This is a genomic window from Novosphingobium sp. 63-713 (assembly GCF_001898925.1).
Lineage (GTDB): Bacteria > Pseudomonadota > Alphaproteobacteria > Sphingomonadales > Sphingomonadaceae > Novosphingobium.
This window is the reverse complement of sequence record NZ_MKVS01000019.1, coordinates 171,237-285,370: the sequence shown is the minus strand read 5'-3', so window position 1 is coordinate 285,370 and position 114,134 is coordinate 171,237. Positions and strand designations below refer to the sequence as shown.

107 protein-coding genes and 3 riboswitches (2 of these 110 cut by a window edge) are annotated in these 114,134 nt (G+C 64.5%); of the genes, 62 read left to right on the top strand and 45 right to left on the bottom strand.

The window, feature by feature from the left end:
• Positions 1-378 carry the 5' end (the start) of a 1-phosphofructokinase gene (gene pfkB, locus BGP00_RS09535; RefSeq protein WP_292690658.1) on the bottom strand. The gene continues 564 nt to the left of window position 1, outside the view, so only the first 378 of its 942 coding nucleotides appear in the window; the start codon lies at positions 376-378; its stop codon lies beyond the left edge, outside the window.
• Entirely contained in the window at positions 378-2,888 is a 2,511-nt protein-coding gene (gene ptsP, locus BGP00_RS09530) for a phosphoenolpyruvate--protein phosphotransferase (protein WP_292690813.1), read from the bottom strand. Before ptsP ends, pfkB begins: the two co-directional genes overlap by 1 nt.
• A gap of 170 nt (positions 2,889-3,058) precedes the next feature.
• Here ptsP and BGP00_RS09525 point away from each other — a divergent pair, with 170 nt between their 5' ends.
• Genes BGP00_RS09525 through BGP00_RS09515 form a run of 3 tightly spaced genes read left to right on the top strand, consistent with a single transcriptional unit; the run spans position 3,059 to position 5,968 of the window.
• A complete protein-coding gene (locus tag BGP00_RS09525; RefSeq protein ID WP_292690656.1) occupies positions 3,059-4,072 on the top strand; it encodes a LacI family DNA-binding transcriptional regulator in 1,014 nt (337 codons plus the stop codon).
• A gap of 1 nt (position 4,073) precedes the next feature.
• A complete protein-coding gene (locus BGP00_RS09520; protein ID WP_292690654.1) occupies positions 4,074-4,958 on the top strand; it encodes a shikimate 5-dehydrogenase in 885 nt (294 codons plus the stop codon).
• The gene (locus tag BGP00_RS09515; RefSeq protein ID WP_292690652.1) at positions 4,958-5,968 is read left to right on the top strand and encodes a class 1 fructose-bisphosphatase; all 1,011 of its coding nucleotides are present in this window, start codon (positions 4,958-4,960) and stop codon (positions 5,966-5,968) included. The genes BGP00_RS09520 and BGP00_RS09515 overlap by 1 nt, the downstream gene beginning before the upstream one ends.
• Before the next feature lie 3 nt (positions 5,969-5,971).
• Here BGP00_RS09515 and BGP00_RS09510 read toward each other — a convergent pair whose 3' ends face one another.
• A complete protein-coding gene (locus tag BGP00_RS09510; protein WP_292690650.1) occupies positions 5,972-7,024 on the bottom strand; it encodes an aromatic ring-hydroxylating dioxygenase subunit alpha in 1,053 nt (350 codons plus the stop codon).
• A 69-nt stretch (positions 7,025-7,093) separates the two neighbouring features.
• On the opposite strand from BGP00_RS09510, the gene BGP00_RS09505 reads away from it, so the two are divergent.
• Positions 7,094-7,648, top strand: a complete 555-nt coding sequence (locus BGP00_RS09505; protein WP_292690648.1) for a TetR family transcriptional regulator — start codon at positions 7,094-7,096, stop codon at positions 7,646-7,648.
• Here BGP00_RS09505 and BGP00_RS09500 read toward each other — a convergent pair.
• Positions 7,645-8,676 (bottom strand): nucleoside hydrolase, encoded by a 1,032-nt coding sequence (locus tag BGP00_RS09500; protein ID WP_292690646.1) that lies wholly within the window; start codon positions 8,674-8,676, stop codon positions 7,645-7,647. The two genes, BGP00_RS09505 and BGP00_RS09500, sit on opposite strands and share 4 nt — an antisense overlap.
• A 242-nt stretch (positions 8,677-8,918) precedes the next feature.
• Between BGP00_RS09500 and BGP00_RS09495 the strand changes: the two genes are divergently transcribed.
• The 5 genes from BGP00_RS09495 to BGP00_RS09475 are packed head-to-tail and all read left to right on the top strand — an operon-like array spanning position 8,919 to position 14,776.
• Positions 8,919-9,932: an arginine N-succinyltransferase gene (locus BGP00_RS09495; RefSeq protein WP_292690644.1), complete on the top strand. Its 1,014-nt coding sequence runs from the start codon at positions 8,919-8,921 to the stop codon at positions 9,930-9,932.
• A gap of 18 nt (positions 9,933-9,950) precedes the next feature.
• Entirely contained in the window at positions 9,951-11,243 is a 1,293-nt protein-coding gene (locus BGP00_RS09490) for an N-succinylarginine dihydrolase (protein WP_292690642.1), read from the top strand.
• Positions 11,240-12,175 (top strand): arginine N-succinyltransferase, encoded by a 936-nt coding sequence (locus BGP00_RS09485; RefSeq protein ID WP_292690640.1) that lies wholly within the window; start codon positions 11,240-11,242, stop codon positions 12,173-12,175. Before BGP00_RS09490 ends, BGP00_RS09485 begins: the two co-directional genes overlap by 4 nt.
• Before the next feature lies 1 nt (position 12,176).
• Entirely contained in the window at positions 12,177-13,580 is a 1,404-nt protein-coding gene (gene astD / locus BGP00_RS09480; RefSeq protein WP_292690638.1) for a succinylglutamate-semialdehyde dehydrogenase, read from the top strand.
• Complete coding sequence (locus BGP00_RS09475; RefSeq protein WP_292690636.1) at positions 13,577-14,776, top strand: hydrolase; 1,200 nt, start codon at positions 13,577-13,579, stop codon at positions 14,774-14,776. Before astD ends, BGP00_RS09475 begins: the two co-directional genes overlap by 4 nt.
• Here the strand turns inward: BGP00_RS09475 and BGP00_RS09470 are convergent.
• Complete coding sequence (locus BGP00_RS09470) at positions 14,773-16,008, bottom strand: VOC family protein (RefSeq protein WP_292690634.1); 1,236 nt, start codon at positions 16,006-16,008, stop codon at positions 14,773-14,775. The two genes, BGP00_RS09475 and BGP00_RS09470, sit on opposite strands and share 4 nt — an antisense overlap.
• A gap of 32 nt (positions 16,009-16,040) precedes the next feature.
• Positions 16,041-16,943: a LysR substrate-binding domain-containing protein gene (locus tag BGP00_RS09465; RefSeq protein WP_292690632.1), complete on the bottom strand. Its 903-nt coding sequence runs from the start codon at positions 16,941-16,943 to the stop codon at positions 16,041-16,043.
• A 103-nt stretch (positions 16,944-17,046) separates the two neighbouring features.
• On the opposite strand from BGP00_RS09465, the gene BGP00_RS09460 reads away from it, so the two are divergent.
• Positions 17,047-17,193 carry a hypothetical protein gene (locus BGP00_RS09460; protein ID WP_168601839.1) on the top strand — a complete coding sequence of 49 codons (147 nt, stop codon included), beginning with the start codon at positions 17,047-17,049 and terminating at the stop codon, positions 17,191-17,193.
• Between the two features lie 7 nt (positions 17,194-17,200).
• On the opposite strand, the gene BGP00_RS09455 is transcribed toward BGP00_RS09460, so the two are convergent.
• Together BGP00_RS09455 and BGP00_RS09450 are read right to left on the bottom strand one after the other, a co-directional pair.
• The gene (locus BGP00_RS09455; RefSeq protein ID WP_292690630.1) at positions 17,201-18,526 is read right to left on the bottom strand and encodes an MATE family efflux transporter; all 1,326 of its coding nucleotides are present in this window, start codon (positions 18,524-18,526) and stop codon (positions 17,201-17,203) included.
• The gene (locus BGP00_RS09450; RefSeq protein ID WP_292690628.1) at positions 18,519-19,007 is read right to left on the bottom strand and encodes an Lrp/AsnC family transcriptional regulator; all 489 of its coding nucleotides are present in this window, start codon (positions 19,005-19,007) and stop codon (positions 18,519-18,521) included. The genes BGP00_RS09455 and BGP00_RS09450 overlap by 8 nt, the downstream gene beginning before the upstream one ends.
• Positions 19,008-19,086: 79 nt before the next feature.
• Here BGP00_RS09450 and phhA point away from each other — a divergent pair, with 79 nt between their 5' ends.
• A complete protein-coding gene (gene phhA / locus BGP00_RS09445) occupies positions 19,087-19,968 on the top strand; it encodes a phenylalanine 4-monooxygenase (protein ID WP_292690625.1) in 882 nt (293 codons plus the stop codon).
• Complete coding sequence (locus BGP00_RS09440) at positions 19,965-20,249, top strand: 4a-hydroxytetrahydrobiopterin dehydratase (protein WP_292690623.1); 285 nt, start codon at positions 19,965-19,967, stop codon at positions 20,247-20,249. The genes phhA and BGP00_RS09440 overlap by 4 nt, the downstream gene beginning before the upstream one ends.
• Before the next feature lie 54 nt (positions 20,250-20,303).
• On the opposite strand, the gene BGP00_RS09435 is transcribed toward BGP00_RS09440, so the two are convergent.
• From BGP00_RS09435 to BGP00_RS09390, 10 genes are all read right to left on the bottom strand, one after another.
• Positions 20,304-20,903 (bottom strand): hypothetical protein, encoded by a 600-nt coding sequence (locus tag BGP00_RS09435; RefSeq protein WP_292690622.1) that lies wholly within the window; start codon positions 20,901-20,903, stop codon positions 20,304-20,306.
• Positions 20,903-21,619: a HupE/UreJ family protein gene (locus BGP00_RS09430; protein WP_292690620.1), complete on the bottom strand. Its 717-nt coding sequence runs from the start codon at positions 21,617-21,619 to the stop codon at positions 20,903-20,905. The genes BGP00_RS09435 and BGP00_RS09430 overlap by 1 nt, the downstream gene beginning before the upstream one ends.
• Before the next feature lie 12 nt (positions 21,620-21,631).
• Positions 21,632-22,018: a hypothetical protein gene (locus BGP00_RS09425; RefSeq protein WP_292690618.1), complete on the bottom strand. Its 387-nt coding sequence runs from the start codon at positions 22,016-22,018 to the stop codon at positions 21,632-21,634.
• A gap of 25 nt (positions 22,019-22,043) precedes the next feature.
• Positions 22,044-22,805: a DUF4198 domain-containing protein gene (locus tag BGP00_RS09420; protein WP_292690617.1), complete on the bottom strand. Its 762-nt coding sequence runs from the start codon at positions 22,803-22,805 to the stop codon at positions 22,044-22,046.
• A gap of 227 nt (positions 22,806-23,032) precedes the next feature.
• The gene (locus BGP00_RS09415) at positions 23,033-26,233 is read right to left on the bottom strand and encodes a CusA/CzcA family heavy metal efflux RND transporter (protein ID WP_292690615.1); all 3,201 of its coding nucleotides are present in this window, start codon (positions 26,231-26,233) and stop codon (positions 23,033-23,035) included.
• Entirely contained in the window at positions 26,230-27,387 is a 1,158-nt protein-coding gene (locus tag BGP00_RS09410) for an efflux RND transporter periplasmic adaptor subunit (protein ID WP_292690614.1), read from the bottom strand. The genes BGP00_RS09415 and BGP00_RS09410 overlap by 4 nt, the downstream gene beginning before the upstream one ends.
• Positions 27,387-28,562, bottom strand: coding sequence for a TolC family protein (locus tag BGP00_RS09405; RefSeq protein WP_292690613.1), 1,176 nt, complete (start codon positions 28,560-28,562; stop codon positions 27,387-27,389). Before BGP00_RS09405 ends, BGP00_RS09410 begins: the two co-directional genes overlap by 1 nt.
• Positions 28,563-28,663: 101 nt before the next feature.
• A complete protein-coding gene (locus tag BGP00_RS09400; RefSeq protein WP_292690611.1) occupies positions 28,664-29,260 on the bottom strand; it encodes an RNA polymerase sigma factor in 597 nt (198 codons plus the stop codon).
• Positions 29,257-29,700, bottom strand: a complete 444-nt coding sequence (locus tag BGP00_RS09395; RefSeq protein ID WP_168601849.1) for a periplasmic heavy metal sensor — start codon at positions 29,698-29,700, stop codon at positions 29,257-29,259. Before BGP00_RS09395 ends, BGP00_RS09400 begins: the two co-directional genes overlap by 4 nt.
• Before the next feature lies 1 nt (position 29,701).
• Positions 29,702-29,989, bottom strand: a complete 288-nt coding sequence (locus tag BGP00_RS09390; RefSeq protein WP_168601850.1) for a CnrY/NccY family anti-sigma factor — start codon at positions 29,987-29,989, stop codon at positions 29,702-29,704.
• Between the two features lie 204 nt (positions 29,990-30,193).
• Between BGP00_RS09390 and BGP00_RS09385 the strand changes: the two genes are divergently transcribed.
• From BGP00_RS09385 to BGP00_RS09360, 6 genes are all read left to right on the top strand, one after another.
• Complete coding sequence (locus tag BGP00_RS09385) at positions 30,194-30,775, top strand: DJ-1/PfpI family protein (protein ID WP_292690608.1); 582 nt, start codon at positions 30,194-30,196, stop codon at positions 30,773-30,775.
• 16 nt (positions 30,776-30,791) lie between these two features.
• Positions 30,792-31,094: a ribbon-helix-helix domain-containing protein gene (locus tag BGP00_RS09380; protein WP_292690606.1), complete on the top strand. Its 303-nt coding sequence runs from the start codon at positions 30,792-30,794 to the stop codon at positions 31,092-31,094.
• A gap of 92 nt (positions 31,095-31,186) precedes the next feature.
• Positions 31,187-31,579 (top strand): hypothetical protein, encoded by a 393-nt coding sequence (locus BGP00_RS09375; protein WP_292690604.1) that lies wholly within the window; start codon positions 31,187-31,189, stop codon positions 31,577-31,579.
• Positions 31,580-31,683: 104 nt separating this feature from the next.
• The gene (locus tag BGP00_RS09370) at positions 31,684-33,822 is read left to right on the top strand and encodes a TonB-dependent receptor (protein WP_292690602.1); all 2,139 of its coding nucleotides are present in this window, start codon (positions 31,684-31,686) and stop codon (positions 33,820-33,822) included.
• Complete coding sequence (locus BGP00_RS09365; RefSeq protein WP_292690600.1) at positions 33,797-34,507, top strand: energy transducer TonB; 711 nt, start codon at positions 33,797-33,799, stop codon at positions 34,505-34,507. Before BGP00_RS09370 ends, BGP00_RS09365 begins: the two co-directional genes overlap by 26 nt.
• Before the next feature lie 57 nt (positions 34,508-34,564).
• A complete protein-coding gene (locus BGP00_RS09360; protein WP_292690598.1) occupies positions 34,565-36,340 on the top strand; it encodes a chloride channel protein in 1,776 nt (591 codons plus the stop codon).
• 9 nt (positions 36,341-36,349) lie between these two features.
• On the opposite strand, the gene pip is transcribed toward BGP00_RS09360, so the two are convergent.
• Together pip and BGP00_RS09350 are read right to left on the bottom strand one after the other, a co-directional pair.
• Positions 36,350-37,300, bottom strand: coding sequence for a prolyl aminopeptidase (pip, locus tag BGP00_RS09355; RefSeq protein WP_292690596.1), 951 nt, complete (start codon positions 37,298-37,300; stop codon positions 36,350-36,352).
• An 81-nt stretch (positions 37,301-37,381) separates the two neighbouring features.
• Positions 37,382-37,960, bottom strand: coding sequence for a DUF2239 family protein (locus BGP00_RS09350; RefSeq protein ID WP_292690594.1), 579 nt, complete (start codon positions 37,958-37,960; stop codon positions 37,382-37,384).
• Between the two features lie 81 nt (positions 37,961-38,041).
• Here BGP00_RS09350 and BGP00_RS09345 point away from each other — a divergent pair, with 81 nt between their 5' ends.
• Positions 38,042-38,377, top strand: coding sequence for a GIY-YIG nuclease family protein (locus tag BGP00_RS09345; RefSeq protein WP_168601858.1), 336 nt, complete (start codon positions 38,042-38,044; stop codon positions 38,375-38,377).
• 10 nt (positions 38,378-38,387) lie between these two features.
• On the opposite strand, the gene BGP00_RS09340 is transcribed toward BGP00_RS09345, so the two are convergent.
• From BGP00_RS09340 to BGP00_RS09320, 5 genes are all read right to left on the bottom strand, one after another.
• A complete protein-coding gene (locus BGP00_RS09340) occupies positions 38,388-39,065 on the bottom strand; it encodes a GntR family transcriptional regulator (protein ID WP_292921315.1) in 678 nt (225 codons plus the stop codon).
• 97 nt (positions 39,066-39,162) lie between these two features.
• The gene (locus BGP00_RS09335) at positions 39,163-39,498 is read right to left on the bottom strand and encodes a zinc ribbon domain-containing protein (RefSeq protein WP_292690588.1); all 336 of its coding nucleotides are present in this window, start codon (positions 39,496-39,498) and stop codon (positions 39,163-39,165) included.
• A complete protein-coding gene (locus tag BGP00_RS09330) occupies positions 39,495-40,664 on the bottom strand; it encodes a thiolase family protein (protein ID WP_292690586.1) in 1,170 nt (389 codons plus the stop codon). Before BGP00_RS09330 ends, BGP00_RS09335 begins: the two co-directional genes overlap by 4 nt.
• Positions 40,664-42,316 (bottom strand): ATP-dependent acyl-CoA ligase, encoded by a 1,653-nt coding sequence (locus BGP00_RS09325; protein WP_292690811.1) that lies wholly within the window; start codon positions 42,314-42,316, stop codon positions 40,664-40,666. The genes BGP00_RS09330 and BGP00_RS09325 overlap by 1 nt, the downstream gene beginning before the upstream one ends.
• A gap of 54 nt (positions 42,317-42,370) precedes the next feature.
• The gene (locus tag BGP00_RS09320; protein ID WP_292925743.1) at positions 42,371-42,526 is read right to left on the bottom strand and encodes a hypothetical protein; all 156 of its coding nucleotides are present in this window, start codon (positions 42,524-42,526) and stop codon (positions 42,371-42,373) included.
• A gap of 567 nt (positions 42,527-43,093) precedes the next feature.
• On the opposite strand from BGP00_RS09320, the gene BGP00_RS09315 reads away from it, so the two are divergent.
• Positions 43,094-44,416, top strand: a complete 1,323-nt coding sequence (locus tag BGP00_RS09315; protein WP_292690809.1) for an MFS transporter — start codon at positions 43,094-43,096, stop codon at positions 44,414-44,416.
• A gap of 57 nt (positions 44,417-44,473) precedes the next feature.
• On the opposite strand, the gene BGP00_RS09310 is transcribed toward BGP00_RS09315, so the two are convergent.
• Entirely contained in the window at positions 44,474-45,442 is a 969-nt protein-coding gene (locus BGP00_RS09310) for a TIM barrel protein (RefSeq protein WP_292690584.1), read from the bottom strand.
• A 366-nt stretch (positions 45,443-45,808) separates the two neighbouring features.
• Here BGP00_RS09310 and BGP00_RS09305 point away from each other — a divergent pair, with 366 nt between their 5' ends.
• The 8 genes from BGP00_RS09305 to cobJ all read left to right on the top strand — a co-directional run bounded on the left by BGP00_RS09305 (position 45,809) and on the right by cobJ (position 57,644).
• On the top strand, positions 45,809-48,103 hold the full coding sequence (locus BGP00_RS09305; protein WP_292690582.1) for a TonB-dependent receptor: 2,295 nt from the start codon (positions 45,809-45,811) through the stop codon (positions 48,101-48,103).
• 142 nt (positions 48,104-48,245) lie between these two features.
• Positions 48,246-48,482: riboswitch (cobalamin riboswitch) on the top strand.
• Between the two features lie 221 nt (positions 48,483-48,703).
• On the top strand, positions 48,704-49,687 hold the full coding sequence (locus BGP00_RS09300) for a HoxN/HupN/NixA family nickel/cobalt transporter (protein ID WP_292690807.1): 984 nt from the start codon (positions 48,704-48,706) through the stop codon (positions 49,685-49,687).
• A 63-nt stretch (positions 49,688-49,750) separates the two neighbouring features.
• Positions 49,751-49,973: riboswitch (cobalamin riboswitch) on the top strand.
• 182 nt (positions 49,974-50,155) lie between these two features.
• Positions 50,156-51,187, top strand: a complete 1,032-nt coding sequence (cobW, locus tag BGP00_RS09295) for a cobalamin biosynthesis protein CobW (RefSeq protein WP_292690580.1) — start codon at positions 50,156-50,158, stop codon at positions 51,185-51,187.
• Positions 51,188-51,192: 5 nt separating this feature from the next.
• Positions 51,193-54,450, top strand: coding sequence for a cobaltochelatase subunit CobN (cobN, locus tag BGP00_RS09290; protein WP_292690578.1), 3,258 nt, complete (start codon positions 51,193-51,195; stop codon positions 54,448-54,450).
• Entirely contained in the window at positions 54,447-55,544 is a 1,098-nt protein-coding gene (locus BGP00_RS09285; protein WP_292690576.1) for a cobalamin biosynthesis protein CobG, read from the top strand. The genes cobN and BGP00_RS09285 overlap by 4 nt, the downstream gene beginning before the upstream one ends.
• A complete protein-coding gene (locus BGP00_RS09280; protein WP_292690574.1) occupies positions 55,544-56,173 on the top strand; it encodes a precorrin-8X methylmutase in 630 nt (209 codons plus the stop codon). The genes BGP00_RS09285 and BGP00_RS09280 overlap by 1 nt, the downstream gene beginning before the upstream one ends.
• A complete protein-coding gene (gene cobI / locus BGP00_RS09275) occupies positions 56,170-56,892 on the top strand; it encodes a precorrin-2 C(20)-methyltransferase (RefSeq protein ID WP_292690572.1) in 723 nt (240 codons plus the stop codon). Before BGP00_RS09280 ends, cobI begins: the two co-directional genes overlap by 4 nt.
• On the top strand, positions 56,889-57,644 hold the full coding sequence (gene cobJ, locus BGP00_RS09270; protein WP_292690571.1) for a precorrin-3B C(17)-methyltransferase: 756 nt from the start codon (positions 56,889-56,891) through the stop codon (positions 57,642-57,644). The genes cobI and cobJ overlap by 4 nt, the downstream gene beginning before the upstream one ends.
• Here cobJ and BGP00_RS09265 read toward each other — a convergent pair.
• Complete coding sequence (locus tag BGP00_RS09265) at positions 57,614-58,369, bottom strand: cobalt-precorrin-6A reductase (RefSeq protein ID WP_292690570.1); 756 nt, start codon at positions 58,367-58,369, stop codon at positions 57,614-57,616. The genes cobJ and BGP00_RS09265 overlap by 31 nt on opposite strands.
• Here BGP00_RS09265 and cbiE point away from each other — a divergent pair.
• From cbiE to BGP00_RS09220, 9 genes are all read left to right on the top strand, one after another.
• Positions 58,368-59,561 carry a precorrin-6y C5,15-methyltransferase (decarboxylating) subunit CbiE gene (gene cbiE / locus BGP00_RS09260; protein WP_292690568.1) on the top strand — a complete coding sequence of 398 codons (1,194 nt, stop codon included), beginning with the start codon at positions 58,368-58,370 and terminating at the stop codon, positions 59,559-59,561. The two genes, BGP00_RS09265 and cbiE, sit on opposite strands and share 2 nt — an antisense overlap.
• The gene (locus tag BGP00_RS09255; RefSeq protein WP_292690567.1) at positions 59,558-59,923 is read left to right on the top strand and encodes a cobalamin biosynthesis protein; all 366 of its coding nucleotides are present in this window, start codon (positions 59,558-59,560) and stop codon (positions 59,921-59,923) included. The genes cbiE and BGP00_RS09255 overlap by 4 nt, the downstream gene beginning before the upstream one ends.
• Positions 59,920-60,705: a precorrin-4 C(11)-methyltransferase gene (gene cobM / locus BGP00_RS09250; protein ID WP_292690565.1), complete on the top strand. Its 786-nt coding sequence runs from the start codon at positions 59,920-59,922 to the stop codon at positions 60,703-60,705. Before BGP00_RS09255 ends, cobM begins: the two co-directional genes overlap by 4 nt.
• Complete coding sequence (locus BGP00_RS09245; RefSeq protein WP_292690563.1) at positions 60,702-62,006, top strand: cobyrinate a,c-diamide synthase; 1,305 nt, start codon at positions 60,702-60,704, stop codon at positions 62,004-62,006. The genes cobM and BGP00_RS09245 overlap by 4 nt, the downstream gene beginning before the upstream one ends.
• Positions 62,003-62,746 carry a precorrin-6A synthase (deacetylating) gene (gene cobF / locus BGP00_RS09240; RefSeq protein ID WP_292690561.1) on the top strand — a complete coding sequence of 248 codons (744 nt, stop codon included), beginning with the start codon at positions 62,003-62,005 and terminating at the stop codon, positions 62,744-62,746. The genes BGP00_RS09245 and cobF overlap by 4 nt, the downstream gene beginning before the upstream one ends.
• Positions 62,746-63,351, top strand: coding sequence for a cob(I)yrinic acid a,c-diamide adenosyltransferase (gene cobO / locus BGP00_RS09235; RefSeq protein WP_292690559.1), 606 nt, complete (start codon positions 62,746-62,748; stop codon positions 63,349-63,351). Before cobF ends, cobO begins: the two co-directional genes overlap by 1 nt.
• A gap of 190 nt (positions 63,352-63,541) precedes the next feature.
• The gene (locus BGP00_RS09230; protein WP_292690557.1) at positions 63,542-66,727 is read left to right on the top strand and encodes an efflux RND transporter permease subunit; all 3,186 of its coding nucleotides are present in this window, start codon (positions 63,542-63,544) and stop codon (positions 66,725-66,727) included.
• Positions 66,720-67,883: an efflux RND transporter periplasmic adaptor subunit gene (locus BGP00_RS09225; RefSeq protein ID WP_292690556.1), complete on the top strand. Its 1,164-nt coding sequence runs from the start codon at positions 66,720-66,722 to the stop codon at positions 67,881-67,883. Before BGP00_RS09230 ends, BGP00_RS09225 begins: the two co-directional genes overlap by 8 nt.
• The gene (locus tag BGP00_RS09220; protein WP_292690554.1) at positions 67,876-69,279 is read left to right on the top strand and encodes an efflux transporter outer membrane subunit; all 1,404 of its coding nucleotides are present in this window, start codon (positions 67,876-67,878) and stop codon (positions 69,277-69,279) included. The genes BGP00_RS09225 and BGP00_RS09220 overlap by 8 nt, the downstream gene beginning before the upstream one ends.
• Positions 69,280-69,470: 191 nt before the next feature.
• Here BGP00_RS09220 and BGP00_RS09215 read toward each other — a convergent pair whose 3' ends face one another.
• Positions 69,471-70,298 carry an MBL fold metallo-hydrolase gene (locus tag BGP00_RS09215; RefSeq protein WP_292690552.1) on the bottom strand — a complete coding sequence of 276 codons (828 nt, stop codon included), beginning with the start codon at positions 70,296-70,298 and terminating at the stop codon, positions 69,471-69,473.
• A 37-nt stretch (positions 70,299-70,335) separates the two neighbouring features.
• Positions 70,336-70,968, bottom strand: a complete 633-nt coding sequence (locus BGP00_RS09210; protein WP_292690550.1) for a DsbA family protein — start codon at positions 70,966-70,968, stop codon at positions 70,336-70,338.
• A 111-nt stretch (positions 70,969-71,079) separates the two neighbouring features.
• Here BGP00_RS09210 and BGP00_RS09205 point away from each other — a divergent pair, with 111 nt between their 5' ends.
• The gene (locus BGP00_RS09205; RefSeq protein ID WP_292690548.1) at positions 71,080-72,027 is read left to right on the top strand and encodes a LysR family transcriptional regulator; all 948 of its coding nucleotides are present in this window, start codon (positions 71,080-71,082) and stop codon (positions 72,025-72,027) included.
• Here BGP00_RS09205 and BGP00_RS09200 read toward each other — a convergent pair.
• The 4 genes from BGP00_RS09200 to BGP00_RS09185 are packed head-to-tail and all read right to left on the bottom strand — an operon-like array spanning position 71,967 to position 75,087.
• On the bottom strand, positions 71,967-73,061 hold the full coding sequence (locus BGP00_RS09200; protein ID WP_292690546.1) for a hypothetical protein: 1,095 nt from the start codon (positions 73,059-73,061) through the stop codon (positions 71,967-71,969). The two genes, BGP00_RS09205 and BGP00_RS09200, sit on opposite strands and share 61 nt — an antisense overlap.
• Positions 73,058-73,531 carry a DUF2269 domain-containing protein gene (locus BGP00_RS09195; RefSeq protein WP_292690544.1) on the bottom strand — a complete coding sequence of 158 codons (474 nt, stop codon included), beginning with the start codon at positions 73,529-73,531 and terminating at the stop codon, positions 73,058-73,060. The genes BGP00_RS09200 and BGP00_RS09195 overlap by 4 nt, the downstream gene beginning before the upstream one ends.
• Positions 73,524-74,744, bottom strand: coding sequence for an SDR family oxidoreductase (locus tag BGP00_RS09190; protein ID WP_292690542.1), 1,221 nt, complete (start codon positions 74,742-74,744; stop codon positions 73,524-73,526). Before BGP00_RS09190 ends, BGP00_RS09195 begins: the two co-directional genes overlap by 8 nt.
• A gap of 10 nt (positions 74,745-74,754) precedes the next feature.
• Complete coding sequence (locus BGP00_RS09185) at positions 74,755-75,087, bottom strand: hypothetical protein (protein WP_292690540.1); 333 nt, start codon at positions 75,085-75,087, stop codon at positions 74,755-74,757.
• 151 nt (positions 75,088-75,238) lie between these two features.
• Here BGP00_RS09185 and BGP00_RS09180 point away from each other — a divergent pair, with 151 nt between their 5' ends.
• The gene (locus tag BGP00_RS09180; RefSeq protein WP_292690539.1) at positions 75,239-76,975 is read left to right on the top strand and encodes a sensor histidine kinase; all 1,737 of its coding nucleotides are present in this window, start codon (positions 75,239-75,241) and stop codon (positions 76,973-76,975) included.
• Complete coding sequence (locus BGP00_RS09175) at positions 76,972-78,297, top strand: sigma-54 dependent transcriptional regulator (RefSeq protein ID WP_292690538.1); 1,326 nt, start codon at positions 76,972-76,974, stop codon at positions 78,295-78,297. Before BGP00_RS09180 ends, BGP00_RS09175 begins: the two co-directional genes overlap by 4 nt.
• A gap of 65 nt (positions 78,298-78,362) precedes the next feature.
• Here the strand turns inward: BGP00_RS09175 and BGP00_RS09170 are convergent, their stop codons facing one another.
• On the bottom strand, positions 78,363-78,692 hold the full coding sequence (locus BGP00_RS09170; RefSeq protein ID WP_292690537.1) for a low molecular weight protein tyrosine phosphatase family protein: 330 nt from the start codon (positions 78,690-78,692) through the stop codon (positions 78,363-78,365).
• 300 nt (positions 78,693-78,992) lie between these two features.
• Here BGP00_RS09170 and BGP00_RS09165 point away from each other — a divergent pair, with 300 nt between their 5' ends.
• From BGP00_RS09165 to BGP00_RS09145, 5 genes are all read left to right on the top strand, one after another.
• The gene (locus BGP00_RS09165) at positions 78,993-79,133 is read left to right on the top strand and encodes a hypothetical protein (RefSeq protein WP_292690536.1); all 141 of its coding nucleotides are present in this window, start codon (positions 78,993-78,995) and stop codon (positions 79,131-79,133) included.
• A 369-nt stretch (positions 79,134-79,502) separates the two neighbouring features.
• On the top strand, positions 79,503-79,934 hold the full coding sequence (locus BGP00_RS09160; RefSeq protein ID WP_292690535.1) for a hypothetical protein: 432 nt from the start codon (positions 79,503-79,505) through the stop codon (positions 79,932-79,934).
• A 4-nt stretch (positions 79,935-79,938) separates the two neighbouring features.
• Positions 79,939-81,117, top strand: coding sequence for a sodium:proton antiporter (locus tag BGP00_RS09155; protein WP_292690534.1), 1,179 nt, complete (start codon positions 79,939-79,941; stop codon positions 81,115-81,117).
• Positions 81,118-81,364: 247 nt separating this feature from the next.
• Positions 81,365-81,982: an OB-fold-containig protein gene (locus BGP00_RS09150; RefSeq protein WP_292690533.1), complete on the top strand. Its 618-nt coding sequence runs from the start codon at positions 81,365-81,367 to the stop codon at positions 81,980-81,982.
• 36 nt (positions 81,983-82,018) lie between these two features.
• Entirely contained in the window at positions 82,019-83,719 is a 1,701-nt protein-coding gene (locus BGP00_RS09145; protein WP_168601892.1) for a flotillin domain-containing protein, read from the top strand.
• Positions 83,720-84,119: 400 nt separating this feature from the next.
• Here the strand turns inward: BGP00_RS09145 and BGP00_RS09140 are convergent, their stop codons facing one another.
• A complete protein-coding gene (locus BGP00_RS09140) occupies positions 84,120-84,758 on the bottom strand; it encodes a DsbA family oxidoreductase (RefSeq protein ID WP_292925742.1) in 639 nt (212 codons plus the stop codon).
• A 46-nt stretch (positions 84,759-84,804) separates the two neighbouring features.
• Positions 84,805-85,425 carry an NAD(P)H-dependent oxidoreductase gene (locus BGP00_RS09135; RefSeq protein WP_292690531.1) on the bottom strand — a complete coding sequence of 207 codons (621 nt, stop codon included), beginning with the start codon at positions 85,423-85,425 and terminating at the stop codon, positions 84,805-84,807.
• 84 nt (positions 85,426-85,509) lie between these two features.
• Here BGP00_RS09135 and BGP00_RS09130 point away from each other — a divergent pair, with 84 nt between their 5' ends.
• Entirely contained in the window at positions 85,510-85,911 is a 402-nt protein-coding gene (locus tag BGP00_RS09130; protein ID WP_292690530.1) for a helix-turn-helix domain-containing protein, read from the top strand.
• Between the two features lie 90 nt (positions 85,912-86,001).
• Here the strand turns inward: BGP00_RS09130 and BGP00_RS09125 are convergent, their stop codons facing one another.
• Both BGP00_RS09125 and dld read right to left on the bottom strand, forming a co-directional pair.
• On the bottom strand, positions 86,002-86,847 hold the full coding sequence (locus BGP00_RS09125; protein WP_292690529.1) for a fumarylacetoacetate hydrolase family protein: 846 nt from the start codon (positions 86,845-86,847) through the stop codon (positions 86,002-86,004).
• A gap of 28 nt (positions 86,848-86,875) precedes the next feature.
• Positions 86,876-88,612, bottom strand: coding sequence for a D-lactate dehydrogenase (dld, locus tag BGP00_RS09120; RefSeq protein WP_292690528.1), 1,737 nt, complete (start codon positions 88,610-88,612; stop codon positions 86,876-86,878).
• Positions 88,613-88,645: 33 nt separating this feature from the next.
• Here dld and BGP00_RS09115 point away from each other — a divergent pair, with 33 nt between their 5' ends.
• Positions 88,646-88,774: a hypothetical protein gene (locus tag BGP00_RS09115; protein WP_292690527.1), complete on the top strand. Its 129-nt coding sequence runs from the start codon at positions 88,646-88,648 to the stop codon at positions 88,772-88,774.
• 336 nt (positions 88,775-89,110) lie between these two features.
• Here BGP00_RS09115 and BGP00_RS09110 read toward each other — a convergent pair whose 3' ends face one another.
• Positions 89,111-89,959, bottom strand: coding sequence for a LysR family transcriptional regulator (locus BGP00_RS09110; protein ID WP_292690526.1), 849 nt, complete (start codon positions 89,957-89,959; stop codon positions 89,111-89,113).
• 281 nt (positions 89,960-90,240) lie between these two features.
• Here BGP00_RS09110 and BGP00_RS09105 point away from each other — a divergent pair, with 281 nt between their 5' ends.
• The 9 genes from BGP00_RS09105 (at position 90,241) to BGP00_RS09065 (ending at position 100,658) form a co-directional block, all read left to right on the top strand.
• Positions 90,241-90,393: a hypothetical protein gene (locus tag BGP00_RS09105; protein ID WP_292690525.1), complete on the top strand. Its 153-nt coding sequence runs from the start codon at positions 90,241-90,243 to the stop codon at positions 90,391-90,393.
• A gap of 202 nt (positions 90,394-90,595) precedes the next feature.
• Positions 90,596-92,683 carry an FUSC family protein gene (locus BGP00_RS09100; RefSeq protein WP_292690524.1) on the top strand — a complete coding sequence of 696 codons (2,088 nt, stop codon included), beginning with the start codon at positions 90,596-90,598 and terminating at the stop codon, positions 92,681-92,683.
• Positions 92,680-92,910 (top strand): DUF1656 domain-containing protein, encoded by a 231-nt coding sequence (locus BGP00_RS09095; protein WP_168601901.1) that lies wholly within the window; start codon positions 92,680-92,682, stop codon positions 92,908-92,910. Before BGP00_RS09100 ends, BGP00_RS09095 begins: the two co-directional genes overlap by 4 nt.
• Complete coding sequence (locus BGP00_RS09090) at positions 92,907-93,806, top strand: efflux RND transporter periplasmic adaptor subunit (RefSeq protein ID WP_292690523.1); 900 nt, start codon at positions 92,907-92,909, stop codon at positions 93,804-93,806. Before BGP00_RS09095 ends, BGP00_RS09090 begins: the two co-directional genes overlap by 4 nt.
• Positions 93,803-95,218, top strand: a complete 1,416-nt coding sequence (locus tag BGP00_RS09085; protein ID WP_310013921.1) for an efflux transporter outer membrane subunit — start codon at positions 93,803-93,805, stop codon at positions 95,216-95,218. Before BGP00_RS09090 ends, BGP00_RS09085 begins: the two co-directional genes overlap by 4 nt.
• Positions 95,219-95,284: 66 nt before the next feature.
• Complete coding sequence (locus tag BGP00_RS09080; protein WP_292925741.1) at positions 95,285-95,860, top strand: RNA polymerase sigma factor; 576 nt, start codon at positions 95,285-95,287, stop codon at positions 95,858-95,860.
• 85 nt (positions 95,861-95,945) lie between these two features.
• Complete coding sequence (locus BGP00_RS09075; protein WP_292690520.1) at positions 95,946-96,821, top strand: FecR domain-containing protein; 876 nt, start codon at positions 95,946-95,948, stop codon at positions 96,819-96,821.
• 91 nt (positions 96,822-96,912) lie between these two features.
• On the top strand, positions 96,913-99,549 hold the full coding sequence (locus tag BGP00_RS09070) for a TonB-dependent receptor (RefSeq protein WP_292690519.1): 2,637 nt from the start codon (positions 96,913-96,915) through the stop codon (positions 99,547-99,549).
• Positions 99,549-100,658 (top strand): histidinol-phosphate transaminase, encoded by a 1,110-nt coding sequence (locus BGP00_RS09065; protein WP_292690518.1) that lies wholly within the window; start codon positions 99,549-99,551, stop codon positions 100,656-100,658. Before BGP00_RS09070 ends, BGP00_RS09065 begins: the two co-directional genes overlap by 1 nt.
• 16 nt (positions 100,659-100,674) lie before the next feature.
• On the opposite strand, the gene BGP00_RS09060 is transcribed toward BGP00_RS09065, so the two are convergent.
• Complete coding sequence (locus BGP00_RS09060) at positions 100,675-101,730, bottom strand: aromatic ring-hydroxylating dioxygenase subunit alpha (RefSeq protein ID WP_292690517.1); 1,056 nt, start codon at positions 101,728-101,730, stop codon at positions 100,675-100,677.
• Positions 101,731-101,811: 81 nt separating this feature from the next.
• Between BGP00_RS09060 and BGP00_RS09055 the strand changes: the two genes are divergently transcribed.
• Both BGP00_RS09055 and BGP00_RS09050 read left to right on the top strand, forming a co-directional pair.
• A complete protein-coding gene (locus BGP00_RS09055; RefSeq protein ID WP_292690516.1) occupies positions 101,812-102,747 on the top strand; it encodes a LysR family transcriptional regulator in 936 nt (311 codons plus the stop codon).
• A gap of 112 nt (positions 102,748-102,859) precedes the next feature.
• Positions 102,860-105,163, top strand: a complete 2,304-nt coding sequence (locus BGP00_RS09050; protein WP_292690515.1) for a TonB-dependent receptor — start codon at positions 102,860-102,862, stop codon at positions 105,161-105,163.
• Positions 105,164-105,224: 61 nt separating this feature from the next.
• On the opposite strand, the gene BGP00_RS09045 is transcribed toward BGP00_RS09050, so the two are convergent.
• Complete coding sequence (locus BGP00_RS09045) at positions 105,225-106,400, bottom strand: MFS transporter (protein WP_292690514.1); 1,176 nt, start codon at positions 106,398-106,400, stop codon at positions 105,225-105,227.
• 95 nt (positions 106,401-106,495) lie between these two features.
• Between BGP00_RS09045 and BGP00_RS09040 the strand changes: the two genes are divergently transcribed.
• Entirely contained in the window at positions 106,496-106,984 is a 489-nt protein-coding gene (locus BGP00_RS09040; protein WP_292690513.1) for a MarR family transcriptional regulator, read from the top strand.
• 34 nt (positions 106,985-107,018) lie between these two features.
• Here the strand turns inward: BGP00_RS09040 and pnuC are convergent, their stop codons facing one another.
• Genes pnuC through BGP00_RS09025 form a run of 3 tightly spaced genes read right to left on the bottom strand, consistent with a single transcriptional unit; the run spans position 107,019 to position 111,017 of the window.
• Positions 107,019-107,570: a nicotinamide riboside transporter PnuC gene (gene pnuC, locus BGP00_RS09035; RefSeq protein WP_292690512.1), complete on the bottom strand. Its 552-nt coding sequence runs from the start codon at positions 107,568-107,570 to the stop codon at positions 107,019-107,021.
• Positions 107,570-108,706: a phosphotransferase gene (locus BGP00_RS09030; protein ID WP_292690511.1), complete on the bottom strand. Its 1,137-nt coding sequence runs from the start codon at positions 108,704-108,706 to the stop codon at positions 107,570-107,572. The genes pnuC and BGP00_RS09030 overlap by 1 nt, the downstream gene beginning before the upstream one ends.
• A 4-nt stretch (positions 108,707-108,710) precedes the next feature.
• On the bottom strand, positions 108,711-111,017 hold the full coding sequence (locus BGP00_RS09025; RefSeq protein ID WP_292690510.1) for a TonB-dependent receptor: 2,307 nt from the start codon (positions 111,015-111,017) through the stop codon (positions 108,711-108,713).
• Between the two features lie 33 nt (positions 111,018-111,050).
• Positions 111,051-111,160: riboswitch (TPP riboswitch) on the bottom strand.
• 90 nt (positions 111,161-111,250) lie between these two features.
• Here BGP00_RS09025 and BGP00_RS09020 point away from each other — a divergent pair.
• Positions 111,251-112,123 (top strand): DUF2520 domain-containing protein, encoded by an 873-nt coding sequence (locus BGP00_RS09020; protein WP_292690509.1) that lies wholly within the window; start codon positions 111,251-111,253, stop codon positions 112,121-112,123.
• Between the two features lie 162 nt (positions 112,124-112,285).
• Positions 112,286-112,918, top strand: coding sequence for a hypothetical protein (locus BGP00_RS09015; protein WP_168601915.1), 633 nt, complete (start codon positions 112,286-112,288; stop codon positions 112,916-112,918).
• A 22-nt stretch (positions 112,919-112,940) separates the two neighbouring features.
• On the opposite strand, the gene BGP00_RS09010 is transcribed toward BGP00_RS09015, so the two are convergent.
• Positions 112,941-113,996 carry an aromatic ring-hydroxylating dioxygenase subunit alpha gene (locus tag BGP00_RS09010; RefSeq protein WP_292690508.1) on the bottom strand — a complete coding sequence of 352 codons (1,056 nt, stop codon included), beginning with the start codon at positions 113,994-113,996 and terminating at the stop codon, positions 112,941-112,943.
• Positions 113,997-114,118: 122 nt separating this feature from the next.
• On the opposite strand from BGP00_RS09010, the gene BGP00_RS09005 reads away from it, so the two are divergent.
• Positions 114,119-114,134, top strand: the start of a protein-coding gene (locus tag BGP00_RS09005) for a TetR family transcriptional regulator (RefSeq protein ID WP_292690507.1). The gene runs 629 nt beyond the window's last position; only the first 16 of its 645 coding nucleotides appear in the window; it begins with the start codon at positions 114,119-114,121; the stop codon falls past the right edge of the window.

The window sequence follows — 114,134 nt, the reverse complement described above, 5'->3', positions numbered from 1 at the left end:
CACCGCCACGTTCAATTGGCTCACCACCTTGGCGACCAGCGCCTCGTCCACCGCCATGCCGTCGAGGTTGATGTCCGTGGTCCCCGCGTCATCGACCAGCTTGAGATTGACGCGGGTGGAACCGGCCACGCGGATGAAGCGATCCTCGATCCCCTTTTCTGCGAACAGCGCTTCAAAGGGGGCGGCATTGTCGCTGCCCAACAGCCCGTGAACCACCACATCGGCGCCCCAGTCGGCCAGGCAACTGGCGACATTGACGCCCTTGCCCCCGGCATTCCGGCGGACGGCGCGGGCGCGGTGGACCTCGCCGGGGATCAGCCGATCGAGCGTGATCGTATGGTCGATGGCCGGGTTAAAGGTGACGGTATGGATACGCATCACGCGGCCTCCCCATCGAGCGCGCGCACTTGGGCGGCGCCTTCCATCTCCAGCGCGCGGCGGGCAAGAGCCTCCAAAGCGGGTTTGTTGCTGGCGCGGATGCGGGCCTTGACGGCGGGAATATCGCGCGGGGTCATCGAGAGTTCGGACACACCCAACCCCACCAAAAGCGCCGCGCCGAACGGATCGCCCGCAATGCCTCCGCATACGCCCACCCAGCGGCCATGCGCCTTGGCCCCTTCCACCGTCATCGCAATCAGGCGCAGAACGGCGGGATGCAGACTGTCGGCCTCGCTGGCCAGATCGGGGTTCTGCCGGTCGATGGCCAGCGCATATTGGGTCAAGTCATTGGTGCCGATGGAAAAGAAATCGGCATGGGCGGCCAGAGCCTTGGCCTGAACGGCGGCGGCGGGCACCTCGATCATGATGCCGATGGGGACGACTGGCGCGTCCAGTTCGATGCGGATCGCTTCGCATGCCTCGCGCAGGCGGATCAGTTCCCATGCCGAGGTGATCATCGGGAACATGATCGAAAGATCGCCCCCCGCCCGCGCCGCGCGATACAGCGCGCGCAATTGCGGTTCGAGCAGATCGGGCCGCCGCAGCAACAGCCGCGCCCCGCGTACGCCAAGGAAGGGGTTTTCTTCTTTGGGCAGATCGAGATGCGGCACCTGCTTGTCACCGCCAATGTCGAGCGCCCGCACGATCAGCGGGCGCGGCCCAAGAGCCTCGATCATCGCGCGATAGATCGCCTCCTGCTCATCCTCGCTGGGGCTTTCGCCGCGTTCGAGAAAAAGGAATTCGGTGCGCATCAGGCCCACGCCCTCGCCGCCCTGCACCAGCGCGAATTCAACCTGATCGGGCCGGTTCACATTGGCCGCAACCGCGATCTCATGGCCATCGGTGGTAATGGCGGGGCGGCTGCGCTCGGCGGCCTCGGCGGCGCGCTTTTGGGCGATTTCCGCGATCCACTGGCGGGCTGATGCCAGATCCTGCGGCGTGGGGTCGAGCCAGACCCGCCCGCTGTCGCCATCGACGATCACGCAGGCCCCCGGCTCCAGCCCAAGCAGCTGCGCCCCGCCCGCCACAATCGAGGGCAGGCCCAGCGTGCGCGCCAGAATGGCGCTGTGCGAGGTCGGCCCGCCAAGGGCGGTGGCAACGCCCGCCACGCGGGAGGTGTCGAGTGTGGCGGTATCGGAGGGCGAGAGGTCCGAAGCGATCAGCACGCAAGGCTCGTCGGGCAGATCGGAGAGCGATCCGGCCGCCAGCGAAGGGTCCATCGCGGCCAAAACGCGGCGCCCCACATCATGCAGATCCGCCGCCCGCGCCGCCAGCACCGGATTTCCCAGCGCCGACAATTGCCCCGCAATGCGCCCCACGGCCTGATCCCACGACCATGCCACGCCGTGCCCTTCGACCATCAATTGACATGTCAGCGTGATAAGGTCGGTATCGTCGAGCAGATCGGCCTGCGCCTTGAAAATCGCCGCCTCGCCCGCGCCAAGGCGGCGCGTGGTATCGTCGATCAGCACTTTCATCTGCGCCCGCGTCCGGGTCAGCGCGTCCTCAAGCGCAGCTCCACCAGCCACCAGATCGACCGGTTCATCGGGCACGACCAGTTCGGCGGGGGCAAGGATATGCACCCGGCCGATGGCAAGGCCGGGGCTGGCCGCGACGCCCGCAATGGCCTTGGCCTCGCCCGAGGGTTTCCAGCCGCGCACCGGAGCGCTGGCCTTGGCGGCGGCGCGGACGGCGTCTTCCTTTTCGCGCGCGGTCAGGCGGCGGATGGCCTTGACGAATGTGTCCAGCGCCTCGGCGTGATCGGCAGAAATGGCGATCGTATCGCCTGCCTTAAGCCCAAGTTGGAGCAGGGAGACGAGGCTGCGCGGATCGGCGGTTTCAGCGCCATGGCGAACCCGCAGACGCGCAGAAAGGCCGCGCGCCGCTTCCACCCATGCCGAGGCAGGGCGGGCGTGCAGGCCCGAGGGGTAATCGACAGTCCAGCGCTCAACCTCGGCATAATCCTCGGCGGGGACGGTTTCGGCGGCGGGTGCGCCATCCTCATGCAGGGCGCGGGCGATGGCCTCGGCGTCATCCGTGGCGATCAGATGGGCAATGCGCGCCTCATCCTGAATAAGACGGGTCAGGCGGCGCAGGATGGCGATATGGCTGTCCGAATTGGCGGCGATGCCCACGACCAGATGGGCGATCTGGCCCGGATTCCACTCGACGCCCTGGCGCAGTTGCAGGATGGCGATGCCGTCGTGCCGAACCAGCCCCTTGTCCTCGCCGAGGCCGTGGGGGATGGCGACGCCCGCGCCAAGGAAAGTGTTGGCCACCGCTTCGCGGCGCACCATGCTTTCCTCATAACCGGGCGCAACGCAGCCTGCGGCCACCAGCAACTGGCCCACCTGACGAATCGCGTCCTCCTTGTCGGCGGCCTTTGCGGCGATACGCACGAGTTCGAACGAACCAGACACTGCTGAGCCGGAAAGGGCGGCACGGGGCATGGTGGCGGAAGGAGCGGGCATGTTCAGAATCTCTCCATGTTCTGTCATTAACGCTAGAAAACGTTTTCTCACCGCTTTTGTCAAGAGCCCTTGCATTTTGTGCGTGATTGCATGCATGGTGCAATGCAGGAGAGGCCATCAGGCCGTTTGATAAGTGAGAACGTTTTCTGATGTCCGTTGAGATCAAACCCGTCGGAATTAAGGATGTCGCCAAAGTCGCCAATGTCTCGCCCGCCACCGTCTCGCGGGTGCTCAGCGGGCGACCGGTCGATCCGGCGATGCAGGAGCGAGTCCAGGCCGCCGTCATCTCGACCGGCTATCGCCCCAATCTGGCCGCGCGGCGCTTGCGCTCGCAGCACACCAACACCATCGGCCTTATCCTTGCCGACATCCGCAACCCCTTCTTCACCGCCGTTTCGCGCACCATCGAAAGCCTCGCGGCGGCGCGAGGCCTGCGCGTCATCCTGTGCAACACCGACGAGGATCCGGCCAAGGAGGCGATGTATCTCGAACTGATGCAGCAGGAGCGCGTGACCGGCATCATCCTTGCCCCATCGCGCCAGAGGGTGACGCGCGCGGGAGAACTGGCGATGGATTGCCCGGTGGTGCTGATCGACCGCGCTATCCCCGGCGCGCGCGAGGATTGCGTGCTGCTCGACAATGAGGCGATGGCTGGCCTGCTGCTCGAACATCTCCACGATCAGGGCCACCGCCGCATCGCGGGCCTGTTCGGCGCCAGCAGCAGCACCGGGATTGAGCGCCGCAACGGTTTTGAACGGGCCGCCGCGCGCCTTGGCATCACGGTCGATACGTTGGCCATTCCCCATGCCCCGGGCGAGGCAGAAAAGGCGGCCATCGCACTGCTTTCCCGGCCCGACCGCCCCGATGCGCTGATGGCCAGCAATGGCGTCATGCTGATCTCGGTGCTGCGCGCGCTGCGCTCGCTCTCGCTGGAGGTGCCGCGCGACATTGCGCTGGCCGGCTTCGACAACAGCGACTGGATGGAACTGATCGGCAATGGTTTAACCGTGATCGAACAGCCGGTGGAGGAAATCGGGCGGACGGCCATGACCATGCTGCTCGACCGACTGGAGCATCCCGATGCCGCGATGCGCAAAACCGTTCTTTCCGGCAAACTGATCGCGCGCGGGTCCAGCGCGCTCAACCAAGCAACAGGAAGCTGACATGCCCACCAAGCCCCCCATCGCCAAGCCCCCTATCGGACGCGACACACAGCTTTGCATGTCGCTCTCGGGCCGCCCCGGCAATGCCGGATCGCGGCTGCATAACCGGCTCTATGAGTTGCTGGGTCTGGATTATGTCTATAAATCCTTTTCCACCCGCGATCTGCCTGCGGCCATCGGCGGCATTCGCGCGCTGAACATTCGCGGCTGCGCGATCTCTATGCCGTTCAAGGAGGATGTCATTCCCCTGCTCGACACGATCGAGGCGTCTGCAGCGGCCATCGACAGCGTCAACACGATCGTTAATGACGATGGCGTTCTGAGCGGGCATAACACCGATTACACCGCCGTGCGCGATCTGGTGGCGGCGCGAGGCCTCGACCGGGCGATGCCCTTCCTGCTGCGCGGCAGTGGGGGCATGGCCAAGGCGGTGGTCGCCGCGCTGCGTGACAGCGGTTTTGCCCATGGCACGATCATCGCCCGCAATGCGCAGGCGGGGCAGGCTCTGGCCGCGCAATATGGCTATGAATGGCGAGCCGATTTGCCCGAGGTAGGCGCGGCGATGCTGGTCAATGTCACGCCGCTGGGCATGGAGGGCGCGGATGCTGAAGCACTCGCCTATCCGCTGGACTTTATCGCGGATTGCCAGGTCGCCTTTGACGTTGTGGCCCAGCCCGCCCGCACACCCTTTATCCGCGCCGCCGAGGCCGCAGGCAAAACAGTCATTTCCGGAGCGGAGGTAATCGTGCTTCAGGCGGTCGAGCAATTCGTGCTCTATACCGGCATCCGGCCCGATGCGGCGGCCATCGCCGATGCCGCCAGTTTTGCCCATGGGCCGCAGGTGGGCGCATTGATGAGCGCGATGGCGCAAGGAAAGGCACAATAATGGCAGGCGATCATGTTCAACCCATCACGCTTTCACGCTTTCTGATCGAGCAGCAGCGCCTGCCCGAACACCCCTGCCCTGCCGAATTGCGCCTGTTGATCGAAACGGTGGCGCGGGCCTGCAAGGCGGTGGGCCACGCCATTTCCCGAGGCGCGCTGGGCGATGTGCTGGGCGCGCTGGGCAGCGAGAATGTGCAGGGCGAGGTGCAGAAGAAGTTGGACGTGATCGCCAATGACCTGCTGCTCGATGCCAATGAATGGGGTGGGCATCTGGCCGCGATGGCGTCGGAGGAGATGGAGACGATCCACCGCATCCCCAACCGCTATCCCAAGGGCGAATATCTGCTGCTGTTCGATCCGATTGACGGGTCGAGCAATATTGATGTCGATCTTTCGGTGGGCACAATCTTTTCCGTCCTGCGCGCGCCCGAAGGCTGCGCCGGGCGCGATGTGACCGAGGAGGATTTCCTGCAGCCGGGCCGCGATCAGGTGGCCGCGGGCTATGCGCTTTATGGCCCGCAAACGCTGCTGGTGCTGACCATCGGCACGGGGGTCTATGAATTCATGCTCGACCGCGAGGTGGGTTCATGGCGGATGACCGACGGGCCGATGCGGATCCCGGCGGGCAACAGGGAATTTGCCATCAATATGGCCCGCCGCCGCCAATGGTCGCCCGCCGTCGCCCAGTATGTCGAAGAACGCATCCTTGGCGCCGAAGGGCCGTGCGGAGTGGATTACAACATGCGCTGGACCGCTTCGATGGTGGCCGATGTGCATCGCATATTGAAGCGCGGCGGGGTGTTCCTCTATCCGTCCGACCACCGCGCCACCGGTAAGGCCCGCCTGCGCCTGCTTTATGAAGCCAATCCGATGAGCTTCCTGATCGAGCAGGCCGGGGGCAGCGCCAGCGATGGCGCGGGGCGGATCATGGATGTGGCCCCCACCGGCCTGCATCAACGCATCGGCGTGATGCTGGGCGATCCGGATGAGGTGAAGGCCATCACGGGCTGAGCTTCAGCCCACCGCCTCCCGGAGCTCTATGGTCGCGGCATCGGCCAGCTTTTCCACCAGCCGGTTGAACAGCGTCACGCCGCGATCATGGGCGGTGGGCATCACATCCTGCGCCGGGGTGGTGTCGATCACTTTTTGCTGGGCTTCGATCATCGCCTTGTCCTCGGCAAAGGCCATGCCTGCGATGCCCATCATGTGATCGCGCATCGCCTCGTCGCCGAATTTGCGATGCGGGCCCCATGAGAAGAAATAGCGCGAGGTCTTGTCGGTCAGCGGGGTCACCGCCTGACTGGTGAAATTGAGGCCCGCAATGGCCTCCACCATCGGCGGCGGGGCATAGTTCAAACGCTTTGCCGTACCCGCCGGATAATTTGCGCTCCACATCAGCAGCACGCCGGGCAGCAGGAAATCATAGCTGGACCAGCCGTCGATCAATTGCTCGGACTTGCGATTGCCGCTGCCATGGGTGTTTTCCAGCCAGCGTTCGACCCGCACGCCGCGCTCCAACGGGGTGACTTTGGGCTGCGAAGCGGCAAACTCCGGGCCTGCGCCAAAGCTGGCGGCGTGAACATAGGTCAAATGGCTGAAATCAAGCAGGTTGTCGTTGATGAGCCGCGCCTCGGCCTGATAATCGAGGAAACCGCATCCCAGAATATAGTCGGGATCGTCAAAGCCCACCGCAGGCGGGATCAGCGCCGGGTCCGCTGCTTCCACATCGCCCATCCATACCCAGATCCAGCTATGGCGCACCACCACCGGGTAGGCGCGCACACGGGCGCGGGCCGGGACCAGATCCTGGCCGGGAATTTGCGCCACCTTGCCCCCGGCATCGAACAGCAGGCCGTGATACATGCAGCGCAGATGCTCGCCCTCGCACCGGCCCAGCGAGAGCGGGGCAAAGCGATGGACGCATTTGTCCTCCAGCGCATGGACCGCGCCCGAGGCTGAGCGCCAGATAACGAGGCGATCCCCAAGGATGGTCAGGGCAAAGGGCTTTTCAGGGGCAAGATCCTGCTCCCATCCGGCGACATACCAGGCATTGCGAACATAGGTCATGGCGGCCTCTTGGCTATTCTCTCCGAGCGGCAACTTGACTTAACACTGTTAAGTGGTCAACAAAAACCTATGGCACGCCCCGCTCCCGCCCTTCTCGACCGCGACCGATTGATCGCTGCCGCCTTTGCGCAGCTTGAAGAGGACGGGCTTGAGGGCCTGAGCATGCGCCGCCTTGCCACGCGGGTGGGGGTGCAGGCCCCGGCGCTCTACTGGCATTTCAGTGACAAGGCCGAACTGCTGGGCCTGATGGCGCGCGAGATTTACGCCGCCGCCTATGCCTCCGTACCGCAGGCCGACGACTGGCAGTCATGGCTGGGCCAGTTCGGCCGCGCCCTGCGGCGCAGTTTCGCCGCTCATCGCGATGGCGCGCGGCTCTGCGCGGCGGCCAGCCCGGCGCTGTCCGGCGAACCCGCCAGCCATGCCGAGGGCATTGCCGCGCCCCTTGTCGCGCTGGGTCTGGACCAAAGGCGCGCCCTTACCTGTCAGGCCGTGGTGATTTCCTTCACGCTGGGTTGGGAATCCTTTGAAGCCAACGGCCCGATGCGAGAATTCCTGCGCCAGATGATGGATTTCGACGCCACCTTTGAAACCGGTCTCGATGCTCTGGTGCGCGGTCTGGCCTAGCCCGCCTTGCGCGCCGCGATCCGAAAGCGGGCCAGCATGTCGCGAAAGGTCAACCCGGCGTCGATCTGGGTATAGACACGCATCGGCCTTGCCCCTGCCCTTTCGGCATAGGCGCCATTGTCCAGCAGGCGCGGCGTGGGCATCATGACATAGCGGCAGGAGGTCGTATCCGGCTGCATCGGCGGAACCAGCGCGGTCAGTGTGACCAGCGGACTGTCGCCCAGAACATAGGCATCCGAGGCGGGGACCGGAGGCACGCCGGGAATTTTCGCAAACATTTCCGGGATGGCGTCCACTCTGGCCTTCAAATAGGCACCCAGCCGCCCGCTCGCGCCCAGTTCTTCCAGTTCGGCATTGGAAAACAGCATCTGGCTATAGGCATCGGAGGGCACCTGCCAGATCTCGATGTCGGATTCGTTGAAGATGATTTGCGCGGCCACGGGATCGATCGAGAAATTGAACTCCGGCTCGTCGGGTTTAGCGCCGGGATTGCCAAAGCCCTTGTGCATGTTGCCGCCGATCCAGATCAGCCTGATCCGCCGCCCGATCCTCGGCTCGCTCAGCCACGCCAGCGCCAGTTCAGTCAGCCCGGCCCCGGCGGCATAGAGCAGCGGCTCCTTGGCATCCTCGCGCATGGCCTCGCGCACGATGGCCTCGCTGGCCTTGCTCGGCTTCCATGAGGCGCGCGATGCAATGGGCATTTCGGACCCGGCGATGGGAGAATGCACCTTGTCCAGCCCCATGATCGCCAGCACCTCGCGCGCACGATCCGCAGCATCGCGCGCATCATGGCCGTTGGAAAAATGCCCGGGCAAATGCGATCCGATGATGAGCGGGATGGAGACTGCGCGACACAGCACATGATGCGCCAGTTGAAACAGCCCGTCGGGATCGCCGGCAAAATCATTGTCCAGAATTACCCGCGCCAGCATCGGCTGCCCGGCCTGCAACGCGCGCGCACCCGCCAGACCTGCCAGCCCGGCGATGGCCGATGCGGCAAACAATCTGCGATCCATGGCCAAAGACACGATCCCTTCTCCCTGTTTTCTGTCTCGCCCATCCCTGTGGGTACAAGTCGTTTTCGCCAAACGGTGCATCATGTAAAATAGGGATTTTTGAAGTATCCATAGGTCAGGCCTATGACTTGCGGCAGCCTTGGGCAAAGCTCCCTATCTTTGGCTTTGTGTCTTGAGGATTTCGCTTTTATTCTGGTCTTTCGCATCGCCCATGCGGCCGCCAGGCGCGCCGCAACAACCGGGAGAGCCTGAGGATGACCCATGTTCTGAGAGCCGCCAGCGAGAGCGATCTGTCGGCGATCTATGAAATGGCCAAAAGCACGGGCGGCGGCTTTACCAACCTGCCCGCCGACCGGCCCAAATTACAGAACAAGCTGGAAATTGCTGCGGCCTCCTTTGCCCGCATGTCCGACGCTCTGGCCGATGACCGCTATATGTTCGTGCTGGAAAACACGCAAACCGGCAAGGTGCGCGGCACATGCCAGATCTTCTCCTGCATCGGCGCGGACCGGCCCCATTACAGCTATCGCATCGACGCCTTTACCCATTACAGCAGCGAATTCGGCCGCGCCATGCGCTGCGAAATGCTGACTATGGTGACCGATCACAATGGCAGCAGCGAGGTCGGCGGCCTTTTCCTGCATCCCACCGAAAGGTCGGCCGGGGCCGGATCGCTGCTAGCGCGCAGCCGCTATCTGTTCATGGCGCTGCACCGCGCGCGCTTTGCCGACCGCACTCTGGCCGAATTGCGCGGGGTAATCGACGATTTCGGCATATCGCCGTTCTGGGATGGGGTTACGGGCCGCTTCTTCGGCATGTCCTTCCGCGAGGCCGATGAGTTCAAGGCCCTGCACGGCGCACAATTCATTGCCGATCTGATGCCCAAACATCCGATCTATACCGCGATGATGCCCGAAAGCGCGATTGCCGTGATGGGCGTGGCGCATCCTTCGGGCCGCGCGGCGCAGCGGATGCTGGAAAAGGAAGGCTTTGCCTATCGCAACTATATCGACGTGTTCGACGGCGGCCCCACGATGATCTGCGCCACTGATGATATCGCCACGATCCGCTATGCAAGGCAGGACACATTGGTCGCGATTGCGCAGAATGATGGCGTGCAAAGTCTGGTCGCGCGCGGCAGGCTGGGCGGTTTCCGCGCCGCCTTTGGCCGGGTGGCGATGACCGAGGGCGGCATCATCCTCGATCCTGCGGCAGCCGAGGCCATTCGGGCCACGCCGGGCGAAAGGCTCACCCACATTCCCCATTGATGAGGCAGGAGGCAAGCGATGCTGGAGGTGAATTTCGACGGGCTGGTCGGCCCCAGCCACAATTACGCGGGGCTGTCGCTGGGCAATATCGCCTCGGCCACCCATGCGGGCGCCACCTCCAGCCCGCGCGAGGCTGCGCTTCAGGGCCTTGCCAAGATGCGGCGGATGATGGCGCTGGGCTTTGCGCAAGGGCTGCTGCTGCCCCATGACCGCCCCGATGCGAACTGGCTGCGGCAACTGGGCTTTGCGGGCGATGACATGGCGGTCTGCCGCGCCGCGTGGGAGGCCCAGCCTGCTCTCTTGCGCAATGCCTTTTCCGCCTCGGCCATGTGGACGGCCAATGCCGCCACCGTCTCACCCCGGCCCGATACCGCCGATGGGCGCACCCATATTTCGATCGCCAATCTCTCCTCCATGCCCCATCGCAGCATCGAGGCGGAGCAGACTGGCCGCCAGTTGCGCCTGCTTTTCGCAGGCCTGCCCGAGGTTGTTTTGCATGATCCCCTGCCCGCCTGTTTCGGCGACGAGGGCGCGGCCAATCACATGCGCCTGTGCCCCCGCCATGGTCAGGCGGGGCTGGAAATCTTCGTCCATGGCGCCGGGCCGGTCAACGGCTTTCCCGCGCGCCAGCATCGCATGGCATCGCAGGCTCTGGTCCGGCGGCATGCTCTTGCGCCCGGCCGCGCTATCCTCGCTCGGCAAAGCGATGCGGCCATCGCGGCGGGGGCGTTTCACAATGATGTGGTCGCCGTGGCCAATGAAACTGTCCTGCTGACCCACGAACATGCCTTTGCCGAGCGGGAAAGCCTTTATGCCCAGATCCGCAAAGCTCTCCCCGAGGCGGAGATCGTCGAGGTGCCCGCCGATCTGGTGTCGCTGGACGATGCGATCCGCTCTTATCTCTTCAACTCGCAACTGGTGACGCTGCATGGCGGCGGCATGATGCTGCTCCTGCCCGAGGAAGCGCGTGACGTACCGCCTGTGGCGCGCTGGCTGGAGCATCTCATGGAAGCGAATGGGCCGATTGGCCAGGTGGAATTCATGCCTCTGCGTGAATCCATGCGCAATGGCGGCGGCCCGGCTTGCCTGCGGCTGCGCATCGTGTTGACGCAGGAGGAACTGGCCGCGCTCGATCAACGCTTCCTGCTCGATCCGGCCAAGTGCGACGCGCTGGCCGCGCTGATCGCCCGCCATTGGCCCGAACGCATCGCGCCCGAGGATATCGGCAGCCCCGATCTCTGGCGGCAATGCCAAACCGCCCGCGCGGCGCTGCTCGACCTGCTCGGCTTTGCCCCGGAGGAGCTGCGATGATCGCGCCCCGCCCCGATCAGCCCTTTGTCCGCATGGCGCGGATGGAGGATCTGGACGCCCTGTTCGCGCTGGCGGGCCTGTCCGGCGGGGGCATGACCAATCTGCCGCAGGACCGTGAAGCGTTACAGGGGCGCCTGGAATGGAGCGAACGCTCCATCGCGGCCGACATCACCGCGCCGCAGGATGAATTCTACATGCTGGTGCTGGAGGATGGCGCCGGGGCCGTGATCGGCACGGCCAGCATCTTTTCCCGCGTCGGCGCGCAATGGCCGTTCTACAGCTACAAGGTCGCCCGCGTCACCCATGTCTCGCGCGGGCTGGACCGGATGTTTTCCACCCATGTGCTCCATCTCGTGAATGATTTTGACGGGGCGAGCGAGGTGGCGGGCCTGCTGCTGCATCCCGACGCCCGCGCGCATGGGCTGGGCGCGATGCTGGCGCGCAGCCGCTTCCTCTTCATCGCCCAGCACCGCGAGCGTTTCGGCGATCAGGTGGTGGCCGAATTGCGCGGCTGGATGGAGGGGCGCACCAGCCCGTTCTGGGATGCGGTGGCTGGGCCTTTCTTCGGCGGCGACATGCTGGAGGCGGATCTGTTTAACGCCATGCATGGCAATCAGTTCATCGCCGATCTGATGCCGCGCTATCCGATCTACACCTCGATGCTGCCCGCCGAGGCGCGCGCGGTGATCGGCCGCCCGCATGAAGGTTCCGCGCCCGCCTATCGCCTGCTGCTAGCCGAGGATTTCCTCGACGACGGCTATTGCGATATTTTCGATGCCGGCCCCACCGTTCATGCCCGCACCGACCATATACGCACCATCTGCGAATGCGAACTGATCGACCCGGACGTGCCGATACGCGCCACGAAAGACACCCACCGCCTGATCGCGGCGGGCCGGTTGCGCGATTTCCGCGTGTGGAAGGAGGACTGAGATGACCCTGCAATCCCGCGATCCGGCCAGCGGCGAAATCGTCTGGCAAGGCCCGGTGGATGGCCCCGCGCAATGCCGCGCCGCGCTGGAGCGCGCCCGCGCCGCCGCGCCGCGCTGGGCGCGCGTCCCGCTGGAGGAGCGTCTGGCCATTGCCCGCCGCTTTGCCGCCCTGCTCAAGGAAGGGCTGGAACCTTTCGCCCGCCTGATCTCGCGCGAGACGGGCAAGCAATTGTGGGAGAGCCGGGGCGAGGTCAACGCGATGATCGGCAAGGTCGAAATCTCCATCGCCGCGCAGGCGGAAAGGGCTGGCACGCGCGAACAGGCGATGCCCTTTGGCCGGTCCGTCCTGCGCCACAGGCCTCATGGGGTGATGGCGGTGCTGGGGCCGTATAATTTCCCCGGCCATTTGCCCAACGGCCATATCGTGCCCGCGCTGATCGCGGGCAATGCGGTGGTGTTCAAGCCATCGGAGGAAACCCCGGCGGTGGGCGCGCATATGGCCGCGCTCTGGGCGGAGGCGGGCCTGCCCGATGGCGTGTTCCAGATCGTGCAGGGCAGGCGCGAGACAGGCGCGGCACTGATCGCAGGCGACATTGACGGCCTGCTCTTCACCGGTTCAGCGCAGGCGGGACGCGCCTTCCGCCATGCCTTTGCCGACCGGCCGCATGTCATTCTGGCGCTGGAACTGGGCGGCAACAATCCGCTGGTGGCATGGGACGGTGATCCCGAGGCGGTCGCCTCGCTGGTCAGCCATTCCGCCTTTATCACCACGGGCCAGCGCTGTTCGTGCGCGCGCCGCCTGATCCTGCCGATCGGGGCCGAGGGGGACCGGATGCTCGACGCCGTGCTGGCACAGGCGGCGAGGCTGCCCGTGGGCGCGTGGGACGAGGGCGAGGGTTTTATGGGTCCCCTGATTTCGGCTCAGGCGGCGGAGCGGGCGCGGGGGGCGGTGGAGGCTCTGAGCGCAGCAGGCGCGCGCATATTGCTGCCCCCGGCCTTGCCGCGCGGGGATAATGGGGCCTTCATGGGCGCCGCCGTACTGGACGTGACCGGCATCGCCGCCCCGGATGAGGAGATATTTGCGCCCGTTTTGCAGGTCATCCGGGTGGAGGATTTCGACGCAGCCATGGCCGCGGCCAATAACACCGCCTTTGGCCTGTCGGCCGGGCTGATCGCGCAGGACCCGGCGCTATGGGACCGGTTCAGCGCCGAAATCCGCGCAGGCGTGGTCAATTGGAACCGCCCGACCACCGGGGCGGCCTCGGCCACGCCCTTTGGCGGATTGGGGGAATCGGGCAATCATCGCCCCAGCGCCGCCTATGCCGCCGACTATTGCGCCTTTCCCGCCGCCAGTTTCGAGGCGCCGCGCATCGAGGGCCTGCCCATTCCGGGCATGACGCCATGACGCCGACCGAACGGGCCGTTGTTGAACAGGCCATGGCTGCCCCCATGCTCGATCAGGTCCTGCGCTGGGCGGCGATCAACAGCGGCAGCGGCAATCTGGCGGGCCTTGCCGCGATGGCGGGCGAGTTGGCCGATGCCTGCGCACCTTTGCCCGGACAGATCGCCTTGCTCGACCCCGCGCCCGTCACAAGGATCGACGCGCATGGGCATGAACGCGAGGTGGCGCATGGCCGCAACCTGCTGCTGACCGTGCGTCCGCAGGCCCCGGTCCAGATCCTGCTGACCGGCCATATGGACACGGTGTTCGATGCGGATCATCCGTTTCAGACCTGCCGGTGGCTCTCGCCTGACGTGCTCAACGGGCCTGGCGTGGCGGATATGAAGGGGGGGCTGGCCGTAATGATCGCCGCCTTACATGCCTTTGAAACCTCGCCCGAACGCGACAGGCTGGGCTATCAGGTCGTGTTCAACAGCGATGAGGAGGTCGGCTCACCCGGATCGGCACCGCTGCTGACGCGGGCGGCGGTGGGCAAGCTGGCGGCCTTGACCTACGAGCCCTCCGCCCTGCCCGATGGCACTTTGGCCGGTGCGCGGCCGGGCAGCGGGAATTTTTCGATCATCGTAGCCGGACGCAGCGCCCATGCCGGACGCAATCCGCAGGATGGGCGCAATGCCGTGGTGGCGGCGGCCGATCTGGCGCTGCGGTTGACGGCGCTGGGGCGGCCGGGCCTGTCGGTCAATTGCGCGCGGATCGAGGGCGGCGGGCCGAACAATGTCGTGCCCGATCACGCCGTGCTGGGCGTCAATATCCGTCCGCAAACGCAGCAAGATCAGGCTCTGGCCGCCGAAGCGCTCGACCGCATCATCGCGCAGGTGGCCGCCGCGCATGATCTGCATATCCACCGCCATGGCGCCTTTGCCCGTCCGCCCAAGCCCATTGATGCACGGGGGCAAAACCTGCTCGAACTGGTGCGCGCCTGCGGTCTGCTGCTGGGGCAGGAGATCGGGTGGAAGGACAGCGGCGGGGTCTGCGATGGCAACAATATCGCTGCCTGCGGGGTGCCCGTGGTGGACACGATGGGCGTGCGCGGAGGGGCGATCCATTCGGCGGAGGAATATCTGATTGTCGAGAGTCTGGCCGAGCGGGCCGCCCTGAGCGCGCTTGTGCTGTGCCGCCTTTCCCGTGGTGGCCTCTAGGGCCGGTCCGCCATGGCGGCATAGAGCGCGAAAGGATCGAGCACCGGCCGCCCCAGCGCCGCCTCGAAGGCCGCCTGCGCGCCCTGCTCGCCATAGGCCTCATGCTGCTGCGCGCCCAGATTGGATTGGAATATGCCCGCCGCGCTAACCGGCAGGAAATCCTCATAAGTCAGCGGCTCCAGCGTCACCGAGCCATCAGGAGCCGCCACGCGGCGGGCATAGATCAATGCCTGATCGACCAAGGCTTCCATATCATCGGGAAAATCCGCAAAAGCCCGTGCCAGCCTTTGCTCATAAGGCATGTCTGCGGGCCCGTCCTGCGCCTGCGCCAGCAAACGGTCATAGAGCGCGCGGCCCTTGGGGGTGAGCGCCGCGCCGCGTTGCTCGATCTCGCCAAAGCGCGCGGTATGGCGGCCAGGCGCGCCCTCGGCCCCGGCAAAGCGCACGCTTTCGGTCAGCGCTTTGAAACTGGTCTGGCGCAGGAGTATGGGGATGGCGCGCGGCGGCGGCCCCTCAATCACATCCTTGATGTCCAGCCCTCGCGCCAGCATAGCGGCCTGCGCGGCGTCAATATCCAGCGTGCGCGGGGTCAGATGGTTGATATGCGGCCCGCGAAAAGCCACCACATCGGCCACCAGACGATGGCTGGCCACCAGCCGGTCATAGGTGGCGCGATCAACCAGCGTATCCTCATGCCAGCGGAAGGTTTCGAGCAGGCCCATGACAAAGGCGTCGGCCTGAGCCTCATCCAAGCCGCCCTGTTCTTCATGACGCGCAATCAGCGCCAGTGTTTCGGGGCGGAAGATCTGCCGCGCCGCCAGCAGGGCCGCTGCCTCCTCCCGCAATGCGGGGTCGGCGATCAGTTCAAGCCGCAGCAGCGAGCAGAACACGCGGAACGGATTGCGCTCCAGCGCATCCTCGGCAACCGGGCGAAAGGCGGTCGAATGCACCGGCACCCCGGCGGCGGCCAGATCGTAATAGCCCACCGGCTCCATGCCCATGACGGCAAAGGCCCGCCCCATCATCGCCAATTCGGCGGTGGTGCCGACGCGGATCGCGCCATGCCTTTCGATTTCCACCCGCGCGGGCGCCGCCGCGCCTGCCTGCGCATTGACCTGCGCCACGATAGCCAAAAGATCGCCATAGAGCGGGACCTCGGCGCGATACATGGCGGAAAGCGCCGCGCAGAAGCGGTCGCGAATGGCGCTGGCATCGACAAAGCCGGTGGTCATATGGGTTTCTCTCCCTTTTCCCGGCCTCTATATCAGGCTTGCACAGGCTTGGCACCCACCCCGATCTCGGCCAGCAGCCATTCTCGGAACCGGCGGATTTTGGGCGTTCGGCGGCGATGCTCGGGATAAACGAGCCAATAGGCCGCGCCCAGACTGGACACCTGCGGAAAAAGTTTCACCAACCGGCGGTCCGACATGTCCTGATGCCAGAAAAATGGGGTCAGCATGGCCACGCCCTGTCCGGCCATCGCGGCATGGCCCTCATTCGCCTGCGAATCCATGCGGACGCCCTGCAGGGCGGGTTCGCCCACCTGCATCAGCCCGGCCTGCTGAAGCCAGCAGGTCCATGACGGATCATGCGGGCTGATCAGCGGCAGGCGGAGCAGATCCTCGGGGCGGATATGGCCGCCCTGATCGGCCAGAAAGCCGGGGCTGCACATGGGCGTAAAGTCCTGTTCGATCAGGCGGTGCGCGGCAAGATCAGGCCAAGAGCCGTGCCCCAGCCGCACCGCCACGTCCACCCCGTCGCCCGACAGATCGGCCAGCCCTTCCTGCATCAGCAGGCGGACGGCCATATCGGGATAGCGCATCTGAAACCGCCCGATCCGCCATGCCAGCCACGCATTGGCAAAGGTGGGCGTGGTGGAAATCGTCAGCGTGCTGTCATCATCGACGCGCATTTCGGCAAAACCGGCCTCGATCATGTCCAGCCCCTTGCCGATCCGCGAGGCGACGCGCCGCGCCGCATCGGTCAGGACCACGCGCTGGCGCTCGCGCCGAAACACCTGTTGGCCCAGATAGGTTTCGATCAGGCGGATCTGGTGGCTGACGGCGGCCTGCGTCATGCCCAGTTCGCGCGCGGCGGCGGTGAAATTCTCATGGCGCGCGGCCGCTTCAAACACGCGGACGGCGGCGAGAGGGGGGATCTTGCGCATGGGCGCATCATAAGCACAGCTAATGATGTCTGTCGATCATTTGGTTGGCCTGAAAGCGCCACGAATGGCACATCGGCATCACATTCTCCAAGGACACACGCCCATGCAACCTGCATCCCTCCCCTGCTCAGACCGGGGAAATTCCTTCTCCTTGCTCCCTTTGCAGAGCCTGTGGCTGGCTATGCTGCGCGTGTCCTCCGTCCATGTCCGCATCGCCTATGCCAGCCCATGGGACAGCCCGCGCCCATAGATCAGACTTATAGGCTGCGCAGCAGCAGCGCGGGCACTGCCAGACCAAGCGCCAGCGCCCGATAGGCATAACTGGCCAGAAGCGCGAGCCATATCCCCGCATCACCCAGCGGCTTCAGGGCAAAATCGGTGAGCAGATAGAGGCCAAGGGCGACCACCGCCGCATTGCGCAAGGTCGCCCCGGCAATCGCGCCGATAAAAATGCCGTCCAGCAGCCAACTGGCCACGCCCACCAGAGGAACCGCCGCGCAATAGGGCAGCATGGCATTGGCCAGCGCCCGGATCGAAGCATCATGGGTGAGGAAGGCGATGGCATCGCCGCCCACCAGAAGAATGGCGAGCGAAAACAACAGCCCTCCGCCCAGCGAAAACTCGCCCGTCAGGCGGATCGCGCGCAGCAGCGTGGCGCGCGAACGCGCCCCGATGGCCGCTCCCACCCGCGCCTCGGCGGTAAAGGCGAAACCGTCGAGGACGAAGGCGCTGATGCTGACCATCTGCATCAGCACATGATTGGCCGCCAGCGGCACCGGCCCCAGCGCGGCTGCCGATCGGGTGAACCATGTAAAGATCGCCAGCAGGGCCAGCGTGCGCACCATAATATCGGCATTGACCACGACCAGCCGCCGCACCGCCGCCATATCAAGCAGCCGCGCTCGCCCGATCGCCCGCAATTGCCCGCGCCAGTCCGGCCCCAGCACGAGGGCGATGGCCACGATGCCGCCCGCCAAGGCGCTCCACTCGGCCAGCGTCGTGCCCAGCCCCACGCCCCGCGCGCCCATGCCCAGCGCGCCGACAAAGAGCAGATCGAGGCCGATGTTTACCCCGTTCATCACCGCCTGCACGCCCAGCGCCAGTCGCGTCCGGCCGAGGCCCAGCAGCCAGCCATTGATCGCATAGAAACCCAGCGCCGCCGGGGCGCCCCAAAACCGCATGGTCAGAAAATCATGCGCCGCATCGCCCACGCCTGCCGGGGCGGACATCAACCTCAGACCGACCGGCACGATCACCGGCGAAAGCACCAACAGCATCGCCCCCAGCCCGAGCCCGAGCGCCAGAGAACGCAGAATGGTGGCGCAGACCTCCTCATCGTCCCTCGCCCCTTTTGCCTGCGCGGTGATGCCGGTCACGCCCATGCGCAGAAAGCCGAAGCTCCAGAAAACAAGGTTGAGGATCGTCGCGCCCAGCGCTACCCCGCCCAGATTGCGCCCGTCGCTGAGCCGACCGATGACCGCGACATCGACCACGCTGACCAGCGGGACCAGCGCCTGCCCCAGAATGATCGGCCAGGCCTGCGCGAAAATGGCGCGTCTGGTGATGTCCATCCCGTCAGCCAAGGGGCAGCGCCGTCGTATATTTGGTCATCGAGAGCGCGAAATGCGAGGATGCCGCCCCCACGGCGGGATGTTCGAGCAAGGTATGCATCAGAAAACTCTCGTAATCGGCCACATCGGCCACGACAATGCGCAGCAGATAATCCCACTCGCCCGACATGGAGAAGCATTCGACCACTTCGGGCCGGGCGCGCACGAATTCCTCAAAGGGCCTGCGCCCTTCCTGCGCATGATGGCGCACGCGGATGTTGCAGAACACATTGACCCCGCGGCCGATCTTATGCGGATCGACCAGCCGTACCGTCGCGGTCAGGATGCCTGCCGCCTCCAGCGCCTTGATCCGGCGCCAGCATGAGGCCGCCGAGGTGCCGACACGCTCGCCCAGTTCGGCATGGCTGAGCGCGCCATCCTGTTGCAGCGCGTTGACGATTCGCAGGTCGATGGGATCAAGGCGATATTCCTGTTTCACGAATAATCGCTCCATAGGATTTCTGTTTCATAATCTTGGTAAAATGCCGGGATTTTGAAACACAATCAAGCCAGGATCGTGAGATAGTCTCACCATGACGCATTATACCACCGTCAGGCCCCCGGAGGCCGCCCCGGACTGGACCATTCCGCAGGATTGGGAAAGGTACAGCGCGGACGAACATGCCATGTGGGACCACCTGTTTGAGCGCCAGACGCGGCTGCTGCCGGGGCGGGTGGCGCCGGCCTTTCTCGAGGGGCTGGACATTCTGCGCCTGTCGAAGCCGGGCATTCCCGATTTTGCCGAACTCAACGCCCGGTTGATGGATGCAACCGGATGGCAGGTGGTCGCGGTGCCGGGGCTGGTGCCCGATGCGGTATTTTTCGACCATCTGGCCAATCGGCGTTTCGTGGCCGGGCGCTTTATCCGCACGCCCGAACAGATCGACTATCTGGAAGAACCCGATATTTTCCACGATGTCTTTGGCCATGTCCCCCTGCTCGCCAACCCCGTCTTTGCCGATTACATGGAGGCCTATGGCCGGGGCGGGCAAAGGGCCGGAGAACTCGGCGCGATTGAGAGGTTGGCGCGGCTCTATTGGTATACGGTGGAATTCGGGCTGCTGCGCGGGGCCGACGGGCTGCAGATCTATGGCGCGGGCATTGTTTCTTCTTTCAGCGAGTCGATCTTCGCTCTCGATGATCCCTCGCCCAACCGGATTGCGTTCGACCTGCGGCGCGTGATGCGCACGCTTTACCGCATCGATGATTTCCAGCAGACCTATTTCGTGATCGACAGTTTCGAGGACCTGTTGCGCCAGACGGTCGAAAGTGATTTCGCCCCGCTCTACCGCGCCTTGCAGGGGGCGAATGATATTGGCGCGGCCGATGTTCTGGACAGCGACCGGGTCGACCATCGCGGCACGCAGGCCTATGCCCATGCCAAAGCCCTTTCAGCCGGAAAGCACAACGCATGATGATGATGACCGAGCAAGCCATTCTTGACGCCCTGACAGATCTGCCGGGCTGGGCCTATGATGGGGCGCGCAAGGCGATCCACCGCCGCATCATTCTCAAGGATTTCCCGCAGGCTCTTGCGCTGATGGTGCGGATCGGGGTTGAGGCGGAAAAGCGCGACCACCATCCCGAATGGACCAATGTTTATAACCGGCTCGACATCTGGCTGACCACGCATGATGCGGGCGGGGTTTCCCGCCGCGATGTGGATCTGGCCGGGTGGATCAACGGCGTGATCTGAACGGCAAGGCGCGCGCCCGGCGCAGGGGGCATCCGGACGCACGCCATATCGCCGTCACTCGCCGTGGGGCTGGAACAGGTCCTTGTAAAAGCCCTCGGTCCTGACCGTGATCTTGACCGGAACCTCGCCCTTGTTGCGGAAATACCAGCCATGGCGGCCTTCAAAGGGGGCGGTGAAATCGCCCTGCCCGCCGGTGCTGGCCAGTTCCTTCCAGTAATCGGTGAACTGCCCTTCGGCGGCATGTTCGACCTCACCATGCATTTCGGCCTTTACCGGGCCGCCGGTTGCGGTCCAGCGAAAGACGAAACTGTCGCCTTTGGCCATATGGGCCTTGATTTCTTGCCCGCTGTGCGGGGGCAAGGTGATGGTCATTTCATCCTGTCGCCATGGGGTGGCTCGCTCGATGGTCTGGCGGGTGGGCGTGGCCGATACCGCCGCATCGGCAGGCGCAGCTGCGGGCTTTTCCGGAGCGCCGGCCACCATGCCCTTCAGCCCCAGCGCCGCCCCCGCCCCGGTCGGATCGATATTATATTCGGCGGGCAGCACGAACAGCGTAAGAATGGCCGCCGCCGCGATGCCCGCGCCCAGCGTAGCCTTGGCAAGGCCCGAGGGCGAAGGGCGGATGGCGGCAGGTTCGATCATCGTCGTCATCATCAGGCCCCTTTTGAGAAATAGCCGGTCAACTGGTAACCGATCAGAACAAAGCCTGCCGTCATCAGCGCGGCATTGGCGAGAATGGCGCTGCGCCGGAAACTGTCGCTCAAGCGCCAGAGGTTCATCAGCAGCAGGATGACGGTCAGCGCCATGAACTGGCCCATTTCCACCCCGATATTGAAACTGACCAGATTGGCGAACATACCGTCGCGCGCCAGAGTCAGCTCCTGAAGTTTCGTAGCCAGGCCAAAGCCGTGGAAGAAGCCGAAGATCAGCACCGCCGCCTTGGGATTGGGGGCAAAGCCGAACCATGTGCGGAAACCGTCGAGATTGTCGATGGCCTTGTACACCACCGACAATCCGATGATCGCATCGATCAGGAACGGATTGGCGCGAATATCCAGCATCACGCCCAGCAGCAGCGTCGTGCTGTGCCCCAGCGCAAACAGCGTGACATAGGCCGCCACATCCTTCAGCCGATAGAGAAAGAAGATCACCCCGGCCAGAAACAACAGGTGATCGTAGCCGGTCACCATATGTTTGGCGCCCAGATACATGTAAGGAATGATGTTGACGCCCGAGGCCCCTTCGATAAACGCCTTGTCATTCTCGTTGACGCCATGGGCCATCGCGGACGAAGCCAGGGCGGCCAGCATCAGCCCGGTGAGCGGGAGCGTGACCCGTCTCACCGGTGAGGAATGGATCACGCTTTTCATGATGCCCCGCCTTTAATTCGCCTGAAAACTGGCGAAAATCTTGGCCCCCGATTTGTCGACCAGGGCGACGACCAGCTTGGCGCCTTTCGCGGGCTTGAAACCTGCGGCGCTCAGCTTGTTGGCGCCTGCCGGAACCAGCTTGGCCTCGGTCTTGGCGGTGCCTGCGGTCTGGGTCAGTTTGGCGGTGTAATTGGCCGCCATCACCGGCTCATCCTCCTCGGTCAGGTAAACGTCGACGCCCTTGGGCGTGGAAACCAGCTCGACCAGCGTTTCGCCCTGCATCTGCACCTGTCCGCCATGCTGGGGCTTCATGCTGCCATGGGCGATGGCGATGCCGGGGATGGCGATACCGGGAAGGGCGGCAAGAGCAAAAGCAGCGGCAAAGAATGTCTTCGTCATGATGAAAACTCCTGACTGAAAGGGATTATTCCGGCGCGTGGGGCAGGACGAAAGAGAGCGAGGAGCGATATTCGCTGTGATCGGCCTTCTTCGCATCATCGGCCGGGCCGACATAGATCGCCATGATCACATTGATACCCTGATTGCGTAAGCGTATCGTGGCCGTGCCGTCGGGGCCGGTCTTGACGCCCGCCTCATCGGGATCGTTGACGTAATCGGACATGATCGTCGCGCCCTCTATCGGCTTGCCCTTATACATGGCCCGCACGGTGAAAGGTTCGCCCATCTTCTGCGGGATGGTGGTGGTCGCGGGGACGAGCTGCAACGTATGCCCCTCGATCAGCGGCACGGGCTTGGTCGGCATCTGCGTCAGATGGACGGCATATTTCCAATTATGCTCGGCCAGCGTGGCATTGGGCACTTCGTCGCGGCCCTTGTTGTGCCATTCGCCATCGGGCGTCTTGGTCCACAGGCCATAGTCCATGGCGGCGGCCACGATGGCGACGGGTTCGTCGCTATCCACCACCGGCACAATGCCCGCAGTGCGCAAGGAAACCTTGACCGGCAGACCCTGCGCATCAAACCCCTTGACCGCATTGATCAGCGGCAGACGCTTGACCGCATCCAGATCATCGGCCCCCACCCCATAGACCAGCGCCAGTTGCCGCGCGCGTTGCGCAAACCAGATGCCATGGGCATCGGCCACCGGGGCCAGCGCGGTCAATCCCACCATCAGCCCCACCCCGAACAGGAGCTTGCGACCCGGCATTTTGCGAGAGGTAATCATTGTCACGAACTCCCCGTTTTGCGGCAGTTTCGGGCCGATTTCGCCCGTTGGTATGGACAGCTTATGGACAGTTTTGCGGGCCGGCTGCCGAATTTGCGCGCGCCACGGAATGCGGTCACAAATTTGCCATGCGGCGCGGCATATATAGCCGATGCCAAACTGCCCCGAATCCGGCCTGCGAAAATGGGATGAAAGCGAGGTTGCGGACGGCCCGGCATCATGCTGTTTCAACCCCTTTCCGGCGCATTTTTCCCACGCCGCAGCAACCAGCCGCACAGCGCGGGCAGCACAAAAAGCGTCAGCACCGTCGCGGTCAGCAATCCGCCCACCACCACCGTGGCCAGCGGCTTTTGCACCTCGGCCCCGGTGCCCGTGGCAATCGCCATCGGCACGAAACCAAGGCTGGCCACCAGCGCCGTCATCAGCACCGGGCGCACCCGCTCCATTGCGCCCGCGATCACGGCGGCATCGCTGTCCTGCCCCTCGGCCATCCGCTTGCGGATAGCGGAAATCAGCACCAGACCGTTGAGAACCGCCACGCCCGACACGGCAATGAAACCCACCGAGGCCGAGATCGAAAACGGTATCCCACGCAGGGCAATCGCAAACACCCCGCCCGCCAGCGCCATGGGCACCGCCGTCAAAACCGTGGCGGTCAGCGTGATGCTGCCGATGGCCATGTAAAGCGCCGCCGCGATCAGGATGAAGCACAAAGGTACGATCACCATCAGGCGCTGCGTTGCGGCCTGAAGGTTCTGGAACTGGCCGCCCCATTCGATATATTCGCCCGGCGCCAGGTGGATCTTTTCGCCGATCCGCTGCTGCGCCTCATCGACAAAACCGCCCAGATCGCGGCCTGAAACATTGGCCTCGACATAGATGCGGCGCTTGCCATTGTCGCGGCTGACCTCGTTCAGCCCCTCGGTAAAGCGGAATTGCGCCAGTTCGCGCAAAGGCACCGAAGCGCCCCCCGAAGCCAGCGGGATCGGCAGCGCGCCCAGCAGATCGAGATTGTCGCGCTGATCCGCAGGAAGACGGACGACGATATCGAAACGCCGGTCGCCTTCAAAAATCTGCCCCGCGCTGCGCCCGCCCAGCGCCGCCGAGACGGTATTGGCCACGCCCTCCATCGTCAGGCCGTAACGCGCAATCGCCGCCCGGTCGAAGGCGATGTCAAAGGTCGGGAAACCGCCGGTCTGCGCCACGCGCACGTCCACCGCGCCTGGCACTTTTTTCAAAACCGCCGCGATCTCCTTGGCATTGCGCGCCATGACGTCCAGATCGTCGCCATAGAGCTTGACCGCGACATCGCTGCGCACGCCGCCGATCAATTCGTTGAAACGCATCTCGATGGGCTGGGTCGCGTCATAGGCATTGCCGACCATCGCCTCCATTTTCTTGCGGATGCGGGCGATCACCTGATCCTTGGTGGTCACGCCTTCGGGCCATTCGCTCTTGGGCTTCAGGATCACATAATTGTCCGAAGCATTGGGCGGCATCGGATCGGCAGCCAGACTGGCCGTGCCCGCCTTGGAATAGACCGTCTTCACCTCCGGCAGGGTCAGCAAAGCGCGCTCGATGGGCAGGTCCATCTCGACCGATTTCTCAATCGTGGTCGAAGGAATGCGCACCGAGGACAGGTTGAGGTTCTGCTCGTCCAGTGTGGGCATGAATTCGCGCCCGACAAACATGAACGTCACCACGCCCAGCAGCAGAATGCCCGCCCCCGCGCCGATGAACGGTCCCGGCCGCGCCACCGCCCGCCTCAGCCAAGGCTCATAGCGATGCTTGGCCGCGACAATTGCGCGCACTTCCCTGTCCTCGACCGAACCGGTGAACATCACCGCGATCAGCGCCGGCACAAAGGTAAGCGAGAGCACAAAGGCCGAGGCCAACGCCAGCATCAGCGTAAGGACCATGGGCGAGAACATCTTGCCCTCCACCCCCTGAAACGTCAGGCAGGGCAGGAAGACGAGAAAGATCACGATCTGGCCATAGACCGTGGGGCGCACCATTTCCTTTGATGATGCAATGACTTCCTCCAGCCTTTCGTGCAGGCCGAGCAAGCGCCCTTCATGCGCCTGCCGCTCGCCCAGACGGCGCAGGCTGTTTTCGACAATGATGACCGCGCCGTCGATGATGAGGCCGAAATCCAGCGCCCCCAAGCTCATCAGATTACCCGAAATATGCAGCCCGTTCATGCCAATCGCGCTGATCAGCAAGGACAGCGGAATGACCAGCGTGGCGATCAGCGCCGCGCGCCAGTTGCCCAGCAGGACGAAGAGGATGATGATGACGAGCCCAGCCCCTTCGGCCAGATTTTTGGCCACCGTGGTGATCGTGGCCAGCACCAGTTGCGAACGATCCAGCGTGGGCACAATGCGGATGCCGGGGGGCAAAGTCCGCGCGATCTCCTGCAATTTGGCGCCCACCGCGCCTGCCACGGTCCGGCTGTTCGCGCCCACCAGCATCAGCGCCGATCCGATCACCGTCTCATGCCCATCGCGACTGGCCGCGCCGCGCCGCAATTCGCCGCCGATTTCCACGCGGGCCACCTGCCCCACGGTGATCGGCACCCCGCCGCGCGTGGCGACAACGGCGCGGGCGATCTCGTCAATCGAATGGACCCGCGCATCGGCCCGTACCAGATAGGCCTCGCCCGAACGCTGGATATAATTGGCGCCCACCGAGACATTGGCCTTTTCCAGCGCCTGCGCCAAATCGTCATAGGACAGGCCAAAGGCCGCTGTCTTGGCCGGATCCGGCTCGACCAGATATTCCTTCACATAACCGCCCAGCGAATCCACATCGGCCACGCCGGGAACGGTGCGCAATTGCGGCCGCACGATCCAGTCCTGCACCGTGCGCAGATAGGCCAGTTGCGCCACGCGGTCGGTCAGGCGCTCGCCCTGATCGGTCAGGAAACTGCCATCGCTTTGCCATCCCGGCTTGCCGTCAGCGCGGGGAGCGCCCTTGCCATCGGGATGTTCAAATTCAACGCTGTAGTGGAAAATCTCGCCCAGACCGGTGGAAACCGGCCCCATCTGCGGCTGCGCTCCTGTGGGCAGGCTAGCGCGGGCCTGATCCAGCCTTTCGCGCACCTGCTGGCGCATGAAATAGAGGTCGGCGCTTTCCTTGAAGATCACCGTGACCTGGCTGAACCCGTTGCGCGAAAAGGAGCGTGTGCTTTCCACGCCATCAAGGCCGGACAGCGCCGTCTCGATGGGAAAGGTCACGCGCTTTTCCACCTCGACCGGGGAAAGCGTCTCGATGATCGTGTTGATCTGCACCTGCTTGTTGGTGATGTCAGGCGTGACGTCGATGGGCAGAAGGTTGAGCTGCCACGCACCGATGGCGGCCACCACCGCCGTGATAAACAGCACCAGCCATCGCCCATGGACCGATGCGGCAAGGATGCGCGGCATCATTCCTCTTCCCCGGCGCCCTTGGTGGCCTCGGCCTTCAGCAAAAAGGCGTTGCGCGTGGCAATCGCCGCCCCGGCCTCGATGCCCGACAGGATCTGCGCCATGCCCCCGCTGCGCGCGCCCACCAGCACCGGCTGGGCGCGGAAACCGCTCTTGGTGCGGACAAACACCACATCGCGGCCATCGAGCACCTGCACCGCCTCCTCCGGCACGGAAAGGCTGGATTTGCCGCCCCCCGCGCTGGCGCGAATACGGACCTGAAGCCCCTGCCCGATCAGCAGCGAGGAACCTGCATCGGGCGTGATCACTACGGTTGCGGCCTGACTGGCGCCATTGAGGGTCGGGGTGATCGAGCGGACCTTGCCCGCCACCGTCGCGCCCGAAGTCAGCACGATGCTGACCGGATCGCCCGGCGCGATGCGGCGCGCGTCCTGCGCGCCCACAGAGGCCTCGACCTGCATCGCGCCATCGGCGGCGACACGGAACAATTCGGCCTGCGGCTCGACATAGGCGCCAAGCGTTGCATCCTGCGCGGTGATCCGGCCCGCAATGGGGCTGACGATGGCCACGGTTCCGCCCGGCCCGCTGACATGGGCGGCGCGGGCCACGGCGACGGCGCGGCGCGCCTCGGCCTGCGCCACGGCCAGTGCCGATTGCGCGGCCTCCATATCCTGACGTGGGGTAACGCCCTGTTTGAACAGACTCAATTCACGCTCATAGACGCGGCGCGCCTGTTCAGCCTTGGATGCGGCCACGCTGCGGTCGGCGGAAAATCCGGCGGCATCGAGGCTCTCGACCAGCGCCAATGTTTCTCCGGCCCGCACGCTGTCGCCCAGCCGTTTGGTTATCCGCGCGATCGCGCCCGAGGCGCGCGCCACCACAATGGCCTCGCCCTGCGGACTGGCGGCAACATGGGCAGGGGCGAGGATCTCGCCGCCCGCGCCGCCGGCCTCAACCTTGCCGATGACGATATTAGCCGTCTGCAGATAGGCATCGGGCAAGGTCAGTTCGACCGGCCCGGCTTTGGCGGCGGGTTTGGCCTCCACCGGCGCAGGCGCGGCGGGCGCGGTCCAGCGGGCGATGCCGAAACTGGCCAGAGCGGCGGCGGCGGCAATCCCGCCGATCATCGGCCAGTTTTGCTGGCGGGGGGCATCCATCACAAATCTCCGAAAGCAAGGCGGCCATCGACGCGGGCCAGCGTGGCCAGCGCACCGATGCGGGCAAGGCGGGCATCAATCGTCAGCGCACGGGCATCGCCCAAGGCGCGGCGCAGGGTGAGCAGGTCAAGCAGCGCGGTCTTGCCCGATTCATAGCCGATCCGGGCAAGGCGGTAGGCCTCGGCGGCGGCCTCCTCGCTTTCGGCGGCGGCCTTGAGCCGGGCCGACGACGCGGCGACCTGTGCCAGCGCCTTGCCCCGCAAGGCTTCGCTGGCCAGTCGGGCGGCGGCGAGGCGCTGCTCTGCGGCCTCGGTGCGGGCCTGTGCGGCGGCGATACCGCCGCGGTTCTGGTTGAAGATCGGGATCGTGGTGGTCACGCCCAGCACGAAACCCGTCTCGCGGCTGCCGCCAAAACGGCGCAACCCGCCGGTCAGGCCGATGTCGGGGATCGCCTTGCTGCGCTCGACCCGGACCTGCGCGGCCACGGCATCGCGTTCGGCCTGTGCGGTGGCCAGTGCGGGGGAGACGCCCTCGCCCGGCCCCATCGGCGCGCGCCTGTCGTCCAGCAAAGAGGCCGGAACGCCGCTGTAGCTTTGCTCCACCCCGGCCAGCACGGAAAGATCGGCCAGCGCGCCGCTCAGGCTGGCATCGGCGGCGGCGCGGGCGGCAATGGCTCCCGACAGGCTGGCCTGCGCCTGCGCGGCGCGCAGCCTTGCCTCCTTGCCCGCGACCACCAGAGCCTGCGCGGCCCTCAAATCCTCCTGCGCCCGCGCCACATCCTCCTGCGCCAGTTGCAGGCGCTGCTGCATCGCCTCGGCCTGCGCATAGGCGATGGCGAGCTGGGCGGCATAATCGACCTGCACCTGCGCCCCGCGCGCCTGGGCCGCACGCAATTCGGCATCACTGGCGGCGATGCGCGGCCCCCGCTGGGCCAGTTCCAGCGGCTGGGTGATGGCAAGGGTGGTTTGCGGCGTGCTGGGGCTGTTGTTGACTGAACTGCCGCCGATATTTTCAAATTCCACGCCCACGGCGGGGTTGGCCCATGCGCGGGCCTGACGGGCATCGGAACGCGCCGCGCGCAAATTGGCGTCCTGTTCGAGCAGGACCGGCGCCCGCTCCACCGAGCGGCGCAGCAATTCGCGATAGGGCGGCGCCATCTCCGCGCGCGCCGCCATCGGAACGGTCAGCAGCGACAGAAGCGCGCAAGCGGCAAGGCGTGATGACGAAATGACGAAAACTCCCCACAAAAGCCGGTTTTATCGGCTCTCACGGGGATCTACGCGCCGCGCGCTGCCTTCCCCTCGGCCTGCTGCATTTTTTCCTGATCGAGTAGCCCGGCCAGCTTCATCCGCGCCCTCGCCACCCGCCCCTCGATGCTCTTGACGCTGATGCCCAGCGCCAGAGCGGCCTCGGGCTGGCTCATGCCGACAATCGCGGTCAGCACCAGCGCCTCGCCAAGGCCGCCTTCAAGGCTGCCCAGCCGGGCGCGGATATGGGCAAGCTCACTGGCGGCCATGGCAAGGCGTTCCTGATCGGGCGCATCGTCGGCCATGTCGGGGCGCTCATCCAGCCTTTGCGCGCCGAACAGAAAGGCGCGCACCCGGCGGCGGCGGCGCATATCGCGCATCTTGTTGATCGCAATGCGAAACAGCCAACCGCGAAAGGGCCGCGCCGGATCATATTGCGCCAGATTGCGCCATGCCGCGATAAAACTTTCCTGCACCACATCATCGACATCGGTTTCGGGCATGCCAAAAGCGCGCGCCGCCTGCGCCAGCGATCCGCCATGGCGCGTCATCAGAATGGTATAGGCGCGCCGGTCCCCCTCCACCGCCCGCAAGGCCAACACGCAATCGGCATCGGCCGAATTCACCGGGGGCCGCGCCGCAGCGCTTCGATCAGGACCGCATCATAGGCGGCGCGATGCTCGGGCTTTAACCCGGCGCGCATTTCAAACACATGGACCAACGTGGCGCGTTGCAGATCGGCGGCAGCCTTTTCGACATCGCGCGTGGCCGCCTCCACCTGCGGCGACCAACTGGGCGTGCGGGCAATCGCGTCGGCAAGGCGACCATTGGCCATTTGCAGATCGCCTTCAATGGCCGCCCGCCTTTCGGCAAAGGCCTTTTCCTTGGCGTCCAGCGTGACCTGTTCCTGAGCGTCGAGCGGCACGGCGTGGTGCAGCCGCTGGTGCAGATCGGAATCGCGATGCCCGGCCGCATCCCACGCCATGGCCAGCGCTGTTGCCACGACCACCCCGATCAGCGCCCCGGCAACGGTGGAGAGCATCAGGCGGCTGGAGGATGAAATCATCTCAATGACCGATCAGCAGGCTGTAGGGGGAAGATTGCGAAGGGGCCGCGATCCATGTCGGCTGGGTCTTGGCCTGCGCGATTTGGTCGGCGCCGCCGATCGCCCAAAATCCCGCGATGGCGGCAAAACAGGCACAGAGCATCGCCCGCCGCGCATCGCGGCGGCCCGCCATGGCCATGGGCGTCGGCTCGTCGCCCAGCCTTTGCTCCAGCGCCGCAAAGGTCGCCTCCAGCCCGTCGCCGGGGATATTGCCGGCCGCGCGGGCCAGCCAATCGTCAATCTGTGCCACCCATTTCTCCTTCGCTCCACAGGCACTACGCATGTCGGCCCGGCTTCCCCTCAAGGGTAGGATCGAAAGAATGTCATGCAAGCCCGGCCCGTCCTATTTCGCCGCCGGAAAAACCGGTCATGTCGTCACCGGCTATTACCAACAGGCGGGCGCGAGGGCCTACAGGTTGGCGCCATCCCGTCATGCCAACACAGGACATTGCCCATGGCCGCCAAACGCATCCTCCTCCTTGCCGGTGATTTCGTCGAAGATTATGAAATCATGGTGCCCTTTCAGATGCTGCTGATGGTAGGCCACACGGTCCATGCCGTTTCGCCCGGCAAGGCGGCGGGCGACCAGATCGCCACCGCGATCCACGATTTCGAAGGCCATCAGACCTACAGCGAAAAGCGCGGCCATAATTTCACGCTCAACGCCGCCTATGCCGATGTGAAGGAGGGCGATTACGATGCCCTGCTGATCCCCGGCGGCCGCGCACCCGAGCAATTGGGCACCGACGAAAGCGTCCTTGATCTGGTGCGCGCCTTTGCCGCCTCGGGCAAGCCGATTGCGGCCGTATGCCATGGGCCGCAATTGCTGGCCGCAGCGGGCGTGATTGCCGGGCGCCGGATTTCGGCCTATCCTGCCTGCCGCGCCGAGGTCATGCTGGCGGGCGCGGATTATCAAGCGCTGCCCATGGACGGGGCGATCACCGATGGCCCCTTTGTCACCGGCCCGGCATGGCCCGCCCATCCGGCATGGATCGCCCAGTTCCTGAAGGTGTTGGGCACGACAATCGAGGCATAAGCGAAAGGCGGCTTTCATGTGCGAACTCTATGTGCGGGCAGACCCGATCCTCTATGAAAGCCGCACCCGCTCTCTGCGCATCCATGGCGTGGTGACCACGATCCGGCTGGAAAACCTGTTCTGGGATGTGCTGAGCCAGATTGCCGCCGAGGATGGGATGACGACCAACCAGCTCATCACCAAATTGTGGGATGAAATTCTGGAATGGCGCGGCGAGGTGCCCAACATGGCCTCGTTCCTGCGCGTCTCCTGCCTGCGCTATCTGGACAGCAAGCGGACGGGCGAGCTTCCCCGTCCCGTGGCGCTGCGCTCGGTCTGACGCCGGGGCGGGGCAGGTTTTTCTGCTCTTGGACATTTCGACAAATTGCCCCCCCGATGGTCCCGGCCTATGCACGCGCCACAATGGAAGCAATGCGCATCCTGATTCGCGACAAGCGCTGGCTGGCGATCACCCTGATCGTGCTGGCTCTGGCCCTGCGCGCCATGGTTCCGCAAGGTTATATGCCGGTCGCCCATGGGCGGGTGCTGACGGTGCAGATCTGCGCCGATGCCACCGGCATTCCCCATCAGCGCCAGATCATCGTGCCCGGACGGCCCGCCGCGCCCGCCGATGATCGCACGGACCACCCGGCCTGCGCCTTCGCCGGCCATGCCATGCCGATGCTGGGCGGGGCCGATCCGGTTCTGCTGGCGGCGGCTCTGGTGTTTATCCTGCTGGTCGGGGTTGCTCCGGTTACCCCCGCGCCGCGCGCGCGCGCGCAAAGGTTGCGCCCTCCCCTGCGCGCGCCGCCGATCCATCCCTGATTCATGACACATACCGGCCCCGGGCGTTGGTCCCGCGGGCTGCGCTTCTCATGCGGCTGCCGCGCAAACAACGGGCAGGCCGCGCCAATTGAACAGGGATATTCATGAAGACCACTCCTCTGGTGCTGGCGTTGATCGCCGGTGCCTCCTCGCCCGCGCTTGCCCAAAATGGCGCCAATATCCTGCCCCCGGTCGATGTGGAGGGCGCCGCCATCGGGGATGCCGCCCGATCCTCCGCCATAACTGGCCAGACCCTGCGCCATCTGGCCCCGGCAAGCAGCGATGTGGGGGCGATCCTGACCCGCCTGCCCGGCCTTGCGGGCAATACGGGCGGCGGCTTTTCCACCATGCCCGTGATCCGGGGGCTAAGCGAACAGCGCCTGATCGTTCTGGTCGACGGACACCCCATCGACAGCGCCTGCCCCAACGACATGAACCCACCGCTCAGCTATACCGACCCCCAGACGGCGGGCGCGATCGACGTCATCACCGGCGTCTCTCCGGTCAGCGCGGGCGGGGATGCGATCGGGGGCGTCATCTCGGTCAAGAGCGCCGCGCCCCGTTTCTCAACCGATAGCCGCCTGCTGATCACCGGCGAGGGGCAGACCTATTATCGCAGCAATGACGGCGGCTTCGGCTCGGGCCTGACGCTGACCGTGGCGGGCAAGCAGATTTCGGCCACCTACAGCGGCAGCTATGCCAAGGCGCAGAACTATCACGCCGGGGGCGATCTGGGCGTTGTCCATGCCACGCAATATGCCAAGACCGATCACAAGCTGGCGCTGGCCTATCAGGGCGCCATTGGGCTGATCGAGCTGGCGGGCGGCTACCACCACTCTGCCTATGAAGGTTTCCCCAATCAGTTCATGGACATGACCGGGAACAACTCATGGTTCCTCAACACCCACTATCTGGGCAGCTTCGACTGGGGCACGGTAGACCTGAAGGCGGATTACCGCGCCACCGATCATCAGATGAACTTCCTGACCGACAAGGGCGGCACGGCCGATGGCGGCATGCCGATGAACACGCGGGTGCGCTCGGGCGGCTATACGCTGGCGGTGGATCTACCCTTGGCGCCGGGCACGACGCTGCGCATGGGCAGCGAATATCGCCACCAGCGCCTCAATGACTGGTGGCCCCCGGTGGCGGGCAGCATGATGATGGGGCCCAACACCTATCTCAACGTCAATAACGGGCGGCGCGAACGCATCGCCGCCTATGTCGAGGCGCAAAAGCGCTGGGGCGAGGCATTTTCCCTGACCGCCGGGGGCCGCTATGACCGGGTCAATATGAACACCGGTCCGGTGGCGCCCTATTCCACGGGCATGATGAACATGGCCGATGCCATGGCTGCCGCCGCCTTCAACGCGGCTGATCATCAGCGCCATTTCAACAACTGGAGCGCCTCGCTGATCGCCCATTACACGCCGGTACAGGGCCTCGCATTAGACCTTGGCTATGCCCACAAGACCCGCGCGCCCAACATCTATGAACTCTACACATGGGGCCAGGGGGCGATGTCGAGCCAGATGATCGGCTGGTATGGTGACGGCAACGGCTATTTCGGCAATCTTGCCCTGAGGCCCGAGCGGGCCGACACGATCAGCGGATCGGCCACCGTTTCGGGCGGCGGCAAACAGGGCTGGTTCGTCAAGGTGGCGCCCTATTACACCCATGTGAACGATTATATCGACGCGCGCCGGATCAAGGTCTTGAGCAATATGATGGGGATGCCCGGCCCCTTTGCGCAATTGCAATTCGCTAACACAGAGGCCGAGTTCTACGGGATCGACCTGTCGGGCGCGGCCACACTGTGGCAGGGCGGCCGCTATGGTCAGACCCGCCTGTCGGGCACGCTGTCATGGGTGCATGGCCAGAACCTGAGCGCCCAGACGCCGCTCTATCATCAGATGCCGCTCAACATTCTGGCCAGTGTCGAACACCGGATCGGCGGCCTGAGCGCGGCCGTCGAGGTCAACTGGGTGGACCGCAAGACGCGCATTGATCCGGCCCGCAACGAGCCGGTGACGCGGGCCTATGCGCTGGTTCATCTGCGCAGCGCCTATGAATGGCGCCAATGGCGGCTGAGCGTGGATGTCGAGAACCTCTTCGACAGGGCCTATGACCTGCCGCTGGGCGGGATGGCGCTGGGCGATTACAGCGCGAGCGGTGGAGCGGTGCTGCGCCCTGTGGCCGGTCGCGGGCGGTCGGTCAATGTCGGCCTCTCACGGCGGTTCTGAAGGCATGGTGATGGGGGCGCCCCGTCGCTATGGCGTCGCCGGGCGCCCCTTGCGCGAAAGGCTGGCCGGGGCTGGCGCTGCGGCGCTGGTCCATGGCTTGGCGCTGGGGGCCGCGCTGGCCTTCAGCGGCGACCCCAGCCCGCCTCAGCAGCAGGATCGGGCCGCCATCACCGCCATCACCTTCGCCGCGCCCGCGCCCGCGCCCGCGCCCCGGCCATCGGGGCGCGGGTCCGCAGCAAGGCCTACTGCCGCCATACACCAGTCGCAGGACCCGATACCGACTGAGGTTTCGACAGGGATCTCTATCGCGGCTCCTCCGGCGCTGTCGCCCACCGTCGCGGCCATTGCCGCATCCGTTTCTCCTGCCCCGCCGGCGGCTTTCCCCGCCGCCCCGCCGGTCAAAGCGGATCTCTCCGCGCAAAGGAGCGCCTATCTGCATCGTCTCTGGCTGCGGATCATGGTCTGCCGCCCGGCCGGTCTGGGGCTGACCGGGACGGTGAGGCTGGCCTTCAGGCTGGATGAGACGGGCGCGCCCACCCACGCGCAAGTGGTCGGCCCCAGCGGGATGGCGATGCTCGACCGCGCCGCGTTGCAGGCCTTGCGCCGGGCCGCACCTTTTCCGGCGCCGCCCGAGGATATGCGCCCCGGCATTGAGGATTTCGAGGTGGAGATCCGGTTTGGCTGATTGCTCCCGAGTGCTTAAGGGCTTGACCTTGGGCCGCTGGGCCACAACCATGGCGCGATGAAGTGGTTTCCATCCCATCCGTTGCTGCGCGCGGCGGTGACCTTGCGCCAATGGCTGCGAGGCAGCGAACTTGCCTTCATCCTGCTGGCCGTGGCGGTGGGGGCGATGGCGGGGCTGACCACGGCGGCGCAGAGCTGGCTGGCGCATGGGATGCAGGGCCTGATCTATGGCGTCGCGGCCAACCGGCTGAGCGCGCTGGGAGCCATTCACCATCCGTGGAAGCTGCTGGCCCTGCCACTGGGCGGGCTGGCGCTGGTCGCGCTGGCGCGGCTGCTGGCGCGCCGCCCCGGCCCCACCAGCGCCAGGCCGCCCATTGACGTTGTGGAGGCCAATGCCCTGCATGGCGGGCGGATCCCCGCGCTCGACAATCTGATCATCGGGGTGCAGACGATTCTGTCCAACGGCTGCGGCGCCTCGGTGGGGCTGGAGGCGACCTATGCCCAGATGGGCGGCGGCATGGCCTCGTTGCTGGGGCAATGGTTGCGGCTGCGGCGGGCCGATCTGCGCAATCTGGTGGGCGCGGGCGCGGGCGCGGCGGTCGGGGCAGCCTTTGGCGCGCCGCTGACGGGAGCCTTCTATGCCTTTGAGATCGTGATCGGGGCCTATAGCACGGGGGCCGTTGCCCCGGTGATCGCGGCGGCGCTGGCGGCGGCGCTGGTGCTGCGCGGGATGCATAACGAGCCCTATCTGATCGCCACGACCGTCTCGCGCGCGATCACCATCGTCGATTATGGCGCCTATGCTGTGCTGGGGGCCTTGTGCGCGCTGATGGGGATCGGCGTGATGCGTCTGGTCACGCTGGCCGAGCGGGGGTTTCAGGCATGGCCCGTACTGGCGCGTTGGCGGCCGGTGGCGGGCGGAGTGCTGCTGGCGGGGCTGGCGCTGCTTTCGCCCCAGACGCTCTCGTCGGGCCATGGCGCGCTGCATCTCGATCTGCTGCTTGCGCCGCCGGTCTCGCTGCTGCTGTTCGTGATGGCGCTCAAGATCGCCGCCTCGGTGATTTCGCTGGCCAGCGGGTTTCGCGGCGGGCTGTTCTTTGCCTCGCTTTTCCTCGGCTCGCTGCTGGGTCAGGTGTTTGGGCAAGTGTTCAATCTCAACCCGTGGGGGCTGGTGCTCTCGCCCATTGATGCCGCGCTGGTGGGCATGGCGGGGCTGAGCGTGTCCATCGTGGGCGGACCGATGACGCTGGCGCTGCTGATGCTGGAAACGACGCATGACTTTGCGCTGATGGGCGTGGTGCTGACCGCCGCGCTGGTTTCGGCCAGCATCACGCGCGAGGTTTTCGGCTATTCCTTCTCGACATGGCGGCTGCATGTGCGCGGCACCGACATACGCAGCCCGCGCGACATCGGCTGGATGCTGACGCTGACTGCCGGGCGGATGATGCGGCGCGACTGGACCAGCGTGCGGGGCGACATGCCCATCGCGCAATTTCGCGACACCGTGCCGCTGGGCGCCACCAGCAAGGCAATCGTGACCGATGCCGACGGCCATTATTGCGGCATCGTGGCCACCGCCGCGGCCCATGCGCCCCATGCCGACCCGCTGGCGCCGGTCGGTTCACTGGCGATGCTGGCCGACGCCACGCTGATGCCCGCGATGGGGATCAAGGCGGTGCTGGCCAGTTTCGACAGCGCGATGGCCGACGAACTGGCCGTGGTGGATGCGCAGGGGCAGGTCGTCGGCGTGGTCAGCGAGCGCCACGCGCGGCGGCGCTATCTGGAAGAAATCGAGGCGGCCCAGAGGCAGATGTTCGGCGAAACCTCACGCTGATCCGATGGATCAGACCTTGCCCGCATAGCGGTCGGTCGCGCGGATCAACTGATCCAGAATGCCGGGCTCCGAATAGGCATGGCCCGCTCCCTCGATCAGATGGAAATCCGCCTCGGGCCAAGCCTTGTGCAGCGCCCAAGCGTAATGCGCCGGGCAAGGCATGTCATAGCGGCCATGGACGATGGTGCCGGGAATGTGGCGCAACCTGTCGGCATCGCGCAGCAATTGCCCCGGCTCCAGCCAGCAGTCATGCACGAAATAATGCGTTTCCAGCCGTGCGAAGGCCAGCGCGAAATGGCCATCGTCATGCTGGGCCGACATGGCCGGATCGGGCAGCAAGGTGATCGTCTCGCCTTCATATAGGCTCCACGCCCGCGCCGCCTCGATCTGCTCCTCGCGCGTGCCGGTGGTCAGGCGGCGATGATAGGAGCGCAGGACATTGCCGCGCTCTTCCTCGGAAAGAGGGGCGATAAGGCGTTCGTATTTGTCGGGAAACATTTGCGACACGCCAAACTGATAGAACCAGTCCAGTTCCGGACGCGAACACATGTAGATGCCGCGCAGGATCAATTCGCTCACCCGCTGCGGATGCGTCTCGGCATAGGCCAGCGCCAGCGTCGAGCCCCATGATCCGCCGAACACCAGCCATTGCTCGGCCCCGACCAGTGCCCGCAAGCGCTCGATATCGGCCACCAGATGCCATGTCGTATTCGCCTCCAGCCCGGCATGGGGCGTCGAGCGCCCGCAGCCGCGTTGGTCGAACAGGATCACGTCATACAGCGCCGGATCGAACAATTGCCGATGCGCTGGCCCAACGCCTCCGCCCGGCCCGCCATGCAGGAACACCGCCGGTTTGGCCCCCGGCGTGCCGCAGCGCTCGTAATAGATGGCATGGCCCTCGCCGGTGTCGAGCATACCGGAGGCATAGGGTTCGATCGGGGGATAAAGTGTCCGCAACATCAGGCCATTGTGCGGGATGACGGGTGGAATGGAAAGGGGTGAATGGCCCCTCGCCCGCCCCCCAAAAAACTTGCGCCTTTCTCAGTCCTCCTCGACCGGCCGGGCAAGATAAAGCACATGTTCGCGCACATCGGCCGGCCATGCCGCCATCGCCAAGGTCAACGCGGCCATGTCATCGGCAAACAAAGCGCGGCTCACCGTTTCGAAATCGGGGAAATTGCCTGCCAGCGCCGCCATGAAGCGATAGGTCCGCTCATGGGCCAGGCGCGTTGCGGTGCGGCCTTTGTCCTCCTTACGCGCCTGATCGACCAGACGCCGCAGCGCCTGCGAGGCCCCACCGGGCTGTTGGGCCAGCCAGTCCCAGTGGCGCGGCAGGAGCGTGACCTCCCGCGCGATCACGCCCAGTTTGGGGCGGCCGCGTTTGCGCGTTTCCGGTTGCGCCCCCTGATAAGCGGCCAGTCGGGAGATAATCTGTGCCGTGGTCCCGCGCAGGTCGATGTCGATCTGCGCCCCGGTGGCATCGTCAAAGATCAGGACCGTGTCCGGAGCATCATCCATCCGCGCATTCGCGGCCAGCGCGACATCCGCCAGATCACCTGCGGCCAGCTTTTGAGCACCGACAAAGGCGGTGCAGGGCGTCGAGAGAGGATTTTCATTCATTTTGCCCAGGTGAATTATTTCCTCTTGCGAGTCAATATATCCGGGTAATATATGGAAGGCGGATAAATGAAAGGCAGGGTGATGACGCAGCAAAGCAGGCGCGAGGCCGTGGCGGCCTATAAGGAACGCAAGGTCGAGGCGGGCATCTACGCCCTGCGCTGCCTCGCTTCCGGCCAGTTGTGGATCGGCAAGGCCGCCGACCTCTCCACCATCCGGAACCGCCTGTGGTTCACCCTGCGGCTGGGCGGCAATCCCCATCGCAGCCTGCAGGAGGCATGGACGCTTCACGGCGCGGACGCCTTCACCTTCGAGGTGGTGGAATGCGTGAAGGAGGAGGATCTGCGCTTTGGCCGCGAACGCGCGCTCAAAAAACGCCTCGATCACTGGCTGGCGGAATGGGGCGGCACAGGGATTTGAGCGGCGGGCGTCAGCCCCCGGCGGCCCGCGCCTTGCGCTTGCCCGCGCCCTTCGCGATGTCGCTGGCGAAATAGATGTCGCGCGCCTCGTTGATGAAGCCGATCATCAGATCGTGGACGCGCAGGCCGTCGCGCCGCTCAAAGGCATGGAGCAGTTCCAGCGTCAATTCGACCACCAGACGCTGCGCCTCCGGGTCGATCACCGTGCGGCGGCGAACGATCAGCACCTGATCGACAAAGCGCTGGATCGAGGCGGCCATCCGCTTGTTGGGCACCAGATCCAGCCAGACCTGACGAAACTGGTTGTTGGCATCCATCAGCCCTTCGGTGTCGCCGGCAACCTGCGCGGCGGCGGCCAGTTCATAGGCCCTGCGCATGGCGGCCAAATGCTCGGCCTCCAGCAATGGACAGGCCGATGCGGCCGCTCTGGGCTCGAGTTGCAGGCGGACCTCGAAAATCTCGGCCACATCCTGATCGGACAATTGCGGCAAGGCAAAGCCGCGCGTCGTGCCCACCAGATAACCTTCGTGAACCAGCAGCAGCAAAGCCTGACGGGCGGGCATGCGCGAGACGCCGAATTCGGCCGCGATGGCCGTGTCGACGATCCTTTCGCCATCCTTGATCTGGCCGCGCTGGATGCGTTTCAGGACTGCCTGATAGATGTCCGGGCTGCCGGATGAAGCGTTCACAGGAACAATTTTGTCAGACGTGCTCATGTGCTTCACCCTCAAAACTGAATTCGGATTGCACCTCTGACCCGCGCTGTCCAGCCCATTTTCAAAGCCGTCATGCGCCCGTCTCCAGCGCGCCCGCATACCACAGGGCCGCGCCATCGCGGCCAGCCTCCTGGCGCAGGCGAACCGGCGCGCCATCGGCCAGCCCCGCATCGACAAAGGCGATGATGCGCAAACCGCATGCCAGATGCACCGTGCCGATCCGCAGCGGCAGATCACCGGCAAAATCCGGTTCCAGACTGCGATGGACGATGGCGCTGACGATCAGCCGCCCCTCGCCCGTTTCCTCTACCGTCGCCAAGGCATCGGCCAGACAGACGCGGCACAGATCGCGCGGAGGATATTGCCGCGCCCCGCATTGGGCGCAAACCTGCAGGGTGATGCTCATACCCGCCCCTCCAGCACCGCCGCCGCCGTGGCCAGACAGCGATCATACGTCACCATGCCATAACCGCTGGCCAGCGCCAGACGCGCGCCCGGCACCCGGCGCCCCAGCGTTTGACCGGTTATCTGCCGCAGCGCCTCGACCACCGGCAGAAAGCCGCCCGCCGCCCCGGCCTGACCGCAGGAAAGCTGACCGCCCGACGTGTTGACTGGCAAGGCGCCCTCGAGAGTTAGCGAGTTATGCCGCAAAAACTGGGCCGCCTCACCCTTGGGGCAAAAGCCCAGATCTTCGAGCTGCATCGCCACGATGACCGGATAATCATCATAGACCTCCAGACAATCCATCGCCTCCGGGCCGACACCGGCCTGCGCATAAAGACTGTCACGGTCCATCGCCCAGCCCGCCCGCACCGCCACCGGCTCGTCGAAATAGGCGTTGTGCCGCTCGATGCTGCCCCGGATCACGGCATGGGGCAGGCCCAGCGCGCGCGCCCTTTCCTCGCTCATCACCAGAAAAGCCTCGGCCCCCGCGCAGGGCATCACGCAATCGAACAGATGCAGCGGCTCGACAATGGCGGGCGCGGCGAGATATTGCTCAAGGCTCAAAGGCTTGCCCCCCAGCAAGGCATTGGGATTGCCCTCGGCATTGGCCCGCTGCGCCATAGCGATGGCCCCGAAATCGGCGCGGGTCGCGCCAAAACGCGCCATGTAATTCGCGGTGATCAGCGCGAACATGCCATTAGGCCCCGGCGCGCCATAGGGTCGCACGGCGGTATCGGAAAACCGGCTGAAATTGCGGACAAGCTCGGCAAAGCTGGCCGGATTGGCGGTATCGGCGCCGATACAGGCGACGATCGAGGCATCGCCCGCCTGAACCGCCCGCGCCGCGCGGCGCAGCGCCATCACCCCGCTGGCCCCGCCCGTGGGCAGCCATTCGATCCAGCGCGGGGCCATATCGAAATGTTCGGTCATGGCGATGGTCGTATCCGGCCCCATGGTGAAGGAAGACAGCGCCAGTCCGTCCACCTCCTGCTTGGCGATGCCCGCCGCCGCAATCACATCATGCAGCGCCCGCCCGACCCACCAATGGGCGGGCTTGTCGCTGTGGCGGGCATAGCGCACCGTGGTGGGCGCCACGACGGCCACTCCATCGAAGGGCTGCACCGCCATCAGCCCGCCGCCGCCCGGACAGCACGCGCCACCTTATAGCCTGCTGCCTCACGGTCCCAGGTGTCGGGCGTGATGCCCATTTCGCGCAGGCGGAACTTCTGGACCTTGCCATTTTCCGTGGTCGGCAGCGCATCGGCAAAGCGCAGATAGCGCGGCACCGAAAAATAGGTCATGCGCGGCTGACAGAAATCGAGAACCGCCTCGGGCAAGAGCGCCGCTCCGTCGCGCAGGATCAGCGAGGCCATCACCTCATCCTCGCCATGTTCGCTGGGCACCGGATAGACCGCCGCGATGGTGATGTCGGGATGGGACAGCAGGACCTGTTCGACCTCGAAGGCGGAAATATTCTCGCCGCGACGGCGGATCGCGTCCTTGATCCGGTCCATGAAATAGAAGCGCCCCTCCGCATCGCGCCACACACGGTCGCCGGTATGCAGCCACAGATTGCGCCAAGAGGCCGCCGTTTGCGCGGGCATCTCATGATAACCGGCGGCAAAGGCATGGGGGTGTTTGGCGCGCAGCAGCAATTCGCCCGGCGTGCCATCAGGCAGCGGGTTGTCATCCTCATCGGCCACGATGGCCTCATAGCCGGGGCGCACCTTGCCCATGCAACCGGGCAGAGGATCGCCCCCGCCGATGACGAAATTGCTCTCCGTCGCGCCATAGCCGTCGATCAGCGTCATGCCATAGCGCTGGGCAAAGGCGGCATGAAACTGCGCCGGAACGCCGGGGGCCAGGGCGCGACGCACCGGATGCGCGGCATCATCGGGCTGATCCGGGGTGGCCAGCAGGATCGACACCATCGCGCCCAGCAGATAGGTCACCGTGGCGCCATGCCGGGTCAGGGCGGCGCTGAAACCGCTGGCCGAAAAGCGGTCCATCACCACCAATTGCGAGCCCGACAGCAGCGCCTGAAAGAAGGTCCCCAGCGCGTTGACATGAAACAGCGGCAGCGTGGTGAGCAGCACATCCGCGGCCTCTATCTCCAGCACGTCGATGCTGTTTAGGCCCCACCAGAAGAACTGCGCCTGAGGGCAGCAGACGCCTTTGGACGGGCCGGTCGTGCCCGAGGTATAGATGATCATCGCGGTATCGGCCGGGCCGGTGGGTGCGGGCTCACGCGGCGCGCCCGGCTGGGGCACGGGGCGCAGCGCCCATTCCCCGGCGGTCTCCGGCAAGGCATCTTCGCCCCGCGTGGGCAACACCCAGATCGCGTCGAGCGCCAGATCGCTGCGCGGAACATAGGCCATGGCCTGCGCCACATCAGCCTCCGCCACGAGCAGGCGCGCGCCGCTGTTGGCGAGGATATGCTGCAATTGCGCCCCGCGCGCGGCGCGGTTGATCGGCACCGCAATCGCGCCCAGCCAGATTGTGCCCAGCAGCATATCGAAAAATTCCAGCCGGTTGCCGCAAAGCAGAGCCACCCGGTCGCCCGCTTCGATCCCCGCCTGCGCCAGCCTTGCCGCGCTGCGTCCGGCGCGGTCGGCAAGGTCGCGCGCGCAAAACACCGCCCCGTCGATCAGCAGCAGCGGCGTATCGCCTGCCGTCTCGCAGCGGCGTTGGAGCATGGAAACAATGGTACGCTCATCCGGCGCAAAAGCATCGATCAATCGCGACGCCCGTGGAGAGAATTGCGCGGAAAATTCTGGCATAGACATTGGGACTTCCTGAAAAATCGGGAGAGACGGACCGCCATCGCGGCCCTTTCAAAGAATGGTGAGAATGTTGCCCAGCGGACCCTCGGCGCCGGGCAGATCGCCCCGCTTGTGGCGGATCGGCAGGCGCCCGCCGTCGAGAGACAGAATATGCGTCACGCGGGCATGAAAGGTCGTCCGGGCCGAGGATGTCCTTTGCCCCACCATCAGACAGGAGCGGACGATGTGGGTGGCGTCATAGTCTCCAGAGCCGGCAAAGATCCACGCGCGGCCAAAACGCGCCGCATTTCCAGCTCGAAGGCATCCGGATCGACATAGACCGATCTGTGAACACGCATAGACTGTATTCTATTTTCCAGATCCACTGGCGACACCATCTTTTCTATCCGACATCGAGTCGCGCCTTGCGGTGCTCTGCCGGAGCCGCTCGGGCGTTTTCCCAATTTAGTCGAATTTATGATTATATATCTTTAATAATCATGTGTTTTTTGGAATTTCCAATGCGGATTTTACCGACATATCCATCTTGAGCACCCCTTTGAAAGAGCTTCATTCGCCTTTCTGATATTTCAAGCTTGATAGATCGCGCGGTTTGATGCAAGCTCAAACTGCATTCAGTTTTATCCCTACATATTTCCGGCGGACCCATGCGGTGAGGCGGCGCGCAATCTCTGGTATGCACCTTTGTGCAAACCATCCGCATGGCGCCTGCACCGCCCCTTCCCCGACCAGACCCGCACCCCCCGCGAGGTGCCAAGGAGGATGTTCGTGACGATGCCTTTTCCGCCCGATCCCCGCCTGCGTTCTGGCCACCCATGGTATTACCACCCGCGTTTGATCATCTGGATCTGCTGGTTCGGCCTCTTTTCCGAAGGCTATGACATGGGCGTCCTAGGCGCGGTCCTGCCCGGCCTGCTGCATGACCGGGCGTGGAATCTGGGACCCACCTCGGCCAGCCTTTTGGCCAGCGCGGCGATGGTGGGCATGTTCTTTGGCGGATATGGCTTTGGCGTATTGAGCGACCGGTTTGGCCGCAAAGCGTGCTTCGTCGCCTGTCTCGCGCTTTTTTCAATCACCAGCGCGGCGGCGGCGGCGGCGCCAACGCCGCTGTTCTTTGCCGCCATGCGCTTTCTGGCCGGGATCGGCATTGGCGGGATCGTTCCAGTCGCCGCCGCCTTTGCCTGCGAATTCGCGCCAAAGGGCAAGGTCAATCGCGAATTCGCCATCATGTATTCCGGCTATTCGCTGGGGATCTTTGCCGCCGCGCTGGCTTCCTTCCTGCTGCTTGAGGGTGCGGGTTGGCGCCCGATCGTGGCGCTGGGGGCCGCGCCGCTCGTCCTGTTGCCCGCGATCATTTGGTTTTTGCCGGAATCGGCGGCCTATCTGATGGGCAAGGGGCAGTATGAGAGGGCAGGCGTCATCGCGCGCCGCTATGGCCTCGATCCTGCCGATTTGGCCTCACCTTCAGCCGATGGCGCGGTCAAACCCGGCATGCGGGCGCTGTTTGCCGATGGTCATGCCCGCGCGACACTCGGCTTTTGGCTGACCACCTTTACCGGCATGATCCTCGTCTATGGGCTGAACACATGGTTGCCCCAGATCATGCGGGCTTCGGGCTATGATCTTGGCCCCAGCATCATGTTTCTGGGCGTCTTTGCGCTGGCATCGTCGGTCGGCGGCGTCATGCTGGGCCGGTTGGCCGACCGCCATGGCCGGCCGCCCATCATCGTGGTCGCCTTTTGCGGCGGGGCAGTGTCGATCCTGCTGCTCTCGCACAAATGGCCACTGGCGATGACCTATGGCATCGTGGCGCTGGCCGGGGTCGGCACGGTGTCGGCCGCCGTGATGGTGACCAGCTATCTCTCGCAATATTTCCGCCCGGCCCTGCGCGCCACGGCCGTAGGCAGTTGCCTCAGCTTCTCGCGCATGGGGTCGATCTGCGGCCCGTTGCTGGGCGGGATGATCGCGACCTATCAACTGGATATGGCGTGGAATTTCATCGGATTTGCCGCCGTTGCCGCCCTATCGGCATTGGCCATAGCACTGGTGCCCAAGCCGGAGGAGACATCCGGCGCGGTGGCCGCCTGCAGCGCATAAATGACAAAGGCGCCGCCCGGTGGGAGCGGCGCCTTTCGCGACCTCAGACCAGCCCTGTCACGCCAGAGCCGCGCGAACATAATCCTTCATCCGGCGCAGTTCCGTCACCGAATCCGCCCCGGCATATTCATATTCCAGCATCGCGGGAATAGCCCAGCCATGGCGCGCGATCATCCGCACCACATCGCGGATCGGCGTATCGCCCTCGCCAAAAACGGTGTTGGGGCCTTCATGCGTTTTGCGGTCCTTGAGATGGATGCTGACGATCTTTTCGTGATGTTTTTCCAGGAAAGCGGGCGCATCAAAACCGGCCGCGACAAAATGGCCGATGTCGAAATTGATCCGATAAAAGGGCGACATAGTCAGCCCCTTCTCGAAACTTTCGGGCGTGGCGAACTGATTGGGATCATGCAGGTTGGAATGGCCGTGCAGACCCAGAATGACGCGATGGCGCGCCGCGAAAGGCACGGTACGTTCGGCCATTTTCAGCGTGGTCGAGGCCGTCATGATCTGCGTTCCCAAGGCGCGTGTCATGGCGAAACCACGCTCGACCTCGGCATCGGTGCAATCTTCCGTCAGGCCGAAGTTGAATGCCTGCACCGTAATGCCCGCCGCGCGCAAACGCGCACCGATCGCCGCGAAATGCGACATGGGCGTCTTGAGCCGCCACTCGCGCACCTGTTCGCGCACCTGCTCGGCCGAGGCGGGCTTGGGCCCTTCGGGCGGGCGGCCATAGAGCGAGGCCTCGGTCGGCTTACCCGCCACGGTGGCCCATGGCGCATCGCGCGAGAAGGCGGGAGGCTGAATCGTCGGCTCGAACAATTCCACGCTGGACAGGCCCACCGCGCGGCAGCCCGCAATCATCTTGTCCACCATATCGCCCGGAGTCTGCAGCATGTCCCGAAAGCTGTAGGTCTGCACGCCCAGTTGCAGGCGCGCGGCCGAACGGCGCGGCGCCGCAAAGGCCGGAGCACCCATGCCCAGCACAGCGGCGCCAAAACCGAATTCACGTCGCGACATCTTCATGCACAAACTCCCAAACAGGCTTTTCCTTAGGGGCAAACTGTATCCCGTTTTGCCGGAATGGTGCAAGTCGGATTTCATCGGCCTGCCAAACCATTTTTCTCGGAAAGCCTATCGAAAAACATTCGGGAATTGAACGTAAATTGCAATTTTATAGGCTTTTTATGAAATGGGCCGCGCGGCATATAACCGACACCCTCGCCCTGTGCGCAACCTTCATTGACTTGGCTGTGAGCTAAATGGCGTATAAGTGAATTCACTTTAGCCTTGAAATTTCTAAGCCTGAAAAATATGAAAGCCCCATTGCCGAGACGAATCGGTCGTCGTGACCATCGCCGGCAAAGCCATCCCAGGGAGGGACAGCCCCACATGAAAAAGACTTGGCTTGCTGCAATCTCGTCCAGCCTGACCCTCGCGGTCTGCCTTCAGGCAGCACCCGTGCAGGCGCAAACCAACCCCGGTGCGCAGGCGGAAACCAAATCCGCCGGCCTTGGCGAAATCGTCGTCACCGCCGAAAAACGCAAAAGCACCGAGCAGAAAACCGCCATCGCCATGTCGGTGCTGACGTCCGAGGCGCTTTCACGCAACGGCGTGGGCAATGTTGCGGACCTGACCGCCGTGGCGCCCAGCGTCAGCTTTGCGCAGGCAGGCCCCGCCACGATCATCAGCGTGCGCGGCGTTTCCAGCCGCGACACTTCCGAAATCGGGGACCCGGCCGTCTCGATCAGCATCGACGGTTTCAACCTGCAGCGCGCATTGGGCCTCAACGCCTCGATGTTCGATCTGGAGCGCGTCGAAGTGCTGCGCGGGCCGCAGGGCACGCTGCTGGGCCGCAATGCCACGGGCGGCGCGATCAACATCGTCACGGCCAAGCCCAAACCGGGCGATCTGTCGGCCTATCTGGGCGTCGAGGCCGGCAATTACCGGATGCATAATGTGAAGGGCATGATCAACGTGCCCGTCAATGACTGGATCACGCTGCGCGCCGCCTTTCAACTTCGCGACCACGACGGCTATCGCAACAATGCGCCTTCGGCCAATGCCGATGATGAACACAGCCGTTCGGCCCGCCTCCATCTGCTGATGAAGCCGACCGATCGCTTCTCGCTGCTGCTGACGGGGGAATATTCGGACTTTGACGGCGTGGGCACGGCGACGCAGGCCATTCCATGGGTGCTCTATACCGCCGCCAATGTGCCTGCCGGTTATGCGGTGGGCGATGTCGATCTGGGCGTGCCGCCGCGCGGCAATGCCAAGGATTTCCCGATGCCCGCCGGGTCCTATCTGCGCACCAAGGCATGGAATTACCGCGCGCAGGCCGATTATGACTTCACTTTTGCCACGCTGACCTATCAGGGCGGTTATCGCCGTTTCAAGATCGACCGGCGCACCACGCTAGGCGGCGCCTATGGCACCAATCGCCAGAATTTCACCTTTGGCCAGCGCGAAAACCTGCCCTCTTGGAACCACGAATTGCGCCTGTCCTCGAACAGCAAGGGGCCGTTGAAATGGCAGTTCGGCGGGTTCTACTTCAAGGAAAGCAACAATCTGACCACCCAGTTTCAGGATTTTCCGGGGCAGGATTCGATTTCGGGCACGCCTTTCCTGATACAGAACTATGTCTATCCCGATATCGTGGCGCAGGCCAAGGCGCTGTTCGGCCAGGCTTCCTATGAACTCATCCCCGGCCTGACGGTGGAAGCGGGCGCGCGCTATTCCAAGGATGACAAGCACCGGATCGGCTATAACACCGTCACCAATGTCACCACCTATCTCAACACCAAATGCTATCTCACCAATTCCTGCGTGATGGTGACGACGCCCCAGAACTCCACGGCGTCCAGCAGCAAGACCACCTGGCACGCCGCGCTCAACTATCAGGCCACCCCGCGCAACCTGCTCTATGCCAAGTTCGACACCGGCTATAAGGCGGGCGGCTTCACCGATCTGGCGGCCTATAATCCGGAAAGCATCACCGCCTATGAAATCGGGTCAAAGAACCGCTTTCTGGACAACCGACTTCAACTCAACCTGTCGGCCTATCTCTACAACTACACCGATCAGCAAGTGTCGCAGACCGTCACCAATTCAAACGGCGCGGTGGCCACGCTGGTGCTGAACGCGGGCGCCTCGCGCTATAAGGGCGTTGAACTCGACGCCCTGTTCGATCCCACGCCCGATGATCATTTCAACGCCTATGTCGCCTATCTGGACGCGCGTTTCACCAATTTCGCCGCTGCGGTCAGCGGCCAGCTCGCCCGCGCGGCGGCGGCCGAGGGCAAGCTGGTGGGTGCCAACTGGCAGCTTGACGGCAAGCGCCCCCCGCAGGCCCCGGTATGGACGGTCAATTTCGGCTATGAGCATGATTTTCATATCTTTGGCGGGCGCCTGACTCCGCGTTTCCAGACCCATTTTGAGTCGGAATCCTACTTTACCTTCTACAATTTCGCCTCCGACCGTCAGGACGCCTATCATCGCAGCGACATCATCGTGACCTACAGGCACGAACCCGCCAACTGGACGCTTTCGGCCTTCGTGCGCAATCTGGAGGACACTGTTGTGCTCTCCTCGGCCTCGGCCCCGACCAGCGCGACCTATCAGACCTATCGTGAGCAATATCAGGCCCCGCGCACCTATGGGGCGAGCTTTACCTACAACTGGTAATGTAAACGATATCAGATAGCGTGGATCACCAAGCTGAGCCATGGGATGGGTCCCTCCCCCGTTCCATGGCTCTTTTGCCATTCGCCGGTTCTTGGCATCGCCCGGCATTTGCAGTAACCATCCCCCCGGCGGCCGATCCGGTCGCCGAACTGATCGCGCCGGTGCCCGCCAAACGGGCTTAATCGGGAATGCGGTGCGGGGGGCTGGCCTCTCCAAATCCGCGGCTGTCCCTGCAACTGTAAACGGATAGCGCGATGCACATGCGCCCTTGCCAAGGGCCAGCCACTGGGCCGGACGCTAAATCCTGCGAGGTCTGGGAAGGCGTGCATCAAGCTGTGACCCGCAAGCCAGGAGACCTGCCGGCGTCTGGTCGCTCTTGCCATGGTCCAGGGGATGGCCGCGGCACGGTGTACTCCGTCTGAGCGACGCATGGGCGGCCGGGGCCGCAACGGATACGTGCGCGGGTCGCTCTTGGCGTCCGGCCCTGCGCGTGTGCCGCCCGTTTGCGCGGGTTTGCCCCGGCCCTGTCGCAAGGCGCCGGAGGATGTGCATACCGTGTTTTCCTATACCAAACCATCGCTGCGCCGCCGGATCGGCGCGCTGCTTGTCGCGCTGGCCATTGCCAATATCGCCATCTGGGGCTGGGCCTTTGGCCTGTTTCATCATCAACCGCTGATGCTGGGAACAGCCCTGCTGGCGTGGGGGCTGGGCCTGCGCCATGCGGTCGATGCCGATCATATCGCGGCCATCGACAATGTGACGCGCAAGCTGATGCAGGATGGCCAGCGCCCGATCACGGCGGGCTTCTGGTTCGCGCTAGGCCATTCCGGGATCATCGCCATCGCCTCTGTCGGCATCGCCCTGACAGCCAGCGCTCTGGCCCGCTTCGGTGCGTTCAAGGAGATCGGCGGGGTGATCGCCACGGTGATCTCGGCGCTGTTCCTTTTCACCATCGCGGGCATGAACCTTGCCATCCTGCGCTCGGTCTGGCGCAGCTTTGTTCATGTCCGCGCGGGCGGTGCTTATACGGAAAGCGACCTCGACCTGCTGGCCGGATCGCGCGGGCCGCTTTCGCGCCTGTTCGCACCCATGTTCCGGCTGGTCGGCAAGAGCTGGCATATGGCCCCGCTCGGCTTCCTCTTCGGCCTCGGCTTTGACACGGCCACTGAGGTTGCGATTCTGGGCATGTCGGCCAATCAGGCGGCCAATGGCCTCTCCCTCGCCACGGTTCTGGTGCTGCCCGCGCTGTTTGCCGCCGGGATGGCGTTGATCGACACGGCCGATGGCGTGGTCATGCTTGGCGCCTATGAATGGGCCTTCGTAAAGCCGATCCGCAAACTCTATTACAACATCACCATCACGCTGGTGTCGGCCCTTGTCGCCATCGTCATCGGCGGGATTGAAACGCTGGCCCTGATCGGCGGCAAGCTGGGCCTGACGGGCTGGCCTTGGGCCATGGCGACACGGCTGGGCGAAAATTTCAACAGTCTGGGCTTTGGCATCATCGCCCTGTTCGTCCTGTGCTGGCTTATCAGTTTTGCCATTTATCGCTGGAAACGCTTTGACGAGATCGAGGTTTCGTAAACACGCCAATTGCTTTTCGCGCCATGTGGTTTAGAACCAAGCGCGAAAGTTCGGGGCAACCCGGTTTTCAATGATCGCGCCGGTGCCCGTAAATGGGCTTAATCGGGAATGCGGTGCGGGGGGCCTGCCCCCCAAATCCGTGGCTGTCCCTGCAACTGTGAGCGGATAGCGCGATGCACATGTCCCCCTCCATCCGGGGGCGGCCACTGGGCTTAACGGTCTGGGAAGGCGTGCATCAAGCTGTGACCCGCAAGCCAGGAGACCTGCCGGCGCACCGGTCGCTCTTGCCTTGATCCAGGGAGTGGTCACGGCACGGTAACTCCCCGTCTGAGCGGCGAACTGTGTGGCTGGGGCCGCACGGGTTGCGTGGTCACGGGCGCCTCGTCGCGCCCGCCCGTTGTCGCGCGCCGACCGGATTGTTCCGGTATGCCCCGCCCTGTCTCGCTCCGGCGCGCGGGAGAAGTACCAGTGCCTGACCTGTCCAAGGTTCCCGTCACCATCGTCACCGGCTTTCTGGGCGCGGGAAAAACCACGCTGATCAGCCATTTGATCCGCAATGCTGGCGGCCGCAGGCTGGCCGTGGTGGTCAATGAATTCGGCATGCTGGGGGTGGATGGCGACATTCTGCAATCCTGCGCCATTCCCGATTGCCCGGTGGAAAATATCGTCGAACTGGCCAATGGCTGCATCTGCTGCACGGTGGCCGATGATTTCATCCCCACGGTGGAGCGCCTGCTGGCGCTGAATCCGCGCCCCGATCACATCCTGATCGAAACCTCCGGCCTTGCCCTGCCCAAGCCCTTGCTCAAAGCCTTTGACTGGCCCGCGATCCGCAGCCGGATCACGGTCGATGGCGTGCTGGCGCTGGCCGATGCCGAAGCGGTGGCGGCGGGCCGCTTCGCCCCCGATCCCGCGGCCATCGAGGCCCAGCGCGCCGCCGATCCGGGGGTTGACCATGAAACCCCGCTTTCCGAAGTGTTCGAGGACCAGCTGGCCTGCGCCGACATGGTGCTGCTGACCAAGGTGGACCTTGCCGGGACGCAGGGCACTGCCGAAGCCCGCGCGGTAATCGCGGCGGAGACCCCGCGTCCCATCCTCGAACTGGCCGAGGGCGTCATCGACCCGCGCGTTATCCTTGGCCTTGGCGCGGCGGCCGAGGACGATATTGCCGCCCGCCCCTCGCATCACGATGGCGAGGATGACCACGAGCATGACGATTTCGACAGCACGGTCGTCACCCTGCCGGAAATCACTGACCCGTCGGATCTGGCCGCCCGCATTGGCCAGCTCGCGGACCAGTATGGGATCCTGCGCGTCAAGGGCTATGCCGCCGTGGCGGGCAAGCCGATGCGCCTGCTGGTTCAGGCCGTGGGCGGGCGCGTGCGCCACCATTACGACCGCCCATGGCGCGCGGGCGAGACCCGCCAGACCACGCTGGTCGCCATTGCAGAGCGCGGAAATATAGATGCCGCCGCCATCCAGGCCACGCTGGCGGGCTAAACCCGATGCATGTCATCTTTCGCGAAACGCACGGGATGGAGGAAACGGCCATTCCGCAGGATCTGGGGCAGGCGCCTGCGGATCTGGTCGTGCTGTCATTTTCCGACAGCGATCTGGGCGCCTTTGCGGCGGCATGGCATCGTGCGCACAGCGATGATCCGGCCTTCCCCTCGCTGCGCCTCGCCAATCTTTCGGCGTTGGCCCATCCGCTCTCGGTCGATACCTATATCGAACGGACATTATTGGGGGCAAAGGCCATCCTGATCCGCCTGATCGGAGGGCAGGCCTATTGGTCCTATGGGCTACAACAGGTCGAGATAATGGCCCGGTCGCGGGGCATCGCGCTGGCGGTGCTGCCCGCCGATGGGCGAGCGGACATTCGGCTGGATTCGGCCTCGACCGTGGCGCCCGCCTTGCTGGCCGATTTGCGCCGCCTGTGCGATGGCGGCGGGGCCGAGGCCGCGGGCACGGCGCTGAATTTATTGGCCGGGGCGGCGGGATTTTCGTTGGCGCCGGGTGCGGCAAGGGCGGGATTGCCGATGGCCGGGGGATGGCATCCGGAGCGAGGAGTGTGCGATCCTTTGACATTTGCCGCCACCCGCCCGCTCGTGCTGATCATCTTTTACCGCTCCTATCTGGCCGCCGATGATCTCGACCCCTTTGCCCAATTGCATCAGGCGTTTGAGGCGGAAGGCTATGATACGCTCTCGCTCTTCGTCCCCTCGCTGAAAGAGCCGCAGGCGCGGGCGCAAGTCGAGCGCTGGGTCCGAGAACTGGCCCCTGCGGCAATCCTCAACGCCACCGCCTTTTCCGCCCGCAACGAGGGGGGCCAGTCGCCGCTCGATGTCGCCAATGTGCCGGTGTTTCAACTGGCGCTGGCCACCTGTTCGCACGAAGCATGGTCCAACACCGCGCGCGGCCTGTCGCCCGCCGATCTGGCGATGCATGTGGTGCTGCCCGAGATCGACGGGCGAGTGTTTGCCGGGGTGGTCAGTTTCAAGGAGGCTGCCGCGCATGATCCGGCGTTGGGCTTTGCGCGCCATCTGCACTGCGGCGATCCGGCGCGCATCGCCGCCATTGCCGCGCGCGTTTCCGGCTGGATCGCTCTTGGCCGCAAGCCCTCGCAGGACCGCCGCATCGCCCTGATCCTCTCCACCTATCCCGGCAAGGCGCATCAGATGGCCCATGCCGTCGGCCTCGACGCGCTGGCCTCGGCGCAGGCGATGCTGAGCGATCTGGGCGAGCCTGATGTGCCTGATCTGGCCGCCGCCTTGGCGCGGCAAAGCATAGGCTGGCCGCTTTCTGCCTACCGCAAGGCGCTGGAAACCCTGCCCGCCCCTTTGCGCGAGGCGATGGAGCAAAATTGGGGACCGCCAGAAAATGATCCCGCGCTCGTCGAGGGCGAGTTCCGCTTTACCGCGCTTCTCACCGGCCAAACGCTGATCGCGCTCCAGCCCGAGCGCGGCGTTACCGCCTCGCGCGATGGCGATTATCACGATCTCTCGCATTGCCCGCGCCATGCCTATGTCGCCTTTTATCTCTGGCTGCGTGCGCGGCGCATCGACGCGCTGGTGCATATGGGCGCGCATGGCACACTGGAATGGCTGCCGGGCAAGGCGGTGGCGCTGTCCGACGCCTGCTGGCCCGAGGCGCTGACCATGGGCCTACCGGTCATCTATCCCTTCATCGTCAACGATCCGGGCGAGGCCGCGCAAGCCAAGCGCCGCATCGCCGCCGTCACCATCGGCCACGCACCGCCCCCGCTTGCGCCCACCGCTCATGGCGCGGGCCTCGCCACGCTCGAAACCTTGCTGGACGAGTTTTCCAACGCGGGGGGCCTTGATCCCGCCCGGCGCGACCGGTTGCAAACCGCCATCCGCAACGAGGCGCAAGCCTTGGGCCTTGAGGCCGAACTGAGGCTGGACGCCACCGCCACGCCCGCCGAGGCCATCACCCGCATCGACCGCTTCGTCTGCGACATCAAGGAAAGCCAGTATGGCGACGGCCTCCACATCTTTGGCCGGGGCGATCATGGCGCGGCCGAACGCGCCGGATTGCAGGCCGCGCTGGCGGGGCAGTTCGTAGCGCCCGGCCCTTCCGGCTCACCCCATCGCGGGCGGGGCGATGTGCTGCCCACGGGGCGCAATCTTTACACGATCGACCCGCGCGCCGTACCCTCGCGCGCGGCCCATGCCCAAGGTGTCGTGCTGGCGCAGGAGCTGATCCGGCGGCATTTGCAGGATCATGGCGATTATCCGCGCGCTTTGGTGGTGGACCTGTGGGGTTCGGCCACGATGCGCACGGCGGGCGAGGAATTTGCCATGGCGCTGCACCTGCTGGGCGCGAAACCGCTGTGGGATCTGACATCGGATCGGGTGACGGGGGTCGAGATCCTGCCGCTGGCCATGCTCGACCATCCGCGTATCGATGTGACGCTGCGCGTCTCGGGTCTGTTTCGCGATGCGTTCCCCACGCTGCCCATCTTGTTTGGTCAGGCGGTGCGGGCGCTGTGCGGGCGCGACGAACCGGCGGACTGGAACCCCTTTGCCGGGACCGCGCACGCCCCGCGCGTCTATGGCCCCGCGCCGGGCCGCTATGGGTTGGGCATTTCGGCCGATACCTATGGCGCGGACGCCCGTCGCGCCGCCGGCGAGGCATGGCTGGCGGCCTCCGATCATGCGCTGGATGCGCCGCAATCCCATGCCGATCCCGATGGTTTGCGGCGGCGCGTGGCCGGTGCCGACGCCTTTGTCCATCTTCAGGATCTGCCCGAAAGCGACCTCTTGCTGGCCGCCGATTATGCCGCGCATGAGGCCGGTTTTGCCGCCGCCCAATCCGTGACCGGGGGCTCCGTGGCCGGGGGCCAGGCTGCGCTCTATCATCTCGATCACCGCGATCCGGCCCGCCCGGTCGCGCGGCCGCTGACCGAGGAAATCGCCCGCGTGGTGCGCGCCCGCGCCGCCCATCCTGGCTGGATCGCAGGCATGATGCGCCATGGCTTTCGCGGAGCCGCCGAGATTGCCGCCACGCTCGATCATCTGGGCACCTTCGCCCGTCTGGCGGACAGCGTGCCATCGCATCTCTTCGACCTCTATCACGACGCCACGCTGGGCCAAGGCGAAGTCCGCAGCTTTCTGACGCGCGAAAACCCCGGCGCTCTGGCCGCGATGGAGGCGCGCTTTGCCGCGCTCCACGCCGCCGGATTATGGACAACGCGGCGCAATTCGATCCTTGCCGCCCTGCCGCTGGATCCGGGTGCGTGAGCGGCTTTGCGATCAAGGGATGGTGCCCCGATGCATGGCAGCCGATGGAGACGGGCGATGGCCTGCTGGTGCGCATCAAGCCGCGCCTTGGCCGCCTTTCTCGCGATCAGGCGCTGACGCTTTGCGCGCTGGCGCAGACTTATGGCAATGGCATGATCGACCTCACCCGCCGCGCCAATCTCCAGATCCGGGGCGTGAACGAGGCCGGATGGCCCGCGCTGATCGCGGAACTGGTCGCGCATGGGTTGGCCGATCCCGATGCCGGGCGGGAAGGCGCGCGCAATATCCTGATCGCCCCCGATTGGGCGCAGGGCGATGACAGCCACCGCATCGCCTGCGACCTGATGGCGCGGACGGACGAATGGCCCGCCCTGCCCGGCAAGGTCGGCTTTGTGATCGACGCGGGAGCCGCGCCGATCCTGAGCGCCGAACCGGGCGATTTCCGCATCGAACGCGGGGCAAGCGGCCGCCTGATCCTGCGGGCCGATGGTCGGCCAACCGGCAGCCCCGTACCGTTTGGAAGGGAGGCGGACCACCTCATCGCGCTGGCCCATTGGTTTGCGCGAAGCGGCGCGCGCCGTATGGCCCGCCACCACGCCCCCTTGCCGGACTGGGCCGATGGAACGCAATGCCCTGCCCTCGCACGCCCCGCCATCGCGCCGGACGGCTCGGCTCTGGGGGTCTCCTTTGGCCAGATCGAGGCCGGCCTGCTTGCCCGCGCCGCCACGTCGGCTCTGCGGATTACGCCATGGCGGGTGCTGCTCCTCGAAGACTCCAGCCCCGCCCCCATCCCCGGTTTGATTACCGATCCCACCAGCCCGCTGCTCCGCGTCGATGCCTGCCCCGGTGCGCCCTATTGCCCGCAGGCCGAGGCGGAAACGCGCGACCTCGCCCGCCGCCTTGCGCCTGTGGTGGAGGGCCGCCTGCATGTGTCGGGCTGCGCCAAGGGCTGCGCGCGATCGGGACCTGCCGACATTACCCTGACCGGCCGCGATGGCCGCTTCGACCTTGCCTTCAACGCCCGCGCGGGCGCGCCGCCGGTGCGGACCGATATGGACCCCGCCATGGTTCTTGCCCATTTTGGAGTTGCCTGATGCCCCACGTCTATGAAACCAATGGCGCGGCCATCTATAAACAATCCTTCGCCACAATCCGCGCCGAGGCCGATCTGGCCCGCTTTTCGGCGCAGGAAGAACCTGTGGCCGTCCGCATGATCCACGCGGCGGGCATGATCGATCTGACCCGCCATATCCGCTTTTCTCCCGGCTTTGCGAGTGGTGCGCGGGCCGCGCTGGCCGCCGGTGCGCCGATCCTGTGCGATGCGCGGATGGTGTCCGAGGGGATCACGCGGACGCGCCTCTCGGCGGGCAATGCGGTGATCTGCACGCTGCACGACTGCCAAGTGCCGGATTTGGCCAAGGCGATGGGCAACACGCGCTCCGCCGCCGCGCTGGAATTGTGGCGGCCGCATCTGGCGGGCGCGGTGGTGGCCATCGGCAATGCGCCCACCGCGCTGTTTCATCTGCTCAACATGCTGGAGGACCCGGAATGTCCGCGCCCGGCGGCGATCATCGGATGCCCGGTCGGCTTTGTCGGCGCGGTGGAATCCAAGGCGGCGCTGTGGGAGGCATCTCCTGTCCCCTGCTGCATCGTCGAGGGTCGCCTTGGCGGCAGCGCGATCACCGTGGCCGCGATCAACGCCTTGGCGAGCGACGCGGAATGAGCGGGACGATCCATGGTGTCGGCCTCGGCCCCGGCGCGGCCGATCTGCTCAGTGTGCGCGCGGACCGATTGGTGCGCGGCACCCGCCACATCGCCTATTTCCGCAAGGCGGGCCGCCCGGGACAGGCGCGGCGCATCGCCGAGGGGATACTGCGCGAGGATGCCGTGGAAATCGCGATGGAATATCCGGTGACCACCGAGATTTCGCTGAGTGATCCGCGCTATAATGAATGTTTGTCAGCCTTTTATGCCCAATGCACGCAAAGGCTGATCGACCTGTCGAGCGCGGGCCATGACATTGTGGTGCTGTGCGAGGGCGACCCGTTTTTCTACGGCTCGTTCATGCATCTCCATTCGCGGCTGACCGGTGTGGTGCCGGTCGCGGTGGTGCCGGGCATCACCGGCATGGCGGGCGCATGGCACGCCACCGCCATGCCGATCACATGGGGCGATGATGTGCTGACCGTCGCCATGGCCACGTTGCCCGAAGAGGAATTGACCCGCCGCATCCGCGATACCGATGCGCTGGTGGTGATGAAGATCGGGCGCAATATCGCCAAGCTGCGCCGCGCGGTGGCGGCGGCGGGGCGCGAGGATGAAGCATGGCTGGTCGAATATGCCGCCATGCCGGGACAGCGCGTGACGCCTCTGGCCGAGGCAACGGAGGTGACGCCCTATTTCTCGATCCTGCTGATCCATGGACAGGGGCGGCGGCCATGAGCGGCATCCTCTCCATCGCGGGCCTTGGGCCGGGCGACGAGGCGCTCATCACGCCCGAAGTCACCGCCGCGCTGGCCGAGGCCACGGATGTGATCGGCTATGTTCCCTATGTCGCGAGGGTTGCGCCGCGCGAGGGGTTGGTGCTGCACCCATCCGACAACAGGGTCGAACTCGACCGGGCTTGTCTGGCCCTGCGCCTTGCCACAGAGGGGCGGCGGGTCTTAGTGGTTTCCTCAGGCGATCCGGGGGTCTTTGCCATGGCCGCCGCCGTGTTTGAGGCGCTGGAGGCGGGGCCACCCCATTGGCGCGATCTGGACATTCGCGTGCTGCCCGGCATCACGGCCATGCTGGCGGCCAGCGCGCGCGCCGGAGCGCCGCTGGGCCATGATTTCTGCGCGATCAACCTGTCGGACAATCTCAAGCCATGGGCGTTGATCGAGAAACGCCTGCGTCTGGCGGTCGAGGCCGATTTCGCCATGGCCTTTTACAACCCGCGCTCGAAATCCCGGCCCGAGGGTTTCGCCCGCGCTTTGGCCCTGCTGCAGGAGGCCTGCGGCGATGCGCGCCCGATGCTCTTCGCCCGCGCCGTCTCGACGCCTCAGGAGGAATTGCGCATCGTTCCCCTGGACCGCGCCACGCCCGACATGGCCGATATGCGCACGATGGTCATCTTAGGCTCCAGCCAGACACGGATCATCGAGCGCCCCGGCGGAGCGCTGCTCTACACCCCCCGCTCGGTGGCGGGCGTATGAGCGATCCAGTCCAGCACCTCTTCGGGGCGGAACAACTCGCGCCTATCCGGCATCGCGGGCCGCTCGATCATCAGCACCGGCAGGCCCAGTTCGCGCGCGGCGATCAGCTTGGCCTGCGCGCCGGTGCCGCCCGCATTCTTGCTGACCACAAGGTCGATGGCATGATCGCGCAGCAAGGCCCGATCACCCGCCACCGAGAACGGCCCCCGATCCACGACCAGATGATGATCGGGCAAGAGCGGCGGCGCGTCCGGCGCATCAACAAAGCGCAGCAGGTAATGATGCTGTGGCTGGGCCGCGAAAGCATCGACATGCATCCGCCCCAGCGCCAGCAGCACCCGGCGCGGCGGCCCCGCCAGCGCGGCAACCGCCTCCTCGATACCGGCCACGCCGGTCCAATTATCGCCCTGTCCCATCCGCCATGCCGGGCGGGTCAGTGCGACGAAGGGCACCCCCGCAATCCGTGCTGCCGCCGACGCATGGGCGCTCATCCGGGCGGCGAAGGGATGGGTCGCATCCACCAGATGCGTGACGCGATGTTCGCGCAGATAGGCCACCAGCCCCTCCACCCCGCCAAAGCCGCCGATGCGGCAGGGCACCGGCTGAGGGCGCGGATTTTCGGTCCGCCCGGCATAGCTGAGCGTGGCGCTCATCCCCTGGGCGGCCAGCAGGCGGGCCAGAGCGCTCGCTTCGGTGGTGCCGCCCAGCAGGAGGATATGGTGCATGTCTGACCCCTGGTTGACGATCATCGGGTTGGGTGAGGACGGGGCGCAAGGCCTGTCAACGGCGGCGCGCGAGGCGCTGGAGCAAGCCGAAGTGGTGATCGGCCCGCCGCGTCATCTTGCGCTGCTGCCCGCTCTTACGGCGCAGCGCCTTGAATGGCCAGCGCCTTTTGCCGATGGCATCGCCCGCCTACTGGAGCATCGCGGGCGGCGGGTGGTGATGCTGGCCTCCGGCGATCCGTTCTGGTTCGGCGCGGGGGCCATTGTGGCGCGCCATCTTGATCCGGGCGAATGGGTGGCTCGTCCCGCCCCATCGACATTTACGTTGGCGGCGGCGCGGCTGGGCTGGGCGTTGCAGGATACGGTCTGTCTTGGGCTTCACGCCGCACCGCTGGCCCGGCTGCGCCTCCATCTGGCGCCCGGGCGCTCGATTATCGCTCTGATGCGCGACGGGGCGCAGGTGGGGGCGCTGGGGCGCTATCTGGCTGAGCTGGGCTTTGGCGCGTCGCTGATCCATGTGATGGAGGCGCTGGGCGGCCCGCGTGAACGCATCCGCTGTGTGCCAGCCCAGGCGCTGGATTTTCAGGATATCACCCATCCGGTCGCGGTGGGCATCGCCACGGGCGCAGGCACCGCTATGCCGGTCACCTCCGGGCTGCCCGATGAACTTTTCGCCTCCGATGGCCAGATCACCAAGCGCCCGATCCGCGCCCTCACTCTTTCGGCGCTGGCCCCGCGCGCGGGGGAAACCTTGTGGGACATCGGCGCGGGGTCCGGCTCAATCGGCATCGAATGGCTGCTGGCGCATCCGGCCAATCGCGCGCTGGCCATCGAGGCCGATCCGGTCCGGGCCGCCCGCGCCCGCGCCAATGCGGCCGATCTGGGCGTGGACCATTTGCAGGTGATCGAGGGCCGCGCGCCCGAAACATGGCCCGATGGCCCGCCGCCCGATGCGGTGTTTATCGGCGGCGGCCTGTCGGAGGATTTGCTGTGGGCGCTATGGTCCCGCCTGCCCATTGGCACGCGCCTTGTCGCCAATGCGGTGACGCTGGAATCCGAAAGCCTGCTGGCGCGCTGGCATGGGCGGAAAGGCGGGGCTTTGCTGCGCGTCGAACTGGCCGATGCCGCGCCCATCGGGACGCGGCATGGCTGGAAGGCCCGCTATCCGCTGGTGCAATGGAGCGTCACGCTGTGATCGTCGCCGGTTTCGGTTTTCGCAGCCGCGCCACGCTGGCTTCCGTGCGCGCGGCATTGACGGCGGCGCAGGGCGGGCTACCCCCCGTCACCCATCTGGCCACGGCGGCGGACAAGGCCCCTGCCCTGACCCCGCTGGCCGAGGCCTTGGGCCTGCCTCTGGTCGCCTTGGACGCCGAGGCGATCCGGGCGGCCCCCACGCGGACCGCTTCCGCCACATCACGCCGGGCGCGGGGCACGGGCAGCCTCGCCGAGGCCGCCGCCATGGCCGCCATCGGCCCCGGCGCGCGCCTGATCCGCCCGCGCTGCATTTCGCCCGACCGTTTGGCCACCTGCGCCATTGCCCAAGGAACCCCAGAATGACAGTGCATTTCATCGGCGCCGGACCCGGCGCGCCTGATCTTCTCACGCTGCGCGGGCGCGATCTGATCGCGGCCAGTCCGGTCTGTCTCTATGCCGGTTCGCTGGTGCCTGCGGCATTGCTCGACCATTGCCCGCCCGGCGCGCGCATCGTCAACACCGCGCCGCTCTCGCTTGACGCGATCATTGCCGAAATCGCCAAGGCCCACGCGGCGGGCCATGATGTGGCGCGGCTGCATTCGGGCGATCTGTCGGTCTGGTCGGCGATGGGCGAACAATTGCGGCGGCTGCGCGCGATGGACATTCCCGTGTCGATCACGCCGGGCGTGCCCGCCTTTGCCGCCGCCGCCGCCGCGCTGGAGGCCGAACTCACGCTGCCCGAACTGGGCCAATCGCTGGTGCTGACCCGCACGCCGGGGCGCGCCAGCACGATGCCGCCTGCCGAGAGCCTGACCAACTTTGCCGTGACGGGGGCCGCGCTGGCCATTCACCTTTCGATCCATAATCTGGCGCAGGTGGTGCGTGATCTGGCCCCGGCCTATGGCGCGGATTGCCCGGTGGCGGTGGTCTGGCGGGCCAGTTGGCCCGATCAGCGGATCATCCGCGCCACGCTTTCCACCGTCGAGCAGGCCGTCGCCGGGACGATGGAACGCACCGCGATCATCCTTGTCGGGCGGGTTCTGGATGCACAGGGTTTTGCCGAAAGCAGCCTCTATGCCCCCGATTACGACCGCCGTTTCCGCCCGCTGGGGGCCAGCTCGCGCTTTGAAGGCGTAACCGAATGACGCCGGGCTTGCTGATCGCCGCCCCGGCGTCGGGCACGGGCAAGACGACAGTGATGCTGGGCCTGCTGCGCGCGCTGGCGCAGGATGGGCTGGCGGTGCAACCGTTCAAGAGCGGGCCGGATTATATCGACCCGGCCTTTCACCGCGCGGCCTGCGGGCGCCCCTCGTTCAATCTGGACAGTTGGGCGATGGAGCCGGACCTGATCGACGCCATCGCCGCGCAGGCGGCGGGGGCCGACCTGATCCTTGCTGAAGGGTCGATGGGCCTGTTCGATGGGGTGGCGCGAGCGGGCGCGTTCGGAAACGGCGCCAGCGCCGATCTGGCGCGGCGGATGGGCTGGCCGGTGGTGCTGGTGCTGGATGCCTCGGGGCAGGCGCAATCGGCGGCGGCCATGGCGCTTGGGTTTCGGGCCTATGATCCGGCGCTGCCTTTTGCGGGCGTCATCCTCAACCGCGTGGCCAGCGCGCGCCATGAGAGCCTGATCCGCAAGGGGATGGAGGCGATGGGTATTCCGGTGCTGGGTGCGCTGCCCCGGCGCGGCGATCTGGTGCTGCCCGAACGCCACCTTGGGCTGGTGCAGGCGATGGAGCATCCCGATCTTGAGCGCGCGGTGACCGATTATGCGGCATTCATTCGCCAGCATGTCGATCTGGCCGCGATCCGCGCCAGCGCGCGCGGGGCGGCGATCCATGGCACAGGTCGCCTGCCCGATCCTCCGGCGCAGACCATTGCCATGGCCAGCGATGCGGCTTTCTCCTTCATCTATCCTCATCTGCTCGAGGGCTGGCGGCGGGCCGGGGCGCTTGTGCTGCCTTTCTCGCCGCTGGCCGATGAGGCGCCCTCGCCGGAGGCCGATCTGGTGTGGTTGCCGGGGGGCTATCCCGAACTGCACGCCGGGGCGATTGCGGGGGCGGGCACATTCCTTTCCGGCCTTGCGCGTCACGCGCAAACCCGCCCCGTGCATGGCGAATGCGGGGGCTATATGGTTCTGGGGCAAAGCCTGATCGACAAGAACGGGCATAGCCATCGCATGGCGGGCCTGCTGGGCCTGGAAACCAGCTATGCGCGGCGCAAAATGCATCTGGGCTATCGCCATGCCGAATTGCTGGCGCCGGTTGCGGGCATGGCGGGCGGCACTTGCCTGCGCGGGCATGAATTCCATTATTCCACCATCATCGCGCTGAATGACGAACCCTTGGCGCGCGTGACCGATGCCAATGGCGATGAAGTAGCCGAAACCGGATCGCGGCGGGGCATGGTCAGCGGCAGCTTCTTTCACATGATTGCGCAGGTTTCATGATCGAACTTACCCTGATCGGCATCGGCACCGGTAATCCGGACCATATCACCATGCAGGCCGCGCGCGCGATGAATGCGGCCGACCTGATCCTGATCCCGCGCAAGGGGGAGGCCAAATCCGATCTGGTCGATCTGCGCCGCGATATCTGCGCGCAGGTTGTGAATGCTCCGGTGCGGATCGTCGAATTCGACATGCCCGTGCGCGATGCCGGGGGCGACTATGCGCGGGGCGTGCATGAATGGCATGACGCCATCGCGGCGGTATGGCGCGAGCAAATCGCGCTTCATCTGCCCGAAGGTGGCAGGCTGGCGCTGCTCGTCTGGGGCGATCCCTCGCTCTATGACAGCACCCTGCGCATTGCCGAGAGGCTGACGGGCGTGACGGTACGGGTCGTCCCCGGGATCACCAGCATTCAGGCGCTGACGGCGGTCCATGCGATCCCGCTCAACCCGCTGGCCGGATCGGTGACGATCACGACCGGGCGGCTGTTGCGTGCGCATGGCTGGCCAGAGGGCGCCGATACGGTGGTGGTCATGCTGGATGGCTGCTGCGCGTTTGAGGTGCTGGACCCGGCCGGGATCGCGATCTGGTGGGGGGCCTATCTGGGCATGGAGCATCAGGCGCTGGAATCAGGGCCGCTGGTCCATGCCGCGCCCGTCATTGCCGCCCGCCGCGCCGAACTGCGCGCGCGCCATGGCTGGATCATGGATGTTTACCTGATGCGGAAGGAGCAAAAGTGATGGATGAAGCCGACGAGGCCCGCCATGCCGACAAAATGCGTAAAAAACAGGCCGCGCGCGAAACCATCATGGCCACCAAGACCCGCGAAAAGGGCCTGCTGATCGTCCACACCGGCAAGGGCAAGGGCAAGACCAGCGCCGCTCTGGGCATGGTCGTGCGCGCGATCGGCCATGGGATGAAGGTGGGCGTGGTCCAGTTCGTCAAGGGCGCCATGACCACGGGCGAGAAGGCGGTGTTTGGCGCCTTTCCCGACAATGTGGAATTCAAGCCGATGGGCGAAGGCTTTACATGGAACACGCAGGACCGCAGCCGCGACATCGCCACCACCCGCATCGCATGGGACGAGGTCAAGCGCATGATCGCGGACCCGGCCTATGACATGGTGCTGGCCGATGAACTCAACATCGTGCTGCGCTATGACTACCTGCCGCTGGACGAGGTGCTGGAGGTGCTGGCCGCCAAGCCGGAGATGCAGCATGTGATCGTCACGGGGCGCAACGCTCCCGACGCGCTGATCGAGGCGGCCGACCTGGTCACCGACATGACCATGGTCAAACATCCGTTCCGCTCGGGCGTCAAGGCGCAGGCGGGTATCGAGTTCTGAACGCCTCGCGCGGGGCATTGCACAGCCCGCGTTTGATGATTATCATTCATGACATTATGCCAACTTTAGCACGTAGCGAAGAAAAGCATGATGCCCTAGGTTCATAACAGGACTTGATGGGAGCCTGCGCCGCCGCCATGGCGCGGGCCTCGGCCCTATGCGCCCCTTGCGGCCAGTTGGAGACTTTTGGATGAATGCGATCGTTCGCCTGGCCCTGGCGCGCCCCTACACTTTTGTCGTCATGGCCATGCTTATCACGATTGCAGGTGTTCTGGCCGGTCTGCGCACGCCAACCGACATTTTCCCCAATATCCGCATTCCCGTGATCGCGGTGGCCTGGACCTATAACGGCCTCTCGCCCGAGGATATGTCGGGCCGCATCAACCTGCCGTTTCAGCGCGCGCTGACCACAACTGTAAACGATATCGAGCATATCGAGGGCCAGTCGCTGACCGGGATCGGCATCACCAAGATCTATTTCCAGCCCGGCGTCGATATCCGCACCGCCAATGCGCAGGTGACAGCGATTTCGCAGACGATCCTTCGCCAGATGCCGCCCGGCGTCAATCCGCCGCTGATCCTGAATTATAACGCCTCGACCGTGCCGATTGTCCAGATTGCGCTGGCCGGGCATGGGCTCAACGAGCAACAGCTTTACGACTTCGGCTTCAACTCGATCCGGTCGCGGCTGATCACCGTTCCGGGCGCGGCCATCCCCTTCCCCTTTGGCGGCAAGGTGCGCCAGATCCAGGTCGATCTTGACCCGCGTGCCATGCAGTCGCGCGGCATCACCGCGCAGGACGTGGGCGCGGCGCTGGCCAGCCAGACGCAGATCACGCCCGCAGGCTTCGTCAAGATGGGCGAGTTTCAGTATAATTTCCGGCTGAACAACGCGCCTTCCTCGATCGAACAGCTCAACGATCTGCCGATCCGCACGATCAATGGCGCGGTGATCCGCATGCGCGATGTGGCCCATGTGCGCGACGGTTCGGCGCCCCAGCAGAACGTGGTCCATGTCAACGGCCAGCGTTCGGCCCTGCTAACCGTGCTGAAATCGGGCGCGACTTCGACCATTTCGGTGGTCGAGGGCATCAAGGCCATGCTGCCTCAGGTGATGACCGGCCTGCCCCCCGCGCTCACGGCCACGCCGGTCAACGACCAGTCGATCTTTGTGAAGGCCGCCGTGACGGGCGTGATGCACGAGGGCCTGATCGCGGCCGTGCTGACCAGCCTGATGATCCTGCTGTTTCTGGGTTCATGGCGCTCGACGCTGATCGTGGCCACCTCGATTCCGCTTTCGGTGCTGGGCGCGCTGGCCGCGCTCTCGATGTTTGACCAGACGCTCAATGTGATGACGCTGGGCGGGCTGGCGCTGGCGGTGGGTATTCTGGTCGATATGGCCACGGTGACCATCGAGAATATCGAATCCCATCTGGAAATGGGCAAGAGCGTGCGCGGCGCCATTCTGGACGGTTCGCGCCAGATCATCATGCCTGCGTTCCTGTCGCTGGTCTGCATCTGCATCGTGTTCGTGCCGATGTTCTATCTTCCGGGCGTGTCGGGCTATCTGTTCGTGCCGATGGCGCTCTCGGTCATCTTTGCGATGATCATGTCCTATATTCTCTCCTTCACGCTGGTGCCGACCATGGCCATGTCGCTGCTGCGCCAGCATGATCAGGATGACCATGCGCCCGCGACTCCGCCGCGCCTGCTGGCACCGCTGGTCGCGTTTCAGGCCGGGTTTGAGCGCCGCTTTGCTGCCTTCCGCGACCGCTATGGCCGGGCGCTGACCGCCATTCTCGACCATCGCCGGATGTTTGCCACGGGTTTTCTGTGTTTTGCCGTGGCCAGCCTTTTGCTGATCCCCTTCCTTGGCCGCAATTTCTTCCCCTTGGTCGACGGGGGCTCGATCACGCTGCATGTCCGCGGGCCGTCCGGCATGCGGATCGAGGAAACCTCGGCCCTGTTCCAGCAGGTTGCCAAGGCGATCCGTCAGGAAATCCCGGCCGACGAACTGGAGGCCATCGCGGACAATATCGGCCTGCCGACCAGCTCGATCAACACCGTCTATAATGCCACCGGCACAATCGGGCCGCAGGATGGCGATATCATCGTCAATCTGAAGCCGGGGCATCGACCGACGCAAGACTATATCCGCGCCCTGCGCGCCAAGCTGCCCCGCCTGTTCCCTCAGGCCAGCTTTGCGTTCCTGCCTTCCGACATCACCAGCCAGATCCTGAATTTCGGCGCGCCCGCCCCGCTCGACATTCAGGTCACGGGTCGCAAACCGGCCGAAGTGCGCGCCTATGCCGAACGCATCCTGCGCGCGATCCACGGGATCGACGGGCTGGTCGACGCGCGCATTCAGCAGCCCGCCTCCTATCCCGAATTGCGCTTTGATGTGGACCGCACCCGGATCAACCAGCTGGGCATGACCGAGGCCGACATCACTTCCAGCGTGGCCACCTCGATCGCCGGTTCCTCACAGGCCGCGCCGGTGTTCTGGCTGAACCCGGAAAACCGCGTGACCTATCCGGTGGCGATACAGATGCCCGAATATCGCGTCAATTCGCTTCAGGATATCGCGGGCCTGCCGATCCGGACGCGCACGAGCACCCCGCAGGTGCTGGGCGCGCTGGGCACGATCAGCCGGGGGACCACCACGGCGGTCGAAAGCCAGTATGACATCCTGCCGTTGATCAACGTCTATGCCGGGGCCGACGGGCGCGATCTGGGCGCGGTGGCGGGCGATGTGCAAAAGGTGCTGGCGGGTCTGGAAAAGGACAGGCCCAAGACTGTCACCGTCACCCTGCGCGGCCAGTATCAGTCGATGAACACCGCTTTTACCGGCATGGGCTTTGGCCTGCTGGCGGCGGTGGTGCTAATTTATCTGCTCATCGTCATCAATTTCCAGAGCTGGGTTGATCCCTTCATCATCGTCTCGGCGCTGCCCGCCGCATTGGCGGGGATCTGCTGGATGCTGTTTGCCAGCGCGACGCCGCTTTCGGTGCCTGCGCTGACCGGCGCGATCATGTGCATGGGCGTGGCCACGGCCAATTCCATTCTGGTGCTCAGCTTTGCCCGAGAGCGGCTGGAGGAGCATGGCGATGCGATCCGGGCCGCGATGGAGGCGGGCGTGTCGCGCCTGCGCCCGGTGCTGATGACGGCGCTGGCTATGATCATCGGCATGGCGCCCATGGCGCTGGGCCTTGGCGAAGGCGGCGAACAGAATGCGCCGCTGGGCCGTGCGGTGGTGGGCGGTCTGGCCTTTGCCACCTGCGCCTCGCTGCTTTTTGTCCCCACTCTGTTTGCCATCATCCACGGAGCGCGCGCGCATCGCCGCGATGCTTCGAAGGGAGTGCCTGCTCATGTCTGATTTCGCGTCCAGCTCCCCTTCCTTTCGCAAGCCCCTGCTTGCCGGGGCTGCCGTGTTTGCCCTGATCCTTGCGGCGGGCGCCGCCTATCGGATCCAGCAGCGTTCGGGCCTGCATGAGCAAGGCGAGGCCGCCGCGATCCCCTCTGTCGATGTGATCCATCCGGGCGGCGAGGCCAGCAATACGCTGGTCCTGCCGGGGCGGTTGCAGGCATGGTTTCAGGCGCCGGTCTATGCGCGCACGAACGGCTATCTGCGCCGCTGGTATGTCGATATCGGACAGCCGGTGAAGGCAGGGCAGGTGCTGGCCGAGATCGACACGCCCGATGTCGATCAACAGCTTTCGGCCGCCCGCGCCGCGCTGGCCACCGCCAATGCCCAGCGCAATCTGGCCCAGACCACCTCGAACCGCTGGGACCGGCTGGTCGCGCAAAATGCCGTATCGCAGCAGGATGCCGATGAAAGGCGCGGCAATTTCGCCGCCCGTGAGGCGATGCGCAACGAGGCATCGGCCAATGTTCAGCGGTTGCAGACGGTTTCGGGGTTCAAGCGGATCGTGGCACCCTTCGACGGCATCGTCACCAGCCGTTCAACCGACATCGGCGCGCTGATCGTGGCGGGCACATCGACCACGCAGCCCCTGTTCACCGTGTCCGACGTCACACGCCTGCGCATCTATGTCAGCGTGCCGCAGGCCTATGTCGCCCGGCTGCGCGAAAACACGACCGCGCAATTCACCGTGCCCGATCAGCCGGGCAAGACCTTCAGCGCGCAACTGGCCCGCTCGTCCGGTTCGGTCGATCCGGAATCGGGCGCGATGCTGGTGCAGCTTGTCTATGACAATCACGCGGGCCTGCTCAAACCGGGCGCCTATGCCCAGGTGACTTTCGATTTCGGCAAAGGTCAGCCTACGGCGGCGGGCGCGGCGCGCATTCCGGTCAGCGCCCTGCTGTTCCGCCATGAAGGTTCGGCGGTCGCGTTGGTCGATGCGCAGGGGCGCGTGCGCATCAAACCCGTCTCCATCACCACCGATTTCGGCAATGAGCTGGAAGTGATCGGCCTGCAGCCGAACGATCAGGTGATCGACAATCCCGCCGACGATATTCGCACCGGCGACAGGGTGAAGGCCACGCTCCAGCGGAACAATGCCCATGCGTAAGGGCCGGATTATGGCGGCGATGCTGCCGCTGCTGGCGTCCGGCTGCTCGATGGCTCCGTCCTATACAGCGCCTCGTGTTGCGCCTGCCCCGGCCGCGTTTAAGGAAACGGGCATGTGGACCCCGGCCGCGCCCGCCGATGCCATGCCGCGCGGGGCATGGTGGCGCATCCTGCCCGACCCGGTGCTGGACGGGCTGGAGCAGCGGATCGAGAAGGACAGCCCCCGTCTGGCCGTCGCGCTTGCCCGCTATGATCAGGCCCGCGCGCTGACCCGTCAGGCGCGCGCCGATCTGCTGCCCCGCGTGGACGCCACCGGCCGGGCCGTCCGCGCGCGCGCCATGTCCCCGGTAACTGGGGGGTATTACGAATATAATGATTATGCCGTAGGCGGATCGGCGGCCTATGAGGTCGATCTGTGGGGCCGCATCCGCAATCAGGTGTCGGCCACGCAGGCCGAGGCACAGGCCAGCGCCGCCGATCTTGCCGGTGCGCGCCTGAGCCTGCAGGCTGAATTGGCCGATGATTATATCCAGTTGCGCAAGCTCGATGCCCAGCTTGAACTGCTGAGCCAGACCAAGACCGCATATGCGGCGGCGGTCGATCTGACCACCAAGCGCTTTGCGGGCGGCGCGGCCAATGAGGCCGATGTGACGCGTGCGCGCACCCAGTTCAAATCGGTGCAATCCGAAATGGCGCAGCGCAAGGCCGATCGCGCGCTGCTCGAACATGCCATCGCCACGCTTGTGGGCGAACAGGCCTCGGGCTTTGCGATTGCGCCCGTGGCCGTCATGCTGGCCCCGCCGCAGGTCCCCGTTTCCGCGCCTGCGATGCTGTTGCAGCGCCGCCCGGATGTGGCCGCGGCCGAAAGACGGGTGGCTGCGGCCAATGCGAGAATCGGCGTGGCAAGGGCGGCGTTTTTTCCGCAAATCACGTTAGGCGCATCGGGCGGGTTTGAAACAACGGCGGCCTCGCTGCTGACCGCCGGCAGCAGCGTCTGGGCGCTGGGGCCCGCGCTGGCGGCCATGCCGATCTTTGACGGCGGGCGCCGCCGGGCGGGCGTCGCCTATGCCCGCGCCCAATTTGCCGAGGCTTCGGCCAATTACCGACAGACCACGCTTGACGCCTTTCGTGAGGTTGAGGACCAGCTCGCGCTGGTCAACCGTCTGGCTGAAGCTTCGGCCCAGCAGAGCGAGGCTGTGGTGGCCGCCGCGCGCACCAATCAACTGGCCAATATCCAATATCGCGAAGGGGCCGTCGACTACCTTCAGGTCGTCACTGCGCAGGCCGCCGAATTGCAGGCCCGCGAGGATCAGCTCGCCCTTGAAAGCCGCCGCCTGATTGCCAGCATCGGCCTGATCCGGGCGATGGGGGGTGATTGGAGCAACAGGGGATCATAAATGCTGGTGGCGCCGGTATGGCGCTCAGACCTGAGAACCGCCGTGTCACCATCGCGGATAATCAGCGACATGATTTTGGCGAAGGAAACCCTTCGCCTCGGTCCATTCGACATCGGGCGACAGTAAGCCCGCCGTTCTCTTCGGAATACCCTTCATAGGTCCTCCGGATCATTTCGCGATTGCCGGTCATCTCAGCCCCACTGCATTTCGCCGGTGGCGACCTTGGCGCCGATGTCGAGCGCGACGCCCATGCCAAGGTCCGGGAAGCGCGCTTCCATCGCGGCCTTGAGCGCTGTGGAATCCTTGGCCGCGTCCAGCGCTTCCTCAAAGGCGAGGAGATAGGATTTTGTGTATTCGATCGCGGTCAGACCGAGGGCGGCGTCGCTCTCCATATGCCCGGGCACGACGATCGCCGGATTGCGGGCGGCGATCGCATCAAGGTTCCTGATCCAGACAGCGCGCTGTTCCTTGGCCTGAGTGTCGGCGGTCCAGACATGGACGCCCGAGAAGATCAGCACGCCGCCGAACACGGCCTGCAGCGACGGCACCCAGAGGTAGCGGCGATTGGCGAGGCCTTCAGCCGCCACGATCTCAACGGTCTCGCCATCGACCGACAGGTCGGGGCCGTCAAACGCTTCCGGAAAGACAATGTCGTCGAGCGTTTGAGGGCCGTTTTCCTTAAGCTGCGGGGCCCAGGCGGCGAGCTTCTTTTCGACATTGCCCTTGATCGCGGCGATTGTCTCCGATGCGGCGATAACCCTGGCATCCGGAAAGGCCTCGCGCACCGGTTTTATGCTGAAATAATAATCGGGGTCCGACTGGCTGATGTAGATGGTCGTCAGCACCTTGCCGGTAGCCTTGATCGCATCGGCCAGCGCTTTGCCATCGGGATAGGTGAAACCGCCATCGATCAGCAGCGCTTCACTCGGGCCGGTCAGCAGCACCGGCGCGCGGAAGAAGCCATTCTGGCCGGCGGGGAAATGTTGCCAGGTCAGAGCGGTTTGAGGTGCGGTGGTCATCGAATGTCTCCTTTGCGGCGGTGGCGTTCAGGCTGGGTCACGCCGCCTGCAATTGCTGAGCCAAAGCATCGAGGTCGCCGAACAGGATGTTGCCCGGCACCGGGCGGCGGCCACGCGCATCCTCAAGGATCAAGGCCGGCACGCCCTGCAGGCCGAACTGCGCCATATCGGCGCGAGCCGCGTCGATGCGGTCGCGATAGGCGGCAAGCAGTTCGGCATCGGGCGCAAGGACAAGGCGGGCCGCGTCGGCAAAGCCTGCACCGGCCAGCGTATCGGCCACCACGGTAAGATCGGCATTGTTGCGGCCATCCACATAGCGGGCGTGTTGCAGCAGCTTCAGGGCCTCGATCTCGCGATCAGGCGCGGTCTGGGCGACGGCCACCACGCCCAGGGTGGCGGGCGCGGAGTCAAACAGGCCATTGACCGCGCCCAGCACCTGGGTGCGATAGGCGTCGGAAAATACCTGTCCGGTGAGGCGCGCGATGCGCTGGTCATTCTGCCAGGCATAGGCGGCGAAGGAGGCGTCCATAGGGCGGGCGTTTTCCCCGGCAAACAGGCCGGTGGGTGCAAGCTGCAAGGTGACGCCGTCGAGGCGCGAAAGCCGTTCCAACGCCGGGGCGGCACCATAGCACCAGCCGCAAAGAGGATCGAAGAGATAAGTGATTCGCATGGTTGAAACCTCGAGTTCGTCTGGATGCTGGATAGCGCCAGGGAACAGGTGGATAAATCGGCCCAAACATGACATTCTGTATGCTATTGGCTTACAATTGATGGAGGCACGGTGGAGGCCGTCAATCTCAACAGGCTCGCCTATTTCGCGGCGGTGGTCGATACCGGATCGTTCACCCGCGCGGCCGAGCGGCTGGGCATCACCAAGACCGTTGTCAGCCAGCAGGTCGCCAAACTGGAGGATGAGCTCAAGACCGCTCTGCTCATGCGCACGACGCGGCGGGTCGAACCGACCGAGGCGGGGCGGCTTCTCCATGCCCGCAGCACCTTCATCTTGCGCGAGGCCGAAGATGCGATCGGCGAAGTCACCCGCGCCAATGTCGAGCCCGGCGGGGTCCTGCGCGTCGCAGCGCCAAACGATTACGGCACCTCGCGGATCGCGCCGCTCGCCGCCGCCTTTTCGCGGCGCTATCCGGCCTGCCGGGTAGAACTGGTCCTGTCCGACGCGCGGATCGACCCGGTTGCCAACCAGATCGATCTGTCGATCCGGGTCGGCTGGCTGGATGATTCCAGCCTGCATGCACGGCGCGTGGGGGGCTTCCGCCAGCTTCTGGTCACGGCCCCGCAATTTGCCGAAACAATGGATATTCACGACCCCGATCAGGTTTCGCACGCACCCTTCGTTGCCAACGCGGCGCTCAAGGAGCCACTGATCTGGCATTTCAACAAGGGCGATTTCGAACGCCGCACGATACGCATGCGCCAGGTGCTGTCGATCAACACCACGCCCGCAGTGCTCGCGGCCACGCTGGCGGGGGGCGGCCTGTCGGTACTGCCGGACTATCTGGTGGCGGACCTCCTCAGTGAAAAGCGGCTGATCGCCGTTCTGCCGGAATGGTCGTTGCCGATCGGCGGCGTTCACGTCGTTTACCCGACCGCGAAATTCCGTCCGTCGAAAGTCTCATCCTTCGTAAAGATGCTGATGGCAGCCGAATCCGGTCAGACGAACAACGAAATCACAATATCTCCCCTGTCCCATGGGCGATCAGGAACAGGTTGATCGCCACGGCTCCAAACCGTCGTCCCACCGGGCCTTCCGTTCATACGAAAGGCTCGGTTCCCTTTGCCAACTCTCCCTTCAGCGCGCTGCTTGATAATGGCCAGAATATTGCTCTGAATGTCGCCCAGCAGGATTTCCCCCCAAAGCTGCGCGTATGGATTGACGTGGGTCTTGGCGATGTAATTGGTACGCAAGGTCAGCAGCGTCCTGTCCGCATCCAAAGGGGTCAGCGTGTAGTCGCCCGTATCGATCTTCAGGAATGGCCCATCAGGTGCGATATGCCGGTCGGTATAATCCTGAAGCGAGCTGTTGGTGAAGGCAAAGGCCCAGCCAAGCCGCCGCCCCGGCTGCCATTGGGTAATCCTCTCCTCGAAGTTGATATGATCGCCCCAATAGGCGGTGCGGATGGCGCCCACGCCCTGGCCCTGCAATGTGGTTGCGCGCGGGCGGGGCAGGCGCAGAATGTTTTGCGTGAAATTCCATTGCCCTTCGTCGGGGCCAATATGGGCGTTGGCCACCGCATAGGGCCAGATTTGCTCGGGCGTTGCCCCAATCACGATGGAGCGGGTGAGCGTGACAGGCTTGTCGATGACAGGGATCTGGCTTTCCATCCCCCCGCACAGCAAAGGCAGAAAGAGCAGCGAGGCCCGAAACCGCGCAGGATCATCCCTCCCCTTGCGCCAGCGCCGCAGGATGTAAACACCAAGCCAGCCAAAGCTCAGCCAGATCGGCGCCAGCATGACGAGGCAAATCACGCCTTCACGCAAAAATACCGCCGATCCCAGACAGACAAGGGCGCCAAAGACGGGCGGCACGGAGAGGTAAAAAGAGCGCGGCCTTTCAAGCCCAGGATCAGCGACATAGCAGATCAAGGCGCACAGATAGGCAGGCAGAATGGCCAGAAACCACAGGCTGGCAAAACCCACGCTACCCGCCTTGGCGGCATTGATGAGGATATAGGCACTGAGCGCGATGGCCAGTGCCAGCGTAAACCCGGCAAGAATACGCCCGCGATTGGGTGGAGTCTGAGTCATAGTGCAAACTCCGGCTTGGCGACCATCAGCCAGAAGATGGCGATGACGCCGATAAAGGCAGGCCAGCCCAGCGCAAACCACCACCGGGCCAAGCGATGGTAGCAAGCGGGGAGAGTACCCCCGTCAGGCGTGGCCTCGGCGATGCGCCGCATGGCGATCTGGATCGCGACCACCGGCAGCCAGCAGGCACCCACCAGAATGTAGAGCGCGATGGCGGCCATCAACCAAGGCGTCGTCAGCGCAAAACCGGCCAGATGTGCCAACCACACACCCGTCACCGGCTGCACAAGGACGGCGGGCGCGGTGAACAGCCAGTCGGCCAGTTCGACATTGCGGTTGACCACCCGCCGCGCCGCCAGCACGCCCGAACGATTGGCCATCCAGCCATGAAACGCTGTGCCGAGGCCGGTGCCGAACAGCAGGGTGGAACTGAGGATATGGACGGTTTTCAGGAGCAGATAATCAGCCATGGGGCTTCTCCATCGCATGGACGGCCAGAGACAGGCCTAGGACGGCGAGGTTCTTGACCAGGGCGCCAAAGGGATCGGCCCAGAGTTCGGGCGCGATGACGGTGAGGATCAGGCTATACACGCCCATCAATGCCACGCCCGCCAGTGCCGCCCCGCGCCGACGCAGGATCAAAGCGAGGCTCACCGCCATATCCGCCAGCGATCCAGCCCAGACGGTGCCGATGGCTGCCGCGCCCGTCAGACCAAGGCGGGCCAGCAGGTGGGTATTGCTCGCCATCGGGGTAAGCAACAGAGGCACCAGACCACCGGCCAGCCAGACCGCTGCCAATAGGCCACGCAGCAAAGGCTCCATCGGCAGCAGGCGTGCGGCCAGCACATCGCCCTGCGTTGCCGGATGGTTGGCGAGGAATTGCGGAACGGTCTGCGGCACGAAGCCCAGCGCCACGACCAATGGCTCAACCGCTGCGACATTGCCTGCCTCCAGCATTGTCAGGCTGTCGCGCATCATCGGTCCGATACCCAGCAAGGCAACCGCGCGCAGCATCCAGCGCGGCACCGGCAGGCTGTTCGCCGTACGAAGGCCCAGCCAGCGCCGCAGCATAATCATCAGATCCATAATCCGCATCCTATCCGGCCCCACCGCATTCACCACCAAGCCCATCGGCAAGGGCCGCTGCAAAAGGCGCCAGATCACCTCCACCAGATCGTCGATGGCGATTGGCTGCACCATGCCGCCGCCAATGTCAGGCATCAGCGGCAGAGCTGCTAGGGCGCTGAACAGCCCGGTGCTGCCCCCGCCGCGCCCCACCACCAGCGAGGGGCGGACAATGGCCCAGCCCAGTCCAAGCGTTGTCAGATACTCATCCGCCGCGCGTTTGCTGCGGTGATAGGCGGTGATGCCGTCGGCGGCGCCCAGCGAGGAGATTTGGAGCACCCGCGCCACCCCGGCCTGCACCGCGCCATCGAACAGGGCAATGGGGCCGCTGGTATGGACGCCATCATAATCCGCCCGTGCGGCCAAGACGCCCGCACAGTTCACCAGCGCATCATAGTTGCGCAACCGCTCGGTCCAGACGACGGCATCGTCGCAGGCAAGATCACAGACAATGTCCGCACCGCATCTTCCTGCAACCGTCACGCTGTATCCCTCGGCCCGCAGCCGCCCGGCAAGATGGCCGCCGATAAAGCCGCCGCCCACGATCATTACGCGCATCGCGGCCTCCTCAGTCAATTTGGGGCTGCGGCACTCGGCGCCACACGGCCAGCCCTATGCCGGCCATCGCCATCAGGATGCCCGTCAGAGTAGCCGCCACTGTGCCCTGGATCAGCTCGGTGGGATCGGTGGCAATCCGCGCCATCGATACAAACAGCAGCGGCAGCGGCAGCGCCATCATCATCACCATCGACCACACCGTCCAGAAAGAGGAGCGCTCCTCGGTTCCGCACAATTCGGACAGAAGGATCGACAGCGGGCGTCGCAGCACAAAGGCCGCCAGCCCGGCCAGCACCAGTGTGACGGCATAAGTGAGCAGCAAGGCGGCAATCGGGATCAACATGGGTTAGCTCCTTTCACGCGGGGCGGTCGGGATGACCGCGCATCCCCTGCATCGCAACTGGCATGCCAATTGCGATGATCTTCGGAAAACCGGGGTTCTTGGCCGCAAAGTCACCCTCCGAATGTTAACGACGTGAACGGAAACGCCTGCTATGCTGTCAACGATGGATACAGCTCTGGGCATCATGGCCTATATCGGCGCGCTGGGCCTGACCGCGCTGGCCAGCTTTTTGCTGGCGGGCTTTGTCGCAGCCAGAGCGCGAGGTCTGCCGGGGGCATGGACGCTGGCGGTCTTCCTGTGCGGTGTGGCGCTATGGAGTCTGGCCATGGCCGCCCCTGCGATGCTGGGCGTTGGGGCCGCGCCTTTTACGCTATTGGTGATCGCTCTCTCGCCTTTGCCGGCGGCGGCCTTTGTCCATCTGGTCTTCACCTTTGCGCTGTGCGGCGCTCTGCGTCCCGTGGCCTGGGCCAGCTATGGCGTGGCGGGCGCGGCGGTTGTTGCGGGCCTGACGCTTGGCGTGGGGCGAATTGCTCCCTGGCACGGTTTTGCGGGGGCCTTCGTGCCCTCGCTGACGGGATGGGGCGTATTGGGGGTGACAGCGGCGTTGTCGGTGGTGGGGCATCTCCGTCTGTTCCAGACATGGCGGCAGCAAAGCGGATTGCACCGCGACCAGGCGGGCGCAGTGTTCGTCTCCAGCGGCATCGGCCTGCTCGCGCTCACCGGCTTTGCCTTTCCGGCGCTGGGGATCGATGCCTATCCCTGGCCGGTGCTGGCGCTGCCGCTTTATTCGGTGGCGCTGGTCTATGCCGTGCTGCGCCATCGTTTCATGGCGGCGGATGTGTGGGCACGGCGAGGTCTGGTGTGGATCCTGCTGCTGGCGGGTGCGGGAGGCGCAGCCGCGCTGATCGCCACTTTGCCTTTGGCCTTGGCGGGGCGGCCAGAGGGCTTTTTGGCAACATGGGCCGCGCTGGCGGGAGCGATGGCGCTGGGCCTCGTCGTGATGGCTCCCTTGAAGCGGCTGACCGACCGGCTGGTCTTCCCCGGCGAACGGCTGGATGTGGAACCTTGGCGCGATGCTCTCGCCCAGGCAGAGGACGAGCAGGCTTTGGCCGATCTCGCCAATGCTATGCTGCGTCGGCATCTGGGTCTGGACGCCGAAGCGCCGGGCTTGATAATCACCGGTGAGGCCGTAACGCTGACGGGCTGGGACGATGCGCCCGCAGCTTTGCATCGCACCGCTGCACGTGTCGCCGGACTGGTGGAAGAGGCCGCCCGCCGCCTTGCCGCGGCCCGCCGCATGGTGGAGGCCGAACGCGAGGCAAGACTGGCCGAATTGGGCGCGCTGGCCGCGACGATCGCGCATGATCTGCGCAACCCTTTGGGCATTGTACAGATGGCGGCCACCGGCGCTCCCGCCGACGTGCGTGTCGAAATTGGTGAGCAGGTCGGGCGCATGAACGCGCTGGTCACCGACATTCTGGATTATACGCGGGCATGGACGGTGGCGCCGCGCACCATGGAGTTGGCCCCCTTCCTGACCGGATTTGGCGTGCCGGTGGAGGCGTCCGGAGAGTTGGTGCTGCACGCCGATCCTGCGGCTCTGCGCCGTGCGCTGGCCAATCTGGTGGACAATGCCAAGGCCATGGGCGGCGATTGCATGATCCTTGCCGAGGGCAACAGCATCGATGTGTGCGACAATGGCCCCGGCATCGCGCCCGAAATCGCCGAGAGCCTGTTCAAGCCCTTCGTTTCACGCCGCGCGGGCGGCACGGGGCTGGGATTGGCCATCGCGGCCCGCATCATGGACGCGCATGGCGGCACTGTCACGCTGGCCCGACGCGAGGGCTGGACCACTTGTTTCCGCCTGACATTCAAGGATAGCCCATGATCCTGCTGGCCGATGATGAACCCGCCTTTCAGCGCCTGACCGCAGGCTGGTTGCGTGCGCAGGGGCATGAGGTAATCACCGTGGGCGATGGCGATGGCGCGCGCGACGCCTTTTCCCGGCACCGGCCCGATGTGGTCCTGCTCGATCTGGCCATGCCGCCGCATCTCGATCCGCAAGGTGGCATTGCGCTGATCCCCGCCTTTGCCCCTGCGCCGGTAGTGGTGATGACAGGCCATGCCGATCAAGCTTTGGCAATGCAGGCGATTGAGGCCGGGGCGTGGGATTTTCTCGCCAAGCCGGTCGATCCTGATCTGCTGAAAGTGGTGGTGGCCCGGGCGGTGGAGCGGGCAAGACTGGCGCAGGAAATTGCCACCTTGCGCGCGCGCGGCGAGGCGGGCGAAGATATGGGGCTGATCGGCCAGTCGCCTCCGATGGTTGCCTTGCGCGCGCTGATCCGCCGCGTGGCACCCACCAACCTGCCGGTGATGGTGCTGGGGCCGAGCGGGACAGGCAAGGAATTGGTGGCCCGCGCCATCCACAATGCCTCGCCCCGCGCCAAGGAACCGCTGGTGCCGGTGCATTGCGGGGCAGTGCCTGCTGACTTATTGGAAAGCGAATTGTTTGGCCATCTGAAGGGCAGCTTCACCGGCGCCCACGCTGACCGCGCAGGATTGGTAGAGGCGGCGCATGGCGGCACGCTGTTTCTCGACGAGATTGGCGAAATGCCGCCGGCGATGCAGGTCAAGCTGCTGCGGTTTCTGGCCGATGGCACCTATCAGCCGGTCGGAGCGCGGGACATCCGCAAGTCCGATGTGCGCATCGTGGCTGCCACGCATCGTGATCTGGCCGCAGCCGTGGCCGACGGGTCGTTCCGCGAGGATCTCTATTATCGACTCAAAGGCGTGGTGCTCACCACACCAAGACTGGACGAGCGCGGGGCGGACAAGGCATTGCTGGCGCAAATATTTCTGCGCCGCGCGGCGCCTGAAGCCCGCTTTGCCTCCGCCGCGTTGGAATGGATCGTCCAGCGTGCGTGGCCTGGCAATGTGCGTGAATTGCGTGCTGCGGTGGAATGCGCAGCGGCCCTGGCGCAAGGCACCGCGATCGGCGTCGATGATCTGGCCTTTGCCACTGGAGAAACCATACCCGTCACCTCGCCCCCCGCGAATTTAACGCTCGAAGAGGAAGTCGCAGCGTTGGAGCGACGTCGGATCGTCGAGGCGCTCGAACGCACTGGCCACAACCATACCCATACCGCCCGTAATCTTGGCCTTTCGCGTGTCGGATTGCTCAAGAAAATGGACCGGATGGGATTGCGGTAGAGCACAGCCATAGTCGACCTTCTCCGGCTGAAACACTTCCGACCGAAACCACCAGCCAGGCACCATCAAGTCGGCGGCAGATGCCGCGCCATGCGTACTTTGAGCAATTCCACCAGTTCCGTTTGCATGAAGGCATAGTCGTCCGGGATATCCAGGCAAATGATACGTTGTCCGCGCAGGGCCGCCCGGAACCGCCGTTGCAATTTGGCGCGATGCTGCTTTTCCATCACCACGATAGTGTCGGCCCATGACACCAGTTCTGCGGTCAGCGGGTTTTCGGCATCATGGTTGGTGCCGGCTGAGGACACCTCAAGGCCGGGATAGTCGGTGAACACCTGCTCGGCCGTTGGGCTGCGTAGGCGGTTCTGGCTGCAAATGAACAGGATGGCTTTCAAGTAATGCCTTTGACAAAAATTCTCGGCCGATTTTGGACGACATGCAGGAAAGGTTGATCTGAATTATCTGCCCATTTAGCCAATATCGGCCTGTTCTTAAAGCACGGCAAGCGAAGATCATGCGCGCAGCATTCGCCCGCAACCAAAATCACTTCTTATTTCCCTGTTTTCATGAACAGACTGCATGGGCAATTCTTTCACGGGCAACGTCTCTCGCCTGATTGCCTTTCGTGACCCTTGTCCCGCTGACTTTTCCAAACAATTTGCCCTCGCCGCCCCTCTCTTTTGGGACGGTTCATCATGCGCGATGACATGTTCAAGGTGATTGTCGAACGCCCCCGCTCGGGCGCCGGCTACGCCGCGTCTCCCGAACTGAAATGGATGCCTGACGCCGACACGAAACATATCGGGCTCACCGGCGGCAGAGGAGGCGCGCAGTGAACGTCTCTCTGATTGCAAGCGGTCCCCATAACCCAGCCACAGCGTTGTGTATTCGCAAAGAAAGCTTCACGTCAGGTGGCAAGAACTGCAGAGTTGTTCCGTGGGTGGGGCGTTACAGCCCGGAAATGGGATGCGCAGGATATCATGATCATCACAGGTTTTGCTTCAATCATCCAAAGCTCAAGGATCGAGCCTCGTGGGAGGCAGATGCGATTCATCGCTGCGGCGGCACACATTCCCTGTCAGGCTTGTGCAATGCACCAAATGCTGCCATAAATGTCGCGGGTGTTTTCATTCGCATGCGAATGAGCAGGTTGGTACACCGGTCGGGCCGCCGGTGAGGAAAACCATACTTGGAGACTTGCGCCTATGGCTCGCCCCCATGGCCTGATCCGCCCGTGGCTTGCCCATGTGGATGCAGACATTGACCACCCCGTCGTTGTACATCGCGTTCTTAATGAAAGCGGATGGAGTCCGCGCTTTATCTCCAAGGTCATCATGGCATTGGGCCTTGCCGAACTCGGCTTGCCTCAATCATCGCCGCCGATGGGGATCGAGGCGATGCCAATCTCGCCTTTATCAGGTCCGATCATCGGGTTGGGCGTTAGGCTGGCACTCTTTGGTTTGACCGGTTGGCCAGCTTTCTCAGCAGCGCCCCCTTTCGCACTGCGAATTGAATGCATGTCGAAGGGTTACCTTGCGGCCAAATCAGACATAATCCGCGCTGACAGAGGATCACACCAAGCCGGCTTCATGCAACTGGCCCCGCTCGGACCCAAAACGGTGGCGAAGGGGGCATAGCATCATGCATGGAATGGACAGTCTGGCCCTTGGCCTTTTGCTGCTGACGGCTTGTTTGGTGGCTATTATCAGCCGCCGTTTCGGCCTGCCTTATGCCATCGGCCTTGTCGCGGCTGGCATAGGGCTCAGCATTTCTGATTACAAAAGCGGCATCACCCTGACCCCCGAACTCGTGTTCAGTGTGCTGTTGCCTCCGCTGGTGTTTGAGGCCGCGCTGCATCTGGGCTGGAAGCAGTTCCGGCGAGAAGGCGCGCTGGTGCTCAGTCTTGCCTTTGGTGGAACAATGCTCTCGGCCGGAGTGGTGGCGGGCGGCATGCATTGGCTCGCAGGCTGGGGCTGGCCTGCCGCGCTGTTGTTTGGAGCACTGATCGCAGCCACTGACCCGGTCTCGGTCATCGCCATGATGAAGGAGCAGAAGGCGAACAAGCGGCTGCGCTTTTTGATGGAGGCCGAGAGCCTGATCAACGATGGCGCTGCTGCGGTGCTCTTTGCGCTGGTGGCCGCATGGATCGCAGGAACGGCCACCGGGCCGGGCGGTATCGCGCTGACCCTGATCACAACTGTGGGCGGAGGCGTCGTGCTGGGGCTGGCTGTGGCGGCGGCGTTGATGATGATCGCGGGGCGTTCCGAAGATCATCTGGTAGAAATCACGCTCACCATGCTGGCCGCCTATGGTTCGTTTCTGTTGGCCGAGGAACTGCATGCTTCGGGGGTCCTGGCCACCTTGTCGGCCGGCATGCTGGTGGGCAATTGGGGCAAGGATCGAACGCTGAGCAAAACGGGCGGAGAGGCCGTCATCAGGTTTTGGGAATTCGCCGCCTTTCTTGCCAATTCGGTGGTCTTTCTGCTGATCGGCAGTCGTGAAGCCACCCAACCCATCGCGAGTTTCTGGTTTCCGGCACTGGTCGGCACCGTCGCGGTATTGGCGGGCCGCGCTGTGGCCATCTATCCGATCACGTCCCTCTTCCGCAAAACCGTCATGGCCACTGATATGCTTACACGCCATATCCTGTTCTGGGGCGGGTTGCGCGGGGCTTTGGCTTTGGCTCTTGCCCTGGGGGCGCCCCGCAGCCTGCCCGAACATGATGCATTGGTCAGTGTTGCCTTTGCCGTGGTCGCCTTCTCGATCTTTGTGCAAGGGCTGACGATACCTCTTCTGCTTCGCAAAGCGAGCGGCCGCTGAGATCGAGCGATGTTTGTGATGTGCACACCGGCATCCTTCGCCTTCATACTAAAAATCGATGAGAGGATGAATTTTCCTGATGCGGCCCTGCCCTTCGACAGACATATTCGCAGCAATAAAAATAGCAGAAATTTTTACCTGTATTCCCGAACCAGCCGTGACGTTATAAGATTTAAAAAAGGTTCATCGGATGATTGATTTTCATCTTTTCCTGACAGTAGTTCAGCGCCATGATGGTCAATAATCTATGCTAGCGCCTTTTCTTACTCCGCCCTATCTGCCGTTTGCGATCGCATTTTTGGTGATGATCGGGATCGGCCTGATTGAGGCAATCGGCCTGGGTTTTGGCAGCCTCGATCTGCATGGAGACGTTGCGCCAAGCGGCTCGGCGGGTCTGCTCGACTGGCTGGGCCTTGGCCGCGACATTCCGATTTTGATCTGGCTGACTTCGCTGCTGGCCTGCTTCACATTGACCGGGGTTGCGCTTCAGAACATCGCTGTGGCGGTGGTCGGGGGCCCACTGGCTTGGTGGCTGGCCTGTGGCATCGCCCTGTTGCTGGGCGGGCTGCTCAACACTCTGGCGGCCAATGGGCTTATGCGGATCATGCCCTCTTTCGAGACCACCGCCATTTCCACCGATGATCTGTTGGCGCGGCGCGGCGTCATATTGGAAGGCACAGCCCGTCGCGGAGCGCCTGCACGCGCCAAAGTGGTCGATCATTACGGACAGGCGCATTTCATCATGGTCGAGCCGCACAATGATAAGGATGAGATCACCTCGGGCCAAAGCGCGCTGATCGTGCGGCGCGAGGGCCCCATCTTCTTCGTGCTGCCCGACGAAAACACACAACTAAAACCAATTTGAACCAATGATTCCACGCCTCACTCTGGAGAAGGCATCATGCCGCAGTCACTCATTGAAATTCTGATCTATGCGGGGATCATCCTTGCAGCATTGGTCGTTATCGGTATCATTCTCACGCGCCTCTATCGCCGGGCGACCAAGGACATAGCGCTGATCCGAACCGGCTTTGGCGGTGAAAAGGTCGTACTCAACGGCGGCATCATGGTCATTCCCGTGCTGCATGAATTGATGCAGGTGCGTCTCACCACAGTGAAGCTGGAAGTATCGCGTCTCAACAAGGATGCGTTGATCACGCTCGACAAACTGCGTGTTGATGTGATCGGGCTGTTCCACATCAAGGTGAAGCCGGATGCCGGTTCCATTGCGGCCGCCGCGCAAACTCTGGGTGCCGCGGTCAACAGTCCTGAAGCTGTGAAATCGCTGCTCGACGGCAAGCTGGTGTCGGCGCTGCGTTCGGTTGCGGCGACGATGACGATGGAACATCTTCACGCCAACCGCGCCGATTTCATCCAAAAAGTCCAGGAAGCGCTGATGACGGATCTGGATATGAACGGTTTCCAACTGGAATCGGTGAGCATCACCCATTTCGACCAGACGGCTTTTGAGCATTTTAATGAAAACAATGCTTTCGATGCGGAAGGCCTGACAGTTCTCACGCGCACCATCGAAGAGCGCAAGAAGATCAGAAATGATATTGTCGCGACAAATCGGGTGGAGATTGAGCAGCGCAACCTTGAGGCCAACAACCAATCGCTGGAAATTGCACAAGCGGCCGAGCAGGCAAGGCTGACGCAAGAGCAGACGCTGGCTGCGCTCCGCGCCGAACAGGCAACCGCCATAGCAACAGCAGAGGCGGAACAGACCCGCTTGGCCGAGATCGCGCGTATCACCGCCAATCAGGCCAAGATCGTTGCGCAGACCGAAGCCGATAAAATCATCCAAAGCGCCAATATCGCCCGTGACGGGGCCATCCAGACCGCTACTATCGAGCGTGACCGCACCATCGAAATCGCGCGTATCACCACGGCGGTGCAGACAGCGCAAAAGTCGGAGGAAGAATCGACCGCGACGGCTGCTGCGAATGAGGCGCGCGCTCTTGCCGTCAGGGCCGAGGAAAGCGTTGCCACAGCCAAGGCGACCGAAATCGCCAATCGTAACAAGAATGTCGCGGTGATTGCAGCCACACAGCGCGCTCAGGAAGAAGCGGTGGGCATTACCGTTGCCGCCGAGGCGGAAAAGGAAGCGGCCGAGGCGCGCGCGATGGCTCTGCGTACGGAGGCAACCGCCGAGGCCGATGCCGAAAAGGCGCGCGCCGAGGGCCGTGCAGCCGCGTTCAAGGTCGATGCCGCAGGCCAAGCCTCACTTAACGAAGCCACCAACATTCTGAGCGAAGCCCAAACGGCCCTGCTGTTGCGCAAAGCGATGCTGGAGGCGCTTCCCGCTATTATCGCGGCCGCCAGCAAGCCCATGGAGAATATCGACAAAATAAGCATTGTCGATGCACGCGGGCTGCATGGCAACGGATCGGATACCGCGCAGAGCGAAAGCCATCCAAACCTTGCCGATGCCGCTGTGGCAGCTGCGATGCGTTATCGTGTGGGCGGACCGCTGATCGATGGCTTGATGGCGGAATTGGGTATGACTGGCGGAACACTGAACGGCATGTTGGCCGGTACAGGTGCAACTCCATCTCTGAGCGAAGCCGCCGCGAGTTCAGCAGCATCAAATCAGGCGTAAGAGCTATCACGGCGGGTCGATATCGGCCCGCCAGACGTTAGAGTTCAACGGATCTCCAAGCAGCCAAATGGTGACGGCGGCCGGTGAACGATACTCGTCGTTTTAGGCCCGCGATCGTTTGCTGACGCCGCCATTCCTGACGTTCGCGGGCCCTGAGAACGGGCGTTTCCCTCAGCACCCGGCATTCAAATTAAGCCATGCCGCAATATGAGTAATGGGGCGCCCCCCCCGGGCGCGCCGGGCCGCCAATGCACTGGCTACTTCGAAGCCTATGCCCGTATTGGCCCCGGTGACAATGAAGCATTTGCCTGACTGATCGGGCACATCGACCGTTGTAAATCCCTCGGATGGCATGAATTTGTTCTCCTCGACGCGACCTGCTCCTGAAAGCCGTTACGGACTAAACCGCCTGCTCGCCGGCGGCTTGTCGAATGGCCAATGCGATCTCGTCTTCGCTGCGGCCTCCGTTGATGGCGATGCGCCCGCTGAAGATGAAGTGAGGGACCGATCTTACTCCGGCGGCCATTGATCGGGCTGCCTCCTGTTCGACACGCCGATGCTGCGCTGGGTCGAGCGCGATCGCGCGGGCTTCATCGCGTTCGAAGCCATAAGCCACGGCGATATCGGCAAGGACATCGGCATCCGAGATGTTTTTGGCCTGCAGAAAATGGGCATCGGTGATGGCAACCGCGAGCTGATGCTGCGTCTCTCGCTCGCGCGCGGCAAGGATGAGACCGTGCGCCGCCTGCGTCCGATAGGTCCAGGGCTGCCGGCTCAGATCGAGATCAAGGCCGGAGGCGCGGGCTTCCGCCTCAGGACGGGCAAACGATGCTTTCGAGTCGGTAATGCCATAGCGCGAGCGCAGAAGATCCGGGATGTAAAGACCTTCCGCCGGAGCATCGGGCAGCAAAAGCACCGGATGCTGACGGATATCCACCTCGAGTCCCGCGAAGCGCTCCGCCAGCACCTTATCGAGACGGTGGTGCCCGATGATGCACCATGGACAGGTGATCTCGGTATAAAGATCGATTTGCAACATCATGTCATCCTTCTGATCCCGGCGCGCTCGGCACGTCTGGATGGCCTCAGGCTGCTTTGTCCAAGACCGCGCGCAAGTGAGCCTCGGCGGCGGCGATGGCCGCTTTGGCTGCGTCTGGCCCAAACACGGTGCCTTCCACGCGGATGACTTCAACATCGGTCAGGCCGATGAAGCCCAGCAGGTGACGCAGATAGTCGGTCTGGAAATCGAAGGGGGCCCATTGGCCTTCGGAGAAGACACCGCCTGTGGCCGTGACGAGATAGACCTTCTTGCCGGTCAGCAATCCTCGTGGTTTGCCGTCCTCACCATAGCCGAAGGTCACCCCCGGCCAGGTGATATGATCGAACCAGGCCTTAAGCTGGGTTGGCGGACCGAAATTGATCATGCCCGACCCCAGAACGATCACATCGGTGGCCTTCACTTCGTCGATAAGGATCTGGGCAAGGCCGACCGCCTCTGCCTGCTCGCTCGTGCGCGCCTCTGGCGCCGCAACGCGGCCTTGGATGTAAGCCTGCGCGATATGGGGCAGCGGATTGGCGGCAAGGTCGCGGGTGACAATCGCGCCGCCCGGACGATCTTTCAGACCATCGGCGATCTCACTCGCGAAGCGGGTGGACAGGCTCTGGGCGCCGCGCGGGCTCGATGTGACGAGGAGGATGTGGGTCATGACTGCTCCGGCCTAAAGGGTGGTAATTTCTTGTTACCAACCCTATTATGGTAACCGTCAAAATCCTCGCAAGAAGGCACTTTCATGACACCTGGTCACATTGATTTTTCTACCCCCGGCGAAGGGGAGGATTGCCGGATGGTTCGGGAAATCCTTGATCTTATTGGTGATAAATGGACCCTGTACATCATCGCAACGCTCAAGGACGGGCCGGTTCGGTTCAATGAGTTGCGGCGCCGGATCGATGGAATCTCGCAGCGAATGCTGACGATCAACCTGCGCGGACTGGAACGTGACGGGTTGGTGAAGCGGACGTTGTTTCCGACTATTCCGCCGCGCGTGGATTACGAACTGACGAGTGTGGGCAAAACGCTTCTTGCGCCGGTGATGGGCCTCGTTACCTGGGCGAACGGCAATCAAGAGAGCATCCGGCACGCGCGCGATCGATATGATGCAATCCAAGGCGCTGATCTGTCCGAACTGTAACAACTCAGAACTGTTGAGCTTAGCGCGCTTTGCTGCAGGCCTGGGTTCTTCAGCGGAAGGAGGATGGGATTATCCATAATGGCTCCCCCTTCAGGGAGCGACACAGACCTGCTGTTGCTCACCCAGTTTTTCGATGCCCACTTTCATCACATCGCCCACCTGCAAATAGCGCGGCTCGGGCTTTTGCCCCATGCCCACGCCGGGCGGCGTGCCGGTGGTGATGATATCGCCCGGCAGCAAGGCGACGAAGCGCGAGATATAGGCCACCAGATGCGCGACGCCGAAAACCATCGTGCCCGAATGGCCGTTCTGCATCCGCTGGCCATTCACATCCAGCCACATTGAGAGATTCTGCGGATCGCCCACCTCATCGCCTGTCACCAGCCAGGGGCCGACCGGGCCGAATGTGGGAAAGCCCTTACCCTTGTCCCAGGTTCCGCCCTTTTCCAATTGCCACGCGCGTTCGGAAATATCGTTGATGACGCAATAGCCCGCCACGTAATCCAGCGCGTCGGCCTCATCCACCTCATAGGCCGGAGAGCCGATCACCACACCCAATTCGACCTCCCAATCGGTCTTTTCGGAACCGCGCGGGATAATCACCGGATCGTTGGGTCCTTGCAGGCAACTGACCCATTTGTTGAACACCACCGGTTCGGGGGGCAGCGGCAGATTGGCTTCGGCGGCATGATCGGCATAATTGAGCCCGACCGCCAGAAATTGCCGCGTGGCGGACACTGGCGCGCCATAGCGAAATTCACCCTCGACCACCGGCAGCGAGGCCGGATCGAGCGCGGCCAGTCGGGCCAGCGCGGCGGGCGCCAGCACATCGGGCGTGATATCGGCAACATGACCCGACAAATCGCGCAGCGAGCCATCGGGCGCGATCATGCCGGGGCGTTCCTGACCCGCTTCCCCAAAACGACAAAGCCTCATCGACGCATCCTTCCTCTTGTAAAACTGATCATTGCCCGCAGCATCCATGGCGCGGCGGCACCGCCCCGCGCGCGGTGCCGCCAATGCCGGGGTTGAACGTGTTGCACGGGTCCAGCGCGCGATAATGATCGCGCAGCGCCGGTTTGGCCTCATAGAGATGGCCGACATTATGCTCGGCCGGATATTCCGCCCCCCGCGCATCCAGCAGCGGCAGCATCGCATGTTCGAGCGCCATGCCGTCCACGCCCTTGGCCACGATATAGTCCTGATGAAACACATGGCACAGGAAATGGCCGTAATAGAGCCGGTGGAGGATCTTGCCATCGATTTCGGGCGGCAGATGCTCGACCCAATCCTGACAATTGCGCGGCAGGGCGATGTCGAGCGCGACAATATCCTCCACGCTGTCGGCATGGACCTGACGATAGCGCACCGCCGCCCCGGCCGCGACAAAGCGATGCAGAAAGGCCGCCGCGCCTTCCTCCGGGGTGCATTCGATCGCCTCTCCGACCGCCGAAGGGAAATGCGCGGCCAGCCAGTCACGCGCCTCGCCATAGCCCTCGCCGGTGACGCGCAGCATCAGATGATGCTCAAAACGGTTACGGAAATCGATCAGGCGCGGCGGAAGATGGTCGGGCAGGCAATCGGCCAACCATTGCAAAGCCCGGTCCGACCAGCCGCCCGGCAGAATCCCGTCCGCCCATGCCTTGGCCGCAAAAAGGCGCGGCAAACGGTCCGTCCCCAGCTTACGGATGGCCAGAAACGTGTCCTTGCCATAGCGCGCCGCCAGATCGAAACAGGTGCGGTGCATATATTCGCCCGCCACCGGCAGATGCGCAAAATCGCCCAGGATCGCTCGGCGCAAGGCAGTCAGTTCGGCCGGATCATTGGTCCCGATATAAAAGACATGGCTCTGCGCCTCACGCGGGAAAGTGTCGAGCCGGACGGCAAAGACCGCCACCTTGCCCGCGCTGCCCGATGCTTCATACAGGCGCGTGGCGTCGGCGTTGAAGCGCGCAGGCGTCGGCGCCTCGATATCGCGCAGCTTTTGGGCATAGGTGCTGTCGCTGGCCGCACTGCCAAGGGCCGGATCGATGGCCGCCTCGGGCAGGTCCCCCGCATCCAGCCGGGCCAGCATCGCCTCGGGGTCCGCCCCCAGATCGATGCCCAGATGGTTGACCAGTACCAATTGGCCCGCCTCATCCACCCGCGCATAAAGCGCCAGTTCGGTATAGGCCGGACCGCGCCGGACCAGCGCGCCGCCCGAATTGTTGCACACCCCGCCGATCACGCTGGCGCCGATGCAGGAAGAGCCGATTTCGGAATGCGGCGCCCGGCCCAGCGGGCGCAGCCGTCGTTCGAGCTCATAAAGCGTGGCGCCAGGCAGGCATACCACCTGCGCGCCGTCGCGGATCACATGGATGCGGTCCATCCGCCGCGTGGAGATCACCACCACCGGCCGGTCATAATCGCCATGCGGCGTCGAGCCGCCCGTCAGCCCGGTGTTCGACGCCTGACACAGGATGATGGCGCCGGCCTCGACGCAGGCCGCCACCGCCCGCCATTGCTCGATCAGCGAGCCGGGGCAGACCACCGCCAGCGCCTGTCCCTTGCCAAAACGATAGCCTTGGACAAAGCGCCGCGTGGCCTTGGCCCCCACTCGCAGATGAGCGCGTCCGACAATGGCGCGCAAACGCGCCAACAGGGCCTCCTTGCGCTGCTCGTTCCAGTCAGGGGCGGGATAGGGCAAATGCGGTTTGGTCATGCCTCGACTTTACACCGGCGGCTCTGCGCCGCGATGCATAAAATCTCGGAATACGTGGATAAAATGGCCTGCAAGGGTCTGGATCCGCAATCAGGCATCGGCCGGCAGCCGGACCATCGCGCAGCCCGGCCATTCCTGTCCGGCAGCCGGGTAAAAATCTGAAGCTTTATGGTTAGACGCCGGCTACGCAAAGGCAGCAGCCGACGCCTAACCAACAGCCGCCGTGTCAAACTTCAGGGCCGGGCGAGCGGCCTGATGGCCCATTGTCACCTCGGTGTCAGAAATCGGGGGGATTCTGACAGGTCCGGTCCCTTGTCCGGTTCGACTTGCGGCATTCAACTCCTCTCCCGCACTTGGCCTTGCCAAAATCTTCGGCAAGACGGAGGCAGAAAGCTGAAATTGCGTCATGCGCAGGGCTGCTTTTGCGCTTTCGCCATCCGAAAGCAAACGGATATTATTGATCGTTTACAGCAATATTTTTGATATTATTTTGACCCATCACATAATGATCTGCGCGGCGGCGCTCAGCCCTGCCCTGACGCGATCCATGACGCCCGCATCGGCCCGCGATGAATGAACAGCATAAGCGGAGTGGGAAAATTCCGGGCTTCCCGGCACCAGTATCAGGCGCCCCTCCTCCAGATAGGGCCGGATGAAACCCTTGCGGAAATACCCGCTGCCCCCCGCCGCAAGGATATATTCCAAAGCCAGCGGACCATAGCTGATCGACATCACCGCATTGGGCTGATCGGGGAAAGCGGCCTGATAACTGGCCGCAAATTCCTCGCCCCAATCGATCTGCACATGATCCTCGGGCGTCAGTTCAACCGAGGTCGGCGTGGTCCTGACCAACACCAGCTTTTCCTCAAACAGCAGTTCGGCGACGATACCGGGGCGGCTGGGCGCGGCATAGAGCACGGCCACATCCAGCGTGCCATCCTGCACCTGCTCCATCAGACGATCCGCCGTGTCGATCTGGGTGCTGACGGCAATATCGGGGCATTCCCGGCGCATCCAGATCAGCCAGTGCCGCAGCAAGGGGCTCCACAGGCTAAGCTCCGCGCCGATGGTCACCACCGTCTGGCGCCCCGGCGGCAGCGCCACCGCGCGCTGGGCGCGGGCCCAGACCTGCACCAGCGTGGTGGCAAACCGCTGGAACTGCTCGCCCGCAGGCGTCAGCTTCGCCCCGGCCTTGTTGCGGATGAACACCGGCCGCTCAAGTTGCTCCTCCAGCACCCTGATCCGCGCGCTGACGGCGGTCTGGGTCAGATTGAGATTGTTGGCTGCCCCCACAAAGCTGCCGGTCTTGACCACTTCGAGGAAAGTGCGGGCGATGCCTATATCCATCCCATCAACATCCTTGTGTTAAATTCGATCAATGCAATTTTCCGATCGTCATTAGCACGAGAAACTGTCCTCACAAAGCGCCGCAATGGGCCGCCCTTTCCGCCCGCACTTGGCCCCGGAACCAGGAGAAGGCGCAAAAATTCGATGGATGAACCGCAAATATTGGCATTGGATAGCAGGAAGCCGAGCAGCTAAATCTTGCCCGAAAGGGCGACATCGCAATGGCTCCAACGGAGATATACCGCAGAATATGCAAAGGCTTGGGTGCATCCCTCGGCGCCATGATGGCCACCGCCCTGCTCGCGTTGGCCACGGCCGCCCTACTGCTGATGAAGCGTTATCTCGCCCTCGCTGATTCCTCGCTCTACATTTTTGTCATTCTGGCGATGTCGGTGACGATCTCGATCATGGCCCGGCGCGACGACGAGGCCTGATAAAATCCATTACGCCTAAGACGGAAACAGATTTAGCTTTAAAATCAATTTAGTGCATTTTATTTGCCTATTCCATTCAAAATTTTGCTTTTGTGGAGCCCCCGCCCTGCCCGCTAGTGGCCCGCCTCGATCCAGAGGGCGGCCGGGCATGCGGTCTGTTTGCCCATCGGGAAGAGTGCAAGCCCAAGCGAAACATCATCCCATGTGGCCGCCCCAGCCTTTGCCCCCCAGGCCTTTGACCATCGACCGCCGCAAACTGCTGTTTTCCATCAGCAGTTTCGTGGCCGCCGCGATCACTCTGGCGATAGCCTTTGCCGCCAGCCTGCCGCGCCCATGGTGGGCCCTGCTGACGGTCTATGTCACAGCCCAGCCCATGGCGGGCGCCTTTCGCCCCAAGGTCATCCATCGCCTGTTGGGCATTGCGGTTGGGGCGATCACCGCGCTGGCGGTTGTGCCCAATCTCCAGAACTCGCCCGCCTTGCTGGTCCTGGTGATGGCGACATGGACCGGATTGTGTATTGCCCTTGCCGTGCTGGACCGCAGCCCGCGCGCCTTTCTGTTTCAGATGGCCGCCTTTTCCAGCGCCGTCATCAGCTTTCCCTATCTCGATGATCCGGCCAATATTTTCGACACAACCATCGCGCGGGTCGAGGAAATGGCGGTGGCCATTCTCTGCGTCACGGCGGTCCACGCGCTGTTGCAGCCCTGGCGCGCCATCGCGCCGATCCGGGAGCGGGCCGCCACATTTCTGAGCGATGCGGCGGCATGGTGCGCCGATGCCGTCGCTATGGGCACGATCCGCGCCGAGCCGCTCCATCGGCGCAAACTGGCCACCGATGTCACCGAAATCGGCATGATCGCGCTGCATCTGCCCTTTGACGATCCGGCCGCCCCCGCCACCCGCAGCACGATCAGGGCGCTGCAACATGAACTGACCGAGATCCTCCCGCTGGCCTCGGCGGCGGCAAACCGGCTCGCGCTGCTCGATGCGGGGGGCGGTTGCGGCTCGCCGCTGATGGCTCTGCGCGACAGGATTGCGCAATGGCTGGGCGAGGCCCGCGCCGGGGATGAGGCATGGATTGCCCAAGGCGAAGCCCTCGCGCGCCTCGCGTGCCAAAGCCCAGAGCCGGGCGCGCATCCATGGACCAGTCTGCTGCGCGAAAGCGCGGCGATGCGCATGGGCGGGATGGTGACCGCGCTGGTACGCGCCCATCGCCTTGCCGCCGCCTTGGGGGCAAAGGTGCCCGACCTCTCGGATTATCGCACCGACCGCTTTCCGCTGGCCCGCGATTACGGCATCGCGGCCATGGCCGGATTGGCCACGGCGGCCGCGATCATGCTCTATTGCGCGGTCTGGGTGCTGCTGGCCTGGCCCGCCGGTTCGGCCACGGCGGCCTTTGCCGCGCTGATCACCTGCTCCTTTGCCGCGCAGGACGATCCCGCCCCGGTCATCGGGCGCTATCTGATGGCCACCTTGCGCACCTTTCCGTTGGCCGCGCTTTACCTCTTCATGATCCTGCCCCGGGTCGACGGGTGGTTCATGCTGGTGCTGACGCTCGCGCCCGCCCTGATCCGCATGGGCTATATTCAGGCCGATCCGGCACGTTCCGCCCAGGCCTTGCCGATGTTTTCCTGCTTCATCGTGGCGATGGGCTTTCTGGCCCGGTTTCAGGGCGATTTTGCCGCCTTCATCAACACCGCCCTGGCCCAAATCGGCGGGATTGTCACCACGCTGGCCATCACGCGCCTGTTCCGCTCGGTCGAGGCGCAATGGAGCCTGCGGCGGGTGTTGTCGGCCAACTGGTCCGAGATGGCCCGGCTTGCCGATATCCGCCGCCCTTTCCGCGCCGGTGACTGGAACGCGAGGGCAACCGATCGCATGGGCCAGATCGCCGCGCGCATGGCCCTGTCCTCTTCGGCCGGGCCGGTCGATGCCGCCGATGCGCTGGCCGATCTGCGGATCGGGCGCAATGTCCTGCCGATACGGGGCGCCCTGCCCCATGTGCCCCATGCCGCGCGCCACCGTTTGGGGGAAGTTCTGGCCATGCTGGTCGAATTGTTTCGACGGCGCGGGATGGCGGGGCAGGAATTGCGACCGGCCAACACGCTGTGTTTGGCCATTGACGGCGCTCTGGCGGCGCTGCTGGCGCTGGGCCCGGACGGGCCCACGGACGGGCCCACGGATGGGCCCACCGACTGGCATCGTCACGCCGCGCTGGCCGCGCTGGTGGGTATGCGCTGCAACCTGTTTCCCGATGCCGCGCCCCCCCAGCTGGAGGCAGCCCCATGATCGAGGAAGTGGTCCTGCTGGGCATCTATGCCCCTGCCGCGCTGGTCTGGGCGGTGCTGGCGGTCGTGATGGTCTGGCTGATCCGCCCCGCTTTGCTGCGCCTGCCGCTGGCCCGCCTCGTGTGGCAGCCTGCACTGGTCGAAATCGCCCTGTTCATTGCCGTCTGGTGGGGGCTGTCCGCTCTTGCCGACGCGTTCCTCCCAGCGTGGATTGCGCATCACTCATGATACATCGAACCAATCTCCTCCGCTCGATCGGTACGCTTGCGCTGATTTCGGCCATTCTTTTCGGCATTTATGCGCTGTGGATGCGCTATCAGGTCGAACCGGTGACGCGCGACGGCAAGGTGCGCTCGGACCTAGTGCCGGTGGCGCCCGATGTTTCGGGGCTGGTGACGCAGGTGGCGATTGCCGACAATCAGAGCGTGCGCAAAGGACAGGTCCTGTTCGTCATCGATCCGCCGCGATACCGGCTTGCCCTGGCGCAGGCCGATGCGGCGCTGGCCGATCAGCGCGCCGCGCTGGCTCAGGCCATCCGCGAGGATCAGCGCAACCGCGCGATGCCCGATGTGGTCGCCGCCGAAACCATCGAGGAAGGCCGCACCAAGGTCGAGACCCTGCGCGCGGGGCTGGCTCGCGCTGCGGCGGCCCGCGATCTGGCGCGGCTCAACCTTGAACGCACCGCCGTGCGCGCGCCGGTCGATGGCACCGTCACCAATGTCTCGATGCAGCCAGGGATCTATCTGGCGGCGGGCAAACCGGCGCTGGCGCTGGTGCATGGCGCATCCTTGCGCGTTGAGGGCTATTTCGAGGAAACCAAGCTGCCGATCATCCATCCCGGCGATCCGGCCAGCATCTGGCTGATGGGCGTGCGCGACGAGATCCGCGGCCATGTCGAGAGCATCGCGGGCGGGGTCGAGGATCGCGAGCGCAGCGGCGGCGAGGCGCAACTGGCCAATGTCAATCCCGCCTTCACCTGGGTCCGCCTTGCCCAGCGCATTCCGGTGCGCATCGCCATCGACAAAGTGCCTGCGGGCGTGCGCCTGATCCCCGGCCAGACCGCGACGGTCGAGGTCCATCCGCGCGCCGATGGACGCATCGTGCATAGGAGCCTGCCGTGGTGAGGCGCGCGCTTTGCGTTCTTGCGCCTATCCTGCTGGCCGCCTGCGCGCCGGTGGGGCCCAATTATCATGGGCCGCAGAGCGCGCTCGTCACTCGCCCGGCGGTCAGCGGGCCTTTCGTGTCGGGCAGGGATGCGGTCGATCCGGCCATGCCTCTGCCGGATCGCTGGTGGCGGCTCTATGATGATCCGGTGCTGGACGGGCTGATCGAACAGGCTTTTGCCGCCAACACCGATCTGCGCGTGGCCGATGCCCATCTGGCGCGCAGCATGGCCCTGCTGGGCGAGGCCCACGCCCGGCGGCAGGTGCAGGGCGGGTTCAGCAGCGAGGTGAGTGAGCAGCAACGCTCGGCCGAGCAGGTGTTGAGCCATGTGCAGCCGCATGAGCGCCCGCTCTATGACATGGGCATCACGGTCGGCTATGACCTCGACCTGTTCGGCGGGATCCGGCGCGGGATCGAGGCGGCCTCGGCCGACAGCGAAGCGGCGCAGGCCGCGCGCGATCTGGTGCGGGTGGCCGTGGCCGCCGAAACTGCCCGCGCATGGTCCGACATCTGCAACGGCGGAAGCCAGATGGCCGCCATGGAGCAGATCATCGCCACGCAGCGCGGCGATCTGGCGCTGAACCGGCAGATCGTGGCCAAGGGGCGCTTGCCCGCTTTCGAGGCCGAAAAACGTCAGGGAGCGGTCGAGGCAAGCCGCGCCCGTTTGCCGCAAATTCAGGCGCGTCGGCGCAATGCCGCCTTCCGCCTGGCAACGCTGATTGGTCGCCCGCCCGAAGAATTCGATCCGGGCTGGCTGGGGTGCAACCGGCCCTTGGCGCTCAGACAGCCGCTGCCGGTGGGCGATGGCGCGGCGCTGCTCCGGCGGCGGCCCGATATCCGCATGGCAGAGCGCCATATCGCCGCCGACACGGCGCGGGTGGGCGTGGCCATGAGCGCGCTTTATCCCGACATCCGTCTGGGCGCCTCGATCGGATCGACCGGGGCGGTGGTGGACCGGTTCTCGCCGCTGACCAACCGTTTCGCGCTGGGGCCGCAGATAAGCTGGACCATCAATCGCAGCGCGGTGCGCACAAGGATCGCGGGCGCACGCGCGGGTGTCGATGCCGATGTGGCCGGTTTTGACGGGGCCGTGCTCAAGGCGCTGCGCGAGGTGGAAACCACGCTCAGCACCTATGCGGCGGATCTCGACCGGCTGGGCGAATTGGAACAGGCGCAAAAGGCGGCGGCGCTGGTGGCGGAAAAGGCGCGTAAACTGCGCGTGGGAGGGCGCATCGGCGCCTTGCCCGTGCTGGCCGCCGACCGCGATCTGGCGCTGGCCGATCAGGCGATGGCCGATGCGCGCGCCGACATCAACACGGATCAGATCGCGGCCTTTCTCGCGCTGGGCGGCGGATGGGAGGGCAGACCGTAAGCGCCCCCTGTCGCGGAAATGACATGACCGCTCACTATCGGGTGGCACCTCCACCCTTGAGCAAGAGTGATCGTGCCCGTCATCCGCCCCATAGACCGCTGGTTCATTGATGAGGTTCTGCCTCATGAACGCGCCTTGCTGCTCAAGGCGCAGCGGCTTTGCGGCAATTCCGAAGATGCGCGCGACATGGTGCAGGATGTGTTTGCCCGGATGCTGGCCACCGAGGGCTGGGCAGCGATCACCCATCCGCAAGCCTTTATGATGCGGACCCTGCGCAATCTGGCGATTGAGCGGATGCGGCGTTCAAAAATCGTCGATTTTCGCCAGATAGTGGATGCCGATCATCTGGGGCTGGCCGATGACGCGCCCGATCCGCAACAGATCGCCGAAGGGCGCGAGGCGCTGGAGGATTTTCAGCAGGCGCTGGACCAATTGCCCGAACGGTGCCGCACGGTCTTTGTCCGCCGCCGGATCGAGGAGCAGCCGCCCCGCCAGATTGCGGCCGAGCTGAACCTGAGCCTTTCGACGCTGGAAAAGCGACTGGCGCGGGCCATCGAATTGATCACCCGCGCGCTGGAGCCAAGGCGGCGGTCCGATTACGCAGAGGCAGATGAGGCGGGCGAGACCGCGATGGTCGAATAAATTTTCCGATTCACTGCGAAATATCTGGCGGTTTTGCCCCGCCCGCTCGTCTTACTGCCATGATCCTGATCGAAAGCACCGCCCGATGACGCCGGAAGCCGCAGCTGCGCAATGGGTCGCCCGGTACGCTCTCGACACAATGGATGAGGCCGATTTCGAAGCCTGGCGCAATGCCGACCCGGCCCATGCGATTGCCTTCAACCGGGCGCTGGCGGCCTATGAAGCCTTCGAGGGGCAAGATGATCTTGCCTCCCCCCCCTTGCCGTCGCGCCGGGGATTCCTGCGGGCGGCGGGCGGCGGCGCGCTGGCCATGGCGCTGGCGGGCGGAGGGCTGGCGACGCGGGCCTATGCGTGGAGCAGCGCTTCGGCCCCCATCGGCGGCCATCGCCTGTTGCGCCTGCCCGATGGCAGTATCGCCGCGCTCAACACCGATTCCTGCCTTGCATGGCGCTTTTCCGACCATGAGCGCACGCTGTGGGTAGAACGGGGCGAGGTCGCCATTGATCTGTGCCCCGGCGCGCGGGCGATCCTGCATGGCCGCGATCAGCAGGTGGCGCTTTCGCCGGGCCGCTTCAATGCGCGGCTGCGCGGCGATACGCTCGACCTGCTGGTGCTGCGCGGACGGGCGCAGGCGGGCAGACAGCCGATAGGGGCGTTTCAGAGCTTGCTTCTCTCGCCCGATCAGCCGCCCCTGCGCCATCTGAGCACCGCACAGGTCGAGGCGGTCATCGCATGGCAGCAGGGCGAAATCCTGTTTGATGAAGCCACGCTGGGTTTGGCGGTTGAGGAATATAACCGTTTCCTGACGCGCAAGATCATCATCGTCGATCCCGAACTGGCCGCCATTCCGGTGGGTGGGCGTTTCACCTCCAACGATCCGGCGGCCTTTCTTCGCGCGGTATCGATGGGGTTGGGCGTGCATGTTTCGGTCTCGGACACTGCCTATCTGCTGACGCGATAATTTTTTTGCCGCGACTTGGCGGTGGGCGCGCGCCCAATCGTCTTGAAGATCGAGAACGACACAAACGTTCCTTCCCCAAGAGGTTCCATCCATGTCCCGTGATTTCCGCAAGCCGCTTTTCGCGGCCCTTCTTGCTGCGCCCGCGATCCATGCCGCCCCGGCCTATGCCGCCGATCAGAATTTCGACATTCCCGCCCAGCCGCTTGCCAAGGCGCTCAATGAATTCGGGCGGCAGGCCGGGGTCCAGATCTTCTTTCCGCGCGGCGCCATCGCCACGATGCGGTCCGAGCCGATCAAGGGCCATATGTCGCGCCAGGCCGCACTGGCCCGATTGCTCGCGGGCAGCGCGCTGACGGTCAGGAATGATGACGGCAAGACGGTTGTTCTGGGGATGCAGGAGGCTCCGCGCGACGCACTGGCGCAGGCAATCCCCGCCGAAGATATCATCGTGACCGGCACGCGCGAGACCGGCCAGACCCGCTTTACCGCGCTGGCCCCGGTCGACACATTCAGCGGCAAGACTGTCAATTCCACCGTCAGCAGCACGCTGCATGAAAAGCTGGCGCAGCTTGTGCCCGCCTTTACGGTCAAGCGCCTGCCCGCCTCGGACGGGCCGCAATTCGTGCGCCCGGCCTCGCTCGATGGCCTCTCGCCCGACATGACGCTGGTGATGATCAACGGCAAGCGCTTCCACCGCTCCTCCTTCATCAACAGCGGGTCGCAGGCGCCCGATCTGGCCCAGATCCCCACCTTTGGCATCGGGCGGCTCGAGGTGTTACGCGATGGCGCATCGGCGCAATATGGCTCGGACGCCATCGCGGGCGTCATCAACATCATGCTGGACACCAAGCCGGGCTTCTCCGCCTTTGTTCAAGGCTCGCAATATTACATGGGCGATGGAGCCTCGGTGCAGGCGGGCGGGCGCGCCGGTTTCCCGCTGCCCAATGGCGGCCATTTGGTGGTGACGGGCGAATATGCCCGCAACGAGGCCACATCGCGCTCGCACCAGCGGGACGACGCCATCGCCTTTGCCGCCGCCAACCCCACCATCGCGGTGCCCTCGCTGGTTCAGCGCTGGGGCAATCCGGAGGGGCGCTCTTTCCGTATGGCGGTGGATGCGGCCGAAAACATCGGCGCCAATGTCGAAGCCTATGCCTTTGGCACGTTCAGCACAGGCAAGAGCTGGTCCGACATCAACTGGCGCAATCCGGCCACCAACAGCAACCTTTACAAGACCACCACGGTCTATCCCGGCTTCAATCTCAACACGATCTATCCGGCCGGTTTCACCCCCAGCGAGCGGGTGCGCTATGACGATATCCAGATGGTGGGGGGCCTGCGCGGCGGCAAGGGCCGCGATCTGAGCTGGGATATCAGCGGGTCCTATGGCTCGAACGCGACGAATTTCTATCTCGACAATTCGATCAACGCCTCGCTTGGCCCCAACAGCCCGCTCAATTTCTATCTGGGCCGCAATGTGCAGCAGGAATTCAACCTGAATGCCGACGGCGTCTATCGTCTGGCCATGCCCTTCCTCGATCGCCCGCTCAACATCGCCTTTGGCGCCGAGCGGCGGGTGGAAAGCTACAAGATCCGGCCCGGCGAATATGCTTCCTATGCGGTGGGGCCGGGGGCGGCGGCTGGGCTTGCCGCCGGGGCCAGCGGCTTTCCCGGTTTCACCCCGCAGCAGGCGGGCGCGTGGAGCCAGACCAGCTATGCCGGCTATCTGGACGTGACCGCGCCGATTACGGGAAAATGGAGCGCGACCGCCGCCATTCGTGACGAGCATTTCTCCAGCTTTGGCAATACGTTCAATTATAAATTTGCCACGCGCTATGAAGTCGCGCCGATGCTGGCAGTGCGAGCCTCCTATTCCACCGGCTTCAAGGCGCCCACCCCCGCCCAGCTCAATTCGACCAGCACCAGTCAGGGTCTCGATACCAACACTTTGCTGGTTTACACCACCGGCCGCCTCTCGCCCACCAATCCCATCGCCCAGTTCTTTGGCGGCAAGGCGCTGGAACCGGCCACCTCGCGCACGATCACGGCGGGCGGCGTGTGGAAGACGCCATGGGGCCTGTCGGGTTCGGTCGATCTTTATCAGATCCGCGTCGACAAGCGCTTCAGCACCTCGCCCACCTATACGCTGACCCCGGCGCTCAAGGCCCAGCTTCTGGCGATGGGCTTGCCACAGGCGACCGATTACAGCACGATTTCCTTCTACACCAATGACTATAACACCCGGACGCGGGGCATCGACATCGTGGTGTCCTATAATCATCAGGTCGGCCCCGGCCGCCTCGATGCCACCGTCGCCTACAGCTATACCCAGACCAAGGTAACGTCAGGCGTTCTGGCGGGCAACACCACGCAAAAGACGCTGTTCGAGCAGGGCCTGCCCCAGCATAATGCCACGGGCAGCATCACATATACGCTGGGCAAGGTCTCGCTGCTGGGCCGGGGGCGCTATTACGGGGCCTATACCGATTCCAGCGGAAATTCGACCGGCGACATTTTCCAGCGCTTTGGCGGGATCGCCTTCTTCGATGCCTCGCTTTCCTATGCGATGAATCGCAATGTCACCTTGCGCATAGGGGCAGAGAACATCTTCGACACCTATCCGCAAAAGGCCTTATTCCAATACAGCCGGGGCCTGAACTATTCGCGCAACACGCCCTATGACACCAATGGCGGCAATTATTATGCTCGTGTGGATGTGAAGTTCTGATGCGTATTACCCGCCGCGCCGTTTTGCCCGTTGCAGCCGGGGGCCTGATGGCGCCCGGCCTGCTGGCCGCGGCCCCTTCGTCCATGCCGCCGTCTCAACCTGAGCACAGCGGCGATGTGAAAGCGCGCCTTGGCGTGACCGAAAACCCTTTCGGCCCCAGCCCGGCGGCGCGGCGGGCGATCATCGCCTCCGTGGCCGAGGCGCCCTATTATCCGCACAGCGAGGCGGCCCTGCGGCAAAAGATCGCCGTGCAGGAAGGGCTGGCGCAGGATCAGGTCACGCTCTCGAGCGGGTCGCTCGATGCGCTCACGCTGCTGACGGTGGCGATTGCGGCGGGCGGGCGCGTGCTGGCGCCCCGGCCCACCTATTCCACCCATCTGGCCTATGCCGCGCGGCAGGGGATCGAGACCGACTGGATCAACCTGCGCCCCGACCATCACATCGACCTTGACGCCATGCTGGCCGCCATCGGCCCGCAGACACGGATGGTCTATCTGTGCAATCCGAACAACCCGACCGGCCTGCGTCCCGATCCCGAACAACTGCGGACCTTTTGCATCGCGGCCGCGCGCAAGGTGCCGGTGCTGGTGGATGAGGCCTATTTCGAACTGGCGCCTGATCCGCATCGTCAGTCCATGGGCTCTCTGGTGCGCGAGGGGCATGATGTCATCGTCACGCGCACCTTCTCCAAAGTCTATGGTCTGGCGGGCCTGCGCATCGCCTATACGCTGGCCCGGAATGCGCGCATCCGCCAGCTCAACGCGCGCATCACCACCTCGCGCAATCAGGCCGGGCTGGCGGCCGCGCAGGCCTGCCTTGGCGATGCAGCCTATCTGTCGGGCGCGATTGCCTATCTGAAGCAATGCCGCGAGATGATCTATCGGATCTGCGAGGCCAACGGGCTGCGCTATCTGAAATCGGACGGCACCTTTGTCTATATCGATTGCGGCATGCCCGCCGCCGATCTCCAGGCCCGCCTGGCCGCGCTCAGCGTCGAGGTGCGCCTGTTCGAGGGCGATGCCTATCGCAACTGGATGCGCGTGGGCACCGCCACGCCGGACGAACTGGCCTATTTCGGCAAGGTCTTGCCTTCCGCGCTGGGCGCATAGGACCGGAGGCCGGGTTTCAGCACTCGGCCTCGATCATTTGCTTCAGACGGCAGCGGGCCAGCACCGGCCCTTTGTCGATCGGCAGCAACGCGGGGCGCAGGTCCTCGAATTCCTCCTCGCCGATTTCGGCGGCCTGCGCGTCGATCATCGGCTTGTCCTCAGTGGTAAACACAAGCTCAAGGGCGGCGAAAAAGCCATCCGCAGCCTCATCCCCGGCCTTGTCGCGGGCCAGACTGGCAACGTAGAAATAGTGGGTCGTGCCCGAGGTTTCGGGGGTGAAGATGTGCAGCGTCTGCGACCCGCTTTGCCAATCGGGACCGCCGTCGCTGGTTGCCACCGACACGGTAAGGACCATGCTGGCGGGCGGATGCCAGACGACTTCGAGCATGCGATCCACGGCGCGCGCGCCCGTGCGATAGACCTGCGCCAGACCGGCGGGCAGCACCTCGCCGCGCATATGCCGCCGCACGATAACCTGCCCCTCCTCCTGCCGCACCTCGACCTTGGCCTGACTGACCTCCGGCGTGCCCAGCAGGGGATGCAGAAATTCGATATGGCTGAGGTCAAGGATATTGTCGCTCATCAATTCGTAAGGGGCCTGTCCGTGCAGATAGCCCGAGCGGACATGGAACTGTTGCGGATCGAGCTTGCCGAAATCGGGGATGGTGGCCCGGTCCGCCTGATCGGGCGTCCCCATCCATATCCACAACAGGCCGTCCTGCTCGACGATGGGATAGGCGCGCACCGAAAGGGCGCCCTTGGGCCCATGCGAATTATGGCGGCATGACCCGCTGCCGTCGAAGGCCAGACCATGATAGGCGCAGCGCACCGCATCCCCTTCCAGCCTGCCCATGCTGAGCGGGGCGAAACGATGCGGACAACGGTTGCGAAGCGCGCATAACCGGCCATCGTCGGTACGAAAGATGAAAATCGCCTCCCCCAGCAAGCGCCGCGTCAGTCGGTTGTTCTCATCCAGTTCACGAGAATATCCCGCCACATACCAGATATTGCGAAGGAATTTTGCTTCCTTGCCGGTTGCCTTAAGATCCTCGCGGACGCGCTGTTCGAGCATAGTTTCTCTCCCCAATCTTGCGCGATTTTGCCCGCTTGGGTTATGCCCGTCTAATAGAGATTGGCACTTGGGATATTCCTTATGGCTATAAGAGCAGAAGTGCGGCAGCTTGAAGCCGTTCAGGCCATCATCGACCATGGATCTTTCAACAAGGCCGCGCAGAGCCTCGGCATCACCCAACCCGCCCTGTCCAAGCTGGTGGCGCTTTTGGAGCGACAGTTGGGTGTCCGCCTTTTCGAACGGTCGGCGCGCGGGGCCGAGCCGACCGGTGCGGCCAGAATTGTCCAGCGCGCGGCGAGCAATGTCGGACGGATCGTCGATGAAATTGCCGCCGAACTGGCCAGTCATGCATCCGGCGCCCTGGGGCCGCTGGCGATAGGCGTGACGCCCAGCGTGATGCAGAGCATTGTGCCTGCGGCAATCGCGGCGCTGCCGGGCGGCGCGGCCCTGTCCCTGCGCGTGATCGAGGATCTCGATGACCGCCTCACCCCTCTGCTGGATCGCGGCGAGATCGATCTTATCGTCGGCCCGGTCGGCGGCCTTGAACCGCCGCCCGCCCGCTTTGCCGAACATGTCTTGATGGAGGACCGCTTCTTTCTGGGCGTGCCGCAGGATTTTACGGTGGGGGAAGATCAAGCCCTCTCGCTCGGGGATCTGACCGATGCGCCATGGATCCTTCCCGCACAGGGCAGCAGCATTCACCGGATGATCCAGGCCTTCTTCATCGCATCGGATGCCCCATGGCCCCATGACCGCATAGAGACCAACAGCATCACCTTGCAGGAACATCTGATCCGCCACGCCGGACGGATCGGCCTGTTGACCAGCGCGCAGATGTTTCGGCGCCCGCCGCCCTTTCGCCTGATGCGCTTGGCAGACGTTCCCGCGCGGCGGATCGGGATCAGGAAATTGCGCAGCCGCATGCTTAACCCTTTGGCCGGGATTTTCGAAGAAACCATAGCCGGCCTGATCGCCGGAAGCCCAGCTCGCGGCACCGCCCCCGGCCCTTCCCTTTAGCCGCCCCACCCTCCGGCGCTTGACAAGCTCGGGCATATTCTACATTTGTAGATGCCAGATGAAGAATCAAAGGCGAGCCACAATCGCCAGCGAAATTGGAGGGAGAGAAATCATGAGATTCGCCACATTACGCGTGGGCCTTATGCTGGGATGCGGTCTGGCGGGCATTTCGGCCGCCCATGCCCAGTCCGCCCCGGAAGGCGCGGCGCAGGCCGGTTTGCAGGACATCGTCGTGACCGCCCAGCGCCGCACCGAAAGCGTGCAGAAGGCGGCCGTGGCCATTACGGCGGTGTCAGGCACCGAACTGATCCGGGCAGGCATTTCCGACACAACCAACCTGCAAAGGCTGGCCCCGGCTCTTGCGGTTCAGCCCTCGGGCGGCACCACCAGCATCTATGTGCGCGGCGTGGGCACGCAGGCGGGCAATTCCTATGCCGAAAACGCGGTGGGCTTCAATTTCAACGGCGTGTTCATTGCCCGCCCCACCGCCCCTTCGGGCGTCTATTATGACCTTCAGCGCGTCGAAGTGGTGAAGGGCCCCCAGGGCACGCTTTACGGCCGCAATGCCACGGGCGGCGCGATCAACGTTCTGCCCAACCGCCCCAAGCTGGGCGAAGTGAGCGGCGATGTGAATGTGGAAGTGGGCAATTATCAGGCCCGCAAGGCGTCGGCGGCCATCAATCTGCCGCTTGGTCCGATCATGGCGCTGCGCATTGCGGGGCAGGTGGTTGATCGCAACGGCTATCTCTCCGACGGCTATGACGATGACAAGGGCGAGGCAGGCCGCGCCTCGCTGCTGATCAAGCCTTCGTCCAACTGGTCGATGACTTTGGTGGCCGATTATTATCATCAGCATGGCAAGGGCTCGGGCAATGTGCTGCTGCCCAGTTCGGTGGCCGGGGCTCCGGCCCTGTCGGCGCGCATCGGCGGGTCTGATCCGCGTTCGGTGGCCGCGCTGCAATCCTATGCCGCCACGGTCGCGGCGCCGCCCTTCTGCGGCGGGATGGGGCAACTGATCACCAGCGGCTGTGTGATGACACCGCGCGGCGACGGCTATATGAACGGCGACTTCTGGGGCATCAGCGCCCAGACCGAAGGCGATCTGGGCTTTGCCACGCTGACCGTCATTCCGGCCTATCGCAGCAGCTCGTCGAACTATCGCTCCTATCTCCCCGGCTTTATGCTTCAGGTCAGCGACAAGTCACAGCAGATGTCGCTGGAGACGCGCCTTGCCTCGAAGGATGAAGGCTCGCTGCGCTATGTCCTTGGCGGCTTTTATTTCTCCGAGGACCAAAGCGCGGTCAATTACTTCTCGCAGGGCAATCTTGCGACCACCCTGTTCAACCCGCAATTGCGCACCCAGAGCATCGCCGGTTTCGGACAGTTGACCTATCTCGTCTCGCCGCGCCTGCGCCTCGTTGCCGGTGGCCGCTACACGCATGAGACCAAGAGCCAGACCACCTCGCTGGCCGCCGGCGGCCTGCCCAATGCGGTCAATCCGCCGCTGGGCGCGCCCTTTACCGGCAACCTGTCGTTCAGCAAGGCAACGTGGAAGGCGGGCGTCGAATTTGACGCCGGGCCGCGCTCGCTCTTGTATGCCAATGTGTCGACCGGCTTCAAGGCAGGCGGCTTCTTTGTGGCCGCCCCGCCCAACAACACTTTTGCCCCGGAAATGCTGACGGCCTATACTCTGGGCAGCAAAAACCGCTTCCTGAGCAATAGGTTGCAGATCAATCTTGAAGCATTTTACTGGGACTACAAGGACCAGCAGATTTCCTTCGTCGGCGGCGTGCCTGCGTCCAACGGCCTTTACACCCAGGGCGGCGTGACGGTGAACGCGGGCAAATCGCGCATCTACGGCACGGAAATCGAGCTGCGCTTTGCTCCGAGCAAGAGCGATCAGTTCGGCGCCACGTTGCAATATCTCAACGGTCGCTACAACAGCCTCAAAACCGCGATATTCTCCAATACGGGTGCTCCTGTGCCGACCGGATGCACCGTGACGAGCAGCCGTCTGGCCAACCCCGGCGTCAATGCCGCACGTTTCTATGATACCGACTGTTCGGGCAAGCCCACCGTCTATTCGCCCAAATGGACGCTCAATCTGGATTATGCCCATACATTCGCGTTGAAGAACGGGATGAAGCTGGTGGCGGGCGCGCGCACCGCGATCAAGTCGGACTTCTATCTGAACGTCAATTTTCAGGAGAACGAGAAGCAGGGTGCCTATCGCATGTCCGATGCCTATCTGACGCTGGAAGGCGTGGACCGGCGTTGGGAACTGACCGGCTTCATCAACAATATCGAGGATCGTGCGGTTCTGGTCCGCGCGGGCAATCGCCCCATTCTCAACGTGTCCTATGGTACGCTGGCCCCGCCGCGCACCTATGGCGTGCGCTTTGGCTATCACTTCTAAGGCGACGCCGGGCTGAAATCGCGGCAGGAGAAATGCCATCTCCTGCCGCGAATTGGCGCTGTCAACGCGCCACAGCGACTTTTAGCGGCAAATTGGGCCGCAACACGATGGCAATCCGCGCCATCACCAGACAGAGCAGCGCCATCAACCACCAGACCGGAGCGAGGTCGGCCAGATGCTGCCGCAGAAATCCGGCCAGCAACGGCAGCAAGGCCGCCAGAACATAACCTCCGCCTTGCACAAAACCGGCAATGGCGCCCGCTTCCTCCGGGGTTTCGCCATGATCCATCGCCACGATGAGCGAGAGCGGAAACAGCGCCCCGATCCCCAGCCCCGCCAGCACCGCCCCCGGCCATGCCATCACCAGCGGCGCCAGCGCCAGACAGAGCATCCCCAGCAACAGCGCGGCAATCGCAGTCAGCAGCGCGGGGCGGCGATCCTGCGTCCGGTCGATCCACAAGGAAACGGCCAAACCGGCGATCACCTCGGCAAAGGTGACCGCGCCCAGCAATCCGCCCGCCCCTTGCGCCGACCATCCCAGTTGCGTGTAAAACGGCGGCAACCATGCCAGCACCAGCGTATAGGCCCCAGTTCCCAGTCCGAAAAAGGCCAACAGCAACCATGCTCGCCGCGAACGATGCAGGGGGAAATGGCCCTTGGTCGCCATCGGCACCGCCACAATCAAACCTGCCGCCCCGCGCCACATCAGCAAGCCCGCCAGAGCAGGCACCCCCCACAGGCCAAGCGCCATCGGCCACCCCCAGGCCTGCGCCAGCCACGGCCCCGCCATGCCCGAAATCAACGCCCCGCCCATGATCGCCGTCGAATAGAGGCCCATCAATCCGGCGGTCCGCCTCCCGGCCTGCAGGCGGATGACGGCGGGCATCAGCGCCTGCACCATGGCAATGCCGATGCCGCCCGAAATGGCCGTAGCCAGCAAAACGCTCGCGCCCGGCCATAATCCGCGCAAACCATCACTGATCAGAATGAGGATCAGGCCCAAGGCAATCCCCCAACGGTCGCCCAAAACATCCCGCATCCGCCCCGCACCCAGCAGGAGCACGCCCATCAGGGCCACGGGCAGCGTGGTCAACAGGCTGGCCCCAGTGTCCGTCAGGCCGGTATCTTGCTGCAGCCTGTCGAGCAGCGGGCCGATCACCGCGATGGAGGGGCGCAGATTGATCCCGACAAGCAGGATCGCGGCCGGAAACATCCAGCCGTAACGGGAACGGTTCATGATGGTCTCCTTGGCGTCGGCCTTGCGAGGCGCGCTTGGATTGGATATATCTCGATGTAGAGATATTTATCTTTACGTCAAGACAGGTGATCGCCGTGGACAGAGCACAGAAAGCCGCCGACCAATGGGCCAGGGAAAGGCCCGACCTAGATACGCAAGCCATGGTGCTGCTGGGCCGCCTGAGCGAGGCCGCCTTGGTGATCGCCCGCGACCGGCTCAACCCCACCTTTGTCGATTTTGGCCTTCAACCGGGCGAGTTCGATGTGCTGGCCACCCTGCGGCGCAGCGGGGAACCCTATGCGCTCACCCCCACCGACCTGTATGAGGCGGCGATGATCTCATCGGGCAGCATGACCAACCGGATCGACCGACTGGAAAAGGCGAGCCTTGTCGCGCGCCGCCCCAACCCGGCCGACAAGCGCGGCACGCTGGTGGCGCTAACCCCGGCGGGGCTGGCGTTGATTGATCAGGCGGTGAGCGCGCATGTCGCCAATCAACAGGCGGCAGTGGCATCCTTGGATGCACGGGAAAGAGAGCAGCTGTCGGCCCTGCTGGCAAAGCTGCTGGCCGGGCAGCAGGGTTGAAGCGGCAAGTCCCCCGTTTGATGGATCCGGGGGCCTATCGCTCCTGCTGCCAGCGGCGATAGCCCAGCACCGCCAGCACCACCATCGCCCCATAGAGCCCCGCCGTCAGCCACAGGGCCTTGAAGGCGAACATGCCGACATAGAGCACATCCACCACGATCCACAGCAGCCAGTTGGCCGCCTGTCGCCGGGCGGTCCAATATTGCGCGACAAGGCTGAAGCTGCTGAGCGCGGCGTCCATCCAGGGCAAAGCCGCATCGGTATAATGGCTGGTGAACCAGCCGATGGCCACCGCGCCCAAGGCGCCCGCCGTCAACCCCGCCGCCGCGTCCCATGCCGGCAGAGGCCGTACCGTGACGCGGCCGTCATGGCGCCGCCCGCGACTCCACGCGAGCCAGCCATAGGCGATGGCCAGACCGAACAGGGCCTGCAACACCATATCGGCATAGAGGCGCACATCGAGGAACAGTTTGAAATAAAGCGCGCAGGCCAAAAGGTTGACGGGCCAGCACAGCATAGCGCGCCGCGCCGTCAACCAGATGCCGAGGAAGCTGACTGCCACCGCGATGATTTCGAGCGGCGACATCAGCTCCCCGCCCCCCGGCGCACATCCGCCAGAAACGCCTGCCCCGCCGCCGAGGCGAACCAATCCGCATGGCCGATCAGATAGCCATCCCAGGCCAGCCCTGCCTGCGCCGGATCATTGAGCAGCCCGGCAAAATAATCGACCTCGGACAGGGCAAATTCGACGTGGACCAGCGGCAGCAGGGCGAGCAGCGTGTCCATATCCTCGAGGCTCAGCGGCCGCACCTCGCCATAGCCTTGGATCAGCCCAATCGCGGCGCCCACATCGCCCTTTATCGGCGCGCCATCGGCCATATCCAGCCATGGGATGGCGCTGCGCTCGATCGCGGTGGCCAGATCGTGGAGCGCGCAGGTCTGCGTCGCCAGACCGAAGTCGAAGATCGTCGCCACCTCGCCCGCCGGGGTCCAGAGCAGGTTCGACGGGTGCCAGTCATTATGAGTCCACAGCAGCGGCTGGGCGGCCAGATCCGGTGAAACCGCGCCAAGCAGAGCGGCCAGTTCCTCCTGCCACGGGCGCCCATGCAGGAATTCCGCCAGCCCGGGCCTTGCCGCGACATAGGCCTGCGCCGCCGCCATCGGATCGCGCGCGGGCAGGATCGTCCAGCCCGCGATCAGCGGATCGACGCCACGCGGCGGGGCGGCAAAATCCTGCGCGGCCCGGTGCAGACCCGCCAGGGCGCGCCCCGCCGCATGGGCATGAGCGGGCGCAAGAAAACCCGTCCACGACGGGCGCTCACGATAGAGGTCAAGGCCGGGCGAGAGGCGGTGCAGTTCATAGGTCCATTCGCCCTGCGCGATGGCGGTCCGGCCCCCCGCCTCCATCAATTCGGGCACAGGCATGCCCGCCCCGCGCAGATGGGCGATGAAGCCATGCTCCTGCGCCAGAGCCTCGGGCGAGCGGAGCGTGCAGTGGTGGCGCTTGAGGATGAACCTGCCCCCCTCGGCCTCGACCAGCGCGGCCGCCGAAAAGGGGCGCGGCGAATGCCATGGCAGCGCGGTCGGGCGCCCCGCCAGCGGGAAATGCGCCAGCACCGCCCCGGCCTCCTCCGGGATGATGGCGGGCCAGACGGGGGCCTCCAGCCCGGTCCCCATACCGTGGACAAGATGCCCATGGACAAGATGCGCCGCGCCGCTCATGCCATCAGAACGCGCGGGCCAGCGTCACCACGAAAGCGCGCCCGCTGCCGATGTAATAGGACGGGGCCGCGCCCGAAATCACCGTGCCACCCCGCCCGGTCGTATCCTGCGCATTCAGGCCCACGCTCTGCACGCCCGAGAGCACGCGCGGATTGGTGATGTTGATCGCATTGACCCGCAGATCGGTGCGCTTGCCATCGATCCATTCGGCCAGATGCACACCCACCGACAGGTCGAGCGTGGCATAGGCGGGGATGCTCTCGTCATTCATGAAGGTGGAATATTGGCGGCCCACATATTTCAGCGCAGTGCTGCCGAACAGGCGCCCGTCGTCATAGGTGCTGCCCACGCCGAACTGGAAGCCGGGGCTGGACACCGCCTGCCTGCCCCTGGTCGGCAGAAAGTCATTGCCCACCGCCAGATCGCTGTCGATCCGCGTATGCAGATATTCGCCCGAGACATAGAGGCTCACCCCCTTGGCCGGGCGCCAGTCGATTTCGCCGTCAATGCCATAGGAAGTCTGGCTGCCCGCGTTGATCGTCGAATAGACCAGAGCGCCGCCGCTGTCGATTATGGTGGACAATTGGCGGTTGCGGAAATGGTAATGGAAACCTGTCAGCGAGAAGGACAGGTTCGGCCCGATATAGCGATAGCCCAGTTCCTGCGACACCGAATATTCGTTTTTCAGCGCGGTCGTGCCCTGCGTGCTGATCGCGCCATAATCATAGGTGTTGTAGAGCGTATATTCATTGGGCGCGCGGAAATTGGTGGTGATATTGGCAAACACCTGCTGGCGATCATCAAGGCGATAATGCAGCGCGGCGCGGGGCAGCGCGGCGAAACTGTCAAAATGCACCCCTGATTGCGGGCCGGGCAGGAAATTGCGCCCGCTGTGCAGCACATCGACGCCCTTGAAGCCCAGATCGGCGGTCAACCGATCCGTGATCGCGATGCTGTCGGCCACAAAAAACGCCTTGGAAATGGTCAGCGTCCGCGCATTTTCATAGGCCAGCAAGCGGCCATCGGCGGTGCGGATGGCGCGGTCCTGATAACCCCATTCGTCGGCCGGTTGGCCATCCGCGCCCACCGAAGTATAGGACTGGATAACCCGGTCATTGCCATAGTCGAACCACACCCCGGCGGTCAGGCGGTGCGCGCCCGCCTGAAACACCAGCTTGGTCACATTGCCGCCGCGAAACTGGTTGCCGGTCCAATTGCCCAGCACCGTGGCCACGCCATTGGCATCCGCGCCGGGCAGCGCGATCGGCTGGGTCAGCGCCTCGGTGCCCAGATAATTGCCGGTGGTCGCCAATTGCGTGCCATAGGGCGAGTTGCCATAGCCCCATTGCAGATAGGTGGTCGTGTCGAGGCTGAGCCGGTCATTGAAGCGCAGATGCACCGGGGCCGAGAGATAGATGTTGCGGAACGGCGCGCGATAGAAACGCCAGTAATTAGTGTCGCCGGTCGTATAGGTCTTGTCGAAATTATACCCGCGCCCATAGGTCTGCCAATCACCCAGCGTCGGGCCGGGATAGGCCGAGGTCTTGGCCGAATTGAATGAGATGGCAAGGCTCGCGCGATTGCCCTCACCCCATTCCTTGAGCAGCTTGGCGTCAATATGGTTGCGCAGATCATAGCCCGCCCCGCGCCAGTTGTCGGCCCGGTTGTTCGAATAGGAGACAAAGGCCCGCACCCCGCTGTTGCCGATCAGGCCGGTGTCGAAGCGGAAAAAGGCTCGCCGTTCATTGTAAGACCCCAGCGAAAGATCGACCAGCGCCCCGCGCTTCTTCGCCGGATCATCCAGGCTGAGCGAGAGCAGCCCGCCCGCCGTGCCCAGCACCGGCGAATCCAGATCAACCGAACCCTGCGCCAATGCCACCTGACGCACATTCTCGGCATCGGCAAATTGCGAGGGATAGGCATAGTAATAGCCGATGTCATTCTGCGGCGCGCCTTCCATCAGCACGCCGATCTCATCCTGCCCCAGACCGCGCATGGTCAGGCTGGAACTGGTCGAGAGGCCATAGGGATCGCTGGAGGACACATTCGCGCCGGGCAGCAGGTTGACCAGTTGAAAGGCGTTGAGCGTGGGGGCCTGCTTGATGATGAAATCGGCGGAAATGGCGCTGATCGCCTTGGGCGCGCTCTGTTCGGGCAGCAGGCCTTCGGGATCGGGATGGCCGATGACGCGGATGGTGTCTGCGGCATTGTCGGCATCGGCGGCATGAGCCTGCACGGGGGCATGCACCGCAAAACCGGCCAGCACCAGCGCGCTGCAACCCATCAAACGCATACGGATCATATTGGCCATAATCGTCTCTCGCACTCAAAAGGGAGAGACAACGGACCGGCCGCCAACCCTCCCTACGCCGGTATCAACCGGATCAGGTTCAGCGGGTCGTGGTCTGCTGACCACCTCTCAGCCGCGCATCAGCGGCCCCCCGGGGATGGGCGCCCTCTAGGCGTTCTTTGCGCCGGTGGGAAGTCCTAAAGCCGCGACCGGGGCCACTGGCGGGTCGGACGGACAGGCCATATAGGTCGGGCATGACAAAGACACCCCGCTTTCATCGCATCGGCATTGTGGGCACAGGCCGCGTGGCGCGCGCACTGGCTCTGGGGCTGGCGGACTGGTCCGACCTGCCGCTGCTGGTCTGGGGACGATCACGCGAGCGGGCCGAGCAGTTGGGGGGCGAGGCAGCGCAGAACATGGCGCAACTGGCCGAAGTCTGCGATGTGATCGCACTGGCCGTGTCGGATGATGCATTGAATAGCGTTGCGGGTGAGCTGGCCGCTGTGTGGCCGGAGCATGGCGCAGGCTTCGTCTTTCACGTCAGCGGGCGCTCCGGTCTGGCCTCGCTCGAAGTACTGGCATTGCGCGGCGCGAAGACGGCGGCGATTCATCCGGCGATGACCTTCACCGGCGATCCTGCGGCCGAGCTGCGCCGCATGGCAGGCGCCCGCTTTGCCGTAACCGCCGCGCAGGTCGAAACCGCCGTCATCGCCCATCGGCTGGTTGCCGCGCTGGGGGGTGTGGCGGTCGATATTGCCGAGGCGCAGCGGCCCCTCTACCACGCCGCCCTATGCCATGCGGCCAATCATCTGGTCACGCTGATGGCCGGGTCGATGGAGGCGCTGGCCAACGCCGGGGTAGCCGATGGCGCGGCGCTGCTGGCGCCGCTGGTGCGGGCCGCGCTGGAGAACAGCCTGACGATGGGTTTCGGCGCGCTCTCCGGCCCTTTGCTGCGCGGAGACAGCGAAACGATCAGCGGCCATCTGACGGCGCTGGAGCGCGATTGTCCCGGCCTGCTCGGGCCCTATCGCGCGATGGGAAGCGCCACGCTCGACGCGCTGGAACACGGCGGAAGAGAAGTGGCCGCTGACATGCGCGCCATGCTGCGCCAAAGTCCTTCGGAATAAGTGGGAAGATTGGCGCGTCGCTGCGGATAGAAAGGGTATTTACACTTAATGATTGTTAAACCAACAATTATTGCCATGGCCGCGCGGCTTTTCAAAGCCCTTCCGATTGTCGAACCCCGAAAGATTTGATAGAACCGCCCCATAAGTTCTGAGGAGAGGCGTATGTCGGTTACGTTTTTTGATCCCGGGGCAGGCAATTACTTCGGATACAAACATCTCTACGTCGTCGACACGCCGATGACGGTTTCCGAACTGATCGATGAAGGCATTCGGGTTCTTGCCGAACGGCGAACCGCCTCCAACCAGCGCAAACGAGGCAAGCTGAACGATCTTGTAGCCTATTATGGCGGCAGCACGAAGCCGGATCAAAACACGCTGATCGTCATGTCCCAAGGCGGACTCCTTGCCTTGGAAGTGGCCGCAACGCAGGCGGCGGCGGGTCTGACCCCCGGACAGACTCGGCAGTTCTGGTTCACGATCAGCAATGCCGCCGTGATACAGGGACGGTTAAACGCCTCCACTCTGGCGGCATCGACCGGCGACGTGAAATTGCGTGTCGGCGTCGATGGAACCGGAGTCTATGTCGATCACTTCGATGACACGCGCAACATGCGCTGGCTGCCCGTTGGCCGAAACGCCACCGACCAGTTGCAGACGATGGCATTTCGGACCACCGATAGCGAATTGCAAAACGCTATCACCCGGCTGCGCCATGTGCCGCCGCCGGGCGTCAAGCTGCCGCCTGCCATCGTCTATGGCGTGCCGGGGCTCGATCTGGGCTTTCTGGACGAATAGCGATGCCTGACCGGGCGGCTTTCTAGGCCGCCTGCTCCGCGCGGATTTGCGCCTCCAGTCGACGGCGGACCTTGAGCGCGCCATTGTCCACCCGCGCGCTGATTTCTGCGGGCAAGGTCACGCCGGATTGAAACACCCGCTCGATGGCCGCGATCGCGGCGCTGTCCTCGGGCTGAATGCGGGTGCCCATGCCCAGATTGATCTGGCCCAGCGCCGGATTGTCGAGCCCGAAATCGCGCGCGGTGATGACGAAATAGCGCAGGGTCGTCGGGCTGGCGGGTGTAATCATGTGGAGGAAATTGCTGGTCCCCAGCCGCCGCCCGCTGACCGCATCATGCACCGCGCCGCCGGTGCGGATCATGGCAGGCCCCAGATATTCGGCATCAAAATGCTGATGCACCGGCCCGTCCTGATCGGGAAACTGCATTTTCAGCAGGGGGTTGATCGGCAGGTTCTCGCCTTTGCGCTGGACCGTCAGACTATGATCCGTCTCGATCACGGCCACCGGGATCTGCGCGACCTTTTCGCCGCCGGGGATGGTCGCGGCATGGATGAAAGTGACATGGCTGAGGTCCAGCAGGTTCTCGATCAGCAAAGTGTAGCGCGCGGCCACTTCACAGACCGGATGCTGTTCCGATGCCCAATCCGGCCGCCCCAGCCCCACCGCGCCCAAATCGGGAAGCAGCGCCGGATCGGCCAGATCGGCCTGCCCGGTCCAGATCCACACCAGATCGCCCTGTTCAGCCACAGGATAGCGCCGCAGGGAGGATTTCTGCGGCACGCCGCTTTGGCTGGGCACCAGCACGCAGCCGCCATCGGCGCCAAAGGTGAAACCATGATAGCCGCATTGCACATGGTCGCCCACCAGCCGCCCCATTTCCAGCGGAAAGGCGCGATGCGGGCAAATGCCTGACAGGGCCACCGCCTCGCCCGCCTCGGTGCGATAGAGCAGCACCCGTTCGCCCAGAATATCGCGGGCCAGGAGGTCGCGCCCCACCTCGGCGGCATAGGCCGCGACCCACCATTGGTTGCGCGGATAGGGTTGATCGACGGTCAGCGGATAGGTTGGCGAGGTCATGGCATTCTCCCGTATGGCACCCTTTGGGGCTTGGGCCTTGTTTGTCATATGACAAAGATATTTGTCAATCGACAAACTCACGCTCTCTTGCGCGCCGCAGGCCGCCAAGGCATGAGGGCGCAATGCCCCGCGCCAAAG

Coding starts and splice junctions, on each gene's coding strand:
- BGP00_RS09010 (WP_292690508.1), bottom strand. CDS start 113,996: ATGACCTCGCCAACCTATCCGCTGACCGTCGATCAACCCTATCCGCGC.
- pip (WP_292690596.1), bottom strand. CDS start 37,300: ATGTTGCGGACACTTTATCCCCCGATCGAACCCTATGCCTCCGGTATG.
- BGP00_RS09070 (WP_292690519.1), top strand. CDS start 96,913: ATGTCCCGTGATTTCCGCAAGCCGCTTTTCGCGGCCCTTCTTGCTGCG.
- dld (WP_292690528.1), bottom strand. CDS start 88,612: ATGACCAAACCGCATTTGCCCTATCCCGCCCCTGACTGGAACGAGCAG.
- BGP00_RS09310 (WP_292690584.1), bottom strand. CDS start 45,442: ATGAAGATGTCGCGACGTGAATTCGGTTTTGGCGCCGCTGTGCTGGGC.
- BGP00_RS09415 (WP_292690615.1), bottom strand. CDS start 26,233: ATGATGCCGCGCATCCTTGCCGCATCGGTCCATGGGCGATGGCTGGTG.
- BGP00_RS09470 (WP_292690634.1), bottom strand. CDS start 16,008: ATGACCACCGGCTTTGTCGATGCCAGCGCCATTCGCGACCGCTTCTGC.
- BGP00_RS09130 (WP_292690530.1), top strand. CDS start 85,510: ATGACACCTGGTCACATTGATTTTTCTACCCCCGGCGAAGGGGAGGAT.
- BGP00_RS09425 (WP_292690618.1), bottom strand. CDS start 22,018: ATGACGAAGACATTCTTTGCCGCTGCTTTTGCTCTTGCCGCCCTTCCC.
- BGP00_RS09075 (WP_292690520.1), top strand. CDS start 95,946: ATGACGCCGGAAGCCGCAGCTGCGCAATGGGTCGCCCGGTACGCTCTC.
- BGP00_RS09160 (WP_292690535.1), top strand. CDS start 79,503: ATGGCTCGCCCCCATGGCCTGATCCGCCCGTGGCTTGCCCATGTGGAT.
- BGP00_RS09395 (WP_168601849.1), bottom strand. CDS start 29,700: ATGATTTCATCCTCCAGCCGCCTGATGCTCTCCACCGTTGCCGGGGCG.
- BGP00_RS09165 (WP_292690536.1), top strand. CDS start 78,993: ATGCGCGATGACATGTTCAAGGTGATTGTCGAACGCCCCCGCTCGGGC.
- BGP00_RS09180 (WP_292690539.1), top strand. CDS start 75,239: ATGCTGTCAACGATGGATACAGCTCTGGGCATCATGGCCTATATCGGC.
- phhA (WP_292690625.1), top strand. CDS start 19,087: ATGACGCATTATACCACCGTCAGGCCCCCGGAGGCCGCCCCGGACTGG.
- BGP00_RS09065 (WP_292690518.1), top strand. CDS start 99,549: ATGCGTATTACCCGCCGCGCCGTTTTGCCCGTTGCAGCCGGGGGCCTG.
- cobF (WP_292690561.1), top strand. CDS start 62,003: ATGATCGAACTTACCCTGATCGGCATCGGCACCGGTAATCCGGACCAT.
- BGP00_RS09330 (WP_292690586.1), bottom strand. CDS start 40,664: ATGGCGGTGCAGCCCTTCGATGGAGTGGCCGTCGTGGCGCCCACCACG.
- BGP00_RS09345 (WP_168601858.1), top strand. CDS start 38,042: ATGACGCAGCAAAGCAGGCGCGAGGCCGTGGCGGCCTATAAGGAACGC.
- BGP00_RS09055 (WP_292690516.1), top strand. CDS start 101,812: ATGGCTATAAGAGCAGAAGTGCGGCAGCTTGAAGCCGTTCAGGCCATC.
- BGP00_RS09265 (WP_292690570.1), bottom strand. CDS start 58,369: ATGCACCATATCCTCCTGCTGGGCGGCACCACCGAAGCGAGCGCTCTG.
- BGP00_RS09520 (WP_292690654.1), top strand. CDS start 4,074: ATGCCCACCAAGCCCCCCATCGCCAAGCCCCCTATCGGACGCGACACA.
- BGP00_RS09320 (WP_292925743.1), bottom strand. CDS start 42,526: ATGGTGGGGCAAAGGACATCCTCGGCCCGGACGACCTTTCATGCCCGC.
- BGP00_RS09050 (WP_292690515.1), top strand. CDS start 102,860: ATGAGATTCGCCACATTACGCGTGGGCCTTATGCTGGGATGCGGTCTG.
- BGP00_RS09280 (WP_292690574.1), top strand. CDS start 55,544: ATGCCCCACGTCTATGAAACCAATGGCGCGGCCATCTATAAACAATCC.
- BGP00_RS09020 (WP_292690509.1), top strand. CDS start 111,251: ATGACAAAGACACCCCGCTTTCATCGCATCGGCATTGTGGGCACAGGC.
- BGP00_RS09125 (WP_292690529.1), bottom strand. CDS start 86,847: ATGAGGCTTTGTCGTTTTGGGGAAGCGGGTCAGGAACGCCCCGGCATG.
- BGP00_RS09510 (WP_292690650.1), bottom strand. CDS start 7,024: ATGACCTATGTTCGCAATGCCTGGTATGTCGCCGGATGGGAGCAGGAT.
- BGP00_RS09100 (WP_292690524.1), top strand. CDS start 90,596: ATGTGGCCGCCCCAGCCTTTGCCCCCCAGGCCTTTGACCATCGACCGC.
- BGP00_RS09185 (WP_292690540.1), bottom strand. CDS start 75,087: ATGTTGATCCCGATTGCCGCCTTGCTGCTCACTTATGCCGTCACACTG.
- BGP00_RS09485 (WP_292690640.1), top strand. CDS start 11,240: ATGATCGCGCCCCGCCCCGATCAGCCCTTTGTCCGCATGGCGCGGATG.
- cobM (WP_292690565.1), top strand. CDS start 59,920: ATGACAGTGCATTTCATCGGCGCCGGACCCGGCGCGCCTGATCTTCTC.
- BGP00_RS09015 (WP_168601915.1), top strand. CDS start 112,286: ATGTCGGTTACGTTTTTTGATCCCGGGGCAGGCAATTACTTCGGATAC.
- BGP00_RS09145 (WP_168601892.1), top strand. CDS start 82,019: ATGCCGCAGTCACTCATTGAAATTCTGATCTATGCGGGGATCATCCTT.
- ptsP (WP_292690813.1), bottom strand. CDS start 2,888: ATGCCCCGTGCCGCCCTTTCCGGCTCAGCAGTGTCTGGTTCGTTCGAA.
- BGP00_RS09315 (WP_292690809.1), top strand. CDS start 43,094: ATGCCTTTTCCGCCCGATCCCCGCCTGCGTTCTGGCCACCCATGGTAT.
- BGP00_RS09150 (WP_292690533.1), top strand. CDS start 81,365: ATGCTAGCGCCTTTTCTTACTCCGCCCTATCTGCCGTTTGCGATCGCA.
- BGP00_RS09110 (WP_292690526.1), bottom strand. CDS start 89,959: ATGGATATAGGCATCGCCCGCACTTTCCTCGAAGTGGTCAAGACCGGC.
- pnuC (WP_292690512.1), bottom strand. CDS start 107,570: ATGTCGCCGCTCGAAATCATCGCGGTGGCAGTCAGCTTCCTCGGCATC.
- BGP00_RS09030 (WP_292690511.1), bottom strand. CDS start 108,706: ATGAGCGGCGCGGCGCATCTTGTCCATGGGCATCTTGTCCACGGTATG.
- BGP00_RS09195 (WP_292690544.1), bottom strand. CDS start 73,531: ATGGCTGATTATCTGCTCCTGAAAACCGTCCATATCCTCAGTTCCACC.
- BGP00_RS09505 (WP_292690648.1), top strand. CDS start 7,094: ATGGCACGCCCCGCTCCCGCCCTTCTCGACCGCGACCGATTGATCGCT.
- BGP00_RS09175 (WP_292690538.1), top strand. CDS start 76,972: ATGATCCTGCTGGCCGATGATGAACCCGCCTTTCAGCGCCTGACCGCA.
- BGP00_RS09200 (WP_292690546.1), bottom strand. CDS start 73,061: ATGACTCAGACTCCACCCAATCGCGGGCGTATTCTTGCCGGGTTTACG.
- BGP00_RS09380 (WP_292690606.1), top strand. CDS start 30,792: ATGTGCGAACTCTATGTGCGGGCAGACCCGATCCTCTATGAAAGCCGC.
- BGP00_RS09045 (WP_292690514.1), bottom strand. CDS start 106,400: ATGAACCGTTCCCGTTACGGCTGGATGTTTCCGGCCGCGATCCTGCTT.
- BGP00_RS09450 (WP_292690628.1), bottom strand. CDS start 19,007: ATGGAGCGATTATTCGTGAAACAGGAATATCGCCTTGATCCCATCGAC.
- BGP00_RS09210 (WP_292690550.1), bottom strand. CDS start 70,968: ATGCGAATCACTTATCTCTTCGATCCTCTTTGCGGCTGGTGCTATGGT.
- BGP00_RS09190 (WP_292690542.1), bottom strand. CDS start 74,744: ATGCGCGTAATGATCGTGGGCGGCGGCTTTATCGGCGGCCATCTTGCC.
- BGP00_RS09115 (WP_292690527.1), top strand. CDS start 88,646: ATGCATAAAATCTCGGAATACGTGGATAAAATGGCCTGCAAGGGTCTG.
- BGP00_RS09525 (WP_292690656.1), top strand. CDS start 3,059: ATGTCCGTTGAGATCAAACCCGTCGGAATTAAGGATGTCGCCAAAGTC.
- BGP00_RS09245 (WP_292690563.1), top strand. CDS start 60,702: ATGACGCCGGGCTTGCTGATCGCCGCCCCGGCGTCGGGCACGGGCAAG.
- BGP00_RS09225 (WP_292690556.1), top strand. CDS start 66,720: ATGTCTGATTTCGCGTCCAGCTCCCCTTCCTTTCGCAAGCCCCTGCTT.
- BGP00_RS09435 (WP_292690622.1), bottom strand. CDS start 20,903: ATGATGACGACGATGATCGAACCTGCCGCCATCCGCCCTTCGCCCTCG.
- BGP00_RS09465 (WP_292690632.1), bottom strand. CDS start 16,943: ATGCGCAAGATCCCCCCTCTCGCCGCCGTCCGCGTGTTTGAAGCGGCC.
- BGP00_RS09410 (WP_292690614.1), bottom strand. CDS start 27,387: ATGGATGCCCCCCGCCAGCAAAACTGGCCGATGATCGGCGGGATTGCC.
- BGP00_RS09360 (WP_292690598.1), top strand. CDS start 34,565: ATGAAGTGGTTTCCATCCCATCCGTTGCTGCGCGCGGCGGTGACCTTG.
- BGP00_RS09515 (WP_292690652.1), top strand. CDS start 4,958: ATGGCAGGCGATCATGTTCAACCCATCACGCTTTCACGCTTTCTGATC.
- BGP00_RS09370 (WP_292690602.1), top strand. CDS start 31,684: ATGAAGACCACTCCTCTGGTGCTGGCGTTGATCGCCGGTGCCTCCTCG.
- cbiE (WP_292690568.1), top strand. CDS start 58,368: ATGTCTGACCCCTGGTTGACGATCATCGGGTTGGGTGAGGACGGGGCG.
- BGP00_RS09140 (WP_292925742.1), bottom strand. CDS start 84,758: ATGTTGCAAATCGATCTTTATACCGAGATCACCTGTCCATGGTGCATC.
- BGP00_RS09350 (WP_292690594.1), bottom strand. CDS start 37,960: ATGAATGAAAATCCTCTCTCGACGCCCTGCACCGCCTTTGTCGGTGCT.
- cobO (WP_292690559.1), top strand. CDS start 62,746: ATGGATGAAGCCGACGAGGCCCGCCATGCCGACAAAATGCGTAAAAAA.
- BGP00_RS09025 (WP_292690510.1), bottom strand. CDS start 111,017: ATGGCCAATATGATCCGTATGCGTTTGATGGGTTGCAGCGCGCTGGTG.
- BGP00_RS09155 (WP_292690534.1), top strand. CDS start 79,939: ATGCATGGAATGGACAGTCTGGCCCTTGGCCTTTTGCTGCTGACGGCT.
- BGP00_RS09220 (WP_292690554.1), top strand. CDS start 67,876: ATGCGTAAGGGCCGGATTATGGCGGCGATGCTGCCGCTGCTGGCGTCC.
- BGP00_RS09405 (WP_292690613.1), bottom strand. CDS start 28,562: ATGGCGGCGCGCGCGGAGATGGCGCCGCCCTATCGCGAATTGCTGCGC.
- BGP00_RS09430 (WP_292690620.1), bottom strand. CDS start 21,619: ATGAAAAGCGTGATCCATTCCTCACCGGTGAGACGGGTCACGCTCCCG.
- BGP00_RS09495 (WP_292690644.1), top strand. CDS start 8,919: ATGACCCATGTTCTGAGAGCCGCCAGCGAGAGCGATCTGTCGGCGATC.
- BGP00_RS09420 (WP_292690617.1), bottom strand. CDS start 22,805: ATGATTACCTCTCGCAAAATGCCGGGTCGCAAGCTCCTGTTCGGGGTG.
- BGP00_RS09060 (WP_292690517.1), bottom strand. CDS start 101,730: ATGCTCGAACAGCGCGTCCGCGAGGATCTTAAGGCAACCGGCAAGGAA.
- BGP00_RS09475 (WP_292690636.1), top strand. CDS start 13,577: ATGACGCCGACCGAACGGGCCGTTGTTGAACAGGCCATGGCTGCCCCC.
- BGP00_RS09105 (WP_292690525.1), top strand. CDS start 90,241: ATGATGGCCACCGCCCTGCTCGCGTTGGCCACGGCCGCCCTACTGCTG.
- BGP00_RS09095 (WP_168601901.1), top strand. CDS start 92,680: ATGATCGAGGAAGTGGTCCTGCTGGGCATCTATGCCCCTGCCGCGCTG.
- BGP00_RS09375 (WP_292690604.1), top strand. CDS start 31,187: ATGCGCATCCTGATTCGCGACAAGCGCTGGCTGGCGATCACCCTGATC.
- BGP00_RS09135 (WP_292690531.1), bottom strand. CDS start 85,425: ATGACCCACATCCTCCTCGTCACATCGAGCCCGCGCGGCGCCCAGAGC.
- BGP00_RS09230 (WP_292690557.1), top strand. CDS start 63,542: ATGAATGCGATCGTTCGCCTGGCCCTGGCGCGCCCCTACACTTTTGTC.
- BGP00_RS09305 (WP_292690582.1), top strand. CDS start 45,809: ATGAAAAAGACTTGGCTTGCTGCAATCTCGTCCAGCCTGACCCTCGCG.
- cobN (WP_292690578.1), top strand. CDS start 51,193: ATGCATGTCATCTTTCGCGAAACGCACGGGATGGAGGAAACGGCCATT.
- BGP00_RS09365 (WP_292690600.1), top strand. CDS start 33,797: ATGTCGGCCTCTCACGGCGGTTCTGAAGGCATGGTGATGGGGGCGCCC.
- BGP00_RS09490 (WP_292690642.1), top strand. CDS start 9,951: ATGCTGGAGGTGAATTTCGACGGGCTGGTCGGCCCCAGCCACAATTAC.
- BGP00_RS09335 (WP_292690588.1), bottom strand. CDS start 39,498: ATGAGCATCACCCTGCAGGTTTGCGCCCAATGCGGGGCGCGGCAATAT.
- BGP00_RS09325 (WP_292690811.1), bottom strand. CDS start 42,316: ATGCCAGAATTTTCCGCGCAATTCTCTCCACGGGCGTCGCGATTGATC.
- BGP00_RS09215 (WP_292690552.1), bottom strand. CDS start 70,298: ATGACCACCGCACCTCAAACCGCTCTGACCTGGCAACATTTCCCCGCC.
- BGP00_RS09460 (WP_168601839.1), top strand. CDS start 17,047: ATGCAACCTGCATCCCTCCCCTGCTCAGACCGGGGAAATTCCTTCTCC.
- cobJ (WP_292690571.1), top strand. CDS start 56,889: ATGAGCGGCATCCTCTCCATCGCGGGCCTTGGGCCGGGCGACGAGGCG.
- cobI (WP_292690572.1), top strand. CDS start 56,170: ATGAGCGGGACGATCCATGGTGTCGGCCTCGGCCCCGGCGCGGCCGAT.
- astD (WP_292690638.1), top strand. CDS start 12,177: ATGACCCTGCAATCCCGCGATCCGGCCAGCGGCGAAATCGTCTGGCAA.
- BGP00_RS09385 (WP_292690608.1), top strand. CDS start 30,194: ATGGCCGCCAAACGCATCCTCCTCCTTGCCGGTGATTTCGTCGAAGAT.
- BGP00_RS09090 (WP_292690523.1), top strand. CDS start 92,907: ATGATACATCGAACCAATCTCCTCCGCTCGATCGGTACGCTTGCGCTG.
- BGP00_RS09440 (WP_292690623.1), top strand. CDS start 19,965: ATGATGATGATGACCGAGCAAGCCATTCTTGACGCCCTGACAGATCTG.